Raw genomic sequence first — 114,639 nt, forward strand, 5'->3', positions numbered from 1 at the left:
TTGCGCTTGGACGGGCGGGGCCGGGGGTGACCACGCACTGGCGGTGGACCGTTTCTATGCCCGTGCGCGGTCACCCCCGGCCCCGCCCTTGCATGGGGGCATGTTGCGGCAGGCTTTTGGTTGCTCGCCGCTGGGTGCGTGGCCGCGCCGGGCGTTCACCTTGTGGTGGGTGGTCTGGCTTCCGCGTGGTGGGTGCGGCAGGGGATCCCGGTTGGGCAGGCCGGGGTGGGTGGTGGGTCAGGCGAACGAACCGCGCCGGTCGCGGTCGGCGATTGGTCGCGATGACCGCTGCCATCTCGCTCGGCATCCGGCCTGGCGTAACAGGATTCCAGGTCGCCCTCGATCACCGCGACGCCCCGGCGGCCCGCCGCGCTGCGCGGCGACGCCGTGCTGTCCGGGTCGGCCGCCAACCGCGATGCAGTGGACGGTCATGTGGCCGCCCAAGCTCGTGAACAAGCCCCTGCCTGGCCGCTACCGCACCGCCGTCGGCAGCAACGTCGCCCGCGGCTACTCGATCTCCTGTGCCGATGCGCCCACGCCATGCTCGACGCCGCTGGCAACCTCGCCACGATCCGCCAGCCAATCGACATCGCCTGCCGAGTTGATCGACGGACCTCTCAGCTGCCGAACAAGATGGCGCCAGTCATCGCGACCAGTCGCCGACCGCAACCGGCGCGGTTCGTTCGCCTGACCCACCACCCACACCGGCCTGCCCACCTGGGATCCCCTACCGCACCCACCACGCGGAAGCCAGACCACCCACCACAAGGGTGCACACCAAAGCCAAACCAGGCACCCAGCGCTGAGCAACCAAGACCTCAGCGCAACAGGCTCCCATGCAAGGGCGGGGCCGGGGGTGACCGCGCACGGGCATAGAAACGGTCCACCGCCAGTGCGTGGTCACCCCCGGCCCCGCCCGTCCAAGCGCGACCAAAAGAGGCCACCCACCAAGCCGGACCGTCATGCGGATCCGAAAGCTCCGCCGATCGCGGTGTCAGGCGCGCATGACGGTCGCGATCGGGATGCGCGCGGCGCGCAGGGCCGGCACGAAGCCGCCCAGGATGCCGGCGATGAGCCCGGCGATGATGCCGGCCACCCCGGCGTCCCAGGGGAACGCCAGGTCGCGCAGGAACGGCTCGGACTCGCCGACCACCGCCGAGATCGCCTTGAGCCCGACCACGCTGCACCCGATCGCCAGCGCCGCGGTGAGTAGGCCGGTTAGTAGGGTCTCGGCGAGTACGATGCCGGCCAGCAGCGAGCGGGAGGTGCCGACCGCCCGGCGTAGGGCGAACTCCTCGATTCGCTCGCCGACTGTGGCGAGGCCTACGTTGAGGATGCCGGCGACGCCGATCAGCAGCACCAGGCCGGCCATTGCGAGGAAGACCAGGCGCAGCAGGCGGATCTCGTTCTGGCCCTGTTCGCGGGAGTTGACGGTGTTGACGTAGACCTCGGCGCCGGCGCCGCGGAGTTTGGTGGTCAGTACCTGCTCGACCGGAGTTGAGCCGGCCAACAGCACCTGTATGCCGCTGCCGGTGTTCGGGTCGGCCAGGCCGGCCGGGGGCAGCCAGTTGGCGAGTTCGTCCAGGCGGACGTAGGCGCGGGGCTCGTACCCGCCGTCGTCGACCACGCCGACGATCTGCGGGGTGATGTTCGATGTGGCGCCGCCGACGCGCATTTCGGCGGGTACCTTGTAGCGCGCGAAGCCCTTTGCGGCCTCGAGGTTGATGACGATTCGCGGCGCCAGCGCGGGGACCGTCGAGAAGTCGAGCCAGTCGCCGGTCTTGGGCCGGAACGGGCGGAACGGGCGGATGTCGGCGGTCATGGCGGCGAGCTGCAACTGGATGGCCTGCCCGGGCGGCGCCGGGGCCGCGACGGGCTCGCAGGGCCCGTTTGAGTAGCAGACCTGGCCGCCGCCCCAGTCCTCGTCGAACGGCGAGCCGCCCTCGTTGACGGGGGTGACGCCGGGCTCGCCGATGATCGCGGAGACGCTGAGCATGGCCGTCGCGTCGGAGCGGCCCTTCACGGTGTCCAGGACGATGTCCACGGTCTGCCCCTGCGACGGTACGTCCATCACCTTGGTGCCGTCGATGCCGTTGCTGAGTTCGACGCCGGCGAAGAGGGCCCGTTCGGCGATGCTGGCGCCGGCCTGCACGACGACCACGGCCAGTACGCCGAGGAAGAGGCTCACCATGGATAGCAGGGTGCGCAGTTTGCGGGCGCGGATTCCCTGTACGCCGATGATCAGTGCGGACCTTCCGCGTCCGGACAGGCGCTTCATGCGAACACCCGGCCGCGTTGGGTGAGTTTGCCGTCGACCAGGTCGAGCGTGCGGCCCATCCGGGCTGCGTGGTCGCGGTCGTGGGTGACCAGGATGAGGCCGCAGCCGCGGGTGGTCGCCCCGAGCAGGGCGTCGATCACCAGGGCGCCGGTCTCGGTGTCGAGGGCGCCGGTCGGCTCGTCGGCGAGGAGCACCTGCGGGCGGCGTACCAGGGCGCGGGCGATGGCGACCCGCTGCTGCTCGCCGCCGGAGAGCCGGGGTGGCCGGTGTTTGGCCAGGTGTGCGACGCCGACCTGGTCGAGGGCTTCCATGACCTGGGCCTTGCGTTCGCGGCGTGGCAGCCAGCCCTGGCCGTTGACCAGGGCCATGGCCACGTTCTGGGCGGCGGTCAGGTGTTTGAGTAGGAAGAAGCGCTGGAACACGAAGCCGAAGTGGGAGCTGCGTAGTTTGGCGGCGCGGCGCTCCTTGAGGCGGCTGATCTCCTGGCCGGCGAGGAGGTAGCTGCCCTCGTCCGGGCGGTCGAAGAGGCCGACGACGCTCAGGAGGGTGCTCTTGCCCGAGCCGGAGCGGCCCACGATGGCGACGCTCTCGCCCTCGTGCACGCTCAGGTCGACCCCGTCCAGGATCGTGCGGGCCTGCTGCTGGCCCTTGAGCACCTTGGTGATGCCGGCGAGCTCGATCAGCGCGGTCATCCGTTGAACCCGGAAGGCTGGTCACCGGGCTCGGGGGCCGCGGTCGGCAGGTTCGGGCCCGGGATGGCGATCGTCTCGTCGCCCTTGAGGCCGGACTTGATCTGCACCATCTTGCCGTCGGTGAGGCCGAGGGTGACGTCGACGGTCTTGCGTACGCGGTCCTCGCCGACCACGTCGACCTTGCCTCGGCCTTGTGAGCCGGCGATCGCCTCGACCGGCAGCACCAGCGCGTTGTCGGCCTTGCCGGTGACCAGGTTCAGGGTGACCGCGGCGCCGTTGATCAGCTTGACGCCGGACGGCGCGGTGCAGACCAGCTGGAGCCCGGTCGGCTCCGAGCCCTCGGCGCCGCCCGGCGCCTCCGGCTCGGGCTGCGGCTCGGGTGCGCCGCTGGCGTTGGGTGCCGGCGAGGTCGGCGGCGGCTCCGGGATCGTGCCGGCCGGCAGGGCCGCGATCGTGCCGAGCGGCTTGCACTTGAACGGGCCGGGCCCGTTCTTGATCTGCCCCTCGACCGACTTCGCCGCGCCGGAGATCCGGTAGGCCATCGCGCTGTCGATGTCGGCGACGATGCCGTACCCGATGTGCCGGGCCGACACGACGGGCATGCCGGCGGTGACCTCGGCGCGGTCCTCCATCAGCCGGCCGGCCATGGTCGCGCCGGCGGGGATCTCGACGGAGTACGGCTTGCCCTTGCGCCAGACCGTCGCCACCCAGGTCTCCTGGTCGTACTGGGTCGGCGAGGGCGGGCGCTGCAGGTATCTCAGCTCGCCGCTCTTGGGCGCGACGATCCCGAAGACCGGGTTGATGGCCACCTTGCCGGCCAGGCTGATCGAGTTGGTGAGGTCCTGCCGGGTCGGCTTGACGGTGGTGAGCACCGTGCCGCGCGGCTCGAGGTCCGGCGTCTGCGCGTCCGGATCCGACGACGTGCAGCCCGCCAGCGCGATGACGGCTATCGACACGCACGTGCCGGTGAGCAGCCTGCGTACGTCCACCGGATCTCCCATCAGCCTGATCATCTTCGATGCCTCGGTCGGGTAGAGATGATCTCCGATCCGACCGGCTCGCAGACGGTACATGGCCGACGCAAACCTCTGACAGACGGATTACTGTCGGTAGGTCTCCAGGAAGCGGCGTAGGCGGTCGGTGGCGTCGTCGAGGACGTCGACCGGGGCCAGGAACACCATGCGCAGGTGGTCGGTGGTGGGCAGGTTGAAGCCCGATCCGTGGGATAGCAGCATCAGTTGCTGTTCCAGGAGGTCGATGATCATTCGCTGGTCGTCGTGGATCTTGTGGATGTCCGGGTCGAGGCGGGCGAAGAGGTAGAGCGCGCCCTGCGGCTTCACGCAGCTGACGCCCGGGATCTCGTTGAACTTGTCCCAGGCGTGGTTTCGCTGCTCGTACAGGCGGCCGCCCGGCCGGATCAGGTTGTTGATGCTCTGGTAGCCGCCCAGTGCGGTCTGCACGGCGTGCTGGGCCGGCACGTTCGGGCACAGGCGCATGTTGGCGAGCAGTTGCACGCCCTCGAGGTATTCGGTGGCGTGGGTGGTAGGTCCGCTGATCGCCATCCAGCCGGAGCGGAAGCCCGCCGCCCGGTAGGCCTTCGACAGGCCGCTCATGGTGAGCACCAGCAGGTCCGGGGCGAGCGCCGCCGCGCATTCGTGTTTCGCGTCGTCGTACAGGATCTTGTCGTAGATCTCGTCCGCGAGCACCAGCAGGTCGTTGCGGCGGGCGATCTCCAGCAGGCCGAGCAGGGTCTCGCGGGAGTAGACCGCGCCGGTCGGGTTGTTCGGATTGATGATCACGATGGCCCGGGTGTTCGGGGTGACCTGCGCGGCGACGTGCTCGAGGTCGGGCGCCCAGTCCTGCTCCTCGTCGCAGCGGTAGTGCACCGGCCGGCCGCCGCACAGCGTCACCGCGCCTGTCCACAGCGGATAGTCCGGGCTCGGCACCAGCACCTCGTCGCCGTTGTTGAGCAGCGCCTGCAGCGACATCACGATGAGCTCGGAGACGCCGTTGCCGAGGAAGACGTCGTCCGGCTGCACGTTCTCGACGCCGAGGGTCTGGTAGTACTGCGCGACGGCGACGCGGGCGGAGTAGATGCCCCGGGCGTCGCTGTAGCCCTCCGCGTCGCCGAGGTTGTGCACCATGTCGGTGACGATCGGCTCCGGGGTGCTCAGGCCCCACGGCGCCGGGTTGCCCAGGTTGAGCTTGAGGATGCGGTGACCCGCGGCCTCCAGCTCCTGTGCCCGGCGCAGCACCGGGCCGCGGATGTCGTAGCGGACATTCTTGAGCCTGCTCGCCTGCTCCACCATGCCCAGCAGCCTAAGGCGTCGTTCCGTGCGAACGATGCTCGCATAACGGATATATTCGACAGCGTGTGCAAGATCGTCGTGGTCGAGGGTCGCTGATGCTCGGGCTGTTCACCCTGGTCATCGGGGTACTCGCCGGCATCGTGGCCGTGATCGCGCTCGCCATCATCGTCGTCCGGGTGCTGCGCCGGATCCGCGACCGCAAGCGGGCCGAGCTCGCCGCCGGCCCGCGCCGGGCGCTGCTCGCCTTCGTCGCCGACAACGGCGAGGAAGGCAGCCACGACCTCGTCGCCATCCCCGACGACGCTTGGCGCGCCGTCGAGCCGACCGCGCTCGCCCTGCTCGGCAAGCTTCGCGGCGAGGCGCACCTCGGGCTCGTCTCCGTCTTCCTGCGCCGCGGCGCCGGCCGTGCGGCGCTGCGCGACCTGCGCTCGCGCAGCCGGGTCAAACGGGCGCACGCCGCCGAGGTGCTCGGCGACCTCGCGCTGCGCCAGGCCGTACCGGAGCTGGGCCGGCTGCTCGCCGACCGGCACCCGGAGGTGCGCGTGGTGACCGTCCGCGCGCTTGGCCGCATCGGCGACCCGGCCGCCGCCTGGGAGATCATCGCCGGCCTGGACCGCGCCGACCCGCTGCCGTCGCTGCTCGCCACGCAGGCCCTCGCGCAGCTCGGCCCGGAGGCCGAGGTGACCCTCTCGGCCGCGCTCGACCACCCTGCGGCCCGCGTCCGCGTGGTGTGCCTCGACGCGCTCGGCCTGCTCGGCGCCGCCGGCTCGGTGCACCGCGTGGCCCGGGTACTGCGCGACGACGCCGTACTCGACGTGCGGGTCGCCGCCGCCGCCACGCTCGGCCGGCTCGGCACCCGCACCGCGCTCGAGCCGCTGACGCTGGCGCTGCGCTCGTCGCGGCCGGCGCCGCTGCGCGCCGCCGCGGCCCGGGCGCTCGGCGCGCTGGGCGCGCCGGCCGCGGTGCCGACGCTGGCGGAGCTGCTCGACGACGACGAGTTCCAGGTGGCGCACGAGGCGGCGCACGCCATGCGCCGGCTCGGCGGGCCCGGCATCGAGGCCCTCGCCGCGGCGGTCGAGGCCGAGCGGGACGCGGGCGCCGGCGCGCATCGCCTGGCGTCGCCGTCGGGCGACACGTCGGTGAGCCACGCCCGGGAGGCGCTGGCGCTGTCCCGGATCGGCGCCGAGCGGGTAGGTGCGGCGGCGTGAGCGAGGTCCTGCGGTGGACCGACGTCGCGATCTTCGCGTACTTCGTCGGGCTCAACTCCAGCTATCTGGTGCTGATGGTGCTGGCCGGGCTCGAGTTCGCCAAGCACCTGCGGCGCGCGCCGTTCGCCGGCACCGACGACATGTTCCGCAGCCCGCTCACGCTGCCGGTCTCGGTGATCGTGCCCGCGCACAACGAGGGCGCCGGGATCGTCGCCTCGGTGACCGCGATGACCTCGCTGCGCTATCCGTGCTACGAGGTGGTGGTCGTCGACGACGGCTCGACCGACGACACCTTCGAGGTGTTGCGCGCGCACTTCGACCTGGTGGAGGTGCCGCGGGTGGTGCCGGGCGAGGTGCCGTACCAGTCCCGGGTGCTCTCCGTGCACGTCGCCCGCGCCAACCCGGAGACGCTGACCGTGGTCCGCAAGACCAACGGCGGCAAGGCCGACGCGCTCAACGTCGGCATCAACCTGACCCGGCACCCGCTGATCTGCATGGTCGACGCCGACTCGGTGCTGGACCCGGACGCGCTGCTGTCGGTGGCCAAGCCCTTCGCCGACGACCCGCTGCGGGTGGTGGCCTGCGGCGGCGTCGTGCGCATCGCCAACGGCTGCAAGGTGATCGGCGGCCGGGTCGTCGACGTGCGGATGCCGAGGCGGTGGCTGGGCCGCATCCAGGTGGTCGAGTACCTGCGCGCGTTCCTGCTGGGCCGCACCGGCTGGTCCCGCCTCGGCGGGCTGGTGGTCATCTCCGGCGCGTTCGGCCTCTTCCGCCGCGACCTGGTCGTGCGGATCGGCGGCATGGCGCACGACACCATCGGCGAGGACGCCGAGCTGGTCGTCCGGCTGCACCGCCACCTGCGGCAGCTCAAGGAGGACTACCGGGTGGTCTTCGTGGCCGAGCCGGTCAGCTGGAGCGAGGCGCCGTCGACCCTGCGGGTGCTGGGCCGGCAGCGGCGGCGCTGGCACCGCGGCATCGCGGAGATCCTGCGCAAGCACCGCGGCATGATCCTCAATCCCCGGTACGGCCGCATCGGCCTGGTCGCGCTGCCGTACTACGTGGTGTTCGAGCTGCTGGCACCGTTCGTCGAGCTGGCCGCCCTGGTGCTGCTGCCGCTCGGTCTGCTGGCCGACGCCATCGACGTCGCGTTCCTCTGGCGCTTCGTGCTGGTCGCCTACGGCTACGGCCTGCTGGTCAGCCTGGTCGCCCTGTTCATCGAGGAGGTCTCGTTCCACCGCTATCCGCGCTGGGGCGACCTGGCCCGCGGCGTGCTGGCCGCGATCCTGGAGAACTTCGGCTACCGGCAGGTCCTCGCGGTGTGGCAGGTCCGCGGCGTGCTCGGCGCGCTGCACGGGCGGCGGGCGGAGTGGGGCGCGATGCAGCGCGAGGGCTTCGACACCGCCGAGTCACGCGAGACGGTCGGCGTGGGCCTCGGTCGCTGACCGCGGGTGCCGCAGGCCAGGGTGCCCGGCGGGCAGGCTGCGGCGGATCACCCACCAGCTCAGCGCGAGGCAGCCGGCGACCAGCGGCCAGGTGAGCGCGCCGCGCGCGACGCCGAGCGCCACCACCGCGTGCGCCGCCCAGAGCGGGACGAACACGGCGAGGCGCACCAGGTACTGACCGACCCAGACCCAACTGCCCCGGCAGTACGCCCGCAGCAGCGCGGGATCGCGGCGCCACCGCGTCTTCTGGCCGAGCACGGCGCCGACGATGACGCCGAGCAGCGGCCAGCGGATCACGATGCTGACCGCCCAGGCCAGCGCGCTGGCGGCGTTGGTCACGATCTGCAGCAGGAAGAAGTCCTCGGCGCGCCCCGTACGCAGGGCGATCAGCGCGGCGACGCAGACGCCGAGCAGGCCGATCAGGACGGCGCGGGGCTTGCCGCCCTCGCGCAGCCGCCAGGCGGCGACCGCGAGGGCCGCGAGCACCGCGGCGCCGGCGCCGACCCAGATCGAGCGGTCGCCGGCGAACCAGGCCACGACGAAGATCACCGGGGGGACGGTCGCGTCCAGCGCGGCCCGCCGGCCGCCCAGCAGATCGGCCAGAGACTCCGGTTCGGCCACGCCCCACCCCGCTCTCAAGTTAGGAAAGCCTAACCGGCGCCGTTCCGGCGCGCACCGCCCGGCCCGCTGCCGCACCGAAGATCACACCCCGGACCATTCCGTGCCCGGCCGCGGCGCCCGCCCGCAGTCCCGGTCACCGCCCGCGGCGCCCGCCCGCCGTCTGGTCACCGCCCGCGGCGATGCCCGGCCGGGGTGCCCGCCGTCCCGGTCACCGCCCTGGGCGATGCCCGGCCGTGAGCTGCTTGCGGTGCCGGATCGCGTCGCGGTCGAGGATGGCCCGGGCCATGACCAGCACGCAGATGCCGCCGTTGAGGAACGACGCGAGCACGTCGGTGGGGTGGTGCATGCCGCGGTACATCCGGCCGAGCGCCACCCCGACCGGCACGAGCAGCAGCAGCCAGCACGCCGCCTTCAGGCCGGTGCGGTCGGTCAGCCGGACCAGGATCACGGCCAGCCCCAGGTAGAGGGCGACCGACGCCGAGGTGTGGCCGGACGGGAAGCTCGAGGTCGGCGGGGAGGTGTCCATGTGGTCGACCTCGGGGCGCGGGCGGTCGATCACCAGCGTGGTCAGGAAGAAGATCAGCGCCTGGGCGCAGACCGCCGCGCACAGGAAGATCGATTCCCGCCAGCGCCGCAGGGTCAGCCGCAGCACGAGCGCCGCGAGGATCGTCACGGCGATGATCGCCGGGGTGCTGGCCAGGGTGCTGAAGATCAGGGAGACCATGCTGATGTCGTGGGTGCGGTCGCGCTCGAGTTCGCGATTGACCGAGTCCTCCACGGTCAGCGGCCACGTGTGCGGGAAGACCCGGGTGATGAGCAGGCCCAGCGCGATCATGACGGCGAGCAGGGCCGCGATCGGCGTCACCACCCGCTTGAGGGCCTGTGCCGCGAAGTCAATCATCCGCCGGGGGTACCCGGGTCCGGGTGGCGGCCAAACCCGATCTTATCTATATCGGGTGAAAAGCTATTACTGTGGACAGTTGAATGAGATGAGTCTATTACGATCGGTTCACCGGCGATTCGGCGGGCACCGCACGAAGATCCGGCACTTCTGCCTCAGTCGATCGGTTAGGCCTGTGTTCGAAGCGTGTGGTTACCGGTACGTTGAGTAGGCAACGGCGCCTTAGCAATTGAATGGCACAAATGCGCTCTGAACTGGGAAAACATTACCTATAAAAGATCATCTGTACCGACTCTCTCGTGCATGTGGCCGATCCGTTGGGACTGGCATCTCCGAAGTAGACAGGTGGAGAAACAGGGATCCCGGCTGACAGACTAGGTGGTGTGATGATCCGGGTTGTGGTGGTGAGAGACGAGGGATACTTCGGCGTCCCGGTACGAACACTGCTAGAGGCCAAACCTGACATTCACTACGTCGGCACGTTGCCGCTGAGTGGTGATCTGCCGGCCCGGGCCGCGGAGTTGTGGCCGAATGTGATCGTGATCGACACCGAGTACATGGTCAGTCAGGTGCTACCGCTGGCCGAGGAGTTGCGCGCCACCATTCCCTCCTGTTCCATGCTGCTGCTGTGCGATCCGGCGAAACGCGGAATGCTGCCGCCGCGTCGCTGGGCCGGCGGGCTGAACTTCGTTCTCAAGGACGCCTCCGACGCGGTGCTGGCGGATTCCATCCGGCGGCTCGCGGCCGGTGAACGCGTCGTGTCCCCGATGCTCCAGGCCGCCTCGCTGAACACCGATCGCGGCCTGAGCACCCGGGAGCTCGAGGTGCTCGGCCTCGCGGCCGAGGGCGAGTCGGTGCGCGAGATCGCGGGCCGGCTCTACCTGTCCGGCGGGACCGTTCGCAACTATCTCTCGGCCGTCATCACGAAGACCGGCGCCCGCAACCGCCTCGACGCGATCCGCATCGCCCGTAAGGGCGGCTGGCTGCGATAGCCGCCAGGGCCCAGCGCCCGATCGGTACTCTTGGTCCGGATGTCACCCGATCAGCTCCACGTGCCGGCGCTGCCGATCCTGCTCCCGCTGGGCACCGTCCTCATGGCCGTGTCCTGGATGGTGCTGCGCGGCCGAGGGCTGCTGACGGCCGGCCGGTTCGTCGCGCTGTCGGCCGCCGGCTGGTACCTGGTCGCCGTGCTCGGTGCGACGATGCTGCCGCTCTGGTTGGCCTGGGGCGAGAACGCCGGCGAGCCCGAGCTCTACCGGATCATCCTGGTCCCGCTGACCACCGTCCGGGTGGACGACTTCCTGCTGAACATCGTCATGACCCTCCCGCTCGCGGCGGTGCTGCGCCTGGTGTTCGACGTGCGGGACAAGGGCCGGGTCGTGCTGGTCGGCTTCCTGCTCAGCGCGGGCATCGAGGTCGTACAGGCGATCCTCGTGCTCGGCCTGCACGGCAACCGGTGGGCGGACGTCAACGACCTGATGTCGAACACGCTGGGCGCGCTGCTCGGCTACATCGCCCTGCGCCGCCTCCTGCGCTTCGCGTCGTTCCGGCGAATGATCGAGGACTGTTCCCTGGTGCCCCGCCGCAGCGGGGAGCGGCCGCCGGCCATCCGCTCGTAGAGCCCGCCGACCGAGGCGGCCAGCGCGGTGGCGTCGTAGCGCTCGCCGGCCGTGCGGGCGGGCAGCCGGGCGCCGCCGCGCTCCTCGAGGCTGAGCAGCTCGGTGCGCAGCTTGCGCGGCAGCGACTCCCGGTCGTGCGGGGAGAGCCGCTCGGCGCCCTCGACGGCGGACCGGGCGGCGGCCAGCTCCTCCAGCGGCGGGCAGGTCGCGTACAGCGCGGGCAGGCCGCTGGCCAGCGCCTCGAGCACCACCAACCCGAACGTGTCCTGGTCCGACGGTGACGCGAGGACGTCCATGGCGCAGAGCATCTCCCGCGCGTGGCCGACCGCGCCGGCGAAGGTCACCCGGTCGGCGACGCCCTCGATGACGGCCAGCCGCTCCAGCGCGGGCCGGGCCGAGCCGTCGCCGACCAGCAGCAGGGCCGCGCCGGGCACCTCGCCGACGGCCCGGATCAGCCGGTCGAACCGCTTGCCCGGCTCCAGCCGGCCCAGGCCGCCGATCACCCGGGCGTCCGGCGCGATGCCCAGGCGCTCGCGGGCCGCGGCGCGCAGCGCCGGGTCGTAGCCGAACTCGGTCGCGTCGATCGCCTTGGGGATGACCGTGATCCGTACCTCCGGTACGCCGAGGGCGCGCAGCCGCTCCGCGATCGACTCGGACGCTGCGATCGTGAGCAGGCCGAGCCGATCGCCGATCAGGTACAGCGCCCGGGCGCCGCCGGCGCCGCCCAGGTGGTACTCGGTGGCGACCACGTGCCGCACCCCGGCCAGCCGGGCCGCGAGCAGGCCCTGCACGCAGGCCCGGTAGAGGTGGGTGTGCACCACGTCGAAGTGGCCGAGCCGGATCAGGCGGCTCAGCTTGATCACCGCGGACAGGTCGCGGTCGCGGGTGGTGATCACCTCGTGCACGGTGGTGCCGTCGGCGCGCATGGCGGCGGCGACGGCGCCCGGCCGGGACAGCGTGACGACCTCGCAGTCGTACGGCAGCCGGCGCACCAGCAGCCGGAGCTGCTGCTCGGCGCCGCCCTCGGCGAGCGTCGTGATGATGTGCAGAACCCTCATGGCCAGGTACCGGCCCGCGCGCGGAACTTTCTCATTTTGTCTCCTGTTTGACATCCGCGATAAAGACGCTGCCAGAGCACCGCCGCCCAATGACAGTTGCAAATGTCATGTTGAACATGAAGTCTTCTCACGGGCTGTCGGGTGCCCGATTATTGGCCGAACGGACGTCGTCCTTGGGTCGGAAAGTGCTTGCCGGGGAGGCGATCGAGCACGTGGGGCGGCCATAGGTACTGAACATGAATCGCTCTCATGTAGGGCATGACAATTACTACTGTGACCGATACCCCACGGCTGGCACGCTCTATTCGTAGGCGCTGATAGCGACGTTCTGCGAGCGGCCCGCAATGCATTTCTGGATCTCGATTATGCATTGCGCGACGCTCGATTTTCCTTGTCGACACCAACGTTCGAACGGGGAGGAATTCATGCGGGTACGGCGACCGACGCCGACCGACGTCACGGACGCCCCAGCCGGCTACCGGACATCGCCGTGGCTGCTCACGGCACTGCCCGTCCGGGCAGCCCGGGCCGCCGCCGACGCGATGGCGCTGGCCGTGGCGCTGCTGATCGCCACGCTGCTACGCCACGACGGCGACTTCGCCGCGGTCGACGCCACCGGGCTACTGATCCTGGCCTCGCTGGCCGCGGTCGTGCACAGCGCCGTCGGCCTGCAGTTCGGGCTCTACACCGGCCGCTGGTCGTACGGCTGCTTCGAGGAGATCGCCGCGCTGGCGAAGACCGCGGCGCTCACCACCCCGCTGGTGTTCATTCTGGACACCCTCGTCGGCCGGCTCGTGCCGCGCTCGGCCATCATCGCGGCGGGCCTGATCGCCCTGGTCCTGGCGGCCGGCGTGCGCTACGCCGCCCGGCTGCTGCAGAACCACCGCCTGCGGCCCTCGCCGGAGCACGGCACCCGGGTCGTGGTGATGGGCGCCGGGGAGGGCTCGGCCCAGGTCATCCGCGCCATGCTGCGCAGCCCGTTCAGCCCGTACATCCCGGTCGCGCTGCTCGACGACGATCCCGCCAAGCGCACCCTGCGGCTGATGGGCGTACCGGTGGCCGGCAACCGGCACGCCATGGCCGAGGTCGTCCGGCGGTTCCGCGCCGACGCGGTGCTCATCGCGATCCCCAGCGCGAGCGCCGAACTGATCCGGGAGCTGACCGAACTTGCCCAGCCGCTCAACGTCGACCTGAAGGTCGTGCCGCCCGTTGTCGAGCTGTTCGGCCGTACCGTCAGCGTGGAGGACATCCGTCCCGTCAGCCACGCCGACCTGCTCGGCCGGCGCGAGATCGGCATCGACCTGGCCGCGGTGGCCGGCTATCTCGAGGGGCGCCGGGTGCTCGTCACCGGCGCCGGCGGCTCGATCGGCTCCGAGCTGTGCCGCCAGGTCGCCCGCTTCAAGCCGGCCCGTCTGGTCATGCTGGACCGCGACGAGTCCGGGCTGCACGCCGTGCAGCTGTCGCTGGACGGCCGGGCGCTGCTCGACGACCGCAACCTGGTCGTCGCCGACATCCGCGACCAGCAGCGCCTGGACGAGGTGTTCGCCGAGCACCGGCCGCAGGTGGTGTTCCACGCGGCGGCCCTCAAGCACCTGCCGCTGCTGGAGATGCACCCGTCCGAGGCGCTCAAGACCAACATCATCGGCACGTACCAGATCCTGCAGACCGCGCTGCGGCACGGCGTCGACCGGCTGGTCAACATCTCGACCGACAAGGCCGCCGACCCGACCAGCGTGCTCGGCTACTCCAAGCGGATCACCGAGCGCCTCACCGCGGCCGCCGACGAGTCCGCGCCCGGCACCTACTGCAGCGTCCGGTTCGGCAACGTGCTCGGCAGCCGCGGCTCGGTGCTCACCGCGTTCACGGCGCAGGTCGAGTCGGGCGGGCCGATCACCGTCACCGACCCCGAGGTGTCCCGCTTCTTCATGACCGTGCAGGAGGCGGTGCGCCTGGTCATCCAGGCCGGCGCCCTCGACAGCAGCGGCGAGGTGCTGGTCTTGGACATGGGCGAGCCGGTGCGCATCGCCGACGTCGCCCGTCGGCTCGCCGACGCGGCCGACCGGCACATCCAGATCGTCTACACCGGACTGCGCCCGGGGGAGAAGCTCCAGGAGATCCTGCTCGGCCCGGACGAGCCCGACCACCGGCCGAACCACCCGCTGATCTCGCAGGCGCCGGTGCCGCCGCTGGACGGCGCCGTGCTGTCGCTGCTCGACCCGACGGTGCCGCGCACCGACCTCATCGCCGTGCTGCGCTGGCTCGCCGAGAGCCCGGCGCTGTCGGCGGCCCGCGAGGCGAACCCGCCGGCCGTGGTGTCGCGGCCCGGCCGCAACCGGAGCAACGGCCGCAACCGGACGACGCCGCCGCAGCGCCAGCCCGAATTCACCGTACGGCCGGGGCGGCAGCCGTGAGCGCCCGGGCACAGGAGGGGAGCAGGCCCATGCGGGTCGTCATCGCCGGTCAGGGATACGTGGGGCTGCCGCTCGCCGTCCGCGCCGCACAGGTCGGCCACACGGTCGTCGGCTTCGACGTCGACGACGAGCGGATCAAGCGGCTCGCCGCGGGGGAGTCCTACGTGGACGACGTGCCCTCGGTCGAGCTGCAGGAGATCCTCGACAGCGGCGCGTTCCAGCCGTCGTCGGATCCGCGCTCGCTGGCGGGCTTCGACGTCGCCGTCATCGCGGTGCCGACGCCGCTGCGCGAGGGCACGCCGGACCTCGCGTACATAGAGGACTCGGCCCGGACCGTCTCCCGCTATCTGCGGCCCGGCGCGACGGTCGCGCTCGAGTCGACCACCTACCCCGGCACCACCGCCGAGCTGGTCGCGCCGCTGCTGGAGGAGGGCTCCGGCCTGGTCGCCGGCACGGACTTCTTCCTCGGCTACAGCCCCGAGCGCATCGACCCCGGCAACCGGCAGTGGAACCTGGTCACCACCCCGAAGGTCGTCTCCGGCATCAACGAGGCGTCCCTGGCGAAGGTGCGGGAGTTCTACGGCTCGGTCGTCGAGCAGACCGTGCCGGTCTCCGACTGCAAGGTCGCGGAGCTGGCGAAGCTGCTCGAGAACACGTTCCGGCACGTCAACATCGCCCTGGTCAACGAGCTGGCGGTGTTCGCGAACGAGCTCGGCATCGACGTCTGGGAGGCGATCGAGGCGGCGTCCTCCAAGCCCTTCGGGTACATGCGCTTCGTGCCCGGCCCGGGAGTGGGCGGCCACTGCCTGCCGATCGACCCGTCGTACCTGTCCTGGCGGGTGCAGCGGACCCTCGGGCAGAGCTTCCGCTTCGTCGAGCTCGCCAACGACATCAACAACCACATGCCGGACTACGTCGTGCGGCGCCTGGTCGTTGCGCTCAACCGGCACCGCAAGGCGGTCAACGGCTCGACCGTGCTGCTGCTCGGGCTGGCTTACAAGAAGAACACCGGCGACGCCCGCGAATCGCCGGCCCGGCGGGTCGCCTCGCTGCTGCTGGACATGGGCGCCGAGGTCCGCGCCGCCGACCCGCACGTGGTCGAGGACGCGCACGTCGACCAGCGGGTGGTGCGGGTCGCGCTGACGCAGGAGCAGGTCGCCGCGGCCGACGCCGTGGTGCTGCTCGCCGACCACGACGCGTTCGACCTGGACCTGGTCGTGCGCCACGCCCGCTACGTGCTGGACACCCGCAACCGCCTGACCGGACCCACCGTCGAGACGCTCTAGCCGAAGGAGTCGCCGTGGAATTCGTACGCCTGCTCTGGGACGGCCTGAACCGCCTGGCCGCCGCCCTCGCCCTGGTGCTGTTGTCGCCGGTGATAATCGCGGTCGCGGCCTGGATCAGGATCGCGGACGGCAAGGGGGTCCTGTTCGTGCAGGACCGGGCCGGCCGCGACGGCGTGCCGTTCCGGATGCTGAAGTTCCGCTCGATGGTGCACGACTCCGTCGCGCTCAGCGCCAAGCTCGGCATCAGCGACCCGTTCGGCCTGGTGGAGAACGATCCGCGGATCACCCGCTGCGGCCGGTTCCTGCGCCGCACCAGCCTCGACGAGCTGCCCCAGCTGGTCAACGTGGTACGCGGGCAGATGGCGCTGGTCGGCCCGAGGCCGGACGTGCTGCCGCAGGCCGCCAACTACTCCGCCGAGGACCGGCGGCGCCTGGAGGTCAAGCCGGGCATCACCGGGTGGGCGCAGGTCAACGGCCGCGACGACATCGACTGGCCGCAGCGCTTCGCGCTGGACCGCTGGTACGTGGACCACTGGTCGCCGGCGCTGGACCTGCGGATCATCTGGCGCACGGTGGCCACCCTGCGGCGCGACGAGGCGCCCGTGCACGTCGACGAGCTGAACATCCGCCGGGCGCAGGAAGTGGAAGTGGACGTGCGCCGTGCCGCCTGACCCGCCCCGCGAGGTCGGCTCGGAATTCCACTGGGACCCGGCCGCCCTGCTCGGCGCCGACCGGGGCGGCGGTCTGCCGCGGTGGCTGCCGAAGCGGCACGCGCTGTTCGCCACCGGCTGCGGCGCGCTGATCGCCGCGCTGCACCAGCTGCCGCCCGGCGGCCGGCTGCACATGCCGTCCTACTTCTGCATGGGTGTCGCCGAGGCACTCTCGGCCGAGGCACCCATCGGCTGGTACCGCCACCTGCCGGACGAGCCGGGCCCCGCCTTCGAGACGCTGCTCGCCGAGCCCGGCGACGTGGTGCTCGCCCAGAACCTGTTCGGGCGCAACGTCCGCGAGCCGTGGGACGCGTGGCGGGAGAAGCACCCCGGCGTCGACGTCCTCGAGGACCACTCGCACGACCCCTTCAGCGCCTGGGCCCGCGAGAGCACCGCGGCGTACGCGGTCGCCTCGCTGCGCAAGACGCTGCCGCTGCCCGACGGCGGCCTGCTGTGGTCGCCCGCCGGCCTCGACCTGCCCCGGCCGCGCGGCGAGGAGAGCCCCGGCGCCCAGCTCAAGCTGGCCGCGATGCTGCTCAAGTCGGCCTGGCTCGACGGCCGGCCGATCGGCAAGGACGGCTTCCGCACGCTGCAACAACAGGGCGAGTACGCCCTGCTCGGCAGCGCCGGCCCGGCCAACGCCGTCACCGTCGCCACGCTGCCGCTGCTGGACGTGGCGGGCCTGCGCGCGGCGAGCACCGCCAACGTCCGCGAGCTGCTCGCGGCCCTGCCGGAGCGGAGCCCCACCTGGTCGGTCCTGACCGGCGGCCCGGAAGACGCGGCGCCCTTCCGGGTGCAGCTGCTGTGCCCGTCCGAGGAGATCCGCGACGCCCTGCGCGCGCATCTCGCCGGGCACGGCATCTTCGCGCCCATCCACTGGCACCAGGACCGCGCCGGACTCTGGAGCGGCGACGAGGAGGCGGCCGACCTGGCCGGGCGGATGCTGACCGTGCCGGTCGACCACCGTTGCGACCACGACGACATCCGCCGGACCGCGGACGTCCTGGCCGCCTTCGCCTCCGCGTCGGCGGTACCCGCCCGGGATCGAGGCTAAGCTCCATCGGTGCCTGTGTTCCTCGCCGTCGACCTGGGGGCCGAGAGCGGCAGGGTGGTGCGTGGCTCGCTACGCGACGGACGGCTCGCCGTCGACGAGGTGCACCGGTTCGCCAACCGCCCGGTCACCCTGCCCGACGGGCTGCACTGGGACGTACTGGCGCTGTTCGCGGAGCTCTCGGCGGGGATCGCCGCCGCGGCGACGGGCGCGCGGATCGACGGGGTCGGCATCGACACCTGGGGCAACGACTTCGCGCTGCTGGACCGCGGCCGTGCCCTGCTCGGCAACCCCTGGCACTACCGCGACCGGCGCACCCTGACCAGCCCGGAGCTGGTCGCGGCCAGGGTCGGCGCCAGGGAAATCTACCGGACCACCGGAACGCCGCCGTTGCCGATCAACACCGCAAGCCAGCTGGTCGCGATGGAGGGGTCCGCGCAACTCGAGGCCGCCGAGCGGCTGGTGCTGCTGCCCGACCTGTTCGGCTACTGGCTGACCGGCGAGCTGGCGACCGAACAGACGATCGCCAGCACCAGTCAGCTCATGGACGTGCGGACCCGTTGCTGGGCGACCGGAGTCATCGAGAAGCTGGGTATTCCGCTGCGGTTGTTCGACTTCGATGTCGTGCCGGCGGGCACCAGGGTGGGCAGCCTGCGCGAGCACCCCGGGATTCCGTTGTGGATGGTGGCCGGGCACGACACGGCGTCGGCAGTGGCGGCCGTACCCGCCGGCGGGGAGTCCTTCGGTTACCTCTCCTCGGGTACGTGGTCGCTGGTCGGCCTGGAGCTGGACGCGCCGATCCTGACCGACGAGGCCAGGCTGGCCGGCTTCTCCAACGAGGCCGGCATCGACGGCACGATCCGGTTCCTGCGTAACGGGACCGGGCTGTGGCTGCTGCAGCGGTGCCGGGCCGCGTGGCGCTCGCCGTCGTACGCCGAGCTCGTCGCCGCGGCGCGGGCGGCGCCCGGATTCCGCAGTCTCGTCGACCCGGACGATCCCGCGCTCGTCACGCCGCAGGACATGCCGGCGCAGCTCGCGGCGGCGTGCCGGGACAGCGGGCAGCCGATTCCGGCCGACCGGGCCGCCGTCGTGCGTTGTGTGCTGGACAGCCTGGCCTGCAAGCACCGGTGGAGCCTGGAACGCGCCGAGCGGCTCGCCGGCCGGCGCGTCGATGTCCTGCACATCGTCGGCGGCGGGGCGGCCAACACCCTGCTGTGTCAGCTCACCGCCGATCTGACCGGCCGGCCGGTGCTGGCCGGGCCGATCGAGGCGACCGCCGTCGGCAACCTGCTGGTCCAGGCGCGGGCGGCGGGGGAGTTGGGCTCCCTGGCGGAGATCCGCGACGTCGTGGCCCGGTCGCTTCCGCCACGCCGGTACGAGCCGCATGCCTCGGATCTGATCGAGGCCGCCTACGCTCGCTTCCTGACATTGCTCGACCGCCATGACAAGTTCTGACATATTCTGCAACGGTGGTCGTCAAGACCGGAGGTGTCGACCGTGCTGATCGCCGAGCGTCGCCGGCTCCTGCTGGCCCATGTGCACGACCACGGCTACGTCTCGTTCCGGGACCTCGCCGCGGCCCTGGGCATCTCCGAGTCGACCGTCCGCCGGGACCTGCGTTCGATGGTGTCCGAAGGGCTCCTCTCGCCGACCCGCGGCGGCGTGGGTCCCCGGCGTGAGCTGACGCCCACCCGGGCGGCACCGCGCGCGGCCGGTGTGAACAGCGCCGATCCGGTTTCCGCGCCCCGGGAGGCCATCGCCGCGCTGGCGGCGACGCTGGTCACGGAGGGCAGCGCGGTGCTGCTGGGTCCGGGCCGGACCACCACCGCGCTGGCCCGGCACCTCGCCGTGCTCGGCCACCTGACGGTGGTCACCAACTCGATCTCGGTGACCGGCGCGCTCATCGACGCGCCGCAGATCGACGTGGTGCTGATCGGCGGCGCGCTGCGCCGGTCGATCGGCGCGGCCGTCGGCCCGATCGCCGAGGCCGCGCTGACGGGGCTCCGCGGCGCCCAGGTCTTCCTCTCCGGCGAGGGCGTCACGGCGGAACGCGGCCTGACCACGCCGAATGTCTTCGCCGCGGCGACGGATCAGGCCCTGATGGCGGCCGGCCGGCAGGTGGTGGTGCTGGCCGACCACACCAAGCTCGGACACGACACGATGTGCCAGACGGTGCCGAGCGAGCGCATCGACGTGCTGGTCACCGACCGCGGCGCCGACGAAGCGGCGGTCGACCGGCTCCGGGCCGAGGGTATCGACGTCCACCTCGCGTAGCCCGCCTCTTGACAGAAGTTGGCAACAATCGACTACGATCTGGCCAAGTTCGTGTCAAAGGTTTTCACATCATGGCGCTCACTCTGATGAAGGAAGGCCCTAGATGCCTCCGTCCAGAAGATTCGTGCGTGGTGTCGCCGCCGGCACCGTCGTGGCCGCGCTCACCCTGACCGGAGCCTGCACCAAGAGTGCCGGCGAGGATGACACACCCACCGCGGGCAGCTCCGCGGCGCAACAGGTCCAGGCGACCTCCGGGGCCGGGGGATGCACGCCGGAGAAGTACAACGGCGGCGTGCCCCAGCTCGATCTCAAGACCGTCACCGTCGGCTTCGCCCAGTCGGAGAAGGAAGCCAACCCGTTCCGGATCACCGAGACCCAGTCCATCAAGGACGAGGCGGCGAAGCGGGGCATCAAACTCATCACCACCAACGCCCAGTCCGATCTCAACAAGGAGATCGCGGACATCCAGGGCATGATCGCGCAGGGCGCCAAGGCACTGATCATCTCGCCGCTGAACTCCGAGGGCCTCGACCCGGCGCTGAAGGCCGCGCAGGACGCCAAGGTGCCGGTCATGACCATCGACCGGCTGCTCACCACGAAGAAGCCGTGCGTGGACTACCTGGGCTGGATCGGGTCCGACTTCGTCGTACAGGGTCAGCGCGCGGCCGACGCCATGATCAAGGCGACCGGCGACCAGGGCAGCGTCGCGATCCTGCTCGGCGCCTCCGGCGTCAACGTCACCGTCGACCGCACCAAGGGCTTCAAGGATCAGCTCGTCGCCAAGAATTCCAAGCTGGCGGTCGTGGCCGAGCAGACCGGCGACTTCACCCGGGAGAAGGGCCAGAAGGTCACCGAGCAGCTCATCTCGGCCAACCCGGACATCACCGCGATCTACGCGGAGAACGACGAGATGGCGCTCGGCGCGGTGGCCGCCCTCAAGGCCGCCGGCAAGAAGGCCGGCGACGTCAAGATCATCACGATCGACGGGACCAAGGGTGCCGTGCAGGGCATCCTCGACGGCTGGATCGCCGGCGTCATCGAGTCGAACCCACGCTTCGGGCCGCTGGCCTTCCAGGCCCTCGAGGACTTCTACGGCGGCAAGGGCGTGGTCGAGAAGACCATCATCTCCGACAAGGAGTACACCGCGGAGAACGCCCAGTCCGAGCTCGCCAACGCGTACTAGGTCTCCGGTGAACGCGCCCGTCCTGGAGGTCCACTCGGTGCGCAAGCACTTCGCCGGCGTGCGTGCTCTCGACGGTGTCTCGCTCTCCCTGCACCCGGGCGAGGTACACGCGCTGGTCGGCGAGAACGGCGCCGGCAAATCCACCCTCATAAAGATCATCACCGGGGTGCACCGACCGGACGAGGGCGACGTTCGCTACCTGGACGAGACCGTCGCCTTCGCCCGGCCCCGCGACGCGCAGGCCGCCGGGATCAGCACCATCTACCAGGAGATCAACCTGGTGCCGCTGCGCAGCGTCGCCGCCAACCTGTTCCTGGGCCGGGAACCGGTCAACCGGATCGGCCTGATCGACCGTCGCCGCATGCACCGGGCGGCCCGGGAGACGCTGGCGCGGTACGGAATCACGGTGGACGTCCGGCAGCGCCTCGGCGAACTCGGCCTGGGCGTGCAGCAGATGATCGCCGTCGCCAGGGCGCTGTCCATGAACGCCCGGGTGGTCATCATGGACGAGCCGACGTCGTCTCTCGAGCCCCGAGAGGTCGACCTGCTCGTCGGGGTCGTCGACGTGCTGCGCGCGCAGCACGTCGCGGTCCTGTACGTCACGCACAAGCTCGATGAGGTGTTCCGGGTCTGTGACCGGGTCACCGTCCTGCGCGACGGCCGGGTCGCGCACAGCGGTGCGGTCGCCGAGACGACCCGGCTGCGGCTCGTGGCCACCATGCTCGGCCGGGACATCGACGAGGTACGCCGGCACGGCGCCACCACCTTCGGCGACGAGCAACGCGATGCCACCGGCGCCCCGCTCCTGCGCGCCGAAGGGCTCAGCCGCCGGCCGCTGCTCGACAACGTCAGTGTGGACGTACACGCCGGTGAGGTCGTCGGCCTGGCCGGGCTGCTCGGATCCGGGCGCACCGAGACGGCCAAGGCGGTCTTCGGCGCCGACCCGATCGAAGCCGGCGTGGTCACCATGGACGGCCGGCGCGCGCGGCGCTGGTCGCCGGCCGCGGCCATCCGGGCCGGGCTCGGCATGGTGCCCGAGGACCGCAAGGCCGAGGGTGTCATCGCCGACCTGTCGGTGCGGGACAACATCGTGCTCGCGGCGCTGCCGCGGCTCACCAAGGCCGGCTTCCTCTCGGAACGCCGGCAGGCCGCGCTCGTCGACACGTTCGTCGCGCGGCTGCGCATCAAGATCTCGCATCCCGGCCAGAAGGTCCGTGAGCTCTCCGGCGGCAACCAGCAGAAGGTGCTGTTGGCCCGGATGCTCTGCCTGCATCCGAAGGTGCTGATCCTGGACGAGCCGACCCGCGGCATCGACGTCGGCGCGAAGTTCGAGATTCAGTCGCTGATCGACGAGCTCGCCGAGCAGGGCCTGGGTGTCCTGCTCATCTCCTCGGAGTTGGAGGAGGTCGTGGAGGGCGCCGACCGGGTGCTGGTGCTGCGCGACGGCGCGGTCGTCGGCACGTTCCGCGGCGACGAGGTCAGCGAGGACCGCATCATGCGGACCATCGCCTTGGCGAGGGAGCACGATGCCTGACACCCGGACCGCGCCCCGGACGCGTACCGACGTGCTGGGCCTGCTCCAGGTCGGCGGGGTCTACCTGGCGATCGCCGTGATCCTGGTCTTCAATCTGGTGTTCACACCCCACTTCGCCACGATGACCAACCTTCGGCTGCAGCTGGTGCAGGTCGCGCCGGTCGCCATCGTGGCGATCGGCATGGCCCTGGTCATCGCCACCGAGGGCATCGACCTGTCGGTCGGCGCGACGATGGCCATCAGCGCCGCGCTGCTCCCGCTCTACCTCGGGTACGGCGTATGGCCGGCCATGGCGATCGCGCTCGCGGCCGGTGCGGTGGTCGGCGCCGTCAACGGGTCTCTGGTGGCGTTCGCCGGAATGCAGCCGATCATCGCGACGCTCGGCGTGCTCGTGGCCGGACGGGGCCTCGCCCTGGTGTTCGCCGACGGCCGGCTCACCGAGATGTTCGACCCGACCCTCGGCGCGCTCGGCAACGCCTCGGTGCTGGGCCTTCCGATCAGCGTCGTGCTGGTGCTGGTGATCACCGGCGCGGCCGGGCTGGCGGTACACCGGACCGGTTTCGGCCGGCGGGTCCTGGCGACGGGCGGCAACCGGGCCGCGGCGACCCTGGCCGGCCTGCCGGTCAAGGGAACCCTCGTCACCGTGTACGTGCTCAGCGGCCTGCTCGCCGCCGTCGCCGGCCTGCTGACCACCGCGCGTCAGGGCGCCAGCGATCCGTCGTTCGTCGGCCTGTTGATCGAGTTGAGCGCCATCACCGCGGTCGTCGTCGGCGGCACACCTCTGTCCGGCGGCCGGGTCCGCATTCTCGGCACGCTGATGGGAGCCCTCCTGATGCAGCTCATCACCGCGACCGTGATCCAGCAGAACCTGCCGGACTCCACCGCCCGCATGATCCAGGCGAGCATCATCGTCGCCGCGGTCTACGTCCAGCGCGGTCGGAGCGCGGCATGACGGCCGTGGACCATCCGGTGAGCGCACCGGGGCGGACCGGGCCGTCGGGTCGCCGCCTGCGGTGGCGCCCGGACCGCGCCGGCGCGCCGATCGTCCTGGCCCTGGTGCTGGTCGGCGGCACCGTGCTGTTCGGCGACAGCTTCGCCAGCGGGCAGAACCTCGGCAACATCGCGTTGGACAGCTCATACCTGCTGCTGATCGCGACCGGGATGACCTTCGTCATCCTCAGCGGCGGCATCGACCTGTCGGTCGGGTCGCTGTTGGCGCTGGCCGGGGTGCTCACCGCGTACGGCGCGCAGTGGGGCACCGCCGCCGCCATCGCCCTGCCGCTGCTCGTCTGCGCGATGTTCGGGCTGGTCAACGGGCTGCTGATCGGTCGTGCCCGGATAGCGCCGTTCATCGTGACGCTCGCCGCGCTGCTGTTCGCCCGGGGCCTGGCATTCGCCGTCGCGAGCGAGGGCAACAAGGTGTACATCATTCCGGCCGATCTCCTGCTGACCCGGCTCGGTCAGGCGCGCTGGCTCGGCGTGCACGCCCCGGTCTGGTTCGCGCTGGGCGCCTTCGCGCTGGGCGTGCTGCTACTCAACCGGACCCGGTTCGGCCAGGCGGTGTTCGCGATCGGCGACAGCCAGGAGGCGGCCGAGCTGATGGGGTTGCCGGTCGCTCGCGTCCGGGTCCTGGTCTACGTGCTCAGCGCCACCCTCGCCGGCGTGGCCGGCGTCCTGGTCGCCGCACAGACGTCTTCCGGCCTGCCGACGATCGGCGAGGGCCGGGAGCTGGAGGCGATCGCCGCGGTGGTCATCGGCGGCACGCTGCTGTCCGGCGGATCCGGCTCGTTGAGCGGGACGCTCGCCGGTGTGTTGCTGCTCAAGGTGATCCAGAACCTGATCAACCAGGTCGGCACGCTCACCGCGTACTACCAGCAGGTGGTCAGCGGAACCTTCCTGATCGTGGTGGTGCTCGTGCAGTCGCGCCTCGCCCGCCGGAGGCGGCGGTGAACCGGGCGGCGAGGTTCGCACCGGGCGTGGTCCGGCCGGCCGCACCGGCGGCCGGGGCACCCACCCGGGTGGCGGTGGTCGGCACCGGCGAGTGGTGGGGGCGCCAGCACGCCGAGCTGTTCGCCCGGCGCGGCGACACGTCGCTGGTGGCCGTCGTCGGGCGCGATCCGGGACGCACCGCGGCGCGCGCTGCGGAGGCCGGCACCCGCGGATACACCGACCTCGACGAGATGCTCGACCGGGAACGGCCGGACCTGGTGTCGGTGTGCCTGCCGAACGAGGGCCACTTCCCGCCGACCCTGCGGCTGATCCGCGCCGGGGTGCCGTTGCTGCTGGAGAAGCCGCTCGTCTTCGCCCTCGACGAGGCGGACGTCCTGGTCGCCGAGGCCGCCGCGCGCAAGGTCTTCATCGGCATCAACTTCAACCACCGGTACGCGCGGCCGGTCCGCCTGGCCGCCGCGGCGATCGCCCGCGGTGACCTCGGCCGGCTCGCGTTCGCGACCTGGCGCTTCGGCGGCGAGGCCGGCACCAGCCGGCACCCGCACGCCAATCTGATCGAGACCCAGTGCCACGGCCTGGACATGCTGGAACACCTGTGCGGCCCGATCACCTCGGTGATGGCGCAGGCCGCCGATCCGAGCGGAAACGGCTGGTCCAGCCTGGTGGTGGCGGTGCAGTTCGGCAACGGGGCGGTCGGCAGCCTGGTGGGCAGCTACGACTCGTCGTACGCCTACCCCGACACGCACAGGGTGGAGCTCAACGGCACCGCCGGCCGGGTTCTCATCAACGACACGGTGCGCCGGTTCAGCTTCCAGGCCGCCGGTGACGAGATGGCGCGGGTCTGGCAGGCCGGCTACTTCAACGACGTCGACCGCGACTTCCACGCGACCTTCGACTCCCACGTCGACGACCTGCTGTCGGCCCTGCGCGACGGACGGGAACCACCGATCCCGATCGCCGCCGGACGGCGTGCGCTGCTGATCGCCACCGCCGTCATCCGCTCGTTCGAGACGGGCCGGCGGGTGTCCACCGTGGAGTAGCCGTCGGCTAAGCGGTGAACCTGGCGCCCGCGAACCTCTGCAGCACGGCGACCACCTCGGCGGGCGATTCGCGAAGCTCGTCGAGCTGAATCACCGGGTAGCCGGCGCGGTCCTCGCCCTTGCGCCGGTAGTTGGGCTTGGTGCCGAGGTCGACACCGGGCGCGGGCCAGAGCACGAGATGCGGTGCCGCCGGCGGGTCGAGGTAGTGCAGCCTCTCGAGCGTGACCGCGGCCAGCGACTCCCAGGGGATGTCGGCCTTGAGAACGCTGCTGCGCACGATCAGCGTGCTGTCGCCGGCCACCAGCCGAAAGGGATGGCGAAGTGTCGAATAGATCTGACCCACGCCCACCAGCGCGAGGACCGCACCGATTCCATACGCCAGCCAGGGTCCCAGGACGAACTCGCGGCCGATGAGGTTCAGCAGCGCGGGCATCGCGAGCAGCAGGGCGCCGCCCGCGGTTATCAGGATGGCGATGCGGAGCACCTTGCCGGTGTCGCGGTGCAGTTCCATGGTTCCCCCGAGCCTGGTCGCGTGTGCTGGAAGCGCAGCGACGCTAGCAGGGGCAACGACGGGTGACAATGTCTCAGACGCGGCGCAGGACCGAGACGACCTTGCCGAGGATGACCGCGCGGTCGCCGTCGATGGGCTCGTAGGCCGGATTTCGGGGCTCGAGCAGGACGTGCCCGGCGCGGCGGCGGTAGACCTTGACCGTCGCCTCCTCGTCGATCATCGCGGCCACGATGTCGCCGTTGTACGCCTCGGGCTGCTGCCGGACCACGACGATGTCCCCGTCGCAGATCGCCGCGTCGATCATCGAGTCGCCCTGCACCCGGAGGCTGAACAGGTCGCCGCGGCCGACCAGCCCGCGCGGCAGCGTGAGGATCTCCTCGGGCGACTCCTCGGCCAGGATGGGGCTCCCGGCGGCGATGACGCCGACCAGCGGAACGCCGACCGTCGCCGACTCGCCCTCCTCGCGGGCGGCCCCCGGCAGGAACATGCGGATGTCGACCGGGCGGGTCGCGGTGCGGCCGCGGCGGAGAAAGCCGAGCTCCTCCAGGGCGCGCAGGTGCCGGCCGACCGACGAGCTCGACAGCCCGGCCGCGTCGCCGATCTCACGGGTGGACGGCGAGTGGCCGTGGTTGATCGCCCATTTCTGGATGACCGCCAGGATCTGCCGCTGCCGAGGCGCCAGCCTCGACGTGTCAAGGTCAAGATCCGGAAGCATCCCGAAATTCTCACCCATCGGTACGCCTCAGGCGTCGAGCCACGCCGTGGTGAACGGCTCCCGGCGGGCGCGGAGGTCCGCGTAGGCCGCCACGGTCAGCGGTATCAGCACGACGCCGCAGATCAGCGGACCCAGCTCGCCGAGGACCGTGCCCGTCACTGAGCCCAGGACGATGCTGCTGGTGTCTGTGAACGCCGTCACGCCCGTCAGGCTCAGCGCGGCGGTGCCGACGATGAGGGGCAGCGAGATGGCCAGGCCCAGGCCGGCGATTGTGGCGATCCGGGCGACGGCGGCGCCGAGGTCATTGTGGAAGAGGCTGAAGCAGCGGGTGACGGGGTTGCCCGGCTCGAACAGCACCACGACCGGCAGCACGACGAAGACCGCCGCGACGTAGAAGACCGGCAGAACGAAGGCGAGCAGCGCGGCGACCGTGATCAGGCTGGTCAGCAGCGACCAGCCGATCATCGCCGGTACCCGCGGCAGAACCGCCCGCACCGCCCGCCCGACGCCCGGGTCCGCGCCGGTCGCGATGCTGACCGTGACCCGCACCGTGACCAGCGTGCCGATCAGATAGATCAGCGGTTCGAGACAGTTGGCTACCACCATGAGGCCGTTGGCGGCGAGGAGCGGGCCGGACAGACCGTCCGGGTCCGAGAAGTCCCGGGAGCTCAGGTCGTCGAACAACTCGGCGGGGATCAGCACGACCAGGGTCGCCGCGGCGGTGAGCACCTGCACCAGGGCCAGCGCCCGCCACCCTCGCCGGATGACGGCGAAGCCGCGCCGCCACCAGCCCGCGAAGTCGGCGCTGACCAGCGGATCGGCCGGGTCGAACCGCGGGTCACTGTCGGGCACGCCCAGCATGGGGTAGCCGGGCAGGCCCGGCGGCGAATAGGCCTGCGGCTGGACGGGTTCGTGATCGGGTGACACGTCCGGCGGGCCGGGAAGCGGGGGGTTCGACATACCGGGCACTCCGAGCGGATCTTGGCGAGGGTCCGGAAATATAAGCACAGATCTGCAAGATTCGTCGCCCCGGGGCGTGGATGGCGCCGCCGGGACGGCGCCATCGGCTCGGTCAGTCACGCACGTAGTAGTGGCCGTTGGTGTCGTCGAACCTGCCGCCGGCGCGGCAACAACGGCTGAAACCGCCGCCCGGACCCGCAGGGGCACGGGTCCCTGCCGCCGAGCTTTTCGATCAGCTCGGTGTCGGCACCGACCGTCCGGTCGCCGCGCTTGACCTGGGTCTCGCTAGAGGGAACCCCCTGCGACGTTTGCTGGTCGGCTCAAAAGGACGCCTGGGCGTCGTATTCGCGGTACATGACGGCCTCCTCGAAGATGTTGACGGCCGGAAACGTACCGGTGCGCCGACCCGCGACGCGACCGGTTTTCGGCCGGCTGAGAGGCTGGGGGCACGATGACGGACAAGGTCGACTTCAAGAAGACGCTCGACGCCTACCGGGCGCGCCAGGGCCAGGTGCGGACGCTGACCGTGCCCGACCTGCGGTACCTCATGATCGACGGCCGCGGTGACCCCAACACCTCGCCGGCGTTCGCCGAGGCGGTGCGGGCGCTGTACCCGGTGGCGTACAAGCTGAAGTTCGCCAGCAAGCGGGAGCTCGGGCGCGACTACGTCGTGCCGCCGCTGGAGGGCCTGTGGTGGGCCGAGGACATGGACTCGTTCACCTCGGCGCGGGACAAGTCGCGCTGGGACTGGACGCTGATGCTCATGGTCCCGGACTGGACCGACCCGGCGGCCTTCGCCGCCGCCGTCGAGCAGGCCGGTGCGAAGGACCGGCCGCCGCGCCTCGACGACGTGCGCCTGGAGACCCTGTCCGAGGGGCTGTGCGTGCAGACCCTGCACGTCGGCTCGTTCGACGACGAGGCGGACGTGCTCGCGCGGCTGCATCACGAGGTCATCCCCGGCCAGGGGCTGCGCATGGCCGGCAAGCATCACGAGATCTATCTCAGCGACTTCCGCAAGGTCGCGCCCGAGCGGCAGCGCACCATCCTCCGCCAGCCGGTCGAGGCCGCCGACGTGGTGTGATGGCGTCGTGGGCAGCGCCGTAGAGGACACCAACCGCCGCATGCTGCGGGCCCGGGACGCGATGGACCGCGCGTACGCGCAGCCGCTGGACGTCGCGGCCCTGGCCCGGATCGCCCACGTCTCGCCGGCGCACTTCACCCGCACGTTCCGGGCCACCTTCGGCGAGACGCCGCACCGCTACCTGCAGCGCCGCCGGGTCGAGCGGGCCATGTTCATGCTGCGGGAGACCGAGACCAGCGTCACGGACGTCTGCTTCCAGGTCGGCTTCGGCAGCACCGGAACCTTCAGCCGCACGTTCCGCGAGATCGTCGGCCGGTCGCCGCGGGACTACCGCCGGCAGAAGGGGACCACGGGCCTGCCGACCTGCTACACCATGGCCTGGACCCGGCCGAACGACTGAGCAGTTTCGGATAAGTTTTCGCCCGGCGCGCTCAGTAGCGTGATGAGCATGTTCACCGCGATCACACACTCACAGATCTACGTTCTCGACCAGGACGAGGCCCTCGACTTCTACGTCGGCAAGCTCGGTTTCGAGGTCAACACCGACGCCGAGCTCGGCTTCATGCGCTGGCTGACCGTCAACGTGCCGGGCCGGCCGGACCGCCAGATCCTGCTGGCGAAGCCCGGCGGCCCGCAGATGTCCGAGGAGACCGCGCGGCAGGTCCGCGAGCTGCTGACCAAGGGCGCGGCGGGCGGCACGCTGATCCTCAGCACGGACGACTGCCGCAAGACCTACGAGACCCTGCTCGGCCGCGGCGTCGAGTTCACCGACGAACCCACCGAGCGCCCGTACGGCATCGACTGCGGCATGCGCGACCCGTTCGGCAACCACATCCGCTTCACCCAGCCCAAGGGCTAGCGGTACGGCGGGAAGCGGCCCGCCAGCGCCTCCGGTGTGGGCGGTCCGGCCAGCTTCTCGAAGGCGTCCGGATCGGTGACCACCCGCCAGGTGTGGAACGCGTGCCGGCCCGCGGCGAACCCCGCCTTGTAGGCGAACAGGGAGTCGGCCGCCCCGCCGAGACCGCCGCCCAGGTGGTAGATCGTGTTGCCCCGGTCCCGGCCCCAGCGGCGGACCTCGTCGTAGAGCAGCTTGTCCGCGTACCGGACGCCGCCGTCCCGGGTCGCCTGCAGGTGGGTGTGCATGATCCCGTCGTACTCGAAGAACAGGTTGCCGCCGAGCAGCTCGCCGTCGGCGGAGAGCGCCGCCGCCAGGTGTATCCGGTCGCCGAGGGCCGCGCGTAGCCGGTGGAAGTGGTCGGCGGTGAAGAAGTAGAAGTCCGTCGCGCCGACCCGGCGCATGGTGGCGTGGTAGGTGCCGATCCACTCGTCGTAGCGGTCCCAGTCGTCGAAGACGATCTCGACGCCGGCCCGGCGGGCCTTGTTGATCTGGTTGCGGTGCGTGCGGTGGGTCTCGTGCCACAGCTGCTCCGGTGACAGCGTGAGGTCGACGGAGACGGTCTCGCCGTGCTGGACGACCGTGCCGGCGGCCGCGAGGGCCGCGGCCGGGGCCGCCAGCAGCGGGTGCAGCCGGACGAAGGCGGTGATGACGCCGAGCGCGCCCAGCGACTCGGTCATCGCCGCCGCGGCCCGTGACCAGAACGCCGGGTCGTCGGTGTCGGCGACCGGGCCGGGGTAGCCGTAGGGCGAGATCGCGTCGCGCAGGTCGGTGTCCGGCACGGCGCGCAGGACCAGGGGCAGCAGCAGGACCTGGCCCGCCTCGTCGTATCGGTATGCGGCCGGAGCCCCTCCGGTGAGTCCGGCGTCGATGCGCACGTACTCCGGTAGGTGGTACACGTCGTGCCTGATCCGGCTCAGCGCGTCGGTCCACGCGGCATCGTCGGGCTCGAGCAGGGCGGCTCCGGCCATCCGTCACCCCTTTGCGGGTCTGGGTCTCACCCCGTACCGCTGCGGCGGGCGACCGGCCTGGGTGGTGCGCGAGGCGCCCGGCCTCCGTCGGGCTCGGCTCCACCGGCGTGCGCTGAGTGTCCAGCGCAACAGGGTGCGGGGGATCGCGTTCTGGGTCGCGATGTGCAGCAGGTATCTCCACATCGGATATTCGCCCCGCCGGTCGGACAGCGCATAGGAGAACTGCTTGGCCGGTAGGTCCACATAGTCTGTCACTCGTTCGAACCATTCACTACTGGCCTTTGCGGCACGTTGCAGCGGCGCGAGTGCCGCCTTGCGGCGATGTTCGTAGCGTTCCAGCGCGACGGCGAGCTCGTCCTCTGAGGACACCGCGTCGGCTAGTGCCATTGCGTCCTGAATGGCCAGTTTGGTACCCGAGCCGATGGCGAAGTGCGTGGTGTGCGCGGCGTCGCCCATCAACACGACGTTGCCGTGGTCCCAGCGCTGATTGGTGATCCGGCGGAAGTTCAGCCAGCCGGTGCCGCCGACCTCGGCGCGGTGGTCGATCAGCGGCTGCCCGCCGAGGTGCGCGGCGAAGATCTCCTGCAGCCGGGCGGCGCCCGCCCGGGCGTCGAGGCCGTCGAAGCCGAGCGCCGCCCAGGTCTCGGGGGCGCACTCGACGATGAAGGTGCTGGTCTCGGAGTTGAACGGGTACGCGTGGTACCAGATCCAGCCGGCCTCGGTGCGCTCGAAGCCGAACGTGAACGTCTTGAAGACGTGTGGCGTGCCGAGCCAGATGTACTTGTTGCGGCCGACCTCGATGTCGGTGCCGAAGTGCTCGGCGTACCGCTCGCGGATCCGGCTGCCGGCGCCGTCGCAGGCCACCACCAGGTCGGCGTCCGGCAGCCCGGACTCGTCGGTCAGCTCGTCCCGGTGCCGGACCTCGACGCCGAGCTCGGTAGCCCGCTGGGTGAGGATGTCGAGCAGGGTCTTGCGGCCGAGGCTGAAGCCGTAGCCGGCGAGGTGGGTCGCCGCCTTGCCGGTGGCGCGCACCCGGTACTCGTCCCACCGGCAGGCGGCGTCCCAGATCCGGCGCGCGCTGACCGGGTCGTACCGGAACAGGTCGTCGATCAGGTCGTCCCAGAAGACCACGCCCCAGCCCCACGTGACGCCGGCCGGGTTGCGTTCCAGCACGGTCACCTCGTGCGCGGGGTCGGCCAGCTTCGCCAGTACCGCGAAGTACAGGCCGGCGGGCCCGCCGCCGACGCAGTTGATCCGCATGCCGAACTCCTAACGGTAGGACGGGAAGGTGGCGGACAGGTCGGCCGGATCGGCCTGCGGCGCCCGCTGCCGGACGAGCTCGGAGTACGCGGCCTCGTCGGTCACCACGCGCCAGGTGTGGAACGCGTGCCGGCTCGGCGAGAAGCCCGCCTTGTACGAGAACAGCGAGTCGTTGCACCCGCCCTTGCCGCCGCCGAGGTGGAAGACGGTGTCGCCGCGGCTCTTGCACCAGCGCCGGACCTCGTCGTACAGCAACTCGTCGGCGTAGCGGCGGGGAGCGCGGCGGGTCGACGAGACGTAGCCGGTGGCGATGCCGTCGTGCTCGAAGAACGTGTTGCCGCCGACCACCTCGTCGCCCTCGAGGGCGACGGCGAGATGCATCCGGTCGCCGACCGCGTCGTGCATCGCCGTGAGGTGCTCGTGGGTGAAGAAGTAGTACGACGTCGCGCCGACCCGGCGCATGTTGTCGTGGTAGACCTCGACCCACTCGCCGAGGCGGTCCCAGTCGTCGAACACGATCCGGGTGCCGTCGCGGCGGGCCCGGTTGATGTGGTTGCGGTGGTCGCTGCGGGTCTGCTTCCACATCTCGTCGAGGCTGACCGTCAGGTCCATCGACACCGTCTCGCCGTGCCGGACCAGCGCGCCGAAGCGGCCGAGCGTCTCCAGCGGCGCCCGCAGCAGCGGGTGCATCCGGACGAAGGCCGACACGATCCCCTCGGCCCGCAGGGTCGCGATCATCGCGGCGCAGGCCCGCTCCCAGAACCCGGTGTCGGCGGGTGCGTCGCTGACCGGGCCCGGATATCCGTACGGCGAGAGCGCGTCGCGCAGCTCCGAGCCGGGTATGTCGCGCACGATCAGCGGCATCAGCAGCCGCCGGCCCTCCTCGGCGTACCAGAACGCGATCGGCCTGCCGCCGTACAGTCGCGCGTCGAGCACGACGTATTCGCTCTCGTGGTACATGTCGTGCGCGGTGTGTTGCAGGGCTTCCTTCCACTCCCGTGCGGCCGGTTCCAGCAGGGCGGCGCGCGGCGATGCGGTCATTCTGTTGCCTTTCCTCCAGCCCGGACTACGACCCCAGCAGCCGGGCGTTGAACGCCATGTTCGCGGCGAACTGATCGTTGACCACCCGGTGGTCCTCGAGCCGCCGCTGCACGGCCGGGTCGAAGCGACCCAGCTTCACGAATCCGTCGGAGAACCAGCCGTTGTCGGCGCCGGTACCGTCCACGAATTCGCGGTAGGTCGTCGCACCCGGCCAGATCACCTTGGTCAGCAGCGCCGAGAACGCCGCCATGTCGGCGGCGGTCCAGAATTGGCCGCGGGCGCGGGCCTCGACGACGTACGCCATGACGCCGTTGCCGTGGCTCACGTCCTGCCCGGGCCGCCGGGCCGATCCCCAGACGTCGCTCCAGAAGTACGCGGTGGCCTCCGCCGGGTTGCGCCGCAGCTGCGGCCGCAGGCCCGAGCGGGTGCCGGGCACATGCTGGTCGACGTTGGCGACGACCTGCTCGTACCGCGCGCGGCGGGCCGGGTCCGCGGTGATCTGCGCCAGGTTCAGCGCGATCAGCGCCCAGTGCGCGGCCATGTGGGTGCGCTCGCGGTAGATGTTCGCGGCGGCGCCGCGGGAGTGCCACTTCGCGAAGACGTGCTCCTCGGCGAAGCGCAGCAGCTTGTCGTGGCGGGCGAGGTACCCCGGATCGCCGTACACCTCCGGCACCTCGCGCATGGCGACCAGCAGCGTGGTCGCGTACCGCCAGAAGTAGCTCTCGTAGAGCGGGACCTCGTCGCCGCCCTGCCCGGAGGCCGACGACGCCCAGCCGAGGTATTCGTCCTTGAACTGGCTGCCGCGCAGCGAGGAGGAGGCCACGGCGGACGCGACGACGTTCTCGACGAACTCCAGGGCGCGGTCGAGGTAGCGGAGCTCGCCGGTGGCCCGGAACATCGCGACGCACGAGTCGAGCGAGTACGACAGGTCGTAGTGGTGCCAGCTGTCCGTCGACTTGCTCATCGGCAGGCTGGTCCGGTACTGGTAGTCCCAGCTCTGCTCGAACACCGAAGTCCAGTGCGCGACGCCGCGGAGCTTGATCGTGCCGGGCGCCGCGGTCGGCGCGGCCGGCAGCGGGTTCATGATCGGTGTCACCGAGTTGTCCCGCGGCGCGCTGGCCGCGGTCAGCGAGACGATGCCGAGCAGCAGCACGCTGCGGCGGCAGATCCGGTTGCGGTCGCAGGTCATGTCGTCACCGGCTCTCGTACGCGCGCGGGCAGGTCGGGCACGGCCGGCGCCGACGGGGTCACCGCCGCGCCGGCGGCCAGCGCGGCGAACATCCAGGCGAGCCGTGAGTCGTAGTAGTCGCCGGAGAACAGGCTGCTCAGGGCCACGAAGACCGCCGAGGCCGCGGCGAGGGTGGTCAGCTGCGGGTGCGCGCCGCCGCGGATCGTCCGCGCCCACAGCACGATGGCGGCGGTGAGCAGCACCATCCCGGCCAGCCCGCCCTCGGCGGCGACCGCGAGCACGTAGTTGTGCGGGTACTCCACGGCCTGGTTGACGCCGATGGTGCCGTAGAAGCCGTCCAGCCCGGTGCCGATCAGCGGATGCTCGACGGCCAGGCGCCACGCGGCCGCCCAGATGTCGGTGCGGTCTGACGTGTACTGCTCCTCGACCGTCTGCTCGACGAAGCGCTCCTGGAACAGGTCGGTGAACGCCGGCGGCGCGAACGCCCAGACCACGGCGATGGTCGCGACCGTGACGGCGCCCGCCGCGACTACGAAGCCGGTGTGCACGCGCCGCCGGATCCGCCACAGCCCGGCGGCGCCGACCGCGAGGCCGGCCAGCAGCCCGGCGCGGGAGCCGGACAGCACGGCCGCCAGCAGGAACAGCGGGATGGCCAGCAGCGGCAGGATGCGCCGGGTGAACAGGTACAGCGCGATCGCGCTGATCACGCCGAGGATCTCGATGCGCACGAAGACGTTCGGGCCGCCGCCGAAGGCCGAGTATCGGCCCTGCTCGCCGGGCCCGTTGATGAACAGCGCGGCGAGCGCGAAGACGACCGCGGCGACGAAGAACAGCAGGAACGTGGTGCGGGCGACCGCCACCGGGTCGCCGACGGTGTAGAAGTAGTAGGCCAGGGTCAGCACGGACATCAGGACCAGGTCGAGCGTCTGCGGGCCGACCCGGGACGCGTGCGGCGCCCACAGCCCGGAGGCGATCTGGAAGAGGAAGAAGAGCATGGTCGCCACCAGCCAGCCCTCGGGCCGGGGCGCGGTGAGCCCGTGCGGGCGCCGGGCCGCGTCGACCGCGAGCACCACCAGGGCGACGATCAGGCCGATCACCCGCAGGTCCACCCAGGCCAGGTCGACGAACCCGGCGCGGTCCAGGGTGAACCGGCCGCCGATCGCCACCAGGATCAGCACCAGACCGGGCGCCAGGAAGACCCGGGGGGTGCGCAGCCAGCCCAAGGTGTTCACGGCGCCACCGCCCGGTCCCGCACCACCCGGCTGGTGACCAGGGCGAACACCAGGCAGGCGCCGTAGCCGAGCAGCGAGCCGTACGCCGCTCCGACGATGCCGTGCCCCGGGATCAGCAGCAGGTAGGCCGCGAAGCTCACCGCGAAGCCGGCGACCTCCGCGGCGGAGACCAGCGCGCTGTGCCCCTTGGCGATGAGCAGGCCCAGGCAGATCCGCGACACCGCGTAGAGGCCGGCCGCGGCGACCAGGGGCAGCACGACGGCCTTGGCCGGGTCGTACTCGTGGCCGAACACCGGCACGATGAGCAGGTACAGGCCGGCGGCCACCAGCGGGGCCACGACCAGGGAGTAGACGGCGGCGGCGGCCAGGATGGGCCGGACGTTCAGCCCGCCGCCGCGGTGGGTCGCCCGCCATTTCCCGAGGCGGGCATCCGCGTACGCGCGCAGCGGCCAGGCCAGCAGCTCCGTCATCGTGGCGACGCTGGCGTACAGGCCGAGGGCGGAGGTGGAGGCGAGCGCCGGCAGCGCCAGCCGGTCCGCCCGCAGCATCGCCATGTTGGACAGCGCGGCGGGGAAGAGGGCGAGCCCCTCCTGGCGTACCGCGCGGTTGCGGCCGGGCGGAATCGGGGTCGCGGCGCCGACCGGCTGCCGCAGCCAGATGACCAGGAAGGCGACGGTGGGCACGGCGCCGGCGAACAGGTAGCCGAGGATCCAGTAGGTGGGGTGCGAGACGTGCGCGACGAAGAGCGTGACCAGCAGCGCGAGCAGCAGCAGCGACTCGAGGACGCGGGCGTAGAGGAACTCGGCCATCCGGCCCGCGGCGATGGCCACCGCGCGCGTCGCGAGGATCGCCGTCTCGACGAGGCCGTAGGTGACCAGCAGGGCGACGACGGCGGGCCCGGGGTTGAGCCGCTCCGGCGCCACCGAGGTGTACACGGCGGCCGCGCCGACGCCGACCACGCAGGGGACCAGCAGCAGCCGCGCGAACGCCCGGACGGCGACCGCGGGCGCGGCGTCGTGGTAGTTCGCGACGAAGCTGCGCTCGGTGCCGAGCAGCAGCAGCTGGGTGGTCAGGTAGACCACCTGCAGCATCAGGGCGACCTCGCCGCGGCCGGAGGTGCTCAGGGCGCGGACCATCAGGATGTTGGCGGCCAGGGCGACGGCACCGGTCAGCACCTGCGACGCGAGCAGCTGCAGGTACGGCTCGCGGAGCTGGGCGCGGGCCCAGCCGGCCGGATCGCGGCGGCCCTCGGCCGCCGCGGTGCGCTCGGCCGCCCGCAGCTCACTCACCGGGCTGCTGCTTGTCGTCGTCGGTGCCGCGCTGGGTGGGCAGCTTCGGCTGCTCGGCCCGGTCGCCGCCGGCCGGCGGGTCGTTGACGACGACCTTGGCCTGTCCCCGCGCCGCGCCGGCGGCACCGGCTTCCTCGGGTACGGGCTCAGGCTTGGCTTCGGGCGCGGGTGCGGGCTCCGCCGCCGGTATCGGCGCCGGCACCGAGGCCGAGGCCGAGGCCGAAACCGGCGCCGAGGCCGAGACCGGCGCTGGGGCCGGCGGCGGCGCGGGCTCGGCGGCCGGCTCCGGTGTCGGTTCGGGGACGGGCCTGATCTTTTTCGTCTCCTCGCCGGGCGTGCCCAAGGTGGCCTTGACCACCTGGGCGCGGCCGCGCACCGGGCCGCCGTACGCGGGGAAGATGACCGTCTCGTCGGTGGCGACGCCCTCGCCGGGCCCGCGGTCGTCGCCGCCGAGCAGGCTGGACAGCAGCTCCGGCTCGTGCTGCTGCGGCAGCGACTCCTCGCGGTGCCAGGTGCCGCCGGTCGGCAGCTTGCGCGGCAGCGCGTTGAGCACGGCGCCGGCGAGCCGGGCGCCGACCCGCTGCAGCAGGTCGGCCGAGCGCTCGACGTCGGCCGTACGGGTGCGGTTGGCCCGCACCACGAGCAGGGCGCTGTCGGTCACCTTGCCGAGCACGGCGGCGTCGGCGACGCCGTGCAGCGGCGGCGCGTCCACCAGCACGATGTCGAACCGCTCGGTGAGGGTGCGCAGGGTGGCGCCCAGCGTCGGCGAGGCCAGGATCTCGCCGGGATCCGGCGTCGGGTCGCCCGAGGGCAGCACGGTCAGCCGGCCGTCCAGCGAGTCCTGCAGCACGTCGGGCACCCGGGCCGCGCCGGTCAGCACGTCGGCCAGCCCGCGGCTGGTGTCCAGCGACAGGTACCGGCCGAGGCCGGGGTTGCGCAGGTTGGCGTCGACGAGCACCACCCGGGCGCCGGTCTCGGCCATGGCGATGGCCAGGCCGCAGGCGACGGCGGTGGTGCCCTCCTTCGGGTGCGGGCCGGTGAGCAGCAGGGACGTGCCCCGCGCGCCGGGGCGCTTGAAACCGGCGAAGTCCGGCAGCAGGCTGCGCAGCCGCCGGAACGCCTCGGCGAGCGCCTCGTCGGGCGAGCCGTCGCGGCGGGACCGGCCGCCGATCGAGATGACCCCGACCGTGCCGAGGCCGAGGCGGCGCAGGTCGTCCTCGTCGTTGACGGTCTTGCGGGTCGCCTCGCGCGCCGCGACCGCGGCGGCGCCGATCAGCAGCCCGAGCACCGCCGAGAAGCCGATGTTGCGGGTCAGGTTGCCGGGCTGGCGGACGGTGACCGGGTTCTGCGCGATCGAGACCGACGGCCGCGGCCCGTCGTCGGCGTCGCTCGGCGGATCCAGCTGCCGGGCCAGGCCGATCAGCACGGCGGTCGCGGTGGTGACGATCCGCTCGCTGCGCTCGGCCGACGAGTCGGTGGCGGAGACGACCAGCAGGTCGGTGCCCTCCTGCACCTGAGCGGAGAGGCTCTTCTGCACCTGGGTGGCGCTCAGCTCCGGTCCCAGGTCCTTGACGACGCTCTCGGCCACCCGGGGCCCGGTGAGCAGCGCGATGTAGGAGTTGAGCCGGCTCGCCTTCGCGTCGGGGTCGCCGGCGCCGGTGGTGACGAACAGGATCATGGAAGACCGGTACTCCGGCTTACCGGTGAGTGTCAGGCCGGCGGCGACGCCCGTGGCGAGCAGTACCGGCACGACGATCCACACCCACCGGCGCCGGCAGGCCCGTACGTACTCGCGCAGTTCCACGTCTGCCCTCTCCCGATCATCACGACTGCTCGGACAGGGCCGCGGTGGCCGCGGCCCGGCCCTTTCGCCCGGTGGCCGCCGCGCGGTTGAGCACGGCCTCGAAGCGTTCGAAGAGCAGGTCGCGGGAGAACTGCTCCACCGCGAGCCGGTGCGCGGCCTCGCGCGCACGCTTGAGCCACAGCTCGTCACGGAGATGCCCGGAGAGCAGGTCGGCCGCCGCGTCGGTGTCGTAAGGGTCGAGGACCAGGCCCGCGCCGGATTCGCGCAGCAGATCGCTCTGCCAGCCGCCGTAGTTGATGGCGATGGGCCGGGAGGCGGCGAGCGCGTCGAAGAACTTGTTCGCCGAGTTCTCCCAGAGCGCGCGGATCGGCCGCACGAAGCTGGTCGACATGGTGGCCGCGCCGAGGATCACCGGCAGGTCGGCCTTGGGCACCTTCTCCCACATTTGCACGGTGCTGTCGAGCAGGCCGTGCCCGGCGGCGAGCCGCCGGGTGTCGTCCCACTCCTTGCCGTGGCCCACGATCAGGACCTGGATGTCCGGGTCGAGGTCGCGCAGCCGCAGCGCGGCCCGGACCAGGTAGTCGACGCCGTTCACCGCGCCGAGGGCGCCGGTGTAGACGATCAGGGGCCGGTCGCCGAGCCAGCGGTGCTCGTCGCGGAAGCGCCGTACGGCCTCGGGCCGCACCTCGAACAGGTCCAGGTCGGCGGCGTTGGGGATCACGGTGGTGCGGGTGCCCGGGCGGCGGGCGGTGACGCCGGCGGCCATGCCGGGGGAGAGGGCGACGACCTCGGCGGCGCTGCGGTAGGCGAGGTTCGCCAGGGCGCCGGCGAGCCCGCGCATCACCGGGTTGCGCAGCGCGCCCATCTCGATGGGCACCTCGGGCCAGAGGTCGCGGACCTCGAAGACGAACGGCACCCGGCGCAGCTTCGCCGCGATGACGCCGGGCACGGCGACGGTGAGCGGGGTGCTGGTGGCGAAGACCAGGTCGGCCTTGAGCGAGGTGGCCTTCGCCGCCGCCAGGGCCATGAACTCGGCGAAGGCGCGCAGCCGCCGGGCGAAGGACATGTTGTTCGAGTACGGCACCGAGAACCAGTGCACCTGTACCCCGTCGTCGTCGGTGCGCCGCCAGCCCAGCGAGCGCTTGCCGGGCGTGATGTCGGTCGTGATGACGTGCACGGTGTGCCCGCGGGCGACGAGCCGGCGCGCCTGCTCGTAGGACCTGATGCCGCCGGTCATCCCCGGGTTGCAGTAGTACTGGTGTATGTAGACGATGTTCATCCCGCCGCCACCCTCCTGCTCGGCCGTCACCGGATCACCGCGCGGACGGCGTCGACGACGCGCTGCCGGTCGTCGTCGGTGAGTGCGGATCCGCTCGGCAGGCACAGGCCGCGGCGGAACAGGTCGGCGCTGACCTCGCCGCCGCGCATCACGCAGTCGCGGAACACCGGCTGCAGGTGCATCGGCTTCCAGGTGGGCCGCGCCTCGATGTTGAGCGTGGCGAGGTGCTCGAGGATGCGGTCGCGGTCGGCGCCGAACTCCTCGGCGTCGACCAGCAGGCAGGTGAGCCACCAGTTGGGCGTGCCGTACTCGGCGACCGGCATGAACGCCAGGCCGGGCAGGTCGCCGAGGGCGGCGCGGTAGTAGCGGGCCGTCTCGCCGCGGGCGGCGACCAGGTCGGGCAGCCGCCCCACCTGACCGCGGCCGACCGCGGCGAGCAGGTTGCTCAGCCGGTAGTTGTAGCCGACCGAGCGGTGCTCGTAGTGCGGCACCGGCTCGCGGGCCTGGGTGGCGAGGTGCCGGACCTGCGTAGCGACCCGGCCGTCGTCGGTGACCAGCATGCCTCCGCCGCCGGTGGTGACGATCTTGTTGCCGTTGAAGGAGAGCACCCCGGCGAGGCCGAACGATCCCGCGGCCCGGCCCCGGTACGACGCGCCGAGCGCCTCCGCCGCGTCCTCGATCAGCGCGACGCCGTAGCGGTCGCAGGCGTCCAGCAGGGGCTCGTAGTCGGCGCACTGGCCGTACATGTCGACGGTGACGACGGCCCGGGGCAGCCGGCCGAGCGCGGCCAGGTCGCGCAGCTCCTCGGCGACCAGGCCGGGGTCGACGTTCCAGCTCTGCGGCGTGCTGTCGAGGAAGATCGGCCGGGCGCCCAGGTACATCACCGCGTTGGCGGTCGCGGCGAAGGTGAACGAGGGCACGAGCACGGTGTCGCCGCGGCGCACGCCGGCGGCGACCAGCGCCAGGTGCAGCGCCGCGGTGCCGCTGCTGAGCGCCACCGCGTGCCGGACGCCGACCAGGTCGGCCACCTGCGCCTCGAACGCGTCGAGGTCCGGGCCGACCGGCGCGACCCAGTTCGAGTCGAACGCCTCGAGCAGCAGCTTGCGCTCGACGCCGCTGACGTCGGGCGGGGACAGGTAGATGCGGGCGTCAGTCATGGACACGCGTCCTGACGGCCCAGATCGGCCAGGCCGGGTGGAGACCCTGGCGCTGGATGAACATCGGGGAATCACCCGGGTGCATCGGGGCCCGCAGCGTGGTGGCGAAGCTTCGATAACCGGCCTCCTGTACGGCGCGCAGCTCGCGTTCGCCGAAGTCGACGTTGCTGCCGTACGGTGCGGCGAAGTCGAGCACGGGCACGCCGAGCTCGTCCTCGATGGCGTGCTTGGAGTCTCGGATCTCCCGCAGCGCGGCGGCGTCGTCCAGGTCGGCCAGGCGCTGGTGGGTGACGGTGTGCGAGCCGAACCGGTATCCCTGCGCCTGCAGGTCGCGGCAGTCCTGCCAGGTGAGGTTGCCGTCCCGGCCGACCAGCCCGGTGGTCAGGAAGAAGGTGGCCGGCACGCCGAGCTCGCCGAGGAGCGGCGCGGCGACGTCGCGCCAGGTGGCGTGGCAGTCGTCGAAGGAGAGGCAGAACATCGGCCCGGCCAGCTCGCGCCGGCCGGCCAGGACGTCCAGCGCCTCGTCCCAGGAGATCAGCGGCCCGCGCCCCTGGAACGTGCGCAGGTGCCGGCGCAGGTCGTCGGCGTAGTCCGGCGGCACGTCGTGGTAGAACGGGAAATAGAGGCCGGCGGTGCTCGGCAGGCGGCGGAACATGCCGGCCGGCGCCAGCACCCGGCCCTGCGCCCGTGGTCGCGCCCGGAGCCGGCTACGCAGCCCCAACTCGTTCAGGCGGCGCTTGATCCGGGTCTGCGACTCCACCCTCGCCCACCCCTCCCCGCTCGTCTGCTTTCCCTGTCGACTCACTCTTGCAAATGGATGGTGGGTGGCGTCAGTAGCAATTGTCATAGGGAACGTGAGGAAAACTCATATCAATTTGAGAAGGGCTGAACGGTCCTTGCGGAATGAACTTCCGGCGGGGCATCATCCGCCACAAGGGGAGGATTACATGCTTCGACTACAACGGGTCGAGCCGACGCCCGCGCTCTGGTCCGACCGCGCCGGCTACCCGGATCGCCTGATCTTCCACACCGAGCCGTGGCTGCGGTTCGTCGCCGAGTCGCAGCGTGCCGAGCCGGTGCTGGCCACGATCACCGACGGCACGGACACCGTCGGGCACTTCACCGGCCTGCTCACCAGGCGATACGGGCTGCGGATCCTGGGCAGCCCGATGGCCGGCTGGACCACGTCCTACGTGGGCTTCAACCTGGAATCCTCGATTCCGCGCCGCGCCGCGCTGGAGGCCCTGCTGCCGTTCGCGTTCGGCGATCTCGGCGCCGCGCACCTGGAGATCCGCGACCGCGGGCTGACCGAGGCGGACCTCGGCGGGCTGGGCCTGCGCTGGGCCGCCGCGCCGACCGCGGTGATCGACCTGAGCCCGGCCGAGGACGACCTCTTCGGCGCGATGGCCAGCGCCTGCCGCCGCAATATCCGCAAGGCCGGAAAGTCCGGAGTGGTCATCGAGGAGGCGTCCGGCGACGATCCCGCATTCGCCGATGAATTCTACGATCAATTGCGCGACGTATTCGCGAAACAGGGCCTCGTGCCGACCTATTCGATCGAGCGGGTCCGTTCGCTGATTAGCAATCTCGCGCCGGCGGGCAGCATTCTGCTGCTGCGCGCCCGCGACGCCGAGGGCCGGTGCATCGCCACCGCGGTCCTGCCCTGGTATCACCGCACGATGTATTTCTGGGGCGGCGCGAGTTACCGGCAGGACCAGCATCTGCGCCCCAATGAGGCGCTCATCTGGTACGCACTGCGCTGGGCCAAGGGCCGCGGCGTCACCGAGTTCGACTTCGTCGGCGGAAACTCCTACAAGGCCAAGTACGGCACCACGGAGGTGCCGGTGCCGTGGGCGCGCCGCTCGCGCTCGCCGTTGGTCGCACGCCTGCGCGACGTGGCGAAGGAGGGCTTCGCACTCAAGCAACGCGCCGCCGCCCGCCTGACCAGGGCGAGGTAGATATGACCCCAATGTAACTATTGGCGCGTCTTGTCAGTATCGATGGTTTTCTTTCCCGTGTTGCCCGAGAAGTATGGCGAGGGCAGGCAGCGTAGCGATTCCGTTACTTACCGTGCCCGTTCGCCCGTGGTGTTCTGAACCGCCGCCCGCGATCCGATCGCTCGCCTGCCCCGTCCGCAGAGACCATGCGGCCGAGAGGGGGTGACGCACCTGACCGAGTGACCCGGCCAAGTCGAGTTCGATCAGGAATGGAGCGCAACGAGATGCCAGGCAACAAAGCGGTTGTCTATCAGGGCCCGGGCGACGTGGAAGTCCGAGACAGCGATTATCCGACCTACGAAATGAAGGACGGCCCCGGCGTCAACAAGGCCAATGTCGGCCGCAGGACGCCGCACGGCGTGATTCTTAAGACCGTGGCCACCAATATCTGCGGCAGCGACCAGCACATGGTCCGCGGGCGTACGACGGCGCCGGAGGGGCTCGTGCTCGGGCACGAGATCACCGGTGAGGTCGTCGACGCCGGCCCGGACGTGGAGTTCCTCAGGGTGGGCGACATCTGCTCGGTGCCGTTCAACATCTCCTGCGGGCGGTGCCGCAACTGCAAGGAGGGCAGGACCGGCGTCTGCCTCAACGTGAACCCGGACCGGCCCGGCTCGGCGTACGGCTACGTCGACATGGGTGGCTGGGTCGGCGGCCAGTCGGAGTACGTCATGGTGCCGTACGCGGACTGGAACCTGCTGCGGTTCCCGGACCGTGACCAGGCGCTGGAGAAGATCCTCGACCTGGCCATGCTGGCGGACATCTTCCCCACCGGCTACCACGGATGCGTCAGCGCCGGCGTCACCACCGGATCCACCGTGTACATCGCCGGCGCGGGCCCGGTCGGGCTGGCCGCGGCCACCTCGGCCTTCCTGCTCGGCGCCGCCGTCGTCATCGTCGGCGACCTCAACGAGGAGCGGCTGGCGCAGGCGCGCAGCTTCGGCTGCGAGACCGTCAACGTGGCGCAGGGCGACCCGGCGGAGCAGGTGCAGCAGATCCTCGGCCGGTCGGCGCCGGCGATCGGCCAGCCCCTGGTCGACGCGGCCGTCGACGCGGTGGGATTCGAGGCGCGCGGGCACGGCAGGGACGCCGACACCGAGATGCCGGCGACCGTGCTGAACTCGTTGATGGACCTCACCCGGGCCGGCGGCGCGATCGGGATTCCCGGCCTGTACGTCACCGGCGATCCCGGCGGCGTCGATGAGGCCGCGCGGGTGGGCTCGCTCTCCATCCGGCTGGGGCTGGGCTGGGCCAAGTCGCACTCGTTCGTCACGGGTCAGTGCCCGGTGATGAAGTACAACCGGGCGCTCATGATGGCGATCCTGCACGACCGGGTCCAGATCGCGAAGAACGTCAACGCGACGGCGATCCCGCTCGACCAGGCGCCGCAGGGCTACCGCGACTTCGACCAGGGCGCGGCGCGCAAGTACGTCCTCGACCCGCACGGCATGATCGGCAAGCGCAACTGAACCCTAGGCCGCCGCGTCGGTGTCGCCGGCGCGGCGGCTCGCCGGGTGGGCGAGGCCCGGATCCAGGCCCTCCTCGACCACCGCGGCGGGCCCCAGCCGGGTGAAGGCCGCCGCGGTTGCCGCGACGAACGCGACGCCGAGCAGCCAGCCCGCCACCACGTCGCTGGTCCAGTGCACGCCGATCACGACGCGGGTGAGGCCGGTCAGCACGGCGACGGCGATCGCCGCGCACCAGAGCAGGCCGCGCCGGCGGCCCTGGACCACCGGCAGCAGTACCAGCACGAACACGCCCGCGGCCAGGGTCGCGTTCAGCGCGTGCCCGGACGGGAACGAGAGGCCGGGCGCGCTGGCCACCGGGTCGAGCAGGTCGGGCCGGAGCCGGCCGACCAGCAGCTTGAGCCCCGCGCCGAGCAGCCCGCCGACCGCCATGGTGACCGCCACCCAGAGCGCGAGACGGCGGGCGCGGCGCCTGATCAGCCAGATCGCCAGGAACAGCGCCGCCAGCCGCAGCGGGTTCGGCGAGAAGATCGTCGTCCACCACAGCGCCGCGCGGGTCCAGTGGGGGTGGCTCAGCGCCCAGTCGTGCAGGGTGCTCGTCACCGCGACGTCGAGCTCGTGCAGCGGCGTCCAGCCGCGGGCGACCAGCGCCGCGAGCAGCGCGAACGGCACCAGCGTCAGGACCGCGACGAGGACGGCCGTGGTGAGTCGTAAACCGATCTTCACCCGCCTGTCCCTACCCTAGAATTCGAGCCGCCAACCCCTGCCGTGTACCTGGAGGCCATCCGTGTTCGTCCTGGGAGACCTGGTGAGGCTGCGGGCCATGGAGCCGTCCGACGCCGAGGCGCTCTGGCGATGGAACCACGATCCCGAGGTCATGCGCTGGATGAACGACAACTACGCGCAGTCGCTGACCCGGGTGCGGACGTACCTGCAGGAGCGGCCGCGCAACGACTACGGCGACGTGCTCTTCGGCATCGAGGTGATCGGCGACGGCCGGCTCGTCGGCCTGATCCGGCTGCACGGCGCCGAGCCCGAGACCGGCAAGGCCGAGCTGGACATCTACCTCGGGGAGAAGGACGCCTGGGGCAAGGGGTACGCCACGGACGCGGTCCGGCGGGTCTGCCGCTACGGCTTCGACAAGATGCGGCTGCACAAGATCACCCTTACGGTCGTGACCGAGAACCACGCGGCCCGGCAGGTGTACGACAAGGTCGGCTTCGCCGAGGAGGGCCGGCTGCGCGAGGTCTTCCGCCGCGACGGCCGCTGGTACGACAAGTACACGATGGGCCTGCTCGAGCGCGAATTGGCCTGAGTTCAGCCGTCGGCGGCGGCGAGGGCGATGCGCTCGCCGGGGAAGACGGCGAGGTCGCGGCGGTCGGAGCGGAGCAGGTCGGCCCGGTGTTCCTCGGCGCCGATGTCCGTCAGCGGCGTCAGGCCGTGCGAGCGCAGGCGGGCGGCCATCTCGGCCGGATGGTAGGCGCTGCGCCAGCCCAGGCGGCGTGACCAGCGGCCGTTCTCGCTCCGGTCCGCCACGGCCCTCGGCATATACGTGATGATCACGCGGCTGCCCGGCGCGAGCCCGCCGGCGTAGGCGAGCACCCGGTCGACGGCCTCCCCGGCGACGTACATGGTCACGGCCTCGCAGAGCAGCAGGGTGCGATCGGTGCCCGCGCTCGCCAGGACATCCGCCGCGTCCGGACTCGTCAGGTCCAGCGGCAGGTAGCTGACGTGCGCCGGCAGCGCGCCCAGCGCCCGGCCGAGGGCCGCCTTCTTGATGGCCTGCGTCGACGGCAGGTCGAACTCCCAGACCCGGGCCGCGGCCATCTCCGGCATCCGGTACGGGCGGGTGTCCAGGCCTGCCCCGACGATCACCACCCGGTCGATCCCGGCGGCGAGGGCCGACCGGCAGGCGTCGTCGATGGCCCGTGTGCGGCAGATCACCGCGCCGTAGAAGCCCGGCCCGGCCCGCTCCAGCGCGCGCAGGAACAGCCACCGCAGCGGCCGGTGCGCGACCATCGTCGCCGGCCAGCCGGCGAGCATCCGGGCCGCGAGCGGGTCGTCGAACAGCGGCCGCGGCGCGTGCTGCTCCAGCGCCCGGATCACGGCGACGCCGTCGGCGGTCCTCTCGACGCGCATGCTCAGGCCGCCTGGCGCAAGGTATGCGCTCTGACCGTCTCATATGGACTCGCTGCCATGCCCGGCAACTTAGCGCCGCGAGACCAGCCAGTCAGCCCGGCGTCAGACAGTGCGAAATCCGGCCGAAGGCTCGATCTTGTGTCCGGTATCACCCATATGACGAGGTTTTCCGGCGCCGAAATCCTCAAGTCTCGCTATTCGGGTCGTTCGCAACCGGGCGGCACCGGTTCGGGACCGGGTCGCGCACCGCACGGACCGGATTGTTCTCCCCATGCCCGGCCGAACGTGAAGCCGGAACATGCGGGGGGAAACCGAAGATGCGTACCACGTTTGCGAAGTCGTTGACCGTTCTGACTGCGATGGCCCTGGGTGCGGGTACCGCGATGGCGGGTACCACCGCTGCCACGGCCGCCCCGGCTAAGCCGTGTGTGACCGACGCGAACCTGGTGCCGTCGTGTGGCGTGCTCTGGGGTGCCGCCGCGGGTGGTTTCACCACCGCCCCGCGGGATGCGGAGCTGAAGAAGTGGGAGAAGACCTCCGGCCGCACCGCGAGTATCTTCCACACCTATCACAAGGGTGACGAGGCGTTCCCGACCCAGGCCGAGATCGACATGACCTCGGACCCGGCGAACCCGCGGGTGCTGCTGACCAACTGGAAGATCGCCTACGGCTCGTCGTGGGCGAAGGTGGCCAAGGGGGAGCAGGACAAGCGCATCGACGCGTTCGCCGCCCGGGTGAAGAAGACCTACGGTGACAAGAAGTTCTTCCTCGTGCTCAACCACGAGCCGGAGAACGACGTCATCGCGAAGAAGGGTTCGGGCTGGGAGGCCAAGGACTTCGCCGCGATGTACCGCCACACCATCAAGCGCCTGGAGTCCAAGGGCGTCGACAATGCGATCAACGTGATGGCGTACATGGGTAACGAGAAGTGGATGGCCCAGTCCTGGTGGGCCGACCTGTACCCCGGCGACGACGTCGTCGACTGGATCGGCCTCGACTCCTACGTCAGCGCCGAGAAGGGCTACTACCACTACGGCATGTTCGCCGACCTGCTCGACCGTAAGGCGCCGAACGGTCCGACGTTCTACGACTGGGCCACCAAGAAGCACGCGTCCAAGCCGCTGATGATCGCCGAGTGGGGTGTCTACCACCGTATCGGTAAGCCGGTCGACAAGACCGCCGGCTACAACAGTGTGCTGCCGGAGCTGGCCAAGCGGCCCGGGATCAAGGCCATCGTCTACTTCGACACCAAGAACGACGACGAAGGCAACCGCGACATCAGCATCGACAGCACGAAGAACAACCTGGCCGCGTTCAAGAAGCTCGCCGCCAACCCGATCTTCAACGTCAAGATCGCCTGAACCACCCCGCACCACCCCGCACTTTCCCACGAGCCGCCCGGCACCCGCCGGGCGGCTCGACCGCTTTCCGGCCAGGGTCAGCGCAGCGGGCGCCGCCCGGCGAAGCCGAGATCGAGCCGGTGGTACCAGCTCAGCGCGTCCTCGCCCTCCAGCCAGCACAGCAGCACCGGCACGCCGTCGAGATCGGACGGAAAGTCGACGAGCAGCGGGGCCACGCCCTTGAGCTCGGCGCCCGTCCGCTGCACCTCGGTCATCAGCTCGTTGAGCCGGGCCTCCGCCGCCTTCAGCTCGGGCAGGCCACCGAGGTCGGTCGGTTCGCCGCCGGTGGTCAGTGCGGCGGCCAGCTCGACCACGTCGGCACGGACGACGACGAGCTCGTCCAGCAGCGGCCGCAGCGCGGCCAGCTCCATCCGTGCCTCCGCAAGCGTGAACAAACCCATGAGGGCAGTCTGACATCCGGCCGTCGCCGCCGTCGTATCACCCACGCGGGAGCCACGACCGCTGCGAGCCGTTACGGTTGAATAATGACGACCTACTCGGGTCCCGCAACACTGATCCTCGTCGACGGCGCGCGCGTGGACGGCATGGTCTCGCTCGGTACCAATCAACGCGGAGATCTCACCGGCTGGAGCGGCACCTTCCGTCCGGACAAGGTCAGCACGGAACTCCGCAACGCCAGTGACGGACTGCAACTGGAGTTGCCCTATGAGCAGATCGGCGCGGTCGCGGTCACCGGCATCCGACGCCTGCTCGCGACCCAGGTGCTGATGTCGCTGGTCGGTGAGGGACCCGCACCCTTCTGATCTGACACCGCACCCGCGGCGCATACCGGAGGTCCTGTCGTGACCGCTCTCGACAGGACCTCCAGCATGCGCCGGGGCTATTCGTCCCTGGCGACCCTGCGTGCCGCCGGACCTGCGCGCAGGGACGCCGTGCGCAGCGTGCCGGGCCGTGCGGCTCTGGTGGGGAGAAGGGCGGCGGGCTGCCGGGCTTGCGTGTGGGGCTCCTCGTGATCAGGGCGTTGGGGCTGTGCGGTCTTGGTGGGCAGGGCGCGCCGGATGTCAGGTCCGCCGGGAGGGTTCCCGCGCACAGGGTGGTGGGCTGTCGGGCTTGCGTGCGGGGCGGCTTCGGTGGGCAGGGCTCGCCGGATGCCAGGCTCGCCGGGAGAGTTCCCGCGCACAGGGTGTGGGCTGCCGGGCTTGCGTGCGGGGTCGTCGTGATCAGCGCGCCGGGCTGCGCGGTCTTGGTGGGCAGGGCGCGCCGGATGCCAGTCCGCCAGGAGGGTTCTCGCGCACAGGATGGTGGGCTGCCGGGCTTGCGTGCAGGTCCCGGTGCGTAGCGTGTCGGGGCTGTGCGGTCCTGGCGGGAAGAGGGCGGCGGGCCCCCGCCCGCGCGCAGCGCGTCGGGCTATGCGCGGCCGCGGCGGGTAGGTGCGCCGGGATGCCAGGCCCGCCAGCAGGGTTCCTCGCACACGGCGGTGGGCTGCCCCCGGGCTAGCGCGCAGGGTCGTCGCGCACTGCGTGTCGGGGCCGTGTGCTCTGGGGGAGCGGGCGGTGGGCTGCCGGGCCTGCGTGCGGGGTCGTCGTGTGCAGCGTGTCGGGGCTATGCGGCTTTGGCGGGGAGGGTGCGCCAGGCTGCCAGGCCCGCCAGGAGGGTGCCTGCGCACAGGGCGGCGGCGCTGAGCCCCAGCGACCAGTGGATGCCGACGACGCCGCCGAAGAGTCCGACCGTGATGCCGCTGCCGAAGCGCAGGCCGTTGGCGGACATGCCGAAGACGCCGATGACCCGGCCGCGGTCGGCCGGCGGGGCGAGGAGCTGGACGAGGGTCTGCCCGATGGACATCGACGCCAGGTTGGCGACGCCGCCGATCACGAGCAGCAGCACCGACAGCGGGTAGCTGCCGGAGGCGGCGAACAGCAGGGTGCTGAGCCCGTAGACGCCGGTGCTGACGACCGCGGCGGTCACCGTGGGGCGGATCCGGCCGGTCGCCTCGAGCAGGATTCCGCCGATCACCCCGCCCGCGCCGTTGGCGAACAGCAGGATTCCGTACGCCGTTCCGGCGCCGCCGGCGCCCAGGTCCTGCGCGAAGATCGGCATCGAGGACTGCATCGAGGCGCCGACGAAGAACGAGCCCAGCCCGCCCAGGATGATCATGCTGAGGAGCGTGTGGTTGGACCGGATGTCGCGCAGCACGCGTACCGAATCGATCAGGCCCATCCGGGGCCGGGAGATTCCGTTGTCGCGGGTGTGTCCGGTGAATTTGGTCCGGAATAGGAAGATTGTCAGCGGTAGGTAGAAGGCGACGTTGGCGAAGATGCCGGCGGTCGGGCCGAGGCCGAGCAGCAGCGCCGAGCCGACCACCGGGCCGAAGAGGACGCCGAGGCTGCGGAAGGTCGCGTTGAGACGCACGGCGCTGGGCAGGCCCTCGTGGCCGACGAAGTCGTGCAGCATCAGCTGCTCGGCCGGGCCCCAGAGGCAGCCGGCGATGCCGTGGATCACCAACAGCACGCACGCGGACCAGACCTGCAGGGAGTCGGTCAGCAGCAGCACGCCCCAGCCGACGGAGGCGAGCATGAACAGCGCCTGCCCGGCCTGGATGACCCGGCGGCAGTCGAAGCGGTCGGCCAGGGCGCCGGAATAGACCGAGAAGAGCAGGAACGGCACCCAGTGGCTGATCACCTGGAAGCCGGCCAGGGCGGGTGAATGGAACCTCTCCCAGAGCACCCAGTACGTGATGACGTGCTCGATGTTGTCGGCCATCATCGCCAGCGCCGCCCCGAACAGGTACGGCCGGCAGTCCCGGTTGCGCAGCGCGGCGAACCGGCGCGCCGCGGGGACGGCTACCTCGGGGGCGGTACTCATGTCAGGGCTGACCTCCCCGCAGAGCCTCGTCGATGCCGCCGCGGACCGCGAGCGGGGTGCGGTCGAAGGTGAGCTGGGCCACCGGCCCGACGTTATGGTCCGGCGTGCGGGGGTACTTGGCCGTACGGGACGAAAGGATATGAAGCCATGAATGTCGAGCCGGAGCGTCTGGACCAGAAGATCGCCGACCTGCAGACGCAGGTGCAGGACATGCGTCGCCGGATCGGCGATCGCGCGGACAGTCCGACCGACGCGGCGGAGGTGTCCTCGCTGCTCACCGAGGTCGAGGAGCAGGAGGCGATCCTCGCCGCGCTCACGGCCCGGCGCGATGAGATAAAGGAACGGCCGCTCCGCTGATCACCCGCCCCGGGCCGAGCCTGCTCCGGATGGAGATCACCAACGACGTCGACCCGCCAGCGGGCTGAATGCGACGCCGGTGCCAGCCCAACGGCCCCGGGTCAACGATTCGCGCGGTGCCAGCCCAACGGGCCCGGGTGCACGTTCCACCAGAGGCGCCGCCACCAGGAGCGCCTGGCCCGCAGCGCCTCGGCGTAGGCGACGGCCTGGCTGCCGGCCCGCTCGGCCTGCTGTTCGTCCGCCGCGTCCGGCGCGAACGCGGCCGTGTTCACCGCGGCGACCAACTCGTCCAACGGCGGCATCGGCCGACCCTCGGGTGGCGTGGCGGCCCGCACGGCCGGCCGGACCCGCCCGCCCGCGTCCCCAGCCACCGCCCCGCCGGACCAATCCGCCCCGCCGTCGCTGCCGCCCACAGCTCCGGCGCCGCCCGGCCCGGCGCCGACTACCGCAGGTCCGCTGCCGCCCGCTGGGTGTCCGGCAGCGCCCGCCCCGGGTCCGGCGCGGTCTGCTGCGGGGCGAGCGCCGCCCGGCCCGGAGCCGCCTGCCGCAGGTTCGGCAGCGTCCGCCGCAGGTCCGGCGCTGCTGGCCGCGGGCCTGGCGTCGTCTGCCGCCGCCCCGGCCGCGAAGGCGGCCACTTCCGTGGCCGCGAGGTGTGGCGGGGCCGGTCGGCCGGCGAGCCGCAGTGCGTCCGTGAACTCGAACCACGCCCCGGTGATCCGGTCGTGCGGCGCGCCCGTCCCGAGCCGTCGCCGACGCAGCCCTCGCCGCATCGCCACGATCGTTCCCGCCGCCGCGAGCAGCACCAGCAGCGCCGATCCGCCCGCGCCGGTCGCCACCAGCGCCGCGGGTGGCCCGGCGCCCGGCCGGATGCGGGCGTCGGCGAGCGCCGGGGGAGCGGACGCGCTGGGTGCCTCGCTGGCCGGTGGCGGCTCGGACGTCGGCGGCGGCGTCGTCGGCTTCGGTGTGAAGTCCTCCTCGACCGGCCGCGGCGGCTGGTCGCCCTGCGGCATCGGGTCGAACGCCACCCAGCCCAGGTCCTCGAAGAGCACCTCCGGCCAGGCGATCGCGTCGGCGCCGGTGACGGTGCCGCCGGCCCGCGGCGCGTCGAAGCCGACGACCACCCGGGTCGGCAGCCCGGTCAGCCGGCCCAGCAGGGCGAACGACGCCGCGAACTGCTCCGACGTGCCGCGCTGGCCGCCCTGGTCGCGGGGGCCGAGCAGGAAGAACTGCAGATTCGGGTACGCGTGCCCGCTCGGCGCGTCGGGCACCTTGCGGTAGTGCTCGGCCAGGAACTCCTCGATCGCCGCCGCCCGGTCGTACGCGCCCGCGTTGCCGTCCGCCAGCTGGTCGGCGAGGCGCTGGATCGAGTCCGGCACCCCGGTGCCGACCTTGAGGAAGCGTGCCACCGCGTCGCCGGTGGGCGAGTCCGCCGTGGGCAGCAGGTTGTAGTCGGGCTCCCGGGTCTCGGAGGTGACCGTGTAGCGCAGGCCCGGCTTGAGCACCTCGGGGCAGATCAGCGTGCCGGTACCCGGGTCGTAGGCGACCCGGGCGCCGTCGACGCCGGTCGGGGTCGGCACGACCGGGAGCAGCCGCCCGGTCAGCTCGTCCACGACGATGTCCTGCCTGACCCGCCGGGCCGGCACGTCCGGCGGCGCCGGCGGCGCGGGGAGCACGCGCCCGGCGTTGCGGTAGACCGCGCCGACCCGCCACGTCACGCCGTCGTAGTCCGGCAGCACCGCCAGCCGCAGCCGCAGCGAGCCCTTGCCCGGGTCGGCGGGGCCGACCTCGAGGAGCTTCTGTTCCGGCGCCAGCGCCCAGCCGGAGATCCGGTTCAGCGGGCTCTCGTCGAGGCTGTCGACCTGCGGCGGCTCCACGTACTTGCGGGGGTCGACCGGTGTCGCCGAGACCCGGGCGCCGACCAGCGGGCCGACCACGACGATCAGGCCGACGAGGACCGCCAGGGCGACGGCGGCGCCGGCCAGCGCCCGGCCGCGTACGGCCGCGCGGGCCTGCGCCGGCACCTCGTCGAGCGCCGCGGCCGCGGGGGGCCGGGTGGTGACCGCGAGCGCGAGCACGACCAGCGTCGCGAACAGGATCGTCGGCCAGCCGGCGCTGCCGGCGTTCGGGCCGACGACGTAGAGCGCGCCGCCGTAGAGCAGCGCGGCGGGCACGAGGCCGAGCAGCACCCGGCCGGAGCGCACCGCGACCTCCGCGCCGGAGAGGCCGGCCAGCCACGCCGCGACGACCGGCACGACGATGGTGTCGGGCGTCGACTCGACCGGGATCATGGCCGTGAGCAGGCGGGGGATGCCGTTGGCGAGGGCGTCGGGGACGATCGACGGCAGCGGATCGGTCAGCTCGGCCCGACCGGCGGCCAGCCGCAGCGTCACGAGCGTGTAGCCGGCCAGCAGCAGCACCGACAGCGGCGCGACCGTCCACGAGGGCAGCCGGCGGGCGGCGACACTGACGCCGACCGACCCGAGCGCGGCTCCGGCGACCGCCTGCATGAGCAGCGCGTCCGCGTAGATCCGGCCGAGGACCACACCGGAAAGGCCGATCAACACCACGAGCGCCACCGGTACGACCGCCGCGCGCAGCCACCTCACCATCCGCGCACCCCGTCCCAGGCGGCGGCGAACTGCGCGCCGTCCTCGGCCTCGATGACGATCAGGCCGCCGCCGGCCGTCACCGGCGCCGCGTCCGGGTCGCCGAACAGCCCGGCGATCACCACCGGGTACGGGCCGCGCAGCCCGGTCACCGCGCCGAGGTCCGCGCGGCCGCCGGGCCCGGTGAGGTAGACCAGGGTGTCGCCGAGCCGGTTCTGCCGCAGGCTGCGCAGGGTCTGTGTCAGGTCGCCGGGGCGCAGCCCGGCCTCGGTCAGCACGTCGAGGAAGGGGCCCGGCGCCGGGCCGGAGACCAGGTGCAGGGCGACCGGCAGGTCCTCGCGCACGGCGGCGGCGACGATCGACGCGGCCGCCTCGCACGCGGCCTCGAACGAGTCGGCCGTGCCGTCCTTGACGTGCGGGTGCGCCGCGGCGCGGTCGTCGAGCAGCACGATGATCGTCGGCTCGCTGGTGTCCAGCTGCTCGCGGACCATCAGCTCGCCGACCTTGGCCGAGCTGCGCCAGTGCACCCGGCGCAGCTCGTCGCCGTACACGTACTCGCGCAGCGAGTCGAAGGTGATCGTGCCCTGCGGCACCTTGTCGATGCGCCCGTCGAGGCTGCGGGCCATGCCGGCCGGAACCGCCCGCAGCAGGTGGATGCGCGGGTGCACCCAGACGGTGGTGGCGCCGCCGTAGGTGCGCGACAGCGTCATCAGGCCGAGCGGATCGCCGCGGGTTACCCGCAGCGGCCCGACCGGCACGACGCCGCGGCGCCGCGTCGGCACGGGGTAGACCACGGTGGTGTCCCGGCCCGGGCGCAGCCGCAGCAGCGGCACCGGCACGCTCGCGGCGCCGCACCGGTCGACCGCGACCAGGTTCGCGGCGCGCAGCCGGCTGGTGTTGCGCACGGTCAGCGTCATGTTCGCCGGCTCGCCGCGGGCGACCCGGTCGGGCTCGGCGACCCGCTCGACGCCGAGGCCCGGCCGCCACACCGCGAAGACGACCCCGGCCACGACGGCAACGCCCGCCGCGGTACCCAGCAGCGCCAGATCCGGATACCCGAACCGAAACCCGGTGAACAGCAACACGACGGCGGCACCGATCACCCCAGCACCACGGGCCGTGACGCCCCGCGCGGTGACCCTGCGCGCCGTGATCCGGCGTCCGGCGATCCCACCAAGGCGCCTCACGCCGGGGGTCAAGCCACGACGCTCTGGTTGTCGGGGAGGGGGACCGGTACCGAGCGGACCGCGTCGTCGAGGACCTCGGTGGCGGTGACGCCGCGGAGTTGGGCGTCGGGTGAGAGCAGCACGCGGTGCGCGAACACCGGCTCGACCAGCGTTTTCAGGTCCTCGGGCAGCACGTAGCCGCGGCCGTTGATGAGCGCGTAGGCGCAGGCGGCCCGGGTCAGGGCGATCACGCCGCGGGGGCTGACGCCGACGCGGACCTGCGGGTGGTCGCGGGTGGCGGCGGCGAGGCGCACCGAGTACGTGTAGAGCGGGTCGGCGATGTGCACCCGCTGCGCCATCCGCACCATCTCGCCGACGGTGGCGGTGTCGGTGACCGGTTCCAGGGCGTCGGGTGAGCGCAGCGCGGCGCCGCGCAGCACCTCGACCTCGACGTCCTCGGCGGGGTAGCCGACCGAGAGCTTGACCAGGAAGCGGTCGAGCTGCGCCTCCGGCAGCCGGTAGGTGCCGTCCATCTCGACCGGGTTCTGCGTCGCGACGACGAGGAACGGCTGCGGCACCGCGTGCGGCACGCCGTCGACGGTGACGCGGCGCTCCTCCATGACCTCCAGCAGCGCCGACTGCGTCTTCGGCGACGCGCGGTTGATCTCGTCGGCGATGACGATGTTGGCGAAGACCGGCCCGGGGTGGAACTCGAAGCCGCGGCTCGCCTGGTTGAAGATCGTCACGCCGGAGACGTCGGAGGGCAGCAGGTCGGGGGTGAACTGGATGCGCCGCCACTGGCCGCGTACCGCGGCCGCGATGGCCCGGGCCAGGGTGGTCTTGCCGACGCCGGGCACGTCCTCGAGCAGGACGTGGCCCTGCGCGAAGAAGGCGGTCAGCGCGAGCCGCACCACCTCGGGCTTGCCCAGCACGACGGCGCCGATCCGGTCGGCGAGCTGCGCGGCCAGGGCGGCGAAGCCCTGCACGTGCTGGGGCGGAAGGGGCTCGGTGCTCACGGGCGGATCCTCAACAGGTGGGCAGGTCGTTGACGTCGTCGCCGCCGTCGAGGTTGAGCCACGCGAACGGGATGTAGTTCTTGCCGGAGTAGTTCACCTGGATCCACCAGTCGGACTCCTTGTGGCTGTTGTAGATGTAGGAGTCGATGGACTCACCCTTCTTCTTGCAGTACGCCTGCAGCCGGGTGCCCGGCTCCGCCCAGCCCACCTGCCTGCCGTTGTCCTGCGAGGTGACGCTGAAGATCTCGTTGCCGTTGCGCCCGGGGCGGTCCTCGTCGCAGTAGGTGGCCGTGTCGCCGTTCTGGCCGTTGCGGCAGGTCGCGGTGCCGTAGAGCGCGCTGGTCTGCTGCGCCCGGGACTTCGGGTCGCTGGTGCCGGCCGCGGTCTTCGCGGTCACCGTCAGGGTGTAGTCCGTGCTCGGCTTCAGGCCGGTCACCTTGAGGCTGGAGCAGCTGCCGGTCGCGGAGCCGCCGCCCGAGGCCTCCACCGTGCAGGTCGGCGTCGCACCGCCGGCCTCGACGCTGAAGCTGACGGTCGCGGTGTTGAAGGTGGCCGAGGTGTCGGTGAGCGTCACGACCGGCTTCGGCAGCGTCTCGGCGGTCGCCGTCGCGGCCTCGCTGTCGCCGGCCTCGTTGACGGCCCGCACCTCGACGGAGATGCTCTTGCCGGTGCCGAGACCAGTGAGCGTCACCCCGGTGCCGTCGGTGACGTCGGTCGACCGGCCGCCCGCCGCCACCACGTACTTGGTGATGGGCCGGCCGTTCTCCGGCGGCGCGGCCCAGGTCACCTTGATCGCGCCGGCCTGGTCGCTGGCGGTCGCCGCGTCGAGGCCCTCGGGGCGGCCGGGCTTGGCGAACGGCACGACGCTGTTGCTGACCGGCGAGGCCTTCGACCCGGCGCCGCGTTCGTTGATCGCGACCACGGTGAAGGCGTACTGCTTGCCGTACTCGAGTTCGCCGTCCTTGATGGTCAGTGCGGTGTCGCCCTTGGCCTCGCCGATCGGGGCGGACGTGCCGTCGCTGACCGCGGTCACCGCGTAGCGGACGATGTCGAGGCCCTGGCCGTTCGCGGCCGGCCAGGTGACCCGGACGGTGCCGTCCGGCTTCGCCTCGGCGGCGGCGGAGGCCGGCGGGTCCGGCACCTCGGCGGTCGGCCGCACCGAGTTGCTGGTGCGGGCCGGGCCGTCGCCCTTCTTGTTGACGGCGTGCACGGCGAACCGGTAGGTCTCGCCGTTGGTCAGGCCGGTGACGTTGAGCGCGCGCTGGTTGGCGCCGACCTGGAACGTCTGTCCCGCGCCCTCGACCACGTACCGGGTGATCGCGGCGCCGTTGGCGGCGGCCGCCTGCCAGGTCACCCGGGCCTCGGCGTTGCCGGCGGCGGCGCGCACGCTGCGCGGCGCGCCCGGCTCGCTGACCGGCGGCTTCTTCGGCTTGGGCGGGGGCGGCGGGTCCGGCGGGGTGGGCGGCGGGTCTCCGCCGAGCACGTCGTCGGCGTACTTGTCGACGACCCGCACCCGGTGCGCGTTGTCGACGACGCGGGCGGTCGACGAGCCCGGCGCGTTGATGAACAGGTAGTTCTCCCGGACCTCGAGCTCGAGCGGGCCCGCGGTCTTGAAGCCGATGCCCTTCTGCTCGCGGCCGGCGTTGTCGAAGACGTGCACCGTGCCGGTGGACTCGTCGGCGACGTAGAAGTAGCCCTCCCAGGCGACGGCGGGCTGCAGCGCGGCGCCGTCGCCGGGCACCGCGAAGTCCGCGACCGGCGCGGCGTCGCGCACCGCGTAGACGTGGCGGGCGTCGGGGACGGTGACCGGCACGACCTCACCGTTGGTGTGCGTGGGCAGCGTGCCCGGGCCGGCGAGCGGCAGGGGAGTGACGGCCTTGCGGTCGTCGCGGATCGTGGTCAGCGCGTTGGTGGTGCGGTTGAGCACCGCGACGCCGTCGTCGAGAGTGGAGATGGCAAGGTCGTGGCTCGCCGGCGCGACCGGGTCGGTGCGCACCCGGGCCGGGCCGGCCGCGGTGCCGCCGCCGGCGCCCGCCGAGCCGTCCGGCAGGGGCGCGGCCGTGATCGCGGTGACCGTGCCCTCACTGGGCGCGGCGATCCACAGCCGGCCCTTGCCGTCGAAGACCCCGCCGGTGATGCCGGGCGGGAAGCGCAGGGACTGTCCGATCGGGGTCAGCTGGCGCGGGTCGAGCTGGCGTACCTCGCCCTGCACGGCGTCGATGACGAAGGCGGCGTCCTCGTGCAGCGCGACGCTGACGCCGATGCCGGCCGTCATCGTCTGCCGCACGAAGACCTGCAGGGTGGCGAGGTCCATCGAGCTGATCACGCCGGTCTGCTGGTCGCGCAGGATCACGAACCGGTCATTCTGCGTGACCTGCAGCTCGTGGCCGCGGGCCTTGGGCACGTCGACGCGGGTGTCGACGCGGGCGGTGACGCCGTTGATGCGGGCGACCTCGCCCTGGGTCTGGCTCCAGACCCAGGAGGCGGCATCGAAGCTCGCGACCGCCTGATCGGCGGCGCCGAGGCCGAGGACGGTGAGGCCGAGGCCGATGACGAGGCTCAGGACGGTGCCTATGGTGACGAGGCCGCCACGGCTGCGCCAACGGCGTCTGGGCTGCTGCACCTCGACATCTGCACTGGCCACGACCTGCTTACCTCCCCCGATTGCCCGTAGGACGCAGGCCATCATAGGGGGACGCGGGTTGTTGTGGACAGCCGCCAGTCACGTTTGTGGATTATGAAGATCGCCGAGAGTGATCATCGTGGGCCGGGCGGTGAGGCGTCGGGCTTCGTCGATCGGCTGGTGCAGGTCTGCGGCGAGGTGGAGAACTGCGTGGTGCTGTAGACGGCCACGATCGCGAAGCAATAGTCCAGGTCAGCGTTGAGCCCGTTGAGGTCGTACGAGGTCGTGTTCGGCCCGACGTTGCCCATCGGCCGGAGCTGTTCGCCGGTCTGGCTGCCGGTGATCACGAACGACGCGCGGCCGTTGGCCGGATCGCTCCAGAACAGCCGCACCGACGATCCGTAGTCGCGCATGCGCACATCGGTAGGGGCGGGCCCGCTGAGAGTTGGCACATCGGTGTCCGGATCGTCACCGCGATCGGCGAGGACGACCACCAGCGCGACCACGGCGATGATCACCCCGAGGACCGCGGCAATCGCCGCGAAAAGGGCCGGCGCCCTCCTCGTGTACGCCGATTCGTCCGCTTTCGCAGGTGCTCGATCGACGGGTCGCGCCGAGGCGTTTGGTCGCTCGAAGTGGACCTGCTCGTAGCCGCCCGGTGCGGGGGCGGGCAAGGCCTGCGGCGCGGGGGAGGGGAGATGCTGCGGCGCGGGCGCCGGGAAATGCTGCGGCGCGGGGGCCGGTGAGGGCTGCTCCGGCGGCGTGCGGGGCTGCGGCGGTACCTGGAACCGATGCAGCTCGGCGGCGGGCACCTCCAGCCGTACCGTAGGAGGGTCTTCCCCCAGGTAGGAGCGCGCGCGGAGCACGGCCCAGTGATCCGCGCCGAGCACGGCCGGGCCGTGCGCGGCCACCCGGCCGAAGGCCCGCCGGGCCTCGTGCCGGTTCTCCATCTCCTCGGCGACCATGCCCAGGTCGAACGAGATGCCCAGCATCAGCGGGTCGGTGTCGCCGAGGCGCCACTGCCCGGCGGCGTACGCCTCCTCCAGCACCCGCCGCGCGCCGGACGGGTCGTCGGCCCGCAGGTGCACCGCGGCGAGCTGCTGCGCGGTGGCGAGCACGTCGGGATCGTCCTCGCCCAGGTTGGCCCGGCCCAGGTCGACGGCGTGCTCGAGCGCGGCGCGGGCCTGGCCGAGGTCGCCGGAGTCGGCGAGGGCCTGCGCGTGCTGCCGGGCGGCGAGGAGCGGTGGCGGCTGGGACACGCACGCCATGCTGCCCGGAACGACGGCCGCACGCCAGTACGCGACGTTGCGTACCGGCGTGCGAGCGCCGTCAGTTCAGCTGGAAGCGGGAGACGATGGCCCGCAGTTCCCCGCCCATCCGGGCGAGGTTCGCGGCGGACTGCTGCGACTGGCCGACGCCCGCCGTGGTGACCTCCGCGGCCTGCGCGACGGCGGCGATCGTGGTCGCGATGTCCCGGCTGCTGTCGGCGGCCTCGGCGACGTTGCGGCCCATCTCGCCGGTGGTGGCGGTCTGCTCCTCGACCGAGGCGGCGATCAGGGTCTGGTACCCGCTGATCCGCTCGATGATCTCGGCGATCTGCGAGATGGCCTCCACCGCGCTCTGCGTGTCGGCCTGGATCGCGTCCACCCGCTGCGAGATGTCGCCGGTCGCCTTCGCGGTCTCCTGCGCGAGGTCCTTGACCTCGCTGGCGACGACGGCGAAGCCCTTGCCGGCCTCGCCGGCCCGGGCGGCCTCGATGGTGGCGTTGAGCGCGAGCAGGTTGGTCTGCTCCGCGATCGCGTTGATCAGCTTGACCACGTTGCCGACCTCGGCCGAGGAGGTGCCGAGCTTGCCGACCGTCTCGTTGGTCGCCTGTGCCACCCGGACCGCCTCGGCGGCGACGGCGGCGGCCTCGCCGGCGTTCTGCGCGATCTCCCGGATCGCGATGCCCATCTCGGAGCTTCCCGCGGCCACGGTGTTGACGTTCGCCGACACCTGGGTGGCGGCCCGGGTGACCTCCTGCGCCTGCGCGCTGGTCTCGTCGGCCGAGGTGGCGATCCGCTCGGAGACCCGGGACAGGTCGTCGGAGGCGCCGGCGAGGGAGTCGGCGTGCCCGGAGACGGCGCCGACCGTCTCGCGCAGCGAGTCGATGGTCTCGTTCAGCGCGTCGCCGAGCCGGCCGAGCTGGTCCTTGCTGCGGATGTCGACCTTCGCGGTGAGGTCGCCCTTGGCGAGCCGGCCGAGCGCGCTGACCACGACCGACAGCGGCTGGACGACGGACCGGGTGACCAGGATGCTCAGCGCGACGGCGAGGGCGAGCGCGACGAGCAGCGCGCCGCCGAGGGCGTACTGGCCCAGGCGCTGCGCGTCCTTGCTCTCCTTGCGGGCGGTCTCCATGCGCTTGTCGACGGACTTGCCGAGGGCGCTGGTCGTGTCCCAGATGGTGCCGAGCGACTCGGCCGCGGGGCCGTCGTTGATGGCGTCCATCGCCTTGACCCGGCCTTCCCGGCTGCCGTCGCCGATCCACGCCATGATCTTCTCGTCCCAGGCGAAGAAGTCGTCCCACGCGGGCTTGAGCTTGGCGTACAGCGCCTGCTCCGCGGGGGTCATGTGCGCGGTGTGCGCCTTCTTGAAGCTCTCGTACACCGCGTCCTTGGCGTGGAGTTCCTCGGTGCGGTTGAAGCTGTCCTTGCCGAGCCCCACGGCCGGCCCGTACGTGGCGACGTCGGCGACGACCAGCCCCTGCCAGCCGGAGATGTCCGCCATCTGGTACTCGGCGAGCGTCACGTCCTGCTGCACCGACTGCAGGTCGGTGAGGGTCTGCTGGGCCTGCTGCTGGCGCGCCATCGCCCACCAGCCCACGCCCGCGGCGACGATCATCAGTGCCATGAGCACCGAGAACGCGGCACCTAGCCGCCTGCCAACACCCGCTCGACCGAACTGCACGCCTGTTCCTTCCCGCAACCTGAAACCGTCGGACCCCTAATCGGCCGGGCGCACGCCGGGTACAGCACATGAGATGGCCGTCGCGATCGGATTCGGGCAAACCTCCGATAAAGTGATCAAATGCGACGAGTAGCGATATCGGTACTGACAGTCACCGTTCTGGCGGCAACCGCCTGCTGGATCGCCCCGGCGGGCGCCGGCGTACGGCCGGCCGGATGTGCGGCGACCGCGAGCCCGCGCGGCACCGCCGCGGAGATCGCGGAGATCGCCCGGTCGACCCGACGCGAACTCGGCCTCAGCGCGGCCCTGGTCCGGGTGACGGTCGGCGGGCGGGAGGTGGTGACCACCGCCGCCGGCGAGTCGATGGCCGGGGTGCCGGCGACCACGGACATGCGCTTCCGCATCGGTGCGGTCGCCATCGCGTACCTGAACGTCGTGCTGCTGCAACTGGTCGACGAGGGCACCGTGACGCTCGACGACCCGATCGCGCGCTGGCTGCCGTCGCTGCCCCGCGCCGACAAGGTCACCCTGCGGATGCTGGGCAGCAGCACGTCCGGATACCCCGACTACGAGAGCTACCCGCCGTTCGTCGCCCGGCTCTACGCCGACCCGTTCCGGCACTGGACCGAGCGGGAGCTGATCGGCCTCGCCCTGGCCCGCCCCGCCTGGTACGAGCCCGGCACCAACTGGAGCTACTCGCACGCCAACTTCGTCATCCTCGGCCAGGCCCTGGAACGCATCACGGGTACCGGTCTGGCGAGGCTGCTCCGCCAGCGGGTGCTCAACCCGCTCGGCCTCTCCGCGACCGTCTCCGCGAACACCGCGCTCATCCCGGGCCCGGTCCTGCACGGATACACCATCGAGCGCGGCCGGTTCGAGGACTCGACCTACTGGAACCCCTCCTGGACCACCGCCGCCGGCGCCGTCATGACCTCGAACATCTGCGACCTGGCCAGCTCCGCCCGGGCCGTCGGCGCGGGCCGCCTCATCTCCGCCCGCGCCCTGCGCACCCAGGTCGACCCGGGCACCGTCGGCCTCGGCGAACGCACCGCGACCTGCCCGGCGACGATCTGCGTGCACCAGAGCGAGGACCGCCACTTCGGGCTCGGCGTCGTCGTCGAGGACGGCTGGATCCAGCAGACACCGTCGTTCGCCGGCTACTCGGCCGTGCAGGCCTACCTGCCCGGCCGGGACATCGCCATCGCGGTCGCCACCACCCGGGGCCGCACCACCACCCAGGTGAACTCCGCCGAGACCGTGGCCGACCGGATCGCCGCCCTGCTCACGCGCGACCGATCCGCGACATAGAGCCCTTTTCCGTACGGGCACACCGAAGTTCCGTGGCGCCCGGCCCGGCCTCGCTGCAACGCGAGGCCGTGGCCGGGACCGCCGGGCTGAAGCGCGGCAAAAGCCGGTCTGCGGCTGTGCGCCAGCGTCCGGGCTTCCTCAGCGACCGGCCCGTCCTCGGCACCACGAGATCGTCGCTGGACTTCATGTCCGCGAGCTTCGACACCACGGTTCTGTGCGCTCCTGGGCGGCTCCTGTTGTTGCCGCGTGGCAGGCTGGCATGCCGTGATCGATGATTTCGCGAAGGACTACCTGCACGATCAGCTCAAGGTGACCCGTGCGGCCTTGGTCTGGAAGCTCGATGGTCTGTCCGAGTACGACATTCGGCGCCCCCTGACGGCGACTGGGACCAACCTTCTCGGCCTGGTCAAGCATCTCGCGACGTGGGAGGCCAGGTATCTTGGCGAGATCTTCGGCCGCCCGTTCCCGGAGCGGCTGCCCCTCTGGCAGGACGCGCCCCGACGTGAAGCTGTTCAACATGATGGTCCACGTTCTGCAGGACACCACGCGGCATGCCGGACACGCTGACATCCTGCGTGAGCAGCTCGACGGCCGGACTGGGGTGATGGCTGAATACGAAGAGCAGATCGACGCGGCAGCCCGCGCGACACACCGGGCGAAGATCGAGCGGGCCGCGCAGGCAGCGGCCGGCGGCGCGGGCCAGGCCGGTCTATCCGCCCCACCACCGGGCACCGTCGAGACCGCGCCCTGATCGGCCCGATCTCGCGGCTGCCGTGTTCAATCTCCAGCCCCGGCCCTGCCCGAGCAAGATCGCCCGGGCAGGGCCGGTCGGCTACTCGGCAGCCATGTAGTACTGCACGAGCGGAAGTCCGGTGAACCCGACCGCCTCATAGAGGGCGCGCGCGGGTGCGTGTCCGGGATCGCCGCCTGTTCCTACATTGATGAGTTTGAGCCCTTGGTCGCGGAGCCGCTGGATGGCGAACTCCATCAAGGCTCGGCCGTGACCACGACGCTGGTGCCCCGGGTGCACAGCGATCATCTCGATCATCCCCAGGGACTCGTCCCGGTCCTGTTGGAGAACGACGAAACCCACCGTGACGCTGTCGGCCGTGGCCAGAATGAACGACTCGGCGTCGTCCGCGAGACAGGTCCTTCGGACGCTGGCGGCTTGCGCCGCCCGCCATTCCGGCCGGTACAGGAGCTTGAATATCGGGGATCCGAGAATGTTCTCGAACGAGGCGAAGACTGGCTCCCAGGCTAGGAGAGACAGGTCGACGACGGCTTCCAGATCGGCGGGCGTCAGCGGCCGAATCTGGTGCGATGGCATGGTGGCGCGAGACTGCTCGGGCATGCGAGTGCTCCGTTCCAGGACGACGAAAGCCGATACGTGACACGTATGGCCAGAGACGTTGGAAGCGGCGGAGCAAGGTGTTGAAGGGTTGCTCGCCGCTCAGGAGCGGCGGGTTCGCCCAGCAGCGGCGCAGTAGCAGACGAAGGTCATGAGGCGCACATTAACGCAGGATCCGCGCCACTCGCGAACCGGTTTGCCTATCTCCGCACCGAGAGGGTGCCGACGCTTCAGCCCGGCGGTCCCGGCCACGCCCTCGAGTTGCAGTGAGGCCGGGCCGTGCGCCACAGCTTTCAGATCGGTTGGCGGGCAGGTGGATCCGGCTGCCGTGCCCGGCGGGCCGACCGTCGTGCAACCGCCCACCCCGGTGCCCTTTTTGTGGTCATATTGGCGGCATGTCAGCGGAACTGGCGAAGCGGGCTCCCTGGCGGCGTCGTGGCTGGTGGGCGGTGTTCGTGGTGGGCATGCTGGTCGCGGCCGGCTGGGTGGTCGTCGTGTGGGTGCGCCCGGCAGCCCGCGCGCCGCAGCCTGACGCGGGCACAGCCCGGATCGCCGGGCTGGCCGCGCTGCCGCCCCCGCCACCGGGCCCGTCCTGGGCGCCGCGGCCGGTACCCGTCAGCGGGTTGCGGACGGTGGCGACCGCCGACCGTGCGGGTTTCGCGTTGCACACCGCCAGCGGCGACAAGCGGTTCCTGCCCGGGGTGAATCTGGGCAGCACCACCCCGGGACACCAGCCCGGAGAGGTCGCGATCACCGCGGACGACGCCCGCGCCTGGTTCGCCGCGATGGACCGCCTCGGCGTCCGGGTGATCCGCATCTACACGATCCTTCCCCCCGCGGTCTACACCGAGCTGGCCGCGCACAACCGGGCACATCCCGACCGGCCGCTGTACCTGATGCACGGCGTCTACCTGCCGGATGAGTCGTACGTGACCAAGGGCAACCTGTACGACGCGAAGGTCACCACCTCGTTCACCGCCGAGCTGCGCGACGCCTCCGCCGCGGTGAGCGGGCAGCTGACCCGCCCGCCCATGCCGGGACGCGCCGGCGGCACCTGGAACGTCGACGTCAGCCCCTGGCTCATCGGCTGGATCATCGGGGTGGAGTGGGACCCCTACGCCACGAAAGCCACCGACAAGGCCAACGCCGCCGCGCCCCTGGTGTCCGGCCGCTACTTCCACAACACCGAGCAGGCGTCGCCGACGGAACGGTGGCTGGCCGCCCGCATGAACGAGCTGGCCACCGTCGAGGCCGCGGCCGGGCGCAGCGAGCCGGTGGCGTTCTCGAACTGGCCGACCGTCGACCCGATCTCCCACCCGTACGAACCGCTGGCCCAGGAGGACCTCGTCGGTGTGGACGCCAACCACGTCCGGCCCACCGCGGCGTGGCCGGGCGGCACATTCGCCTCCTACCACGCCTACCCCTACTACCCGGACTTCCAGCGTCACCAGCCCGAGCTGCAGACCTTCCAGTACGCCGGCCGCGCCGACCCCTACGCCGGCTACCTGAACCAGCTACGCGAACACCACCACGGCGTCATGCCGGTCATGATCACCGAGTTCGGGGTGCCGTCCAGCATCGGCAAGGCCCACCTGGGACCACTCGGCCGCGACCAGGGCGACCACGACGAGGCCGAGGCCATGCGAATCGACGCCGAACTGCTCCACATGATCAAAAATCTGGGGTTGTCCGGCGGCTTCATATTCGCCTGGATCGACGAATGGTTCAAGCTGACCTGGAACACCGTCACCCACCAGATCCCCGCCGACCGGCGTCAACTGTGGCACGACCCGCTCACCAACGAGCAGTACTTCGGGCTGATCGCCACCGACCCCACCGGAAGCCCCGACGCCGCACCACAGACGCTCGCCGAGGACCAGAAGGCGAAACCCGCCAGCCGGGTACGGGCCACGCTCGACGAGTCCTACCTGCACCTCTCCGTGACGCTGGCCCAGCCGCTCCCCGCCCGCCTCACCGTCGGGCTCGACGTCCTGCCCCGGCTGACCGGCGCACCTCCACCCGGTGGCACCGATGAGCGGCCCGACACCGCGTTCGCGCTCGACCTGGGCGCACACACCGGACAGTTGTGGATCCGCGTCCCACTCGACCCGATGCCGCTGGACTACCCCGTACCGGCATCCGCGCGCCCCGCCCCGGTCGACGGCTGGCAGCAGTTCCAGCAGATCGTCAACCGCGACCTGACCATCCCCGCGACCGGTAAGCGGCTACCCATCGAGCTGTTCGACGTCGGACGGCTGCGCCACGGCAGCTGGAACCCCGGCGACCCGCACGCCGACAGCCGCAACCTATGGCGCCTCGACCGCAGCGAGCTGACTCTGCGCATCCCCTGGGCCATGGCCGGCTTCGCCGACCCCTCCTCCCACCAGGTCCTCGTCCCCCACGGCAGCCAGGCCACCACCGAAACCAGCCCTGGCGCCGGCGTGCTGCTCAGTACCGGGACCGGCCCCGACCAGTTCGCCGGAACCGTCCGCTGGAACAACTGGCAGCGCGTCTACCACACCGAACGCCTCAAACCCGGGGCCGACGCCGTCCGCGACGCGCTGATCACCACCGCCGAAGCACCACCCTCCGCCCCGCCCGGCACCGCACCCGCACGGCCCACCGCGTCAGACTCAGGGCCCCGACCGCAGCCGTCGTGACCCACCAGCACTCCCGGCAAACCGCGGGAACCAGCAGCTTCAGCCCGGCGGTCCCGGCCACGGCCTCGAGTTGCAGTGAGGCCGGGCCGTGCGCCACAGAACTTCGGTGTGTCCGTACGGAATAGTGTTTCTACGTGTGATCGGGCGGCGGCAGGAAGTCCGGGCCGTATTGGTCGATGAGCGTTCGCAGCGCCTGCATCGTTGCCATGATCTCGTTGCGCCAGTCGCGGTCCGCGGCCGATTCCTGCTGGTCGGCCGAGCCGTCGAGCACGGTCCAGGCGTCGCGCAGCACCCGGTGTGCGTGCTCCTCCTCGGCCCGGCGGCGCAGCTGGTAGCGCCAGGTGTCGAGCACGTCGCCGGCCAGGGCGGTCATCTGCTTGAGGTCGCGGACCACCGGCTTCATCTCGTCCTCGACCAGCTTCATGCTCCGGGCCAGCGCGGCGTCGGCGTGGCCGAGCTTGGCGCGCAGGCCCGGGTCGATGGCCCGCAGGCGCTGCGCCGTGGCGCGGGTCTTGCGCCGCTCGGCGCCGATGGACTGGAGCATGCTCAGCTGCGCCGCCACCGTCAGCAGGGCGCGGGCGGCGGCCCGCTGCAGGTCGGCGAGGTCGACCATCGGCCGCTGGCCGCCGGCCTGAAAGCTGTGCAGGTCCACCAGGATGGTGTCCAGGGCCTCGACGGTCTGCAGGAGCTTGCGCAGCCGCTGCTGCTCGCCGGCGCCGGTGAGCCGGTACACGTCGCCGGTCTGCCGCCGCCGGGCGCGGGCCCGCCGGGCGGACCCGGTGGCCCGCAGGCGCAGGCAGACCAGGACCGCGAAGGTCAGCAGGACGGCGACGGCGCCGCCGACGAAGGCGCCCTGGTCCAGCCCGGGCACGAACGACCAGGCCACCACGAGGGACAGTCCGCAACAGAGCAGGGCGATCGCGACCGGGTCCAGCGGCGGCTGCGCGTCGGCCCGCCGGCCGGGTGTGTCCCGGTATGCCACCGGGCCGAGCCCTTCGGTGCCCGCGGCCCAGCCGTGCACGTGCAGCTCCGCGCCCTGCTGGACGATGCGGACCGAATCCAGTGTCGCGCGGGCCGCCATGGCGACCATTCTTCCAAGAAGCGGCCCGGATCTCGGTCACCCAAAAGGGGTCAGCGGAGCCGCACCTCCAACGTGTGCCGCCCGCCGGTGCCCGCGGCGAGCAGCACCTCGCTGCCGCGCGCGGTGCTCCGCTGCCGGTACGCCGCGGTCCGCCCGTCCAGGCGTACCCCCGCGACGGTCGCGCCGGCCGGCAGCACCGCGCCCAGGGTGAGCCCGGCCCGCACCGTCGAGCGCACCGAGACGGTGAGGGTGCCCGCGGTCCGGGTCGCCGTCACGTCGAGCGACCCGGCGCCGACCCGGATGTTCCGGCCGGCGATGCGCTCCTGGCCGGGCGGCAGGGCCGGTATCACCGACAGCCGGCCGCGGCCGACGTCCGGATCGACGCCCAGCTGCTGGTGCACCACCGGCCAGAGCACGCCGTACGCGCCCCAGGCCTGCAGCACGCTGGACCGGCCGAGGAAGTCCCGCTCGATGTTGGCGACGAAGTCCGGCGACGGCGCCACCTCCGGCATCGCGCCGGGCATCTCCCAGACGGCCGGGTCGAGCTGGATGCGGGCGTTGCCGGTGGTGTAGCGCCGCTGCGGACCGAGCCGGCCGTAGTTGCCCTCGGCGACGGCCATCACGGCGGTGTTGAGCGAGAACGTCGCCCGCTCGGCCGGCACGGTGGACACCACGCTGTCGCAGGACGGGCCGGTGTTGCCGGCCGGCGCGCTGGTCGGCCCGCTGCCGGTGTGGAAGAGGCCGAACTCGCCCGTGTAGCAGGCCCGTTCCCGCTGCGCCAGCGCGACGTGCGCGTGGCCGGGTGCGGCGAGCGGCCCGCCGGGCAGCTCGGCCTCCATCGGGGTGAGCCCGGTCCAGTGCCGCTGGAACACCGCGACGTTGCCGGGATCGCTCAGCGAATCGGCGTACGCGGCGGCGTCACCGCCGTACCACCAGGTCCGCTCGAAGGCCTGCTCGCGCCGCTCGGCCTGCGCGTTCGCCCAGCGGGCGACCGCGCGATCGCCGCGGGCCGCCGCCAGTTCGGCCAGGTCGCGCAGCCCGCGGACGGTGTAGACCGCGACGTCGAGCTTCTCCGCGCCCATGCCCGGCCGCTCCACGTTGCCGAGCCCCTCGGGCCAGCCGTCGGCGTCGGCGTCGAGCCCGGTCACGTACCGCATGGCGCGCACCGCGGCGTCGTACATCTCGTCCCGGAACGCGTCGTCGCCGGTCCACCGCCAGATCAGCGCCACCGTGCTGGGGAATTTGGCGCTCTCGTCGGTGTTGCCCGGGTCGTCGTTCGCGCCGAAGTAGACCTGCCCGTCCGGGGTGACCTCGTGCACCACCTTGCCGGACCCGCCGTTGACGATCTCGCTGATGTCACGCAGCGCCCGCAGGTGCGCCTTGATCGGTTCGAACTGCCCGGCCGCCACCGACGCGAACGCGGTGTACTCCGCGTCGGTCGCGAAGATCCACGGATAGTCGGGCCACCCGGCGCCGACCCACCGCGCCACGTCGACGGTGCCGGCCGGCGGCGGGAATTGCGTGCCCTCCCGGCTGGCGAACACGCCCAGGTCGCGCGCCTCCTGCACGGAATCGGCGAGGTTCTGCTTGGACCACTCCACGCTGCGCTGCAGCAGCCGGTCGCCGGGCAGGTCCACCCGGGTACGCGCGGCGACGTCCGCCCGGCCGGCCAGCTTGCGGGCCAGGCCCCGGCCCGGGTCGCGCAGCGCGGCCCGCGCCTGCGCGGTGGCCGCCGCGACGCCGTCGTCCGAGCCGGCCACCGCGAACCAGACCGTGCGCCCGCCGCGCGGCACGTCCACCGTGTAGGTGAGCCGCCCGCCGGTGCCGCGGCCGAACGGCCCGTCGTCGCAGCGCGGCGGCGCCGGGTCGGCCGGCGGGCACACCACGGCGGGCTCCTGCGGCCCGCGGTGGCCGGCGCCGAGCGCGTGTCCGTCCGGCGCCAGGTCGCTGCCGACCACCGCGGCGTACTCGTGCGGTCGCTCCCCGCCGGCCGTCTCCCGGAAGACCAGATTCCGCCCGTCGAACCCCCCGCTGTCGGGCAGATTGACGGTCTCCTGGCTGGGCGTCGTCCACCCCCAGGGGTACGCGGAGAGCAGCTCGGAGTGCGCGTCGACCGACAGCGCGACCCGCCGGGCCGGCCCGGCGAAGGCGAGCCCGACCAGCACCGCCCGGCCCCCGTCCGGCGCCACGTCGGTACGCCGGACCCGCAGCCCGCCGGGACCGGCCAGCTCCATCTCGACGAAGCCGTTGCCGCTGGTGAACCGCTCCGCGCTCAGCCACTGACCGTCGACGGCGAACCACAGGCCGTCGAGCAGCTTGATCGGCGGGCTCCAGAAGCCGCCCATCTCGCCGCGGATGTGCCAGCCCGTCGCCGGATAGCGGCCGTCCTCGGCGCCGACCTCGTAGGCGCGGTCACCGGTCGCCACGAACCGCCGGTCGGCCAGGCGCCGCTGCTCCGACAGCCCGCCGCGGCCGGCGTCCGCGGAGGCCGGCGGCGCGACGGCCCCGGCGGCCGCCACGACCGCGACCAGGCAGGCCAGGCTCGTCCCTCGGATCCGGCGCATGCGGGCCTCCCTGCTGATCGACGTCGATCGCTGGCCCTACCGTGTCCCCGGCCGCCCATGACCGCAACTTCAGGCCGGCACGCGCCTTCGCGCCGACCAGGTCGCGGCAACGGCGACGAGGCCGACGGCGCCCAGCGCCGCGCCCCGGGAGAACCCGACGAACAGCGAGTCGGTGAGCAGCCCGTACAGGAAGCCCGCGACCGCCGGGCCGAGGATCGCCGACCAGGCGAGCACACGGGTCCGGCGACTTTCGATTTGTTCGGGTGCGCTGCGCTGGGGCGCGCGGCGCCACCAGACGGCGAGCCACGCGACGATGATCACGGTCGCGGCGACGTCGCTGAAGTGCTGCATCCACTGCCATCCGAGCAGTGAGCCGTGCCGCGCCTCCAGCCAGGGGATGTGCTGGGTGCCCCACATCCAGTCGTGGGTGATGCTGTCCCAGGCGATGTGGGTCGCGGCGCCGAGCAGCACCGCGACGAGCACGCGCAGCACCCGCCCGCCGGACCCGAAGTGATACGCGAGCCCGCGGGGGACGTCGTCAGGGAGCCGGGCGGCCAGAGACCGGGGCGCGATGGCGACCACGGCCGGCCCGAACAGCGCCTGCCACAGCACGAAGGCGCCCGTGCCGAGCACCAGGTCGACGGTGATCAGCCCCAGCGACGTGTGCGCGAAATGGATCACCACCGCGACCGGCAGCAGCATCGTCAGGTCGGGTGTCATGGAGCCGATGACCAGCGCGGAGGCAGGCAGGCCGCGGCGCACGAACGGGAGCACGGCGGCCGGATGACCTGCGGTGAAGGGCACCAGCCATCCTACGTCGCGAGCACCCCCGCGCCGCTGCGCACCTCGAAGACCAGGTGCGTCTCGGTCTGGCGCACCACCCGGTGGCTGGTGACGTGCTGGAGCACGAAGTCGCGCAGCGCCTCGGCGTTCTCGACGGCGACGTGCAGGTAGAAGTCGTCGGCGCCCGCCACGTGGAAGGCCTGGATGACGCCCGGCGCGCTGACCAGTGCGTCGTACAGCTGGTTGACGTTGGTCATGGTGTGGCTGCCCAGCCGGACCATGATGATCGCCTGGAGCGGGTAGCCCAGCAGCGCCAGGTCCAGCTGGGCCCGGGTGCCGGTGATGATGCCGGCCTCGCGCAGCGCCCGGACCCGGTAGGCGCAGGTCGACTCGGCCAGCCCGAGCCGCCCGGCGAGCGTCTTGTTGCTCAGGTCGGCGTCGGTCGACAGCGTGCCGAGCAGCAGCCGGTCTATCTGATCGAGTTGCGGTTTCCCCAACGTGCTCGGCCCCCACACGCTCGCAGTTTCCTCAGAAACACAGGAACAGCCGCCAGGGCTGTGGAATTCACAATGAGTATTTGAAAAAGTTACGCCATCAGTAAGTCTGGCGCCATGCACAGCGACTCGATTGCCGTGCACGCCGGCCGTGAGGACCTCACCGCCCTCGGCGTACACGCCCTGCCCCTCGACCTGTCGTCGACGAACCCCCTGCCGGACATCCTCCGCGGCGGCGAGTCCTACGAGAGCATGGCCACCGGCGGCTACCCTCTGCCGGACGGCGGCGCCGTCTACGCCCGGCTCTGGAACCCGACCGTGGCCCGGTTCGAGTCGGCGCTGGCGCAACTGGAGCGGGCCGACACCGCTGTCGCGTTCGGCTCCGGAATGGCCGCCATGACGGCCGCGATCCTGGCACACACGACCATGATCGGCCGGCGCCACGTGGTGGCCGTCCGCCCGCTCTACGGCGGCACCGACCACCTGCTCGCCACCGGCCTGCTCGGCGCGGAGGTGACCTTCTGCGACGAGGCCGGCGTCGCCGACGCCATCCGGCCCGACACCGGCCTGGTCGTCCTGGAGACGCCCGCCAACCCGACGCTCGAGCTGGTCGACATCGCGGCCGTCGTCGCGCAGGCCGGCACCGTCCCGGTCCTGGTCGACAACACCTTCGCGACCCCGGTCCTGCAGAACCCGGTCACCCTCGGCGCCGCGATGGCCCTGCACAGCGCGACCAAGTACCTCGGCGGCCACGGCGACGTCGTCGCCGGCGTCATCGCCTGCGGGGAGGAGACCGCGTCCCGGCTGCGCCAGGTCCGCGCCGTCACCGGCGGCCTGCTCCACCCGCTGGGCGCCTACCTCCTGCACCGCGGCCTCACCACCCTGCCCATCCGGGTACGCACACAGCAGGCGAACGCGGCCCGGATCGCCGAGTGGCTGGCGGCGCACCCGGCCGTCGACCGCGTCTACTACCCGGGCCTCGACGGCGACCCGCGCGGCCTGCTGGACCGGCAGCTGCGGGGGACCGGCGCGATGATCTCGGTAGCGTTGCGCGGCGGTTTCCCGGCGGCCGGGCGCATCACCGGTCGTACCCGGCTGTTCACGCATGCCGTGTCGCTGGGCGGCGTAGACTCCTTGATCCAGCACCCGGCGGCATTGACACACCGCCCTGTCGCCCCGGAGGCCCGGCCCTCGGCCGGTCTGGTGCGGCTCTCGATCGGCCTGGAACACGTCGACGACCTCGTCGACGACCTCGACCAGGCACTCGCCGCCGCCGCCGTTCGCACCCCGGCCATGCCCGTCCTCTCGACCCGCTAGACCCCACCTCGGAGACATCGATGAACGAGAAGTCCGCCGACGCTCCCGGTGTCGAGGTGCTGCGGGTGATCGCCCGCCGCGTGCTGTGGCTGGCGGCGTCGATCGTGGACGCCGCCAACGCCGGGCGGCCCAACGACTCCGGGGTCAAGGTCGGCGGCCACCAGGCCTCCAGCGCCTCGATGGTCGACATCATGGTCGCCCTGTGGTTCGCCGAACTGACCAGCCGGGACCGGGTGTCGGTCAAACCGCACGCCTCGCCCGTGCTGCACGCCATCAACTACCTGCTGGGCGACCTCGACGAGTCCTACCTGCCGATGCTGCGCGCCAAGGGCGGCCTGCAGTCGTACCCGTCCCGCCTGAAGGACCCCGACACGGTCGACTTCTCCACGGGCTCGGTCGGCATCGGCGCGACCGCCGCGCTGTGGGCGGCGATGGCACACCGCTACGTCGCGGCCCGCTTCCCCGACGTGCCCCCCGGCGGCCGTTTCGTCAGCCTCCTCGGCGACGCCGAACTCGACGAGGGAGCGATCTGGGAAGCGGTCATGGACCCGGCCGTCGCCAAGATGGGCGAACTGCTCTGGGTCGTCGACCTCAACCGCCAGTCCCTGGACCGCGTCGTCCCCGACATCCAGATCGCCAAACTCCAGGGCATGTTCGCCGCCGCCGGCTGGCAGGTGGTCATCCTCAAATGGGGCCGCGTCATCACCCGCCTGTTCGAACGCCCCGGCGGCCAGGCACTGCGCGCCCGCCTCGAGGCGATGCCCAACGAGGAGTACCAGCGCATGCTGCGGGTCGACCCCGCACAGATCCCCGAACGCATCCTCGCCGGCGGCGAGGACACGGCAGACACGCCGGCCCTCAAGGCCCTCCTGGACGAGATCCCACCCGCGGAGCTGGCAGCCGCCGTCCGCGACCTCGGCGGCCACGACCTGGGCCTGCTCGTCGACACGTTCGGCAGCGTCGACCAGCACCGCCCGTCCGTGGTCTTCGCCTACACCGTCAAGGGCCGCGGCCTCCCGACGGAGGGCCACCCCAACAACCACTCGGCGCTGCTCTCCGCCGCCCAGATGGACGCCCTCGCCGCGACCTCCGGCATGGACCGCGAATCACCCTGGCACGGCTTCGAGCCACACACCGCCGCCGGCCAGCTCTGCCAGGAGCGCGGAGCCGCCCTGCACCGCGAGCCGACCGCCCCCACCGCGCCCATCCCGGTCCCGGCACAACTCGGCCACGGCTACCGCAAGCCCATCAGCACCCAGGCCGCCCTCGGCCGCCTCCTGGCCGACCTGCCCCGCGACGCCCCCTCGGCCGCTGCCCGGGTAGTCACGTGCTCCCCGGACGTCGCCTCGTCCACCAACCTGGGCGGCTGGATCAACAAGACCGGGGTGTGGTCCGTCGAGGAGCGCCACGACTGGTTCGAGGACGACGCCGAACGCGTACTGCGGTGGCGCGAGAGCGAGAAGGGCCAGCACATCGAGCTCGGCATCGCCGAGGTCAACCTCGTTTCCCTCCTCGGCGAACTCGGGGTGACCTGGTCACGCTGGGGCGAGCGCCTCATCCCCATCGCCACCATCTACGACCCCTTCGTCTCCCGAGCCCTGGAACCCTGGTCCTACGGCATATACGCCGGCGGCCAGTCGATCCTGGTCGGCACCCCGTCCGGGGTGACCCTGGCGCCGGAGGGCGGGGCACACCAGTCCATCACCACCCCGTCGATCGGCCTGGAACAGCCCGGCTGCGTGGCCTGGGAACCGGCGTTCGCCCAGGATCTCGAGTGGTGCTTCCTCCACGCGATGAGCCAGGTCGGCATCGAGGGCGGCACGTCCGCGTACTTCCGCCTCTCCACCCGCCCCCTCGACCCGGCCCTCGCCGAAGTACCGGAGGACCCGTCCCTGCGCGACCGCCGCCGCCGGCAGGCCGTCGCCGGGGGCTACCGGCTACCCGCCGCCCACCTCCCGCAGGACGAGGACGTCACCCTGGTCGGGGTCGGCGCGATCATGCCGGAGGTGATCGCGGCGGCGGACACCCTGGCCGCGGCGGGCGTCAGGGCCGGCGTCGTCTGTTTGACCAGCCCTGACCTGGTGTTCCGCTCGTTGCAGCAGCGGGACAGCCGGGAGGCCGGGCTGGGCGGGGGGATCCTGAGCGAGCTGTTCCCCACGGAGCACCCCGCACCACTGGTCACGGTCCTGGACGGGCACCCGCACACGCTGACGTTCCTGGCGGCGGCCCGCGGCGACCGGATCCGAAGCCTCGGCGTCACGACGTTCGGCCAGTCCTCAGGCCTCGCCGACGCGTACCACCTCCACGGCATCGACACCGACTCAATCGTCGACGCGGCCCTGACCATGACCGGCCGCTGACCACGTCCGCCCTTCCGGCATCGGGCACTGCAACCGTGTGGGTCCGCTGATTCGACCTGTCCCTGACCTGGCGGGCCGGCGTCCCCGTCGAGGCGGGTGGGCCGGGTTCGGGTTCGGCGGCGGGCCGTGTAGAGTTCTCTCCTGTGCGGCCCGCCGGGCAGCGGTTTGAGGGTGTGAAACCGCAGGTCGGCTCGGTTAGGCTGGACATAGCAGGTCCGGGTGGCGGAATGGCAGACGCGCTAGCTTGAGGTGCTAGTGCCCTTTATCGGGCGTGGGGGTTCAAGTCCCCCCTCGGACACCAATCAAAGACACGAGTGATCGCCGGGGTGACAACCTCGGCGATCACTGTTTTCCGGCCAGGCTGGTAGGTCAGCCGGAGGCCGAGCCGGCTGTACAGCTCCGCCCTGTCGCGCGGGTCGGCGCCACGGATCAGGCCGAGCAGGTCGTTGAACGCGTCCGCGATGGCGTCGAGCTGGTCGCCGGTCATCTGCTGCGGCGGTACCTCGGTGAGGCCGAGCCGGGCCTGCGCGGACTTCCTGATCGCGGTCGTCTCCGCGATCCAGCCGGCGATGAGCGTAGGGTCGCCGCCGGCGTCTAGGGCGGCCCGGTAGCGGTTGATCTTGTTGTCGGCGTCGGTGATGGTCTGGCGCAGCTTGTCGATCTCGCCGGTCTCGTCGTGGGCGGCTTGCGCGGCGCGGTACTGAGCGTCGGCGACGCGGCGGAGGTTGTCGGCCATGCCGGCGCCGGTCAGTTCGTCGCGGAGGAACCTGTCGATCGGGTGGGTGATGGTGTCCTCGCGGAGGTAGAGGGCTGGTGGGTGGCTGATCTGGTGCTGGCGGACAAAGTCGCGGCTGGCGGTGCATCGGTAGTAGAGGCGGCCGTGGTTGGGGTTGCCGACCATCTTTCGGTGGCACAGGCCGCAGGTGATGAGGCCGCGGAACAGGTATGGGCGGCTGGTGTGGCGGGGAGCCTTGCCGGCGTCGCTGTTGGTGCCGCGCTTCTTGATCGTCTGCTGGGCGCGTTCGTAGAGGTCGGTGCTGATCAGCGGCGTGTGTGACTCGGTGCGGGACCACACCCACTGGCTCGGGTCGTTCCAGCGGTGCCGGCTCTCGTGGCCGAGCGCGACGTCCTCGACGTCGATCAGAACTTCATCGGTGCGCGCCCGGTTCCAGACTTGACGGCCGGTATACCGAGGGTTCTGCAAGATCGCCTGGACTGCGGTGGTTTCCCACACCTGGGTGTGACGATGCGGGTTGCGTACCCGGTCGTAGGCGGACGGGCACGTGATGCCGTCCTGGGTCAGGCCCCGGGCGATCGAGGTCATGCCTCGTCCGGCGACGTACTCGGTGAAGATCCGCTCCACGATTGGGGCGGTGATCGGGTCGCGTTCGAGTTGATGGAGCCGCTTGCCCGCGGCTGCCTTGCCGGGGTTCGGGTGTGGGCCGGCGTCGCCGAGCCGGTAGCCGTAGGGCGGCCGTCCGCCGAGGTAACGGCCCTCCAGTTCGGTCTGCGCCCTCATCGCCGACCGAACGCGAATCTTGATGCGGTTGCGTTCGCCTTTGCTCATGCCGCCGTACAGCGCCATGACCAGATCGTGCGCATCGGAGCCCGGGTCGATCGCCCCGCCGACCTCGGGCACCCACAAGCCGACCCCGTAGTGCACGAAGACGGGGAAGGTCATGCCGAACTGGCTGCCGTAGAAGGCGCGCTGCGGCTCGCCGATGACGACAGCCTCGAAGTCCCGCGTAGGGCTCTTGATCGTGTCCAACAGGCGCAGCGCTTCGGGTCGCCGTTTCCACGGCAACGAGCGGGACAGCCCGATGTCGAAGAACTCCGCGACGACCTCCCCGCCGGCCGGTTCGATCAGGCTGCGGGCTCGCGAGAGCTGCCACGCCTTGGAGGCATGCGGGTCCTGCTGGTCCTCGGTCGATACGCGTCCGTAGAAGGCGAACCTCATGCCTGTCGAGTCTTCCGGGCGCGGTCGATGATGCGCCAGAGTGCGTCTGCGGCGGCGTCGGCCAGAGGGACGTCTAGGGACGCCTTGACCTGCCCATCCTCGATGACCAGCGTCTTTGTCGTTCGTATGCTGCGATTTCTCCTCTCCCCTTCAGGGTCGTTCGTGGTGATCGCGGGCCTCCTTTCTGATCGGTGGTGATGATGCGAAGCTCCAGCGGAGTTGAGACAGTCGTGCGGGAGCCGAGATATGGATCTTGAAGAGTTTGACGCGCTTGCCGAGGCGCTCCGGCAGAAGTCGGCTGCGTCTGTGGCCAAGTACGGCTTCGCCCTCATCGAAGGGCGCACTGCGACCGCGGACGAGATCACCGCCGTCGAGCTGCGGATGGGAGTGATCCTCCCGTCCAAGTACAAGGCATTCATGAGGAACTACGGCGGAGGCATGTTCGGGTTCGTTGATCTGCTGCCGGTCATCGCCGAGCCAGGGGACGACGACCTCTTGGCCGTGAACGATCGTGAGTTCTCCGATCGCGGCTTCGTCGCCGTCGCTCCGGTCGGCACCGGAGACTACTGGGGTTTCCCGGTAGCCGGCGGTCGCTGCCATGATGAGGTCTGGTTCCGCTTCCACGACGCCGGCGAGCCTGAGGTCGTCGCTGACGATTTCCTTGAGTTCGCCGCAATCCGCGGGCTTAGGTCCTGAGTGGAACAATGCCACCGAAAACCAGCGATTCTCAGCGCCCATGCTGTTCGCGTGGTCGTCCGTCCGTCGTCCGTCCGCGCGCTGAAATGCGCAGACGTGCGCGAGCGGATGGACGTCCGCGCGGACGATCGGGTCAGCCGCGCCAGCGCCCGCGGGTGACTTGCCGGGCGCGGCCGGCGGCGGCGAGTGCCTGGAGCCGGTCGTAAACCCAGGTACGGCCCATGCCGGTCAAGGCCATGAGTTCCGGAATGGTGAGGCCGTCGTTGGGCGCCTGGTCGAGTGCCATCTGAAGGGCATTTTCCGGATCGTTGGCGTCGGCCTTCGGTGGTTCGATGGCCTGCGGACTCTGCTCGAGCGCGGCGCGGGAGAGCGGGTCGAGGTCTGGGCGGTCGTTGGCGTAGCGGGCTGCGGTTTCCCGGACGTGGTCGTCGGTGACCAGGTAGGCGCGGGCGCGGCGGGGTTGGTTGTGCCCGTCAGCGAGGACGTAGAACTTGCCCGGTGCGTCGAGGGTGTGTGCGTGCCAGCCAGCGGCGAGCATGCCCTTATCGAGGATCAGGTCGACGTCGCGGCGTTCCCGGACGCGTAGGCAGACGCGAACACTCATCTGTGAGCGCAAGGCGCCGCCACCCATGGCTTTCTGGGTCGGGCGTTGCGTTGCGGCGAGCAAGTCGACGGCGAGCGCCCTGCCTCGTCGGGCGACCGATTCGGCATGCGCGACGGCGGCTGGCGCGGTGTCGGCGAGTTCGGCGTACTCGTCGATGACGATGACCAGTGCCGGCGTGTTCGGTGTGGGGTCCCAGACGCGGGTGTTGTCGCGGCCGGACGCGTGCGCTCGGGCGTCGAGGACCGCGACGGCGTCGGCGAGCAGCCGGGTCGCCTCTTCCGGGGTGGTTGCGAGCCGGGCGAGGCAGGATGCCCACGGCCGTAGTTCCATGCCGCCCTTGAGGTCGATGCCCCACAGGACAACGTCGGTGCAGGCGGCGAGGTTGCCGAGCACGACGTTGAGCACGCCGCTTTTGCCAGAATCCGTGGTGCCGCCAATCAGCGCGTGCCGACGCAGGAGCGGCACCCGAACGCGTGTCGCGTCCTCGAAGACACCGAGTTCGATCGGATCGGCGAGGGACCGTGCGGTCGGGCCGGGCCAGGGGATGGCGCCGGCGTGCGGGTCGACCGCGAGGACGCGCATCGTGCATCGGCCGGCGTGGGCCGGGTCCTGCTCGACGCGGACGGCGCCGGGTCGTGTTCCCAAGGCCGATTCGATGGACGGCACGCGGGCGACGACGTCGGCGACGCTCTGGCCGGGGCGCAGTTTCATCCTGGCGCGCCAGCCCCAGGTGTCGATGACGGCCGACATTACCCGCGATCCGTCGAGCCCGATCGCGGTCGCGAGGTCGGGCCAGGCTTGGATGACCCGATCCACCCGGACACGGGCGCGACGGCGCCGGTGCGCCCACCACGGAACGCCGAGCGCGATCACCGCCACGACGAGGATCGTAGACAGCGGAGGCCGGCCGGGGCCGAGCGCCGACGCCGCGGCGAGCCAGCCTCCGGCGGCAGCGGCTGCCGTCGCGGCGTAGGCGCGTTCAGCTGGGCGCGTGACGCCCCACGGCAATCCGCGCAGTCCGGCCGCCAACGCCGCCGCAGTAGCGAGGACCGCGACCACCGGCCACGCGTCCGGATGGGTGCGGTGCAACGCGAGTCCGGCGACGGCGAGGGTGAGCCCGGCTATGGCCGGTGCGAGTTCTGACCGGTACCGGAACAGGGCTCGTCCGAGCGCGGCCAGGCCGACGATGAGGAGCGGTTCATCGGGTACGAGCAGGAGTGGTTGCGGGTTGCGGCGGCCCCATCGGCGGTGCCGGCGTCCGTAGGCCCTCATTCGGCGAGTTCGCCGTCGTTGGGTGGCGTCCAGGCCCGGTGTTCGGCGACCGCGTCGCGGAGGTACATGAGGGGGTCAGGTTCGCCGTCGTGGTCGGCGGCGATGGTGGCGTGAGCGGCGGCGAGCAGGTCTGCGAAGTCCCACCGGGTGCGGCTCAGGAGCCGTGCCAGCCGGTCGACTTCGGTGAGCAGGACGCGGATGTCGGCGAGTGCGGTCCAGACGGCGACAGGCGTGCGCCGGATCTGGGCGGCGACTAGATGGGTGAGAATGGCCTCCTGGTCGATGGTCGGGCGCGGGATCTGCGGCGAGTTGGTCATGGGCGGGATGAAGCCTCCTTTCGGTCGGTGCTGTTGGTGTTCTCAGCGGCGAGAAGACGCCGTAACTCGGTTGCCTTCGGTCCGGCGATGCGCAGTGCGGAGCGCAGTCCGTCACGGGTGATCGGGCGTCCGTTGTGCGTGGCGCGGTACCGGGCGTCGGCCTCTCGTGCGTCCTTGAGTAGTGCCGCGTCGGTACGGTGCTTCGTACGTCGGGTCCGGACTTGAGGACGGACCGCGGGACGGACCGTTGCGGCTGGCGTTGGCGCGGGTTCCGTCGGCGCGATCGTCGTTAGCGCGTGTAGGTGTGCGGTCAGTCCGAGGACCGCGGCCGGTACGGCGCCCACCAGGACGACGATCGGCCATGAGATCGACATGATGCCGGTGGCGACCAGGTGGTAGCCGGCGTTGCCGACGATGCTCGTGGCGATGGCGCCGATCGCGTTGGCTCGGGCGAAGGCCCGCGTTCGGTTGCTGCCGAGCGTTCCGGCGAGCCAGACGCGGGCAGACGTCATCGCGTACGCGTCGATGGTGATGGGTAGCAGCCAGGCTAGCCGCGCGGGCCAGCCGGCGACCTCGGCCAGGCCGCGCAGTCCGGCGAAGCTCGCCACCGCGGCGGAGACCGCCGCGGTGGTCATGCCGGCCATGACCCACCAGTCGCGTCGCCCGGCGGTCAAAGGTCCAGCCCGGCGACGAATCGCGCGAGGGCGCTCAGCCCGTCACCGACCTCCGGGCCGATGGACGACGAGGCGAGAAAGTAGCCGAACGCCGCGCAGATGGCGGCCTGCCAGAGCGGCAACCGGGCGTACCGCCACAGGAGGCAGACGAAGACACCGAGCAGGATGACGGCGGAGACGGCGATCGTCACGCGTCACCGCCGTTGCGGTTGCGCCGGGCTCGGCGCGTACGAATGGACCGGTCGGCGCCGCCGTGAGTGCCGCGCGGCTGGTGCCGGCGGTTCCAGCGCAGCCGGTTGACGCACTTGCGGCACAGGACCGGGTGTCCCGCGCCGAGCTGGGCGCCGCACGGGCAGGTCGGGTCCTCGCTGGTGAAGAGTTGAGTGTTGATCGCTGATCTCCTCTCGATTGGTCGATGCGTGGTCCGCATCGACGTGCCACCGAGAGTGCGATCAGAGGACTGGACGTGATCAGGTCATAGCTGGACGTGTCCAAGATGTCTCGCCTATGTTGGGCAGGCTGCCGGACGTCCTGACGGGAAGACGATGCCGAACGAGCGACTACGCACCGCGATGCTGGAGCGAGGCATCACTCCGTCCGATCTGGCGGAGTCGCTGAGCGTGGACCCGAAGAGCGTGGAGCGGTGGATCAGCGGTCGCACGCCGTACCGGCGGCACCGCTACGCGGTCGCGGCGAAGCTCGGGGTTGACGAGGTCTACCTGTGGCCTGACGCGCTCAACGCCGACCAGGTGGCCAGCGCCAGCGAGAGCGAGATCATCAACATCTACCCGCACCGCTGGACGGTGCCGTCCGAACTGTGGCGCAACGTCTTCGACAACGCTGACGAGGAGATCGGCGTCCTGGTCTTCAGCGGGCTGTTCCTGTCGGAGGACGCCGGCATTCACCGGATCTTCCGGCAGAAGGCAGCTGCGGGGGTACGCATACGCATTCTGCTCGGCGACCCGGACAGCGAGGCCGTGGCCCAGAGGGGGACCGACGAAGGGCTGGACGACGTCCAGGCGGGAAAGATCAAGAATGCTCTCGTTCTGTACCGGCCGCTGCGCGAGATCGAAGGCATCGAATTTCGGCTACATCGCACCGTGCTCTACAACTCGATCTACCGCGCCGACGATCAAATCCTCGTCAACACCCACATCTACAGCTTCCCCGCAGCGCAAGCGCCGGTGCTTCACCTGCGCCGGGTGGCCGGCGGCGGCATGGTAACGACGTACCTGGACAGCTTCGAGCGCGTGTGGGACGAAGCGACCCCGTTGGAATGAGGCGGTATGGCACGGCGCATCGACTACTTCGATGATCCCGAGGCGCCGCGGGCGACGTCGCTCGTTCCCTCGGCGAACGCGGTGGTCACCAACGAGGACGGCGAGATCCTGCTGATCCGCCGATCGGACAACGGCAACTGGGCACTGCCCGGTGGTGCGATGGACCTCGGCGAGTCGCTGCCCGACACCGCTGTGCGCGAGACAGCCGAGGAGACGGGAATCGACGTCGAGATCACCGGATTGGTCGGCATCTTCTCTGATCCCCGTCACGTCATTCTCTACACGAGCGACGGGGAGGTTCGGCAGGAGTTCTCCGTCGTCTTCGCGGCGCGGCAGACAGGCGGATCTCCGACGACCAGCGTGGAAAGCACCGAGGTTAGGTGGGTCCCCGCAGCCGAGATCGCCGCCCTGCCGATCGACCGCTCGATGCGTATGCGGCTCGACCAGTTCCTGACCGCGCCGCACGACGTGCACCTTGGATAGCGACTGGCTCAGCGCCTTCGCCGACGTCTTCTCCGCCGTCGGCACCGTCGGCGCGTTCCTGGTCGGCTTCCTGCTGCTGCGGCGCGAGCACCACCGTGAGGCCGACCGCGCCGAGGACCACCGCCGAGCCCAAGCCGAGCGAATCAGCGCGTGGGTGGAAGTCATCCGGAAGCTCGACGGCAAGCGCGAGCTGGCGTTCCACATCCACAACGCGAGTGACATGCCGATTTACGAGGTCGAGCTGCCGATGCCGGCGCGCGCCGGCGACGAGCCCGGCACGGAGTTCGTCGGCCTGGTGCCACCAGACAGACCGTTCAACGAGCCGCGCCCGCGGACTGGCTACGGACGTACGTCGAGCCCGAGCCCGTCCAGATCGAGTTCCTGGACAGCGCCGGCCGCCGGTGGAGCCGCGACGAGCAAGGTGCGCTCTCCCGCACGAATTGATCCGTCAGCCGTCTTGGAGCGCCGCTGTGATCACCTGAACCGAGTTGATGATCATCGGACTCGCCTCCCGAATCGACTCGGCGACGAGGTCGCCGTGCCCGTACCGCGCAAGGATCTCGGCAAGGCGTTGCTCGACGTCGGTCGGCTCGCCGACCGGGCTCGTCGTCATGTCCGCGTACGTGATCGCGTCGAAAACCAGGCCTTCGACCGGGGGAAACTCGTTCGCGAGCTGATCAGACAGACCCCGGTTCCGGGCCTCAATGAACGCGCACGAGTGGTGGGCAACCAGACGGCAGACCAGATCGTCGGCATGGGCGACATCGCGCAGGTAGCGTGCACCGTCGAGCTGGTGCATGCCGGTGACTACGAGGTCAGGCGCATACCCGACGTCGTGGAGCCAGGCTGCCGATACCAGCGCCGGACCGTCCTCGCCGACCAGGTGCGCGACCGCCTCGGCCTTTCGGCCGACACCTTGACTGTGTGACCAGCGGCGCGGGATTGGGACGGCGAGCAACAGGCGCGCGAGGTCACGGGCACGTTCGACCTGATCCACATAGGCAGATTAAGCGAACGTCCCGCCGAGCACAGCCAAGGTCACCGCTTGTTGTTGTCCCCTTCCGCCTGATCCGTCTGTTGCGCAGCGCCACGTGTCAGCGCGGCGGCAAGCCTGTAGGCGACGGCTGGCTGGACGTCACCGATACGCACCACCGCGAAGCCCTGACGGCCGATCGCGTCGTGCAGCGCCGGGAACTCCTGGCCGACGTCGAATCCTGCGTCCTCCAGGGCGAGCGCGAGACGATCCGCGGATCTCTGCGCCTCGGTCTCCGCGCTCCGATCGTTGCTCGCCATATTCGCTCCTGTCGTGATCGTTCGGCTCAGAGTCTTCACGGCAGGTAACTGAGTGTGAACCGTGGCGTTAGGACGTCTTGGGACTTCTTGGTTAAGATGACGATCTCGCCAGCGATCGGAGTCGTTGCGTGAACCATCCACTTGCCCGCGCGCTACGAGGTGCCGGGGTCAATGCCGTCGATGTCGCCGCACGGTTGGGCGTCGACCCGAAGACGGTGCAGCGGTGGATGGCCGGCCGCGTGCCATACCCCCGGCACCGCGACGCCCTGGCCGACTTGACCGGTTGGGCACCCCATGACCTGTGGCCCGACCTGCCTCGGCGGATCGAGCCTGTGGCTCTAGCGGATGAGGTCCGGATGGTCTACCCCTATCGGTCGGCGATGCCACCCGACGCTTGGTCACGGCTGTTCGCCCAGGCCGAAAAGGAGATCGACATTCTCGCCTACAGCGCGCTCTTTCTCGCCGAGGACTTCGGGACGTCGGCCCTGCTCTGTGCGAAGGCAAGGGCTGATGTGCGCGTGCGGATCGCACTCGGCGATCCCAGCGGCGCCCATGTGGCCGATCGAGGAGTCGAGGAGCGGATCGGCGACGGCATGAGCGCCCGCATTCGCACCGCGCTGGTCGGCTTCCATCCCATCGTGGAGGCGGGTGCTCAGCTACGGCTCCACGACACGGTGCTCTACAACTCGATCTTTCGGGCGGATGACGAGTTGCTCGTCAACACGCACGTCTACGGCCGGCCGGGCGCGCACGCGCCAGTGCTGCACCTGAAGAGCACTCGGCCTGACGGCATGGTGGGGACCTACCTCGCGTCGTGCGAGCGAGTCTGGTCTACCGCGAAACCTGCCCACGGCTGCTGAGGTGTCCGTATCCCCGCCGCTCCCCGCCGTCGTTTGGGCAGGATTCCGTATCGCTGGAACACCTCCATTGCCGCGTACCGTGCCTGGCAGGGTTCCTGCTCGGCGCAGGTGATACACAGACCGCCAGGTGTCACCGAGAGGTGCTCGTACAGGTGCGCCTCGGCCGTAGCGAGCTGATCGCGGGCCGCGTGGCCGAGATACAGGCCGCCGCTCACGGTTTCGTCCCCGAACTGGCAGGGCGCGGTGGGCGGCGAATCCCGCCTACCCGGATGAGGGCGCATCGCTCCATACCCTCGTAGCCGTTCCGCCATATCGGGATGCCGTCGACTTCCACCCACAGCCCATCCTCGTGCTGCCGTAGGCGGTGTACGGCGGTGACGCGCAATGTCAGCGATCCGAGCCCGTAGCAATAGCTCTGTTCATCCACGTGGATTACGTCGCCGACCCGGACCGGTGCGGCCGGCGTCATGTCGGCCTGCCTTCAGTCACAGGCAGAGTGGCCGTCATGGTGACCGGAATCGCCGGCCGCTCACCGGCACAGGTGAGGCGCTCGACGGCAGACCGCCATTTCGCACACCTCGACACCCTGCAAAGCAGGCAGGCGCCGACGGCGGGATCGTCGGCGTGTGTCGCGGTGACGTGGCGGTAGTACGTCGTCAGTCGGGCGGAGAGCGGCGTCATCTCGTCCTTGTACGGCCCCAAGGTCATCGAGCGTCCCTTCACGTGGACTACGGCCGGGCCGCCTGGAGACTGCTGTCCCGGACGGCCGGGGCCTACCAACAGGGCGCACCCACCAAAGGCGTGAGGACCCATATGCAGAATTCGTCCTATGGCCAGCGAGCCGGGACCCGCTCGACATGGACGTCCTGTGCCGTCTTCTCGTCCCGTGATGTCTCAACGGGGGATGTCGATGATTACTATTTATGGCCATTCATGAGGGCTTGACGTGATGGGGGCAGGTCTACCGCGTCCGGATCCAGACCTCGATGTTCGCCGCAGGAACCCTGGCACCCGCTGGACCCCTGGTCATCGCCGATCAAGCGGTCCTGGCCGCCGCAAGCCATTGTCCGTCTCCTAGAGAAGAGGATCTTCGATAGCAGGCTTCGGGACACCGGGTCGGCACGTGGCGCAGCGCGACGAAATCATCCACAGTATCATTATAAAAGACATTCTGGCCTATATCGGGAGCCGCATGGGCGCCGAGACGAAGTTGGTCCAACACCTATTGGGGCGAGGTACTTGGTCTCTATGCGGCACCTTCCCCGGCTAGGCCGGAGTCTGCCTGTCTGGCGAGCAGGTCCATACGATCCGAGTTTGCGTAGTGAAGTGGCGCGAGTCGACTCGCTGGCTGCCTATCAAATTTGCGGGAGAACTTTGCACGTGCTAGAGATATACGGTGTCCTACAGCGGTGTGATTCGACGGCTCCTTATCTCATGTCCAGGTGACGTGAACGAAGAGGATCTTGCGACCGTCCGGCGCGCGATCAACCACTGGAATGGTGTATACGGCGTGCAGTTTGGAACGGCTATTGTTCCTATCTCCTGGAGCGAGCACGCAGCCGCCGAGTTCGGCCAAACCGCACAGGGCGCGATCAACCAGCAGATCGTAGACTCGTGTGATGGGTGTATCGCGATCTTCGCCAATCGGTTAGGCACCCCTACGGAATCAGCAGTTTCCGGAACCGCTGAGGAGATCCAACGTCTAGCGGATTCTGGAAAGTATGTCGCGATCTTGAGATGTACGCGGAGCGTGAATACCCGAAATCTTGATCTTTTGCAGCTGCAGGGTCTGAACCAGTACCTAGGCGATATATCGGCCAAGTCGTTGACGTTGTCGTATGACACCAACGAGCAACTCTCCCGGCACGTAGACAATATCCTTGCTCAAGCGGTTTCGCGAGATTCCGCCCGAGCGGAGCTTCAACTCGGGAATGGCAAAGCTGTCTCTGCCCGGACTGCCGAAGTCTGGCCTCGTCTTGATTCTTCCGAGCGAGTGCGGACTGACTCCCGTGGACGCGTAAGCACCTCAAGAGATTGGCGGATCGTTCTCCATAACACCGGCGAAGCGCCAGCCCGCAACGTCCGGTTTGACGTTGACACTGATTCTTGGCACGTAATTAGCAGCGCGGCGGATGCTGACGCGCCCGATGTAGAAATCTTGGCGCCAGGTGGTGAAGCCAAGTTCATCTTCGCGGCGAGTTTGGGGAGTGCGCCACAGGCTCTATGCACGGTCACCTGGGAAGATGATCGCGGACCACAGAAGAACTCGGCCACGCTGCGGCTGGCATGAGTGAAGATCGAAGAGCCCGAGCCCGAGCCCGAGCCCGAGCCTCGAGGTTCGGAGTTCTTCGTGTATTTCGGGCTCGTCGGTAGCCAGGCACCGTCTGGCACCGACTCGGCTTACCAGAAGGTACGAGCTGCCGCGAAGCGGCTGCTCTGAAGACAGGGATCTTCTCGTCATGAGCCTTCATGCGGGTCGACTGTTCAACGTGCTTGGACGTCCTTCCCTTTGGCTCGGGCACGAGCGTCCCGGCGACTGGGTAGAAATGAGAGCTAAGCCGGCTCCGCCAAGATCGATATTCAAGTATGTGTGTTTGAAGTTGCAGTCGAACGCATTTCGACGTTTCTAGTGGCAATGAAATGCTTGGTCACGGGGAAGGGCGAGAAACTAGATCCCGCAGCCTATCGGATACCTGCTTTTTGAGGTGTCCGAGACCTTCGTTGTTCGACAGATAACATATGGATCGAATCGATCGAAGGTCGAAGGGGACATCGTTGCTCGACTGGGCGATCTGAATGACGTCGCGGCCGATGCTATGTGCGATGCCAGTTTCGTAAAATACATTCGGGTTCTTGCCAGTGAGGTCTGAGATAACCACTCGAGATCGCCATATTAGACTGGTGACGTCATCCATAATGTGGTTATGCTCCCAGATATCGTCAGCGCGGTAGCATCTCAGGCCGACGTCTGTGGTTGCTTCACGGAGAACTTCATACACCGGACCGAACCTTGCGTCGAACGGCATCATGATCGCAACGAGGTCGGCCTCTTGTGGACGATTTACCGGAAAACGCAGGACTTCTGAAGCGGGTGGAGCACTGACATGCGCTTCGTGCAGAGTCCGATATAGGTCGACATCCTTGACCGCCCAATGGGTTCTGCGAAACTCCCAATCAGTGATGCCAAGTCGGTTCGACAATGTACTGATCTTCGTTAATGGAATCTCTGGGATGGCTGGATTTGACACGAAACGAAAGCGGTAAGTTCTACCTGAAAGAACGATGCTTTCGACGTGCCCAATTCGAGCGCCCTGTCCGTCAGCGTAGTCGATTTCAGGCATTACAAGAGTCGGAAGATTGACTAGACGCGAAGGGTCCAGGCGACCGCCTGGACTGATGTACTCGCGGATCACGTCGTCTGTGTACTCAACCACGCGTTCCTTCAAAGCCTCTCCATCAAGGAGGCCGACGAGCAAGTTATACATGCGCTCCCGTCCGGTTTTGCACTGCGATTCGTTTGCTCTACGGGCGATGCAATGCTGTCCACAAGGTGTGTTCTCTTGATATCGCTGCTTCCGCTTCAGCAACGAATGGCGGCCAGTCGGCTTCGGCGACCAGCCCAGTTTTTGTCTCTATGAGAGACAACTCGTTCGCTGCTAAGGCATAGGCTCTTGCTGTCGATCCATATTGTCGCGTCTGGGACCACGCTGCCAAGCCGGCGACGATAGCGGAAATGATACCTAGTAAATCGAATCTGATGACGGCAGCTACCCGAAGTGCAGCAGCGAGGACTCCAGCGAATTCGAGTGCGATCGCTCCGATGAGAAAGAGATTTCCGTTACGCTCCGCTGCGCGAGAGCGATGTTCATACCAATTTCGCTGATTCTGAATCCTGTTGACTAGATATGCCTCCTTCCGCTGCGCAAATGACTCCTTCCGCAACCCCTCCATCTGCGGAGTAATTTGAAGCTTACTGCCATCGATTGGAGTCGGGAATTCGCCCTGCAGTGTGCGCGCTATTGCCGCAATTTGCTCCAGGAAGGCGCTGTGCATTTCATTCGGTTTTCGATCGATTGGGAAAGGTGCACCGCCAACGCCGTACCTCCAAGATAGTGTTTTGGCGGACTCGGCCGCAGCCCTTCCCTCAAACCATTTACGTTCCGGATGAGTTGCCAGTAGAACGACTTCGGCTGCAAGCGCGACTAAAAAGCCGATGAAGGCAATCCAAGCCCAAACATCGCCCTCTCCAACTTGCCAGCTTAGAGCGCCGCCGGTGGCGGCGATGACCAATGCAATCAAACGGACCCGGACAGCACGCAGATAGCGGAACTGTCCTGCCCGCGCTGCCGCGCTGGCGGCTTGGCAGAGCGCTCCGTAGGCCAATGTGGATGGCAGGCGCATCTATGCATGGTAGACACCGCTTCGACGTGGTCCGCCCGGGGCCTCTGCCTGGTGCGTGCTATGTATCGCGAGGTACCCCGGCAACCTCCTCACCGCCCCGCGGCCCGAACCACGCTGATGGAGATCAGCGTCCATCGGTGGAGGCGGTTGCCTTGACCCGGCGTTCCCGTCTTGCGCACACTCTTTACGGCGCGGTTTGGAGGGCGGATGGTCGATCCCGGGGCACCGCAGGTGTTCGTCTCGTACGCTCGCAAAGACGGCGCCGCCACGAAGGAACTGCTGCGCCGCCGCCTGCCGGAGCTTCTGCCGGGCTGGCGCGTTTGGACCGACGATCTCATTGACCCTGGTGGGCCGCCGTTTACGCTGCAGATTCAGCGTGCCATCGATGCCTCGACCATCGCGCTGTTTGTTGTGACGGCGGCCAGCTCGGAAAGCGAGTGGTGCGAACGGGAGGTCGCCCGCGCTCGGTCACGCCACCTGCGGTGCGCCTTGATCCGGCCTAGGCCCGAGGTACCGCCACCGCTGTCGCTTGGTTTCCCGCCGACGTTAATCAACATGGTGGAAGGTGACGAGTCCGGCTGGCAGAAACTCGCGCGGTTCCTTAGTACCGCTGACACTCCCGCCGGGAGCCTAACGGTCATCGAGGAGGTTCGCCAGCGTGCCTCCGCAAGCGCAGTCGGTGTCACAGGAGCGGATCGCGAGCGCTTTGTGCTTCGCGACCGCGAGCTCGCCGCTTCGATCGCGAGCGAACGGGAGCGGATCGCCGACCCGGTCACCGCACAACAGCGCGACCGTGAGCGCATCGAGAGAGACCTCGCCGTGGACCGCGAACCGGCTCCGAACCCCAATGACAATCCGGTGGTCACCGCCGCTGGCGTGCGTATGATCAATGAGTTGCCCGGCATTCCTCCGGTGCGATTCTATGATCGCGATGAACATCTGCGCCGGCTCACCGAGGTACTCAAGGACCCCGCCGCCCGCCTAATCGCGCTCACCGGCCGAGACGGGATGGGCAAGACCGCCCTTCTCGACCGGCTGCGGCGGTCGCTCGGATATGGATCTTTGGCCAGTTATCGCGCCGTGATCCTGCTAAACGCGTGTGGCTATCGGCGGGTGAGTGTAGGAGCATTGCTGTTCGACTTGGCTCGAGCGCTAGAAGAACCGGATGCCACGGCCGTCCGAGGCCGTCTGGAACGGCCGATTCCCCCGGTGGATAGGCTTGCGATCGTGCTTGCCGCGTTGGGCGAACGTGGCGTTCTTGTCGTGGTGGATGGCGCCGAAGAGTTGCTAGACGACGCGCAGGAGCTGCGGGATCCGGACCTACGGGAGGTCTGTTTTGAGCTGGCCATGCGTGACGGCCATCGCGTGCGGATCTTATTCGTCACGCAGTATCTTCCCCGGGATCTGTTTCGCGAGGTGGGCCGGCCGAGGGCACTCGAGGTCGAGCTTCGCGAGGGGCTGCCGATGCCTGAAGCCGGCGATTTCTTGCGCACGTTGGACAGCAAGAACTTGCTCGGTCCAGCCTTGGCGGACGACACCTTCCTGAGCCGGTTGCGTGACATCACCGGAGGCCGACCGCGGTCGCTTGAGCTGTTTTACGGCATTCTGCTCGTCGAGTGGTTCACCACGCCGGACCAACTGCTCGACCGGCTTGAACGGGAGCCGGCGGGCATAGACGTCGCCTTTGTGCTCTTCGAACGGATGCTAGGCGACTTGTTCGACGTGGAGTTGCGCGTTGTGGAGGCGCTGGCCGTTTATGGCCGACCCGTCCTTGCCGGTGCCCTTGCGCACTTGCTGCCGGAGTCCGCTGGCGGCACTGCGATAGAGGAGCTGCTGAGCAATTTGGAGCGTCGGCAGCTGGCGCGTCGCGACGGTGAGCGCTACTACTTGCCGTCGCAGGATGGCGCGCACGTCGTCGCACGGTTACACAGGGATGCGCCAGAGATCCTGCGTGATCTGCGTCAGCGGGCCGCCGACTATCACCACGCGGCGTGGACGCCGGAACGGCTAGTCCGCCAGGTCGCCGACCTCGACGGACACCTGAACGAGATCGAGATGAGGGTCACGGCTGGAGAATACGATACGGCCACCCGGTTAATGAATCACCTCGACCAGCGATATCTACGGCGCTGGGGCCAGAGCGCACTGCTTCTGCCGTTGCGAGCCGACATCGCGGAACATCTGCCCAGTCGTCGCGCGCGCATTAGCAATCTGAGCATGAGCGCAGCCGCACGCTCCGAGCGCGAGCAGTATGCGGAGGCGATGGAGGACCTGCGAGACGCGCTGCGACTGGCCCGTTCGGAGCCCGACGCGAAGGTTTCGCTGTGGCGCCAGTTAGCCGCCGTGGAAGGGCGCTGCGGCCGACTGACACGAGCCAACCAATTATTCCGGATGGCCCTCGCCGGCGCTGTGGTCCTGAGAATGCACGAGGAGCAGGCTCGCGTGCACCTTAATCTTGGGCTCGGAATGGGACACGTCGGCCGTTTCCAGGCTGCCCTCCGCCATTTCCGGCGCGGACTTGCAATCGCCGAGCGGTACCCAGTTGCTGATGAAGTCATCATCCGGCTCCATCTGAATCTCGGTTGGGTGCACGGCCAAATGGGCCAGCTACAGGAGGCGTTGATGGTCAACGCTCGGGCAAGGCGGCTCGCGGTTGGCCGGGAGTTTCAGCTGCTTGCCGGGGTCTGCGCGTTGCGGCGCGCCGAACTGCTGGTGAATTCGGACCAGCCGCAGGCCGCGCTCGAACCGGCGGAACAGGCCCATTGGGCAGGTGTAGTTGCACGCAACGCTGCGCTACTTTGCGATGCCAGCCGGACCATCGCGTTGGTTCATCTCCGCGCCGGGCGAGTGGCCGAGGCCGCGGACGCGGCCCGCGCCGGGATGCTGCACCGTAGTAGCCAGAACGCGGCCCAGCTTTACCTCTTGCAGGGCATCGTGGCCTTCCGCCAGGGCGGCCGCCGCGACGCCGCTCGGTCCGCCTTTGCCGAGGCGTCCCAGCAGCAGAGCGGCACCGGCCCCGTGGCGCGGCGCAATTACGGTGAGCATAACGTTCGCGGACTTGTGCTCGCGGGCCTTGCCCTATGCGGTGACCGCGGCCAGCTAGAGCATGCGATCGCCGCGTTCGGACGGGCCCGAGTGGTCGCTGCGGCGCCCGGCGCGACGCGTCGCAATGAGATACTGCTCCGGCAGTTCGGAGAGTCGGCCGACCCCGAGATGGTAGATCGACTGCTCCGGGCAGTTCAGGGCTAACTGATAAGTCAAAGCGCTACCACCAACACGATGGTCAGGGCAACCACGACCATGCCTGCAAGCCACCAGATGGAGTTCGGTTTCCGCGGCGGTAGGTTCTTCCCGCTGTCGTCAAAGCCCCTCGACCGATCGATCATTGAATCGGTCCTCCGGTCTACTAGTCGGCATCGATTAGCCGGTTGTGCGGCATCCAGGTCCGGTCGTTGAACTCCCAGTCGACCAGCACTTGCCAGCCCCGCCCGGAGGCCCTGAGGTCGAGCACCTCGCCCTCCCACTCGAGGGCCGGATCGTCCTGGTCGTAATAGCGGGGATCCAGCGCGACGATGTCGCCAATGTCGAACGGCTCGTCGTCAGCCGCATGAGACAGGTCAATGGGGCCGTCGTCGTCATCGTCTGAATAGTCGACCATCACCACCTCCGAGGCCTGCCTACCTTGGACGCTAGGTAGAGGCCGAGCAGCGGGTCCATGACGCAATTGAAGATGGCGGACCGCCGACACTGGGCGACATGCTAGGTCAGGGTGAGGTGCCATATCGGGCGTCGTGAGACAGGATCGGCGTCATCAGCCGGCCAGAAGCGAAGGACCAACCAGCGATGTACACCAGGATCGCCGTCTTTGACCCGCTCCCGGTGTATCGCCAAGGCGTGGTGGCCATCCTGGGCGACGGCGGCTTCGAGGCGGACACTCCGGCGGACCTGCTTACCTGGCTGCGCGCCGAGGAACGTCGACTCGTGGTACTGGCGCTCGTTTCCCCCCAGGATTGGGATCTGCTCACCGAGATACGTCGGGCACGCCCGGCCTCCGACGTGCTGGCGTTGCTCGACGAGCCCAACGTCGATGGATACCTGCGCGCGCTGTCCGCCGGCGCGATCGGCGCGGTGCCGCGGAATGCGCCACTCAGGCTGGTGCGGAATGCCTTCGATGCGGCGGTGCACGGCCGTAGCGTGCTGCCGGTCGAGGTGGTGCGAGCGCTGTCCGCGGGCGCGGCCGCCACGGCGCCACCAGCTGGGCAGCCGTCGCCACGGGAGTTGGACTGGTTGCGCGAACTCGCCCAGGGCGTGACCATCGCCCGACTGGCCGAGCAGGTCGGCTACTCAGAGCGAATGATGTTCCGATTACTGCGTTCGACCTATGGCAAGCTGAACGCGGCGACCCGCACCGAGGCCCTCATGACGGCCCGCGCCCGAGGCCTTCTCTAGGCAACCGTTGGCCTGCCATCGGCCATCGTCGGGTCAGGGCATGCATGTCAGCTCCTTGGATGCGATCACCGTGTGCTTATCCCGAGTGTTGGGCTCGGACACGTTAACCCCCACTAGAGTCATCCCATCGAGGGACGGCTGTGGTGGGGTTACCTGTTTCTGCAGTTCGATCGGTTCCAGGCTGAGGCTGTCCAGGCCGCAGGCGATGATCATGCCCTGGGTTCGGAGATGGGCGAGTAGGTCGTCGGCGCCGGCCAGGATTGGCAGCTCGCCGGAGTAGCTCGTGCGGTAGAGCACGGTGTCGATGATCCGCCGTTCGGCCCAGTACACGTTCCGCACGGTGGTCGTGTGGGCGGGCGCTGGTGCGGCCGTGGCGGCAGCGGTAGCCGGCCCGGCCGTGGAGCCAGTGGGCTTCGAGACGTCGCCCGCAGACCGCGCAGATCACCAGCCCGGTCGGCAGGTAGGTGCGGACGACCTCACCGGTCGGGGCAGGGGTCGCGGCGATCCGCTGAGCGGCCAGGAAGTCGGCCTCGCTGACCAGTGCGGGGTGAGCGAACTGTTGGGAGATCACCCATTCAGCAGTCAGCGAGCAGCAGTGCGAGGCGCGCCCGCCGTCTGACCAGGGGTGCTGAGCCGTTGTTTCAGTACAGACCACCCCATTTCCTCCCCACGTGCCAGGCGGGCGATAGGGTTTGCCTGCATCGAAGGCGCTGGCGAAGGGATCTTGGATGTTCCTGCTTCGTGGATCGGTTGCGGACCTGACACATAAGGTCGCAGCGGGCGGTCTGGTTCCTCATCTGACGGAGCAGTTTCGATTCCAGTTCGGGTATAACCCCACGCCTTCGGAGGTTCGCAGCTGGGAGCGGAGCATCCCGCCACTGCTAGGTCAGCTGACCGACGCCGGCCTCGAGGCGGTGGAGGTACTGGTTGAGTACCGGCTGCCGCTGTCCTCAAAAAGAGCGGATGTAGTCCTGCTCGGCCAACACCCTCGTGGCGGACCATCATGTGTGGTGGTCGAAAACAAGCAGTGGAGTCGCCTGCAGCTGGTGGACATCGAGCATCGGCTGGTGGAGGTAAGCGGAGCGGGTGAGCAGGAGCGCCTTCACCCGCAAGAGCAGGTGCGCCGCTACGTTGAGTACCTGGCAGACTTTAACCGGTTCCTAGGCGGTCATCCCGGTTCACTTTCGGGCTGCGTGTACATGCACAACGCCACCTCAGGCAACATCGCCGGCCTGCGCCATCCGGACGTGGCTGACCTGAGCCTCTATCCGGCTTTCGCGGCAGACGAGGTCGCGACGATGCGGTCGTTCTTCGCACAACGCCTCACCTCGGCTCCCGGGGCCCAGGTCGCCGACGATTTCCTTACGTCCGTAATCGCCCCGTCGAAGCAGCTCTTGCCACTGGTGGCGCAGGAGATTACCGCCAGTTCCCAGTTCACGCTGCTCGATGAGCAGCAGGTCGCCTACGAAGTCGTACTCCGCGCGGTGGAGCACGCGAAGCGCTCCGACGCGAAGGAAGCCGTTGTCATTACCGGAGGACCAGGCACCGGCAAGAGCGTGATCGCCGTGGCGCTCCTAGGTGAACTCGCCAAACGTGGCCACACCGTCTGTCACGCCACCGGAAGCAGGTCGTTCACCACCACGTTGCAACGCGTGGTCGGGCGACGCGTCCGGCGAGTGAAGGATGTCTTCCGCTACTCCAACGTCTTCATGAATGCCGAGCGCAACGGCCTGGATGTACTCATCGTGGACGAAGCGCACCGGATCCGTGAGGTGTCCACCAATCGGTTCAACAAGGCCAAGAATCCGGACGGCACACCACAGGCAGACGAGTTGGTACGCGCCGCCAGGGTCCCGGTCTTCCTCATCGATGAGCACCAAGGCGTTCGGCCAAATGAGATCGGGACAGTGGCCAGGATCGAGGAGGCCTGTGCACGAAACGGCACCTCCGCGCGGCGGGTGAACTTGGACGCACAGTTCCGCTGCGGCGGATCGGAGGTCTACGTGCGCTGGGTTGAGGAATTACTCGGCCTGCGGCCCGGTGGCCCGAGGCCATGGCCCGGCGATGACACGTTCCAGCTGTCGCTCGCTGATTCACCAGCACTGATGGAGGAGGAACTCGGCAACAAGATCAAAGGCGGGTATGGAGCGCGGATCACAGCAGGGTTCTGCTGGCCGTGGAGCAACCCGCGCCCTGACGGCACGCTGGTGGAGGACGTCGTCGTCGGTTCTTGGACCCGTCCATGGAACTCACGGGCTGACAAAGAGTTGAACGGCATTCCCCCGTCCGCGCTGTGGGCGACGGAGAAGGCAGGGTTCGACCAGGTGGGCTGCATCTACACCGCACAAGGCTTCGAGTACGACTACGGCGGGGTCATCCTCGGCGGAGACCTGGTCTGGCGTACGGATCATTGGGAACCTCGGCCCGCCGCCAGTCGTGACCGCGACCTGCGTAACGCGAACAACTTCAATGACCTTGTCCGCAACACCTACAAGGTGCTGCTCACCCGGAGCCTGCTCGGTTGCATTCTGTACTCCGTTGACGAGGAGACCCGGCACATGCTCGCCGAGCTCGGTCTCCCGTCCCTGCAGGCAGCAACCCATGAGTAGCGGCCAGGAACGCTCGGGGGATAGCTTGCGCGACTTGGGCGATCTCTTACGTTCTTTTGCTCAAGCTCGGGACTGGGAGAAGTACCACACCCCGAAGAACCTGGCGATGGCGCTGGCTGGAGAGACAGGGGAACTAGTTGCCTGCTTCCAGTGGATGACAGCCACCGAATCGGTCCACGCTATGCAAGATCCCGTCAACGCCACCGACATCGAATCAGAAATGGCAGATGTGCTCCAATATCTGATCCGGCTAGCAGACGTCCTCAACATCGACCTAGCCGAAGCAGTCCGGAAGAAAGTGCAGCTGAACGAGAAGCGGTTTCCCCCTCCGCCTTCTTCCCGCCTTAGCCACTAGTCCGCGGGTCTCTGAGGTGCTGGCGCTATCTGCGTCCCAGTCGCGTCCTCAGCCGGTAGTCGGTGTCGGTGACATGCATGGGGCACCGATCTGGGTGACTAACTGAGTGACGACCAAGGCGTACAACCTCGGACAACCGTGGACTCCCGCGGACCGTTTGCGCTGGTCAGCTCAGGCCTCGACCCCGGGCCAGGGATTCAAGATCGTTCCTTGACACGGAAGGGGTCGCGATGCCCGGCCTCGTGCTGGATCCGTGTCAGATGGGTCGGCCATCGGCTTCTACCTCGGCCGCTCCGATTCGCTCCCGTCTCCTTTGGCAATCGGCGATACGTTCGAGGGCGCGACATCCTTGCGAAGCATGGTGATCAGGATCGAGATCCTGACCGCCACCGCTGGCGGCGACGCCATGTCGATCGAATGCGCGCCAGTTCGGCGCCGGGACGGTCAGGGCCTTGTGAACCATGGCGGCGCAGTCGTAGCAACCGGGCAGTGTCGAAGTCGGTGAATCTGCGCACGCGTACTCAGGTGTCCTCATCGCTTAGGTTGTAGGTTGCCAGCCTAGGAACGGGGGACGGTATGGAAACGCAGGTGGACCCGGCGATTTTGGACAACGCCGCGAGTCAGTGCGCCGGCCTGGCCAGGCGCCTGCATCAGGCAGTGGCGGAGGTCGAGCCGGAAAGCCGGACGGCGATCGGCGGTCTGCCCGGTGGTTTTCGGCTGCGGTCCGCGTTGGACAAGGTCCTCGCGTCCCGTCTCGACGAGTTCGGCAAGTTTGAGCGTTACCTCGACCAGGTCGGCGAGGCGCTGAGCGCTACCGCGAAGGACTACCGGCGCAGTGATGCCGTCAGCGCCGACCGGTTCGCGTTCCTTCGAGAGGGCTGACGTCTGTGGTTACTCTGCCGGAGCTGCGCGACGGCCGGTTCGACGCCCTGGACGCCGCCGCCGACGCCTGGATCGTCTTCGGTAGACAAGCGGAGGATCTCTCCGGCGATACCTCCGCCGATCTCATCGGGCCGCTGAGGGCGTCTCCGTGGGCTGGCCCGGCCGCCGACGCCGCCTACACGCTCCTCGACAAGATCGACGACGAGTTCGAGGTCGCGGCCATGCAGGTCCGCACCGTCGGGTCGCTGCTCGGCGGCGCCGCCGATGAACTACGCGGCCTGCAGCGCCAACTTCAGGCGCTGCTCAGCTCGGCCCGCGCCCAGGACTTCACCGTCGGCGACGACGGCAGCGTCACCCCGCCTCGACAGACGTACGCGGAGATCCACGACCCCGACTCCGCCCAGATCGTGCAGCAGCGGATGAGCGTGGCCCGCGACTATGCCCAGCAGGTCGGCGACATTCTCACCCGGGCGACCGAGGTCGACAGCCGCTGCGCACGAGCCCTCGGCGATTTGATCACCAACGTGTACGGCCAAGAGGCGTACGAGTATGGCGACGCAACCGATGACGCCCGAGCCGCCGCCGAAGCCCTCGGGCTGACCGAGGCATCGATCCCCGCGGCCGGTACCGACCCGAGGCAGGTCAACGCCTGGTGGAAGACCCTGACACCCGAGCAGCGGCAGCTCTACCTCACCGCGTACCCGGAAAGGTTCGGTGCTCTGGACGGCATGCCGTCCACCGACCGTGACTATGCCAACCAGCTCGCGCTGCGCGGCTACGTCGGCGACAACGTCAACAATCGCCTCGACCACGGCAACGCCCAGCACGACCGGGCGCTGAAGCTGCTCGACAAGCTGGAACGCTCCGAACAAGGCCCGGACGGCAAACGGCTCTACCTGCTCACCATCGACCCGGTCGGTGACGGCAAAGCCGCCGTCGCGGTCGGCAACCCGGACACCGCCGACTACTCGGCCGTGCTCGTACCCGGCGTCGGCACCGAGCTGGACGGCATCGGCGGCCTGATCGGCCGGGCCAGCGACATTCAGAGCAAGGCCGCGTCGATGGACCCCACCAGCCAGGTGTCGGTCATCGGCTGGCTCGGCTACGACACCCCGTCGCTCGATGAGGACATCGTCACCGCTACCGCCGGCGGCAAGTCCCGCGCCGGCGCGGTCGCGCTGGACGGGTTCGTCAACGGTCTGCACGCCAGCCACGACGGCCCGGCGCACATCACCGCGATCGGGCACAGCTACGGCAGCACCGTGCTCGGCGAAGCCGCCAGCCACGGCGACGGCCTGGCCGTCGCCGACATGGTCGCGTTGGGCAGCCCCGGCATGCGCGTCGACAACGCCGCACAGTTCACCCTGCCCACCGATCACGTCTGGGCCGGCGCCGCGGTCGACGACAACTTCGTCGCCCGCCCAGAGAACACAGCCAGCAAGATCCCGTTGATCGGTGACTGGATCGGCGAGAATGCGAACCAGAACATCCACGGCCCCGGCCCGCACTACCCCGGGTTCGGCGGCAATGTGCTGCACATCGACACCCGCGGCCACTCCGGATACTGGGACGCGAACTCGATCAGCTTGAAGAGCCAGGCCGCGATCGTGCTCGGAGATTACGAACTCGCACCACTGACGTCCGGGAAGGCACCCTCATGAGACGCCGCGCGGGGGTCGTCCTCGTCACCGCCCTGCTGCTGGCCGCGACCGCCTGCAGCTCCAACGACGACCAGCCCGGCGGCACGGAGGCACCGTTGCAGACCAAGAAGAAGGCCGACGTGGAGGCGCTCGCGCGCCAGCAGTTCGAGAGCGTCGCCCAGCTCGCCGGCGGTGAGCTGATCGGCTGGGAAGCGCGAACCGCCGCCTGCCAGGGAAAGAACGGCGAGTTGGCCGACGACGGCCGATGGAACCTGACCGCGTTCGCCACGGTGAAACTCCCGGCGGACAAGCATGTCGCTGCGCTGCGTGCCGTCCACGACACCTGGGTGGGGCAGAAGTGGGAGATCGTCGACTATCGCACCCTGTCCGACGGCGTGCGCGGCACCCTGTCCGGACGGGACCCGGCATCGGGTAACAGCATCTCCGTGGACAGCAGCAGGCCGCCCGTACAGCTCTCGCTCAACCTCGGCAGCGCCTGCTACCAGCCAGCGCCAGGTGAGGACCCAGCCAACAGCTGACGGATCACCGTGCGGGATGGACGCCGATCGCGTTGCGAGTCCCACCCGTACTCGCATCGGGAGCCGACCCGGTTCACGCGCCGAACCGCGCGAATAGGGTTCGGACACGTTAAACCCTACGCAGGTCATTCATGTTCTACGTGGTGCCTCGTGGGGTTCGTGCATTTCCTTTCGGAACACCCACATACCGTACGCCGACGGCCGACGGTGCGACTGCACCGGCCCTGCAACCGCCTCCATCGGTACAACAACGAACTCTTCTCGCTCTCCCGGCCCGCCGGTTCCTATACCTTGTACTTGCCAGCCGGTTCGCTTGCCTCCTCTGTCTCCGTTCCTTCGACGACCGTGGCCGAGGGTTCGGCGGTGTGTTCCTGCACCCAGCCGCGTCCAGGGAAGCGCTACGAAGTACGCGAGCCTCACTCAAGGCACGCCCGGCGGTGCCGACCAGCGTCCATACGTGTCCTCGTCCTCTCCGATTGCTGCCGTGCGGTCCTCTAGGCTGCGGTGTCATGGGCGCGAAGACGGCTTTATTGGCTTTCACGGATGGTGACCTCCGGCCGGCGTTACTCGGCGCGACCCGGTCCACACCGGCGGAGGCCGAGGCCTTGGTCCGCACTATCCACCCCGGGCACGAGGTGACACCGGCCGAGGATGGGTTCCTGGCCGAACTGTCCTACCCACCCGACAACCTCACGTATGCCACGGTGCTGGCCGGCGCCGAGATCCTGTCCGACAACCGGCTCGTCCTCGACCGGCCGTCGCAACTTCCGGAACACCTCGTAAAGCTCGGCACGGGCCGGCGCATCGTCATGCACGGCATGCACTCCACCGTCGATTGGCTCTGCTTCGCGATGTGGGAGAACGGGAACCTGATCCGCTCGCTGAGCCTCTCTCCCGACGGCGGCATCGCGGAGAACATCGGTGAGCCGTTCGCCTTCGAGCGCCCCTTCTGGGCCGGCGAACACTCGGTCGAACCGAACCCGGACTGGGAGGACGAGGAACCGTACCCACTGCCGTTCCACCCGCTGGAACTGGGCGAGGAGGCGCTGCGCGCGCTATTCGGCTTCGTCCTGGAGGACTACCCTCACCCTGACGACATCAACGCCGACGCCGTCCACCTGCACGGCTTCCTCGTCAGAGAGCAGTTCGGAAGAGACTGACAAAGCCTGCAAGCATCTCCTTGAGGAGACTCTCGGTCGCAGGTCGCACACCAGTCCCCCTGGCCGCGATCACCATTCGGGCGCGTTACCCCTGGCGAGTGCTCGGCAAACGAAAATCACGGTGCGCAAGCCAGTTCCCCGGTCGGACACGTTAAACCCCATACAGATCACTCACGTTTCTTGGGAGATCTGGTGGGGTTTTCTGCTGCGTGGCGCCGCTTGGCCATTCGGCTCCTGCGCGTCGCGGGGCGCCGGAGCGGCCGCCGCGCGACCGGTGTCGGGGTCTCGGCCTCGCTGATCGCCGGCTCCGCGGGCGCTGGCACAGCGGCTGCGGTCTGAGCGGCGCCGTGGTCGGCCGCGGCGACGGGTGCGTCCACCTGTATGCCGGCCGTGTCCTCGATCGTGAGAGTGCCGCGACCGCAGACGACCACCATGTCCCGCGTCGTCAGATACGCCGCCAAGTCGTCGGCGTCATCCAGCTCCGCGAGAGCTTCGTGGGTGGCGGTCAGGTCTTCCACGAGGCGTGCCTCGGCCCAGTACACCCAGCGCGGTGCGTCCTCGGATGCGGGGTGGGCGCTGGTGTGTCCGTGGCGGCAGCGGTAGCCGGGACGGCCGTTCACCCAGTGTCCGGCCAGCCGTCTGCCGCAGGTCCCGCAGACCAGCAGGCCGGTCAGCGCGTACCTGCGTGCCTGTCCGTCTTCGGGTGTCGCGCGGGCGGTGATCTCCTGCGCCGTGGTGAAGTCCTGGTCGCTGACCAGCGCGGGGTGGGTCTGGTCGGGGCAGATCACCCACTCGTCGCGGGGGTTCCAGATCCGTACCGGGCCGAGGCTGCTGCGTTTGTCTCCGGGTACCGCCTCGCGGTGGTCGGTGAACTGCCGGTTCCACACCTGCCTTCCGGTGTATCGGGGGTTCGCGAGGATCGCCGCGACCGTCCGTAGGGTCCACACGGCCCGCGGCCGGTGCGGGTTGCGGACCCGGTCGTAGACACCCGGCGACGGAACCCGCCGCTCATTGAGGCCGCGGGCGATCCCGGCCGCACTCATGCCGTCCAGGCGGCGGGCGAAGATCCACCGCACGTGTGGTGCGGTCACCGGATCCACCTCGAGGCGATGCCGGCGCCGGCCCCAGCTCGCGTGCATCTTGTTCAGGTGCGGGCCGGCGTCGACGAGTTGGTAGCCGTAGGGTGGGCGGCCGCCCTGATGGTGTCCCTGCTCGCGGACCTGGGCCGCCATCGCCGCCCGGACCCGGAACCGGGCCCGTAGTACCTCCCGCTGCGACTGGTGACCCAGCATCATCAACAGCGCCCGGTGATCCGGGTCGGTGAGATCGACCGGGCCGTCGGTCTCGGGGAGCCACACCTGCACGCCGTAGCCCTGCAACGTGTCGATGATCCGGCGGGCCTCACCACCGGCGAACGCCCGTTCGAACTCGCCCACCACCACCGCATCAAACCCGCGGTCCGGCTCCGCTGCCGCGGCGAGCAGGGCTGCCGCCTGCCGGCGTTTGCGCCACGGCATGCTTCGCGACGCGCCGGTGTCGAAGAACTCTGTCACGATCCGGCCCCGGCCCGCGGTCACCCGCTGCGCTGATTCGATCTGCCACGCCCGTGACGACACCGGATCCTGATACTCGCTGGTCGAGATCCGTCCGTAGAAGGCGAACCTGACACCGCCCGCACCTGGGCGTACTGACCGGCCTCGGGCCCGCGGCGCTGGGGACGCGGACAGCCAGGCGTCGAACGAATTCGGTGGGGGAGTGGATGGAGTGGAGGCGTGTGCAGGCATCGCCGATCACCTCACCGAAGAGGAAACGAGCCACTGCTATATCGATAGCAGGCCCGACCCGGGGCGGTCTGCAACGACCTCGGCGGCGTTCACCCCCACGACGCTCCCGGGATCCCAAGAACCACCCGGTAAGGCGAAGAGCCCGAACTGGAGAACCCACTCGTGCCTCCCCGGTTGGCGAGGCCGGCGACACTGACATCGAGGGTGTTCGCACCGTCAAACCGGCACTGTCCTGTTTGGCGCACTGTCCTGTTGGCACACCGTGCCGCCGGTCAGTCGAGCAACCAGTTGTGCAGCTGCCGGCCGTACGGGCTCAGGGTGACGGCCAGCAGCACGACCCAGGCCGCGATGGCGGCGAGGCTGCCGAGGAGCACCTTGCGGTCGCCGACGCGCTGGGCATGCGCTACGGCCGCCACCCCGGATATCAGCCCCACGAGCGCGACCGGGAAGACCAGCATGGCCACCAGCCGGCAGATGCCGAACACCCAGGACAGCGGGTTCCACACCGAGTCCGGGAGGGCGACCTTCGGGTCGTCGAGCCGTTCCAGCCTCGGATCCAGCAGGGCCCCGAGATCGCCGGCTTGCACCACGGCGGCGAGCAGGGTGCCGAAACTGCCGACCAGGTAGGCGGTCAGCAGCCCCCACTGCGCCCACAGCACCACCCGGCCGCCCGGTGTGTCCTGTTGCTCCGGCACCTGCGTCATGGCGGGAACCTATCTCAGGACGGCAACCACCACTGACAAGGGCATGGCCGATCCGCTGACAACGACGGGCTCTGGCTCGCTTTTGGTGGACTCATCACGCATGGTGACGAGCCGGACAGCAATCCCGATCGCCTACGAGAACACTCGAACCGCAGCGGCTACGCTGACCCCAGCCGCATAACCCCGTGTCCAAGATCCGGGGGCAAGCCCCCAGGGGGCAACGCCCATTGATGTGCCCAGGCAGACTGGCGTTATGGACCGGACTGAGCTGCGTGCCTTGATGGCCGACTTCACCCAGTGGAGCCGGCAGGCCGCGGCCGTTCAGCGCCGGCATGCCGTCGTGCGGGAGGCTGCGGAGGCTGCCGAACGCCTCCTGGAGTCACGCGCCGTCCTCGTTCAGCACGCACGACGCAACGCTTGGCGGGTGGTGCCGCTGGAGCGCAAGCACAGCTCCGTCGTGCGGCCCCTGCGCGAACGCGCCGTCCTGCCGACGCTCACCCGCGGCGATCAGGCTCTGATCCGGCTGCTGGCGGTCGAGGTGCCCCGTGCGCGGGCCGACGTGAACGCCGCCGTGGGCCTGCGGCGCTATCTCGCCGGGCCGGGGAGGCGCCGGCGGGCCGAGGCGTCGGCCGCGTTCCTGCGCCGTCAGCATGACGTGTTCGCGGAAACGGGTTGGCCGCAGCGGCTCAAGGAGCTGGGCGAGCACACCCTCGACGACGACATCGGCGTCGAGGCGCTGGTCGATCCCATGCTCGGTGTCGTTCCCGAGGATCCGGCCCACAGCCCCGAGGTGATTCAACGGTCTGCGCTCGATGGCCTGTCCAAGGCGCTGGCCGCCATCGACAGGATCGTGCAGGCCGAGGCGGAGTACCGCGCCGCGGCCAGGGACGCCGCGATCACCGTGCGGCGGGTCGACACGATGCGCGTGCTGCGGGAGATGTCGACCGATGCGCTGAAGACAGCGACCCGTGACCGGCTCCGGCTCGGCGGCCTCGCCTCGGCCGGCATCCACACCGTCCAGCAGGTCCTGGCCAACGCCGCCACGCTGTCGACGATGCCGGGCGTCGGCGAGGTGTCGGCGCGACACATTCTCGGCGCGGCGCAGACGTTGCGGCACACGACCTTCGAGGAGACGCCGGTCCGCATCGACGTCATCCGGCGCAGCGCCGAGGAGACCGAACTGCTGCGCTGCCTCGCCGAATGGGACGCTCGCCGCCGCACCAGGGGCGCCGCCGCCGACCTCGAACGCGCGGCCGAACTGGCGCCGATCGTGGCGGGGCTCACCTTCTCCACATCGCATCTGCTGGTGGTTCCGCTGCGGGAGCTGCCGGTGAGCGAGCTGTGGGAGAGCATCAACGTTGTGCGGCACCGGGCCGAACAGTTGCGTCGCACCAAGCCGTCGGGCCACCGGACCCGCGACCCGTGGGAAGACTTCCTGGCCCGGCCGGCCGACTACTTCGCGATGCTCTCCGAACTCGGCTTCCTCACCGGCGACGAGGAGGCCACGCACGGCAATCTTCCCGACGACATCGTCAAGGCGGTGCGCGACCAGCCGCTCAACGGCGAACATCTGAAGGCATCGCTGCGCGGCTATCAGAGCTTCGCGGTGCGTTTCGCCCTCGTGCAACGCAAAGTAATCATTGGTGACGAGATGGGCCTCGGCAAGACGTTCGAGGCGATCGCCGTGCTGGCACACCTGCGCAGCCGGGGCGAGAACCGCTTCGTCGTGGTGTGCCCCGCGGCCGTCGTGACGAACTGGGTGCGCGAGGTGACGAGCAAGTCGACCCTCAGCGCCCACCGGGTGTACGGTGCCGACCGGGACCACGCGGCCAGCGTCTGGGAACGCGACGGCGGTGTCGCGGTCACCACGTTCGAGACGCTGGCCGCGTGGCAGCCCGGTCCCAACCTCGCCTGTGTCGTCGTCGACGAGGCGCACTACATCAAGAACCCGAACGCACAGCGTTCCGTGCGCACCGCCGCCATCGTCGAGCGCGCCGCCCGCGCAGTGCTGCTCACCGGCACACCGCTGGAGAACAAGGTGTCGGAGTTCCGTAGCCTCGCCTCCTACGTGCGGCCCGACCTGACGGTCGACAGCGACGGCGACGCACTGTCGGCGAAGGCGTTCCGCCGCCAGATCGCACCGGCGTACCTGCGGCGCAACCAGGAGGACGTGCTGTCCGAGCTGCCGGGGCTGGTGGAGGTCGACGAGTGGCTGTCTCTGTCGAAAGAGGACGCTACGGTCTATCGGGCGGCGGTCGACAGCGGAAACTTCATGGAGATGCGTCAGGCGGCGATGCGCCAGGGCGCGAAATCCGAGAAGTTGCGGCGGCTTGTCGAGCTCGTCCGCGAGGCGGAGGAAAACGAGCGGAAGGTCATTGTCTTCTCCTACTTCCGAAGCATTCTCGATCTGGTGACGGCGGCCCTGCCGGGACCGGTCTTCGGGCCGCTCACCGGCTCGGTCAGCTCCGACGAGCGACAGCAAATGGTGGACCAGTTCTCAGCGGCACAGCACGGAGCCACTCTCGTAGCGCAGATCGTGGCCGGCGGTGTCGGGCTCAACGTCCAGGCCGCATCGGTGGTCATCTTCTGCGAGCCACAGCTCAAGCCGACCATCGAGGCGCAGGCAATCGCGCGAGCGCACCGGATGGGTCAGGTGCGTTCGGTGCAGGTGCACCGGCTGCTGTCCGAGGAGAGTGTCGACCAACGCATCGTCGAACTGCTGGAGGCGAAGCGAAAACTGTTCGAGGACTTCGCCCGAGGCAGCGACATCGCCGACGCGGCGCCGGATGCGGTCGACCTGTCCGAGGCGCAGCTGGCCCGTGAGGTCGTCGCATCGGAACGGAAGCGGCTCCTGAGCTCCTGAACCGACGACCCAGCAGCGCCGACCTGGGCACCATGGGCTACCTCAACGGCCGGGAGACCGCGGTGACCCGAGCCGCCCGGCGGCTGGGCGTCCCGGCTCTTCTCCCGGCACGCCGAAATCAACGGGCTGCGCCACATTCGCAAACAGGGCTACACCCAGTAAATGTGCGCTGCATATGATGGCCGGTTTCGACTAGGACCTCGGCGAAGATGACAACTACGATCGGGAGCTCGGCTTCGAGGAGGGGGTCCGGCGGGAGCTGCGTCGCTTTCCCGACCTCACTGCCAACAACGTGTCAGCGCTTCGACAACAGGCGCAACATGACGCTGAGGCGACCCGAGCCGCGGTGGCCCGGTTTCACTGAGTGTGACACCCGCGGCGGAATGAGGAGTTCATCCGCCCAAGCACCGTGACGGCGCGGCGCTCGATTGCCCCGGTTGGGCGTCAACCTGTCGCCCAACCGCGCCGTGACGGCGGTATCCGCGAGGGCCGGTTCGACTGCCCCCGTTTACCCCTCGATAACCCGTTCGAAGCGTTGACAACGGACGGCAAACGATGATCACGCTGTGACGGCGTTTGTGCAGGTCAACGCCAAACCGCGACGACCACTGGCAAGCCGTGTGCCGTCGCGGCCGGTAACAAGGGGTCGCAGGTTCAAATCCTGTCAGCCCGACCAATCTGACCAGGGGATATGCCGATGAAGGCATATCCCCCGCGATCGTTTCGGAGCCATGTTGTCGCGTGGCTGTCGCAGCCGTGCACGAATCTTGCAACGGCGGTCAGGCTGCCTGGGCGTCGGCGGCGTCAAAGGCCGCGCAGGTGGCTCACACCGTCGTCGGCGGCTTCGCGGGTGAGGTGGCCGTAGAGGTTGATCGTGGTGGTCACGTTCTTGTGCCGCATCGTCTTGGAGAGCACGGCCAGCGGCACGGCATGGGACAAAGCGACGTGCTCTCGTGTCGCTAACCGAACTCCTGCGGTGCCGGGCCGCCAACGGTGAACCAAGATCATCGGTGTTCCCGCCGGGAACACCACATGATTGCTGCGGCCACAGAGGACTACACAAAGCTCCACAGTTGACGGTCCCATACCCGGACAGATAGCGTTTTCCCAGGTTAGCGGCAGTATCATCGTGGGGGTTCAAGTCTCGAACACGTTAACCCCCACCAGAGTCATCCCATCGAGGGACGGCTGTGGTGGGGGTTACTGTTCTTTCCAGGTCGATCGGTTCGAGGCTGAGGGTGTCCAGGCCGCAGACGATGACCTGGCCCTGGGCCCGAAGATGGGCGAGTAGGTCGTCGGCGCCGGCCAGGACTGGCAGCTCGCCGGAGTAGCCCAGGCGGTAGAGCATGGCGTCGATGATCCGCCGTTCGGCCCAGTACACGTTCCGCACGCGATGGTCGCCGGGTCGGACGCTGGCGCGGCCGTGGCGGCAACGGTAACCGGCCCGGCCGTGGACCCAGTGGGCTTCCAGGCGCCGTCCGCAAACCGCGCAGACCAGTAACCCGGTCAGCAGATACCTGCGGACGGCCCGCTCCTTCGGGGCCGGGACTGCGGTGACCTGTTGAACCGCGAGGAAGTCGGCCTCGTCGACCAGGGCCGGCTGCGCCGGCTGCTGCGAGATCACCCATTCGCTGCGCGGGTTCCAGGCCCGAGTCGGGCCGAGACTGGTGCGCTTGTCACCAGCGACCGTCTCGTTGTGGTCGGTACGCTGCCGGTTCCACACCTGCCGGCCGGTGTAGCGCGGGTTGGCGAGGATCTCTGCCAGGGTCCGTAACGTCCACGCTGTGCCGATCCGGTGCCTGTTCCGTGCGGGATCATGAGCGGCCGGTGACGGCACGTTCCGCTCATTGAGTGCCCGAGCGATACCCGCGGCACTGTCGCCGGCCAGCCTGCGGGCGAAGATCCACCGCACGTGCGGGGCCGTTACTGGCCCATCTAATTCCGGCAGCCACACCGTGTGGATTCCTCGCTTTACTCTTGATCCCCGTCCCGTTGGGCGGGAATTCTTGCTTGTAGGGCCTTGGGTAGTGGTGCCGCGGTCAGGGTGATGGTGGTGCCGTTGGTTTCGACGGTCCAGTTCTCGTGGTCGCCGACCAGGATCATGCCGTGCTGGCGCAGCACCTCGGCGGCGGTCCTCGCGGTGGTGTTCCGCAGCCGCGGGTGAGCCTGCAGGAGCTTCGGGTTGCACTGGAGCAGTTCGACGAGATGATCCTCTCGGCAATAGAGGATGTGCTGCGGAGCAGCGTCGGCAGGTCGGGAACTGGTGCGGCCGTGCCGGCAGCGGTAGCCGGCGCGGCCGTGTGTCCAGTGGGCGTCCAGGGCGCGCTCGCAGATGCCGCAGTAGACCAATCTGGTCAACGCGTAGGTGCGGATTGTGCCGTCGGTGGGAACCGGGGCGGTGTGGATGTGCTGGACAGCGACGAAGTCGGCCTCGCTGACCAGGGCCGGGTGAGCCGGCTCCGCGGAGATAGCCCACTGCGTCGCGAGATTCTCGCTGTGTCGAGCAATCCCGTCGAGGGTTCGAGGTCGTCGCGGTCGGTGCGTTGCCGGTTCCAGACCTGTCGGCCGGTGTACCGCGGGTTGGCCAGGATTGCCGCGACGGTGGTGAGCATCCATCCCGTGCCGCTGCGGTGCGGATTCCGCCTTTGATCCGCACGTGACGGGCAGGGCATCTGGCGCTCGTTCAGCTCCCGGGTGATCTTTGCGATGCTGCGGCCGGCGAGTCGCGGCGCGAAGATCCACTGGAGGGTCGCGGCGGTGACCGGTTCCGGGTCGAGGCGGTGCAGACGCCGTCCCCAGGCGGCGTCGGCGCGGTTCGCGTGCGGGCCCGCATCGACCAGCCGGTAGCCGTAGGGTGGTCGCCCGCCGAGGTGCCGGCCCTGCAGCTTGGTCTGGGCACGCATCGCCGCGATGACCCGGTACCGGGCCGTGGCGACCTCGCGTTGGGAGCGAACCCCGAGCAGATCGAGCAGCGCGAGTTGTCGAGGATGGTCGAAGTCGACCGGTCCGTAGGTCTCCGGCAGCCATAACGCGATGCTGTGGCGCCGGAGGACCGGCGTGAGCTGGTCGAGTTGCTGACCTTGGAAGGCTCGTTCGTACTCGCCGACCACGACCGCGTCGAAGGTGCGGCTGGCGGCGGTCATGTTGGCCAGCAGGCGCGCCGCGTGAGGGCGATCAGGCCAGGCAGTCCGCCGGGAGACACCGGCGTCGAAGTACTCGCAGACGATACGGCCGTGCCCGGCGATCAGATCGGTAGCTGCCGTGAGTTGCCAGTGCCGTGATGAGCCGTGGTCCTGGTGATCGTTGGTGGAAATACGGCCGTAGAACGCCAACCGCAGACTTCCGACCTCCGGGCGGAGACGTCGCGGGCCTGTCTTGCGTTGGCTTGCGGCCCAGGCGGCGAGCGAGCTGCTGTCGGTGGCGGACGGTAGGTGAACGGTCATGATGACCCCGCATCGACGGATGCGATCCGCCTACGGTCGACGCTAAGCCCGTTCTTCTCGTGCGACCGTGCAAGTCACCCGACCGGGGTCCAACGTCGCGAGACGAGGAGCAAGGGTCCGTTGCGTTGCGGGACCGGCAGACGCGCTGAGCTCGCCGGACACGTTCGTCAGACCGCGTTGGCCAGCTCGGTGAACGCTGCGGCGACCCGGAGTGCGGGTCGGACATCGGCTCCCAGTTCGTAGTGGCCGCGGCGCAGGTTCTGGACGTGATCACAGTTGGCGTGCGTAGTGCCCGGGTGAAGCGACGACAACCCGGTGGAGAACATCTACTGGCCCACCGGTACGGCACCCAACGGTTCCTACCAGGTGCGGGTGAACGTCTGGAGCTCCTGCGATGCGCCGGTGGACTGGCACCTGACCGTCCGGCGAAATGGGACTGTGATCGTGGATCAGGCCGGGCTCCGGCAGCTCGACGGCATACGCTTTCTGCCTGGGGTCATAGAACCCGCCAGCCACAATAGGGCCCGGCACCACCGGGCTGCTGACGAGCGAGAAACAAGGAAGCCGTGAAGCTCGCGGAGTTTTTCAAGCGCTTCTTCGGGCAGATGGGCGCGGTGTCGGACCTGGCCAGGTCCGACACGGTGGTTTCCCTAGTGCCGGTCGACGCGCAGTTTGTCACCGTAGGGCCCATCGCCGTACTGCCCGACGTCCGATCCTTCAATCGAGGCGAGCCCGGTTCCGTGTACGGCGTCGACCTGGGCTACCTGCCGGCCAAATATCAGCAGGAAATCGCCCTGCTGGTGCGCACCCATGATCGGCTGGCGGTCATCGAACGATCCGGACCGCGCTGGTCCTGCCCCATCAATCACATCACCGACCTCGACGGGCACCGCCGCGGGGGCTTCCTCGTGTTCACGTCCCGCCCCGAAGGACTCGCCGTCGGATCGCAGACCCCGGTCCAGATCCCGCCGGGCGCCTCGTTCCGAACCGTGCACGGCGTGACAGACCTGTTCCGCGGCTGGGACCAGGAGCTGACCCCGTTCGGCATCCGACGGCATTTTTGAAACGCGCATCGAGGGAATCTCGGTGCCGAGTTCCTAGCGTTCAAAGCCGACCCGGATATAGCAAGGTCACGGGACCGCCGGCTCTCTAGCCACGATCACCGTGTGCTAGTTCCGCGCCTCTCCGCGTCGGCCCTGTCGCTCGGCTACCAGATGCCGGGAGGCGACTGAACCGGTTTGGCGGATCCGCGACTCGAGGCTGCGCGGCATAGAGGTCTGTCGCTACTTTCACCCCGGGTGAGTCCACTTCGGATTCACTGTCACACGGGGGAGAGAAATGAGAAGACCCAGAAGTCTGGTCGCCGCACTGGCGTGCGCCGTCATCGCCTCGGTCGGCCTCACGGGCACGCCCGGCGCCGCCCGCGCCGAGGAACCCGCACCGGCCGCGCGTGACTTCGGCGCCGTCAGCTACCTCGGCCGCCCAGCCGTCGACAAGGCGGGCAACGTCAGCGTCGCACAGCCCAAGGCCCGCAGCGCGACGGCCGCCGATGCCGACAAGATCGCCGTCGAGACGAGACAGAAGTCGTTCCTGGACCCGACCACGGTGGCGGCGGCGACCGCGCCGCGCACCCCGCCCTCGTTCCCAGGCTCCGACGCCGACGAGTGCCTGTCCTCGCCGGGCGCCAACACGGCGATGGGTCGGGTACACAACCGGTTCATCTGGTGCCAGCGTTGGACGCTCAACGCGGTCCGCGGCACGGCCGGTCCGGGCGTGCCGGGCGGGATCAAACTGTCCGAGATGAACATGAACTACGACGCCGTGGCATACGGCCGCGACGACGGCCGCCGTGGCATGACCATCTTCTTCAAGTCGACCGGGCTCACCGTCATCCCGCGCAAGGGCTACATCCGGGAGAGCTCGATCCTCTACCAGAAGATCGACTGCACCGGCGACGCCGCCGCCGAACGCCCGTCGAGCGGGGTGGGCTGCGACTCGTCCGGCTCGTACATCGGCAAGCGCCTCGACGACTGGGACGACGCCTGGACCAGCTGGACGGTCTCCTCGGACGCCTCGGTGAGCCAGGCCGCCGACAGCGTCCTGCTGCACCAATGGCAGTTCCACGGCTACGTCGTCGACAGCTTCGGATACCGGCTGGCCGACGCGCTGGCGGAGAAGCACACCATCCGCTGCGACTCGGCGGGCATCTTCGGCAAACGCCGTAGCGCCGCCTGCATCAACGACGACGTGATCCCACACCTGCAATACTCCGCGGCGCCCGGGTCGAGCGTCGCCGAGGTGGCCACGCACATCGCCTGCGCGCAGGACATGTACTGCCTCACCTATCCGATCAAGAACACCGCCAAGACCATCCCGGGTAAGTTCGTCGACGGGCAACGCCTCGACACCTGGGCCCTGCACCGGGTCCGGTCGGCGAAGACGAACAGCCCGATCGCCGACGCCAACCGGGCCGTTGTCCGCGCCGCGTGCGCGAAGCTGCCGACCAGCGTCTACGACACGTCCCTCGGCCAGGAGTGCGACGAATACCCGTTCGCCTCCACCATGGAGGGCGCGGCCTGCTGCGATCCGCCGGACTTCGACTGGGACTACTCCATCAAGGGCGTGCTGAAGGCGGACAACGGCTGCGCCGGCAACGCCCTGAAGAAGTACTACCGCGACGACCGCATCCTCTACAAGCAGGACGGCTTCTTCGTACGGATCACCGACACGCCGTCCAGCGGCCCCGAGTACTGCGAGGCGATCCCGGAGGACGAGGACGAGCCGGACGCCGGCGGCGGTGGCGGCGGCGAGCCGGTCGAGGACCTGCCGCCGACGGTCGGCGCCGGACCGGACGTCCACGGCGACGAGGGCGGCCCGGTGGCGCTGAACGGTTCGGCCAGTGACCCGGAGTCGGGCACGCCGGACGTGCGGTGGAGCTTCCGGCCGGTCAGCGGCGTCGACGCGGGGGCGAGCTGCTCCTTCTCGGCGACCGCCTCGGCCGACACCGCGGTCACCTGTACCGACGACGGCGTCTTCGAGGTCACCCTGACCGGGTGGGACGGCGTCAACCCGGGCGTCAGCGACAGCGCCCTCGTCACGCTCGGCAACGTCAGGCCCGGATTCGGGGTCGGCCCGTTGGTCGCCACCGCGTCGGCGACGGCGGCCGCGGCCGCCGACGACCCGCCGGAGAACCCCGGCGTCGTCACCCCGGCGCCGTGGCAGGTGTTCCGCAAGGGCGACGAGGTGAAACTCGCCGTCTCCTACACGGAACCGGCCGAGAACGACACCCACACCTGCGTCACCGCCTGGGACGACGGCACCACCAGCACGTACGCCGGAGCCGACCTGACCTGCCGGGCCGCGCACACGTTCGACAGGGCCGGCATGTTCACCATCCGCACCACGGTGACCGACGACGACGGCGGCGCCGGCAGCGCCGACGTGATGGTGATCGTCTACGACCCGTACGGCGGCTGGGCCAACGTCGACGGCTCCTACGACTCGCCGGCGGGCGCCCTGACCGGGTCGCCAACGGTCGCGGGGGAGGGCTGGGCGCACCTGGCCGGCCACTACTACCCGCAGAACAACCCGAGCGTCCCGCAGGGCGCCGCCCGCAACTGGCTGCCGGTCGACCCGTACCGTTTCGACATCACCGGCAGCACTCTCGAGTGGCTGGTGGTGACCCCCGACGGCAAGATCGCGGCGAAGACCACCGGCACCCTCGCGGGCCGGTCCGAGCGGTACGGGATCGTCTTCTACGCCTACGAGAGCTGCACCGGCGCCACCCGCGCGGGCGCCTGCCAGAACGGACCGGACAGGGTACGCACGGTGGTGTGGCCGCTGTCCAAGGGCGCCTATCCCACCGGTGACGTCCTCTACGACAGCCGCGCCTCGGCCGGCTACGACGTCGACGTGGCGGAACCGCTGCCGATGCGCTCCGGGATGACACTGATCCAGTGGCCGTGACCCGGGCCTGATCACCGCCCGGCGCCGCCCTCACCGGGCGGCGCCGGGCTCCGCACCCTTCAGGAGTACCGATGCCAGACCTGATCGAACGCGTGGAGACCGAGGTCCTCGTCGACCACGGAACCTTCGACCTCATCGACGACAGCGGCGACCAGCACGCCGACCCGGACCCCGCACCCACCGCATGGCTGTTCGCCGGCCGCAACATGATCACCGTGGTGAGCGCGTCCACCCGCCACCACGTCGCGGCCCTCACCGTGGAGGCCTGGAACGCCGAGCCACCACCGGCACCCGGCTGGGCCGACCCCCGCGAGACCCCGGTGCTCCTCGACAGCGGCTTCCTGGAGATCAACCCGCTGGTCGACGGGGAGGACGCCGACGACATCACGGTCGGCGACGCCGGCGCCTACCGGGTCCGCGCGTACGTCACCGGGCGCACGGAACTGCTGGCCGCCGCCCCGCCGCCGGACGTCGAACTGCGCGGCGTCGAACGCTACCTACTCCAGATCTGGCCCGAATGAAGTGACCGGTGGTAGACCGCCACCCGGCGACGCAGGTACGCCATCGGACTGCACCGGTGGGCCGATGCGCGGGCCGTGGGGCGGTCCGCCGCTGCGAAGCGAGGCCCTCGGCGGCGGCTGAGGCACCCGGCCGATGTTGGTGGGTCGGCGGGCAGGGAACAGCCTGAACCCACGACCAGGATCCCTATCCTTACGTCAGTGGGCACACAAGGTGATGCGGCAGAGGCAACCGACGAAGTCACGTAGGCACCCAGGCACACGGCCGCGACGAGCCCCACTACAACACGGCGGTTATGGATCGGAGCTGCGGTGCAGAGGTGCCGCGCGACGGTCCGTGAGCGTCGCTATGCGGAGTCCCTCAGGGGCTCGAGGGCGGCAAGGATGAGGTCGAGGCCGAAGATGAACTCCTCCGCCGGGTCGTAGCCGGCAGCGACGAGTGCCGCGGCGGACTCGTTGAGGTAGGGGAACTCGTCAGGAGGAAG

Annotated in this window: 100 protein-coding genes, 1 tRNA gene and 1 pseudogene (1 of these 102 running past the window's edge); 47 read left to right on the forward strand and 55 right to left on the reverse strand. The window is 70.1% G+C overall.

The window, feature by feature from the left end:
- Nucleotides 1-994: 994 nt before the first annotated feature.
- From ACIBSW_RS16360 to ACIBSW_RS16375, 4 genes are all read right to left on the reverse strand, one after another.
- A complete protein-coding gene (locus tag ACIBSW_RS16360; RefSeq protein ID WP_354728747.1) occupies nt 995-2,191 on the reverse strand; it encodes an ABC transporter permease in 1,197 nt (398 codons plus the stop codon).
- An 83-nt stretch (nt 2,192-2,274) separates the two neighbouring features.
- Nucleotides 2,275-2,970 (reverse strand): ABC transporter ATP-binding protein, encoded by a 696-nt coding sequence (locus tag ACIBSW_RS16365; protein ID WP_354728748.1) that lies wholly within the window; start codon nt 2,968-2,970, stop codon nt 2,275-2,277.
- Entirely contained in the window at nt 2,967-3,971 is a 1,005-nt protein-coding gene (locus ACIBSW_RS16370) for an efflux RND transporter periplasmic adaptor subunit (RefSeq protein ID WP_354728750.1), read from the reverse strand. Before ACIBSW_RS16370 ends, ACIBSW_RS16365 begins: the two co-directional genes overlap by 4 nt.
- Before the next feature lie 99 nt (nt 3,972-4,070).
- Entirely contained in the window at nt 4,071-5,279 is a 1,209-nt protein-coding gene (locus ACIBSW_RS16375; RefSeq protein WP_354728752.1) for a pyridoxal phosphate-dependent aminotransferase, read from the reverse strand.
- Between the two features lie 95 nt (nt 5,280-5,374).
- Between ACIBSW_RS16375 and ACIBSW_RS16380 the strand changes: the two genes are divergently transcribed.
- Both ACIBSW_RS16380 and ACIBSW_RS16385 read left to right on the forward strand, forming a co-directional pair.
- Complete coding sequence (locus ACIBSW_RS16380) at nt 5,375-6,487, forward strand: HEAT repeat domain-containing protein (protein ID WP_354728754.1); 1,113 nt, start codon at nt 5,375-5,377, stop codon at nt 6,485-6,487.
- Nucleotides 6,484-7,929 (forward strand): glycosyltransferase, encoded by a 1,446-nt coding sequence (locus ACIBSW_RS16385; protein WP_354728756.1) that lies wholly within the window; start codon nt 6,484-6,486, stop codon nt 7,927-7,929. The genes ACIBSW_RS16380 and ACIBSW_RS16385 overlap by 4 nt, the downstream gene beginning before the upstream one ends.
- On the opposite strand, the gene ACIBSW_RS16390 is transcribed toward ACIBSW_RS16385, so the two are convergent.
- Entirely contained in the window at nt 7,894-8,550 is a 657-nt protein-coding gene (locus tag ACIBSW_RS16390; protein ID WP_354728758.1) for a DUF3159 domain-containing protein, read from the reverse strand. The two genes, ACIBSW_RS16385 and ACIBSW_RS16390, sit on opposite strands and share 36 nt — an antisense overlap.
- 208 nt (nt 8,551-8,758) lie before the next feature.
- A complete protein-coding gene (locus tag ACIBSW_RS16395) occupies nt 8,759-9,451 on the reverse strand; it encodes a phosphatase PAP2 family protein (RefSeq protein WP_354728759.1) in 693 nt (230 codons plus the stop codon).
- Between the two features lie 539 nt (nt 9,452-9,990).
- Between ACIBSW_RS16395 and ACIBSW_RS16400 the strand changes: the two genes are divergently transcribed.
- Together ACIBSW_RS16400 and ACIBSW_RS16405 are read left to right on the forward strand one after the other, a co-directional pair.
- A complete protein-coding gene (locus tag ACIBSW_RS16400; RefSeq protein WP_404799348.1) occupies nt 9,991-10,443 on the forward strand; it encodes a DNA-binding response regulator in 453 nt (150 codons plus the stop codon).
- A 39-nt stretch (nt 10,444-10,482) separates the two neighbouring features.
- Nucleotides 10,483-11,070 carry a VanZ family protein gene (locus ACIBSW_RS16405; RefSeq protein ID WP_354728763.1) on the forward strand — a complete coding sequence of 196 codons (588 nt, stop codon included), beginning with the start codon at nt 10,483-10,485 and terminating at the stop codon, nt 11,068-11,070.
- On the opposite strand, the gene ACIBSW_RS16410 is transcribed toward ACIBSW_RS16405, so the two are convergent.
- Complete coding sequence (locus tag ACIBSW_RS16410; RefSeq protein WP_354728765.1) at nt 10,959-12,128, reverse strand: glycosyltransferase; 1,170 nt, start codon at nt 12,126-12,128, stop codon at nt 10,959-10,961. The two genes, ACIBSW_RS16405 and ACIBSW_RS16410, sit on opposite strands and share 112 nt — an antisense overlap.
- A 425-nt stretch (nt 12,129-12,553) precedes the next feature.
- Between ACIBSW_RS16410 and ACIBSW_RS16415 the strand changes: the two genes are divergently transcribed.
- The 11 genes from ACIBSW_RS16415 (at nt 12,554) to ACIBSW_RS16465 (ending at nt 25,567) form a co-directional block, all read left to right on the forward strand.
- On the forward strand, nt 12,554-14,539 hold the full coding sequence (locus ACIBSW_RS16415; RefSeq protein WP_354728767.1) for a nucleoside-diphosphate sugar epimerase/dehydratase: 1,986 nt from the start codon (nt 12,554-12,556) through the stop codon (nt 14,537-14,539).
- 29 nt (nt 14,540-14,568) lie between these two features.
- Nucleotides 14,569-15,825, forward strand: coding sequence for a nucleotide sugar dehydrogenase (locus tag ACIBSW_RS16420; protein ID WP_354728769.1), 1,257 nt, complete (start codon nt 14,569-14,571; stop codon nt 15,823-15,825).
- A gap of 14 nt (nt 15,826-15,839) precedes the next feature.
- Nucleotides 15,840-16,496, forward strand: coding sequence for a sugar transferase (locus tag ACIBSW_RS16425; protein WP_354728771.1), 657 nt, complete (start codon nt 15,840-15,842; stop codon nt 16,494-16,496).
- Nucleotides 16,486-17,589: a hypothetical protein gene (locus ACIBSW_RS16430; RefSeq protein WP_354728773.1), complete on the forward strand. Its 1,104-nt coding sequence runs from the start codon at nt 16,486-16,488 to the stop codon at nt 17,587-17,589. The genes ACIBSW_RS16425 and ACIBSW_RS16430 overlap by 11 nt, the downstream gene beginning before the upstream one ends.
- Before the next feature lie 9 nt (nt 17,590-17,598).
- Nucleotides 17,599-19,041: a rhamnulokinase family protein gene (locus tag ACIBSW_RS16435; protein WP_354728775.1), complete on the forward strand. Its 1,443-nt coding sequence runs from the start codon at nt 17,599-17,601 to the stop codon at nt 19,039-19,041.
- 42 nt (nt 19,042-19,083) lie between these two features.
- Nucleotides 19,084-19,860, forward strand: coding sequence for a DeoR/GlpR family DNA-binding transcription regulator (locus ACIBSW_RS16440; RefSeq protein WP_354728777.1), 777 nt, complete (start codon nt 19,084-19,086; stop codon nt 19,858-19,860).
- 103 nt (nt 19,861-19,963) lie between these two features.
- A complete protein-coding gene (locus ACIBSW_RS16445) occupies nt 19,964-21,043 on the forward strand; it encodes an ABC transporter substrate-binding protein (RefSeq protein ID WP_354728779.1) in 1,080 nt (359 codons plus the stop codon).
- A gap of 7 nt (nt 21,044-21,050) precedes the next feature.
- Entirely contained in the window at nt 21,051-22,577 is a 1,527-nt protein-coding gene (locus tag ACIBSW_RS16450; protein WP_404799349.1) for a sugar ABC transporter ATP-binding protein, read from the forward strand.
- A complete protein-coding gene (locus ACIBSW_RS16455) occupies nt 22,570-23,529 on the forward strand; it encodes an ABC transporter permease (protein ID WP_354728233.1) in 960 nt (319 codons plus the stop codon). Before ACIBSW_RS16450 ends, ACIBSW_RS16455 begins: the two co-directional genes overlap by 8 nt.
- Nucleotides 23,526-24,527 carry an ABC transporter permease gene (locus ACIBSW_RS16460; protein WP_354728235.1) on the forward strand — a complete coding sequence of 334 codons (1,002 nt, stop codon included), beginning with the start codon at nt 23,526-23,528 and terminating at the stop codon, nt 24,525-24,527. Before ACIBSW_RS16455 ends, ACIBSW_RS16460 begins: the two co-directional genes overlap by 4 nt.
- Entirely contained in the window at nt 24,524-25,567 is a 1,044-nt protein-coding gene (locus ACIBSW_RS16465; RefSeq protein ID WP_354728237.1) for a Gfo/Idh/MocA family oxidoreductase, read from the forward strand. The genes ACIBSW_RS16460 and ACIBSW_RS16465 overlap by 4 nt, the downstream gene beginning before the upstream one ends.
- Before the next feature lie 7 nt (nt 25,568-25,574).
- Here ACIBSW_RS16465 and ACIBSW_RS16470 read toward each other — a convergent pair whose 3' ends face one another.
- The 4 genes from ACIBSW_RS16470 to ACIBSW_RS16485 all read right to left on the reverse strand — a co-directional run bounded on the left by ACIBSW_RS16470 (nt 25,575) and on the right by ACIBSW_RS16485 (nt 27,989).
- Nucleotides 25,575-26,078 (reverse strand): hypothetical protein, encoded by a 504-nt coding sequence (locus ACIBSW_RS16470; protein ID WP_354728239.1) that lies wholly within the window; start codon nt 26,076-26,078, stop codon nt 25,575-25,577.
- A gap of 73 nt (nt 26,079-26,151) precedes the next feature.
- Complete coding sequence (lexA, locus tag ACIBSW_RS16475; protein WP_354728241.1) at nt 26,152-26,793, reverse strand: transcriptional repressor LexA; 642 nt, start codon at nt 26,791-26,793, stop codon at nt 26,152-26,154.
- Nucleotides 26,794-26,820: 27 nt separating this feature from the next.
- Nucleotides 26,821-27,753: a hypothetical protein gene (locus ACIBSW_RS16480; RefSeq protein WP_354728243.1), complete on the reverse strand. Its 933-nt coding sequence runs from the start codon at nt 27,751-27,753 to the stop codon at nt 26,821-26,823.
- Nucleotides 27,754-27,869: 116 nt separating this feature from the next.
- Nucleotides 27,870-27,989: an SEC-C metal-binding domain-containing protein gene (locus tag ACIBSW_RS16485; protein WP_354728281.1), complete on the reverse strand. Its 120-nt coding sequence runs from the start codon at nt 27,987-27,989 to the stop codon at nt 27,870-27,872.
- A 215-nt stretch (nt 27,990-28,204) separates the two neighbouring features.
- On the opposite strand from ACIBSW_RS16485, the gene ACIBSW_RS16490 reads away from it, so the two are divergent.
- Genes ACIBSW_RS16490 through ACIBSW_RS16500 form a run of 3 tightly spaced genes read left to right on the forward strand, consistent with a single transcriptional unit; the run spans nt 28,205 to nt 29,693 of the window.
- Nucleotides 28,205-28,834, forward strand: a complete 630-nt coding sequence (locus tag ACIBSW_RS16490; RefSeq protein WP_354728245.1) for a GyrI-like domain-containing protein — start codon at nt 28,205-28,207, stop codon at nt 28,832-28,834.
- A gap of 7 nt (nt 28,835-28,841) precedes the next feature.
- The gene (locus ACIBSW_RS16495) at nt 28,842-29,234 is read left to right on the forward strand and encodes an AraC family transcriptional regulator (protein ID WP_354728247.1); all 393 of its coding nucleotides are present in this window, start codon (nt 28,842-28,844) and stop codon (nt 29,232-29,234) included.
- 48 nt (nt 29,235-29,282) lie between these two features.
- Nucleotides 29,283-29,693, forward strand: a complete 411-nt coding sequence (locus tag ACIBSW_RS16500) for a VOC family protein (RefSeq protein WP_354728249.1) — start codon at nt 29,283-29,285, stop codon at nt 29,691-29,693.
- Here the strand turns inward: ACIBSW_RS16500 and ACIBSW_RS16505 are convergent.
- The 10 genes from ACIBSW_RS16505 to ACIBSW_RS16550 are packed head-to-tail and all read right to left on the reverse strand — an operon-like array spanning nt 29,690 to nt 41,711.
- Nucleotides 29,690-30,700 carry a GNAT family N-acetyltransferase gene (locus ACIBSW_RS16505; protein ID WP_354728251.1) on the reverse strand — a complete coding sequence of 337 codons (1,011 nt, stop codon included), beginning with the start codon at nt 30,698-30,700 and terminating at the stop codon, nt 29,690-29,692. The two genes, ACIBSW_RS16500 and ACIBSW_RS16505, sit on opposite strands and share 4 nt — an antisense overlap.
- A 3-nt stretch (nt 30,701-30,703) precedes the next feature.
- Entirely contained in the window at nt 30,704-31,960 is a 1,257-nt protein-coding gene (locus ACIBSW_RS16510; RefSeq protein WP_354728253.1) for an FAD-dependent monooxygenase, read from the reverse strand.
- 9 nt (nt 31,961-31,969) lie between these two features.
- A complete protein-coding gene (locus ACIBSW_RS16515) occupies nt 31,970-33,001 on the reverse strand; it encodes a GNAT family N-acetyltransferase (protein ID WP_354728255.1) in 1,032 nt (343 codons plus the stop codon).
- 25 nt (nt 33,002-33,026) lie between these two features.
- A complete protein-coding gene (locus ACIBSW_RS16520; protein WP_354728257.1) occupies nt 33,027-34,190 on the reverse strand; it encodes a hypothetical protein in 1,164 nt (387 codons plus the stop codon).
- Nucleotides 34,187-35,422 carry an O-antigen ligase family protein gene (locus tag ACIBSW_RS16525; RefSeq protein WP_354728259.1) on the reverse strand — a complete coding sequence of 412 codons (1,236 nt, stop codon included), beginning with the start codon at nt 35,420-35,422 and terminating at the stop codon, nt 34,187-34,189. The genes ACIBSW_RS16520 and ACIBSW_RS16525 overlap by 4 nt, the downstream gene beginning before the upstream one ends.
- Nucleotides 35,419-36,711, reverse strand: a complete 1,293-nt coding sequence (locus ACIBSW_RS16530) for an NAD(P)H-quinone oxidoreductase (RefSeq protein WP_354728261.1) — start codon at nt 36,709-36,711, stop codon at nt 35,419-35,421. The genes ACIBSW_RS16525 and ACIBSW_RS16530 overlap by 4 nt, the downstream gene beginning before the upstream one ends.
- On the reverse strand, nt 36,704-38,515 hold the full coding sequence (locus ACIBSW_RS16535) for a polysaccharide biosynthesis tyrosine autokinase (protein WP_354728263.1): 1,812 nt from the start codon (nt 38,513-38,515) through the stop codon (nt 36,704-36,706). The genes ACIBSW_RS16530 and ACIBSW_RS16535 overlap by 8 nt, the downstream gene beginning before the upstream one ends.
- Nucleotides 38,516-38,534: 19 nt before the next feature.
- A complete protein-coding gene (locus tag ACIBSW_RS16540) occupies nt 38,535-39,824 on the reverse strand; it encodes a glycosyltransferase family 4 protein (protein WP_354728265.1) in 1,290 nt (429 codons plus the stop codon).
- Entirely contained in the window at nt 39,821-40,951 is a 1,131-nt protein-coding gene (locus tag ACIBSW_RS16545; RefSeq protein WP_354728267.1) for an aminotransferase class I/II-fold pyridoxal phosphate-dependent enzyme, read from the reverse strand. The genes ACIBSW_RS16540 and ACIBSW_RS16545 overlap by 4 nt, the downstream gene beginning before the upstream one ends.
- Nucleotides 40,944-41,711: a polysaccharide deacetylase family protein gene (locus ACIBSW_RS16550; RefSeq protein WP_354728269.1), complete on the reverse strand. Its 768-nt coding sequence runs from the start codon at nt 41,709-41,711 to the stop codon at nt 40,944-40,946. The genes ACIBSW_RS16545 and ACIBSW_RS16550 overlap by 8 nt, the downstream gene beginning before the upstream one ends.
- 187 nt (nt 41,712-41,898) lie before the next feature.
- Between ACIBSW_RS16550 and ACIBSW_RS16555 the strand changes: the two genes are divergently transcribed.
- Both ACIBSW_RS16555 and fdhA read left to right on the forward strand, forming a co-directional pair.
- Entirely contained in the window at nt 41,899-42,909 is a 1,011-nt protein-coding gene (locus ACIBSW_RS16555; protein WP_354728271.1) for a GNAT family N-acetyltransferase, read from the forward strand.
- Between the two features lie 263 nt (nt 42,910-43,172).
- Nucleotides 43,173-44,417 carry a formaldehyde dehydrogenase, glutathione-independent gene (fdhA, locus tag ACIBSW_RS16560; protein WP_354728273.1) on the forward strand — a complete coding sequence of 415 codons (1,245 nt, stop codon included), beginning with the start codon at nt 43,173-43,175 and terminating at the stop codon, nt 44,415-44,417.
- A 3-nt stretch (nt 44,418-44,420) separates the two neighbouring features.
- Here the strand turns inward: fdhA and ACIBSW_RS16565 are convergent, their stop codons facing one another.
- On the reverse strand, nt 44,421-45,140 hold the full coding sequence (locus tag ACIBSW_RS16565; RefSeq protein WP_354728275.1) for a phosphatase PAP2 family protein: 720 nt from the start codon (nt 45,138-45,140) through the stop codon (nt 44,421-44,423).
- A 61-nt stretch (nt 45,141-45,201) separates the two neighbouring features.
- Between ACIBSW_RS16565 and ACIBSW_RS16570 the strand changes: the two genes are divergently transcribed.
- On the forward strand, nt 45,202-45,729 hold the full coding sequence (locus tag ACIBSW_RS16570; RefSeq protein WP_354728277.1) for a GNAT family protein: 528 nt from the start codon (nt 45,202-45,204) through the stop codon (nt 45,727-45,729).
- 2 nt (nt 45,730-45,731) lie between these two features.
- Here ACIBSW_RS16570 and ACIBSW_RS16575 read toward each other — a convergent pair whose 3' ends face one another.
- The gene (locus ACIBSW_RS16575) at nt 45,732-46,553 is read right to left on the reverse strand and encodes an SAM-dependent methyltransferase (RefSeq protein ID WP_354728279.1); all 822 of its coding nucleotides are present in this window, start codon (nt 46,551-46,553) and stop codon (nt 45,732-45,734) included.
- 317 nt (nt 46,554-46,870) lie between these two features.
- Between ACIBSW_RS16575 and ACIBSW_RS16580 the strand changes: the two genes are divergently transcribed.
- The gene (locus ACIBSW_RS16580) at nt 46,871-47,914 is read left to right on the forward strand and encodes a glycoside hydrolase family 26 protein (RefSeq protein ID WP_404799350.1); all 1,044 of its coding nucleotides are present in this window, start codon (nt 46,871-46,873) and stop codon (nt 47,912-47,914) included.
- 77 nt (nt 47,915-47,991) lie between these two features.
- Here the strand turns inward: ACIBSW_RS16580 and ACIBSW_RS16585 are convergent, their stop codons facing one another.
- On the reverse strand, nt 47,992-48,354 hold the full coding sequence (locus ACIBSW_RS16585; RefSeq protein ID WP_354729552.1) for a DUF2203 domain-containing protein: 363 nt from the start codon (nt 48,352-48,354) through the stop codon (nt 47,992-47,994).
- A gap of 84 nt (nt 48,355-48,438) precedes the next feature.
- Here ACIBSW_RS16585 and ACIBSW_RS16590 point away from each other — a divergent pair, with 84 nt between their 5' ends.
- Complete coding sequence (locus tag ACIBSW_RS16590) at nt 48,439-48,717, forward strand: hypothetical protein (RefSeq protein WP_354729554.1); 279 nt, start codon at nt 48,439-48,441, stop codon at nt 48,715-48,717.
- 799 nt (nt 48,718-49,516) lie between these two features.
- Here ACIBSW_RS16590 and ACIBSW_RS16595 read toward each other — a convergent pair.
- Nucleotides 49,517-50,776: an MFS transporter gene (locus ACIBSW_RS16595; protein ID WP_354729556.1), complete on the reverse strand. Its 1,260-nt coding sequence runs from the start codon at nt 50,774-50,776 to the stop codon at nt 49,517-49,519.
- A gap of 147 nt (nt 50,777-50,923) precedes the next feature.
- Between ACIBSW_RS16595 and ACIBSW_RS16600 the strand changes: the two genes are divergently transcribed.
- A complete protein-coding gene (locus ACIBSW_RS16600) occupies nt 50,924-51,133 on the forward strand; it encodes a hypothetical protein (protein WP_354729558.1) in 210 nt (69 codons plus the stop codon).
- A gap of 101 nt (nt 51,134-51,234) precedes the next feature.
- Here ACIBSW_RS16600 and ACIBSW_RS16605 read toward each other — a convergent pair whose 3' ends face one another.
- From ACIBSW_RS16605 to ACIBSW_RS16630, 6 genes are all read right to left on the reverse strand, one after another.
- Complete coding sequence (locus tag ACIBSW_RS16605) at nt 51,235-53,742, reverse strand: transglutaminaseTgpA domain-containing protein (RefSeq protein ID WP_354729560.1); 2,508 nt, start codon at nt 53,740-53,742, stop codon at nt 51,235-51,237.
- A complete protein-coding gene (locus ACIBSW_RS16610; RefSeq protein WP_354729562.1) occupies nt 53,736-54,842 on the reverse strand; it encodes a DUF58 domain-containing protein in 1,107 nt (368 codons plus the stop codon). Before ACIBSW_RS16610 ends, ACIBSW_RS16605 begins: the two co-directional genes overlap by 7 nt.
- Nucleotides 54,843-54,934: 92 nt before the next feature.
- On the reverse strand, nt 54,935-55,921 hold the full coding sequence (locus tag ACIBSW_RS16615; protein WP_354729564.1) for a MoxR family ATPase: 987 nt from the start codon (nt 55,919-55,921) through the stop codon (nt 54,935-54,937).
- Between the two features lie 10 nt (nt 55,922-55,931).
- A complete protein-coding gene (locus ACIBSW_RS16620; RefSeq protein ID WP_354729566.1) occupies nt 55,932-58,565 on the reverse strand; it encodes a fibronectin type III domain-containing protein in 2,634 nt (877 codons plus the stop codon).
- A 113-nt stretch (nt 58,566-58,678) separates the two neighbouring features.
- A complete protein-coding gene (locus ACIBSW_RS16625; RefSeq protein ID WP_354729568.1) occupies nt 58,679-59,803 on the reverse strand; it encodes a tetratricopeptide repeat protein in 1,125 nt (374 codons plus the stop codon).
- A 70-nt stretch (nt 59,804-59,873) separates the two neighbouring features.
- Nucleotides 59,874-61,433, reverse strand: a complete 1,560-nt coding sequence (locus ACIBSW_RS16630) for a methyl-accepting chemotaxis protein (RefSeq protein WP_404799362.1) — start codon at nt 61,431-61,433, stop codon at nt 59,874-59,876.
- Between the two features lie 177 nt (nt 61,434-61,610).
- Here ACIBSW_RS16630 and ACIBSW_RS16635 point away from each other — a divergent pair, with 177 nt between their 5' ends.
- Nucleotides 61,611-62,798 (forward strand): serine hydrolase domain-containing protein, encoded by a 1,188-nt coding sequence (locus ACIBSW_RS16635; protein WP_354729572.1) that lies wholly within the window; start codon nt 61,611-61,613, stop codon nt 62,796-62,798.
- Between the two features lie 309 nt (nt 62,799-63,107).
- Nucleotides 63,108-63,549 (forward strand): annotated as a pseudogene (locus ACIBSW_RS16640) (DUF664 domain-containing protein).
- Between the two features lie 81 nt (nt 63,550-63,630).
- On the opposite strand, the gene ACIBSW_RS16645 reads toward ACIBSW_RS16640, so the two are convergent.
- Nucleotides 63,631-64,149, reverse strand: a complete 519-nt coding sequence (locus tag ACIBSW_RS16645; protein ID WP_354725289.1) for a GNAT family N-acetyltransferase — start codon at nt 64,147-64,149, stop codon at nt 63,631-63,633.
- Nucleotides 64,150-64,541: 392 nt separating this feature from the next.
- Between ACIBSW_RS16645 and ACIBSW_RS16650 the strand changes: the two genes are divergently transcribed.
- Complete coding sequence (locus tag ACIBSW_RS16650; protein WP_354725291.1) at nt 64,542-66,806, forward strand: hypothetical protein; 2,265 nt, start codon at nt 64,542-64,544, stop codon at nt 66,804-66,806.
- Nucleotides 66,807-66,936: 130 nt separating this feature from the next.
- On the opposite strand, the gene ACIBSW_RS16655 is transcribed toward ACIBSW_RS16650, so the two are convergent.
- The 4 genes from ACIBSW_RS16655 to ACIBSW_RS16670 form a co-directional block, all read right to left on the reverse strand.
- Nucleotides 66,937-67,887, reverse strand: coding sequence for a hypothetical protein (locus ACIBSW_RS16655; RefSeq protein ID WP_354725293.1), 951 nt, complete (start codon nt 67,885-67,887; stop codon nt 66,937-66,939).
- A gap of 50 nt (nt 67,888-67,937) precedes the next feature.
- Nucleotides 67,938-70,451 carry a hypothetical protein gene (locus tag ACIBSW_RS16660; RefSeq protein WP_354725295.1) on the reverse strand — a complete coding sequence of 838 codons (2,514 nt, stop codon included), beginning with the start codon at nt 70,449-70,451 and terminating at the stop codon, nt 67,938-67,940.
- Between the two features lie 69 nt (nt 70,452-70,520).
- Entirely contained in the window at nt 70,521-71,255 is a 735-nt protein-coding gene (locus tag ACIBSW_RS16665) for a DUF4184 family protein (protein ID WP_354725297.1), read from the reverse strand.
- An 8-nt stretch (nt 71,256-71,263) separates the two neighbouring features.
- Nucleotides 71,264-71,749 carry an Lrp/AsnC family transcriptional regulator gene (locus tag ACIBSW_RS16670; protein ID WP_354725299.1) on the reverse strand — a complete coding sequence of 162 codons (486 nt, stop codon included), beginning with the start codon at nt 71,747-71,749 and terminating at the stop codon, nt 71,264-71,266.
- Between the two features lie 96 nt (nt 71,750-71,845).
- Here ACIBSW_RS16670 and ACIBSW_RS16675 point away from each other — a divergent pair, with 96 nt between their 5' ends.
- The 3 genes from ACIBSW_RS16675 to ACIBSW_RS16685 all read left to right on the forward strand — a co-directional run bounded on the left by ACIBSW_RS16675 (nt 71,846) and on the right by ACIBSW_RS16685 (nt 75,706).
- Nucleotides 71,846-73,045 (forward strand): PLP-dependent transferase, encoded by a 1,200-nt coding sequence (locus ACIBSW_RS16675; protein ID WP_354725301.1) that lies wholly within the window; start codon nt 71,846-71,848, stop codon nt 73,043-73,045.
- 20 nt (nt 73,046-73,065) lie between these two features.
- Entirely contained in the window at nt 73,066-75,405 is a 2,340-nt protein-coding gene (locus tag ACIBSW_RS16680) for a transketolase-like TK C-terminal-containing protein (protein WP_354725303.1), read from the forward strand.
- A 213-nt stretch (nt 75,406-75,618) separates the two neighbouring features.
- Nucleotides 75,619-75,706, forward strand: a tRNA-Leu gene (locus ACIBSW_RS16685).
- Here ACIBSW_RS16685 and ACIBSW_RS16690 read toward each other — a convergent pair.
- Entirely contained in the window at nt 75,668-77,362 is a 1,695-nt protein-coding gene (locus ACIBSW_RS16690; protein WP_354725305.1) for a recombinase family protein, read from the reverse strand. The two genes, ACIBSW_RS16685 and ACIBSW_RS16690, sit on opposite strands and share 39 nt — an antisense overlap.
- Before the next feature lie 246 nt (nt 77,363-77,608).
- Here ACIBSW_RS16690 and ACIBSW_RS16695 point away from each other — a divergent pair, with 246 nt between their 5' ends.
- Nucleotides 77,609-78,058 carry an SMI1/KNR4 family protein gene (locus tag ACIBSW_RS16695; protein ID WP_354725307.1) on the forward strand — a complete coding sequence of 150 codons (450 nt, stop codon included), beginning with the start codon at nt 77,609-77,611 and terminating at the stop codon, nt 78,056-78,058.
- 133 nt (nt 78,059-78,191) lie between these two features.
- Here the strand turns inward: ACIBSW_RS16695 and ACIBSW_RS16700 are convergent, their stop codons facing one another.
- From ACIBSW_RS16700 to ACIBSW_RS16715, 4 genes are read right to left on the reverse strand one after another with little or no spacing between them, the layout of a single operon-like run.
- Entirely contained in the window at nt 78,192-79,934 is a 1,743-nt protein-coding gene (locus ACIBSW_RS16700) for an FtsK/SpoIIIE domain-containing protein (protein ID WP_354725309.1), read from the reverse strand.
- The gene (locus ACIBSW_RS16705) at nt 79,931-80,251 is read right to left on the reverse strand and encodes a hypothetical protein (protein ID WP_354725311.1); all 321 of its coding nucleotides are present in this window, start codon (nt 80,249-80,251) and stop codon (nt 79,931-79,933) included. The genes ACIBSW_RS16700 and ACIBSW_RS16705 overlap by 4 nt, the downstream gene beginning before the upstream one ends.
- Nucleotides 80,248-80,886, reverse strand: coding sequence for a DUF2637 domain-containing protein (locus ACIBSW_RS16710; RefSeq protein WP_354725313.1), 639 nt, complete (start codon nt 80,884-80,886; stop codon nt 80,248-80,250). Before ACIBSW_RS16710 ends, ACIBSW_RS16705 begins: the two co-directional genes overlap by 4 nt.
- A gap of 35 nt (nt 80,887-80,921) precedes the next feature.
- A complete protein-coding gene (locus ACIBSW_RS16715) occupies nt 80,922-81,116 on the reverse strand; it encodes a hypothetical protein (protein ID WP_354725314.1) in 195 nt (64 codons plus the stop codon).
- A gap of 354 nt (nt 81,117-81,470) precedes the next feature.
- Here ACIBSW_RS16715 and ACIBSW_RS16720 point away from each other — a divergent pair, with 354 nt between their 5' ends.
- Together ACIBSW_RS16720 and ACIBSW_RS16725 are read left to right on the forward strand one after the other, a co-directional pair.
- The gene (locus ACIBSW_RS16720) at nt 81,471-82,205 is read left to right on the forward strand and encodes a helix-turn-helix transcriptional regulator (protein ID WP_354725316.1); all 735 of its coding nucleotides are present in this window, start codon (nt 81,471-81,473) and stop codon (nt 82,203-82,205) included.
- A 6-nt stretch (nt 82,206-82,211) separates the two neighbouring features.
- Nucleotides 82,212-82,688, forward strand: coding sequence for an NUDIX domain-containing protein (locus tag ACIBSW_RS16725; RefSeq protein WP_354725318.1), 477 nt, complete (start codon nt 82,212-82,214; stop codon nt 82,686-82,688).
- 448 nt (nt 82,689-83,136) lie between these two features.
- On the opposite strand, the gene ACIBSW_RS16730 is transcribed toward ACIBSW_RS16725, so the two are convergent.
- A complete protein-coding gene (locus tag ACIBSW_RS16730) occupies nt 83,137-83,685 on the reverse strand; it encodes an HD domain-containing protein (protein WP_354725320.1) in 549 nt (182 codons plus the stop codon).
- Between the two features lie 41 nt (nt 83,686-83,726).
- Nucleotides 83,727-83,981, reverse strand: a complete 255-nt coding sequence (locus tag ACIBSW_RS16735; RefSeq protein ID WP_354725322.1) for a hypothetical protein — start codon at nt 83,979-83,981, stop codon at nt 83,727-83,729.
- Nucleotides 83,982-84,109: 128 nt separating this feature from the next.
- Between ACIBSW_RS16735 and ACIBSW_RS16740 the strand changes: the two genes are divergently transcribed.
- Nucleotides 84,110-84,841 carry an XRE family transcriptional regulator gene (locus ACIBSW_RS16740; protein ID WP_354725324.1) on the forward strand — a complete coding sequence of 244 codons (732 nt, stop codon included), beginning with the start codon at nt 84,110-84,112 and terminating at the stop codon, nt 84,839-84,841.
- A 465-nt stretch (nt 84,842-85,306) separates the two neighbouring features.
- On the opposite strand, the gene ACIBSW_RS16745 is transcribed toward ACIBSW_RS16740, so the two are convergent.
- The gene (locus ACIBSW_RS16745) at nt 85,307-85,549 is read right to left on the reverse strand and encodes a hypothetical protein (protein WP_354725326.1); all 243 of its coding nucleotides are present in this window, start codon (nt 85,547-85,549) and stop codon (nt 85,307-85,309) included.
- 739 nt (nt 85,550-86,288) lie between these two features.
- On the opposite strand from ACIBSW_RS16745, the gene ACIBSW_RS16750 reads away from it, so the two are divergent.
- The gene (locus tag ACIBSW_RS16750; RefSeq protein WP_354725328.1) at nt 86,289-87,131 is read left to right on the forward strand and encodes a hypothetical protein; all 843 of its coding nucleotides are present in this window, start codon (nt 86,289-86,291) and stop codon (nt 87,129-87,131) included.
- Nucleotides 87,132-87,489: 358 nt separating this feature from the next.
- Here the strand turns inward: ACIBSW_RS16750 and ACIBSW_RS16755 are convergent, their stop codons facing one another.
- Both ACIBSW_RS16755 and ACIBSW_RS16760 read right to left on the reverse strand, forming a co-directional pair.
- On the reverse strand, nt 87,490-88,326 hold the full coding sequence (locus ACIBSW_RS16755; protein WP_354725329.1) for a hypothetical protein: 837 nt from the start codon (nt 88,324-88,326) through the stop codon (nt 87,490-87,492).
- 37 nt (nt 88,327-88,363) lie between these two features.
- A complete protein-coding gene (locus ACIBSW_RS16760; protein ID WP_354725331.1) occupies nt 88,364-89,242 on the reverse strand; it encodes a DUF4231 domain-containing protein in 879 nt (292 codons plus the stop codon).
- Between the two features lie 207 nt (nt 89,243-89,449).
- Here ACIBSW_RS16760 and ACIBSW_RS16765 point away from each other — a divergent pair, with 207 nt between their 5' ends.
- The gene (locus tag ACIBSW_RS16765; RefSeq protein WP_354725333.1) at nt 89,450-92,491 is read left to right on the forward strand and encodes a toll/interleukin-1 receptor domain-containing protein; all 3,042 of its coding nucleotides are present in this window, start codon (nt 89,450-89,452) and stop codon (nt 92,489-92,491) included.
- A 157-nt stretch (nt 92,492-92,648) separates the two neighbouring features.
- On the opposite strand, the gene ACIBSW_RS16770 is transcribed toward ACIBSW_RS16765, so the two are convergent.
- Complete coding sequence (locus tag ACIBSW_RS16770; RefSeq protein ID WP_354725335.1) at nt 92,649-92,906, reverse strand: hypothetical protein; 258 nt, start codon at nt 92,904-92,906, stop codon at nt 92,649-92,651.
- Between the two features lie 179 nt (nt 92,907-93,085).
- On the opposite strand from ACIBSW_RS16770, the gene ACIBSW_RS16775 reads away from it, so the two are divergent.
- The gene (locus tag ACIBSW_RS16775; protein ID WP_354725337.1) at nt 93,086-93,691 is read left to right on the forward strand and encodes a DNA-binding response regulator; all 606 of its coding nucleotides are present in this window, start codon (nt 93,086-93,088) and stop codon (nt 93,689-93,691) included.
- Between the two features lie 33 nt (nt 93,692-93,724).
- On the opposite strand, the gene ACIBSW_RS16780 is transcribed toward ACIBSW_RS16775, so the two are convergent.
- Entirely contained in the window at nt 93,725-94,021 is a 297-nt protein-coding gene (locus ACIBSW_RS16780) for a hypothetical protein (protein WP_354725339.1), read from the reverse strand.
- 398 nt (nt 94,022-94,419) lie between these two features.
- Between ACIBSW_RS16780 and ACIBSW_RS16785 the strand changes: the two genes are divergently transcribed.
- The 6 genes from ACIBSW_RS16785 (at nt 94,420) to ACIBSW_RS16810 (ending at nt 100,876) form a co-directional block, all read left to right on the forward strand.
- Nucleotides 94,420-96,300 (forward strand): DNA/RNA helicase domain-containing protein, encoded by a 1,881-nt coding sequence (locus tag ACIBSW_RS16785; protein ID WP_354725341.1) that lies wholly within the window; start codon nt 94,420-94,422, stop codon nt 96,298-96,300.
- A complete protein-coding gene (locus tag ACIBSW_RS16790) occupies nt 96,293-96,655 on the forward strand; it encodes a nucleotide pyrophosphohydrolase (RefSeq protein ID WP_354725343.1) in 363 nt (120 codons plus the stop codon). The genes ACIBSW_RS16785 and ACIBSW_RS16790 overlap by 8 nt, the downstream gene beginning before the upstream one ends.
- Nucleotides 96,656-97,231: 576 nt before the next feature.
- A complete protein-coding gene (locus tag ACIBSW_RS16795) occupies nt 97,232-97,537 on the forward strand; it encodes a hypothetical protein (protein WP_354725345.1) in 306 nt (101 codons plus the stop codon).
- Nucleotides 97,538-97,542: 5 nt separating this feature from the next.
- Nucleotides 97,543-99,198, forward strand: coding sequence for an alpha/beta hydrolase (locus ACIBSW_RS16800; protein ID WP_354725347.1), 1,656 nt, complete (start codon nt 97,543-97,545; stop codon nt 99,196-99,198).
- Nucleotides 99,195-99,716: a hypothetical protein gene (locus ACIBSW_RS16805; RefSeq protein ID WP_354725349.1), complete on the forward strand. Its 522-nt coding sequence runs from the start codon at nt 99,195-99,197 to the stop codon at nt 99,714-99,716. The genes ACIBSW_RS16800 and ACIBSW_RS16805 overlap by 4 nt, the downstream gene beginning before the upstream one ends.
- Nucleotides 99,717-100,225: 509 nt before the next feature.
- The gene (locus tag ACIBSW_RS16810; protein WP_354725351.1) at nt 100,226-100,876 is read left to right on the forward strand and encodes a DUF6928 family protein; all 651 of its coding nucleotides are present in this window, start codon (nt 100,226-100,228) and stop codon (nt 100,874-100,876) included.
- Nucleotides 100,877-101,043: 167 nt separating this feature from the next.
- On the opposite strand, the gene ACIBSW_RS16815 is transcribed toward ACIBSW_RS16810, so the two are convergent.
- Complete coding sequence (locus ACIBSW_RS16815) at nt 101,044-102,660, reverse strand: recombinase family protein (protein WP_354725353.1); 1,617 nt, start codon at nt 102,658-102,660, stop codon at nt 101,044-101,046.
- A 272-nt stretch (nt 102,661-102,932) separates the two neighbouring features.
- Nucleotides 102,933-103,364, reverse strand: coding sequence for a hypothetical protein (locus tag ACIBSW_RS16820; protein WP_354725355.1), 432 nt, complete (start codon nt 103,362-103,364; stop codon nt 102,933-102,935).
- 253 nt (nt 103,365-103,617) lie between these two features.
- Here ACIBSW_RS16820 and ACIBSW_RS16825 point away from each other — a divergent pair, with 253 nt between their 5' ends.
- On the forward strand, nt 103,618-106,227 hold the full coding sequence (locus ACIBSW_RS16825) for a DEAD/DEAH box helicase (RefSeq protein WP_354725357.1): 2,610 nt from the start codon (nt 103,618-103,620) through the stop codon (nt 106,225-106,227).
- 804 nt (nt 106,228-107,031) lie between these two features.
- On the opposite strand, the gene ACIBSW_RS16830 is transcribed toward ACIBSW_RS16825, so the two are convergent.
- The 4 genes from ACIBSW_RS16830 to ACIBSW_RS16845 all read right to left on the reverse strand — a co-directional run bounded on the left by ACIBSW_RS16830 (nt 107,032) and on the right by ACIBSW_RS16845 (nt 109,559).
- Nucleotides 107,032-107,166: a hypothetical protein gene (locus ACIBSW_RS16830; RefSeq protein ID WP_260415182.1), complete on the reverse strand. Its 135-nt coding sequence runs from the start codon at nt 107,164-107,166 to the stop codon at nt 107,032-107,034.
- A gap of 214 nt (nt 107,167-107,380) precedes the next feature.
- Nucleotides 107,381-108,181: a recombinase family protein gene (locus tag ACIBSW_RS16835; protein ID WP_354725359.1), complete on the reverse strand. Its 801-nt coding sequence runs from the start codon at nt 108,179-108,181 to the stop codon at nt 107,381-107,383.
- 17 nt (nt 108,182-108,198) lie between these two features.
- A complete protein-coding gene (locus ACIBSW_RS16840) occupies nt 108,199-108,585 on the reverse strand; it encodes a hypothetical protein (RefSeq protein ID WP_354725361.1) in 387 nt (128 codons plus the stop codon).
- On the reverse strand, nt 108,582-109,559 hold the full coding sequence (locus ACIBSW_RS16845) for a recombinase family protein (RefSeq protein WP_354725363.1): 978 nt from the start codon (nt 109,557-109,559) through the stop codon (nt 108,582-108,584). Before ACIBSW_RS16845 ends, ACIBSW_RS16840 begins: the two co-directional genes overlap by 4 nt.
- Nucleotides 109,560-110,236: 677 nt before the next feature.
- Between ACIBSW_RS16845 and ACIBSW_RS16850 the strand changes: the two genes are divergently transcribed.
- From ACIBSW_RS16850 to ACIBSW_RS16860, 3 genes are all read left to right on the forward strand, one after another.
- The gene (locus ACIBSW_RS16850) at nt 110,237-110,734 is read left to right on the forward strand and encodes a hypothetical protein (RefSeq protein ID WP_354725365.1); all 498 of its coding nucleotides are present in this window, start codon (nt 110,237-110,239) and stop codon (nt 110,732-110,734) included.
- Between the two features lie 274 nt (nt 110,735-111,008).
- Complete coding sequence (locus ACIBSW_RS16855; RefSeq protein WP_354725367.1) at nt 111,009-113,636, forward strand: PKD domain-containing protein; 2,628 nt, start codon at nt 111,009-111,011, stop codon at nt 113,634-113,636.
- A 71-nt stretch (nt 113,637-113,707) separates the two neighbouring features.
- Nucleotides 113,708-114,157: a hypothetical protein gene (locus tag ACIBSW_RS16860; protein WP_354730152.1), complete on the forward strand. Its 450-nt coding sequence runs from the start codon at nt 113,708-113,710 to the stop codon at nt 114,155-114,157.
- A gap of 344 nt (nt 114,158-114,501) precedes the next feature.
- Here the strand turns inward: ACIBSW_RS16860 and ACIBSW_RS16865 are convergent, their stop codons facing one another.
- Nucleotides 114,502-114,639, reverse strand: the 3' end of a protein-coding gene (locus ACIBSW_RS16865; protein WP_404799351.1) for a TetR/AcrR family transcriptional regulator. It continues 537 nt past the right edge of the window; 138 of the gene's 675 nt are visible here — the last part of the coding sequence; its start codon lies beyond the right edge, outside the window; the stop codon is at nt 114,502-114,504.

Source organism: Actinoplanes sp. NPDC049668 (assembly GCF_044465445.1).
In the GTDB taxonomy this organism is placed as follows: Bacteria; Actinomycetota; Actinomycetes; order Mycobacteriales; family Micromonosporaceae; genus Actinoplanes.

Bases quoted from the DNA above. Each gene is read 5' to 3' on its own strand.
- ACIBSW_RS16585 (WP_354729552.1), bottom strand. From the start codon at position 48,354: ATGGGTTTGTTCACGCTTGCGGAGGCACGGATGGAGCTGGCCGCGCTG.
- ACIBSW_RS16690 (WP_354725305.1), bottom strand. From the start codon at position 77,362: ATGAGGTTCGCCTTCTACGGACGCGTATCGACCGAGGACCAGCAGGAC.
- ACIBSW_RS16520 (WP_354728257.1), bottom strand. From the start codon at position 34,190: ATGACCTGCGACCGCAACCGGATCTGCCGCCGCAGCGTGCTGCTGCTC.
- ACIBSW_RS16365 (WP_354728748.1), bottom strand. From the start codon at position 2,970: ATGACCGCGCTGATCGAGCTCGCCGGCATCACCAAGGTGCTCAAGGGC.
- ACIBSW_RS16760 (WP_354725331.1), bottom strand. From the start codon at position 89,242: ATGCGCCTGCCATCCACATTGGCCTACGGAGCGCTCTGCCAAGCCGCC.
- ACIBSW_RS16490 (WP_354728245.1), top strand. From the start codon at position 28,205: ATGACGGACAAGGTCGACTTCAAGAAGACGCTCGACGCCTACCGGGCG.
- ACIBSW_RS16600 (WP_354729558.1), top strand. From the start codon at position 50,924: ATGAATGTCGAGCCGGAGCGTCTGGACCAGAAGATCGCCGACCTGCAG.
- ACIBSW_RS16360 (WP_354728747.1), bottom strand. From the start codon at position 2,191: ATGGTGAGCCTCTTCCTCGGCGTACTGGCCGTGGTCGTCGTGCAGGCC.
- ACIBSW_RS16710 (WP_354725313.1), bottom strand. From the start codon at position 80,886: ATGACCACCGCGGCGGTCTCCGCCGCGGTGGCGAGCTTCGCCGGACTG.
- ACIBSW_RS16380 (WP_354728754.1), top strand. From the start codon at position 5,375: ATGCTCGGGCTGTTCACCCTGGTCATCGGGGTACTCGCCGGCATCGTG.
- ACIBSW_RS16555 (WP_354728271.1), top strand. From the start codon at position 41,899: ATGCTTCGACTACAACGGGTCGAGCCGACGCCCGCGCTCTGGTCCGAC.
- ACIBSW_RS16765 (WP_354725333.1), top strand. From the start codon at position 89,450: ATGGTCGATCCCGGGGCACCGCAGGTGTTCGTCTCGTACGCTCGCAAA.
- ACIBSW_RS16405 (WP_354728763.1), top strand. From the start codon at position 10,483: ATGTCACCCGATCAGCTCCACGTGCCGGCGCTGCCGATCCTGCTCCCG.
- ACIBSW_RS16510 (WP_354728253.1), bottom strand. From the start codon at position 31,960: ATGCGGATCAACTGCGTCGGCGGCGGGCCCGCCGGCCTGTACTTCGCG.
- ACIBSW_RS16705 (WP_354725311.1), bottom strand. From the start codon at position 80,251: ATGACCAACTCGCCGCAGATCCCGCGCCCGACCATCGACCAGGAGGCC.
- ACIBSW_RS16410 (WP_354728765.1), bottom strand. From the start codon at position 12,128: ATGAGGGTTCTGCACATCATCACGACGCTCGCCGAGGGCGGCGCCGAG.
- ACIBSW_RS16575 (WP_354728279.1), bottom strand. From the start codon at position 46,553: ATGCGCGTCGAGAGGACCGCCGACGGCGTCGCCGTGATCCGGGCGCTG.
- ACIBSW_RS16795 (WP_354725345.1), top strand. From the start codon at position 97,232: ATGGAAACGCAGGTGGACCCGGCGATTTTGGACAACGCCGCGAGTCAG.
- ACIBSW_RS16445 (WP_354728779.1), top strand. From the start codon at position 19,964: ATGCCTCCGTCCAGAAGATTCGTGCGTGGTGTCGCCGCCGGCACCGTC.
- ACIBSW_RS16505 (WP_354728251.1), bottom strand. From the start codon at position 30,700: ATGGCCGGAGCCGCCCTGCTCGAGCCCGACGATGCCGCGTGGACCGAC.
- ACIBSW_RS16460 (WP_354728235.1), top strand. From the start codon at position 23,526: ATGACGGCCGTGGACCATCCGGTGAGCGCACCGGGGCGGACCGGGCCG.
- ACIBSW_RS16375 (WP_354728752.1), bottom strand. From the start codon at position 5,279: ATGGTGGAGCAGGCGAGCAGGCTCAAGAATGTCCGCTACGACATCCGC.
- ACIBSW_RS16805 (WP_354725349.1), top strand. From the start codon at position 99,195: ATGAGACGCCGCGCGGGGGTCGTCCTCGTCACCGCCCTGCTGCTGGCC.
- lexA (WP_354728241.1), bottom strand. From the start codon at position 26,793: ATGCTTCCGGATCTTGACCTTGACACGTCGAGGCTGGCGCCTCGGCAG.
- ACIBSW_RS16775 (WP_354725337.1), top strand. From the start codon at position 93,086: ATGTACACCAGGATCGCCGTCTTTGACCCGCTCCCGGTGTATCGCCAA.
- ACIBSW_RS16695 (WP_354725307.1), top strand. From the start codon at position 77,609: ATGGATCTTGAAGAGTTTGACGCGCTTGCCGAGGCGCTCCGGCAGAAG.
- ACIBSW_RS16515 (WP_354728255.1), bottom strand. From the start codon at position 33,001: ATGACCGCATCGCCGCGCGCCGCCCTGCTGGAACCGGCCGCACGGGAG.
- ACIBSW_RS16500 (WP_354728249.1), top strand. From the start codon at position 29,283: ATGTTCACCGCGATCACACACTCACAGATCTACGTTCTCGACCAGGAC.
- ACIBSW_RS16785 (WP_354725341.1), top strand. From the start codon at position 94,420: ATGTTCCTGCTTCGTGGATCGGTTGCGGACCTGACACATAAGGTCGCA.
- ACIBSW_RS16700 (WP_354725309.1), bottom strand. From the start codon at position 79,934: ATGAGGGCCTACGGACGCCGGCACCGCCGATGGGGCCGCCGCAACCCG.
- ACIBSW_RS16675 (WP_354725301.1), top strand. From the start codon at position 71,846: ATGCACAGCGACTCGATTGCCGTGCACGCCGGCCGTGAGGACCTCACC.
- ACIBSW_RS16790 (WP_354725343.1), top strand. From the start codon at position 96,293: ATGAGTAGCGGCCAGGAACGCTCGGGGGATAGCTTGCGCGACTTGGGC.
- ACIBSW_RS16660 (WP_354725295.1), bottom strand. From the start codon at position 70,451: ATGCGCCGGATCCGAGGGACGAGCCTGGCCTGCCTGGTCGCGGTCGTG.
- ACIBSW_RS16825 (WP_354725357.1), top strand. From the start codon at position 103,618: ATGGACCGGACTGAGCTGCGTGCCTTGATGGCCGACTTCACCCAGTGG.
- ACIBSW_RS16735 (WP_354725322.1), bottom strand. From the start codon at position 83,981: ATGGCGAGCAACGATCGGAGCGCGGAGACCGAGGCGCAGAGATCCGCG.
- ACIBSW_RS16635 (WP_354729572.1), top strand. From the start codon at position 61,611: ATGCGACGAGTAGCGATATCGGTACTGACAGTCACCGTTCTGGCGGCA.
- ACIBSW_RS16480 (WP_354728243.1), bottom strand. From the start codon at position 27,753: ATGTCGAACCCCCCGCTTCCCGGCCCGCCGGACGTGTCACCCGATCAC.
- ACIBSW_RS16595 (WP_354729556.1), bottom strand. From the start codon at position 50,776: ATGAGTACCGCCCCCGAGGTAGCCGTCCCCGCGGCGCGCCGGTTCGCC.
- ACIBSW_RS16455 (WP_354728233.1), top strand. From the start codon at position 22,570: ATGCCTGACACCCGGACCGCGCCCCGGACGCGTACCGACGTGCTGGGC.
- ACIBSW_RS16370 (WP_354728750.1), bottom strand. From the start codon at position 3,971: ATGGGAGATCCGGTGGACGTACGCAGGCTGCTCACCGGCACGTGCGTG.
- ACIBSW_RS16745 (WP_354725326.1), bottom strand. From the start codon at position 85,549: ATGACCTTGGGGCCGTACAAGGACGAGATGACGCCGCTCTCCGCCCGA.
- ACIBSW_RS16725 (WP_354725318.1), top strand. From the start codon at position 82,212: ATGGCACGGCGCATCGACTACTTCGATGATCCCGAGGCGCCGCGGGCG.
- ACIBSW_RS16415 (WP_354728767.1), top strand. From the start codon at position 12,554: ATGCGGGTACGGCGACCGACGCCGACCGACGTCACGGACGCCCCAGCC.
- ACIBSW_RS16630 (WP_404799362.1), bottom strand. From the start codon at position 61,433: ATGGCACTGATGATCGTCGCCGCGGGCGTGGGCTGGTGGGCGATGGCG.
- ACIBSW_RS16605 (WP_354729560.1), bottom strand. From the start codon at position 53,742: ATGGTGAGGTGGCTGCGCGCGGCGGTCGTACCGGTGGCGCTCGTGGTG.
- ACIBSW_RS16395 (WP_354728759.1), bottom strand. From the start codon at position 9,451: ATGATTGACTTCGCGGCACAGGCCCTCAAGCGGGTGGTGACGCCGATC.
- ACIBSW_RS16470 (WP_354728239.1), bottom strand. From the start codon at position 26,078: ATGGAACTGCACCGCGACACCGGCAAGGTGCTCCGCATCGCCATCCTG.
- ACIBSW_RS16645 (WP_354725289.1), bottom strand. From the start codon at position 64,149: ATGCCCGAGCAGTCTCGCGCCACCATGCCATCGCACCAGATTCGGCCG.
- ACIBSW_RS16590 (WP_354729554.1), top strand. From the start codon at position 48,439: ATGACGACCTACTCGGGTCCCGCAACACTGATCCTCGTCGACGGCGCG.
- ACIBSW_RS16580 (WP_404799350.1), top strand. From the start codon at position 46,871: ATGCGTACCACGTTTGCGAAGTCGTTGACCGTTCTGACTGCGATGGCC.
- ACIBSW_RS16650 (WP_354725291.1), top strand. From the start codon at position 64,542: ATGTCAGCGGAACTGGCGAAGCGGGCTCCCTGGCGGCGTCGTGGCTGG.
- ACIBSW_RS16860 (WP_354730152.1), top strand. From the start codon at position 113,708: ATGCCAGACCTGATCGAACGCGTGGAGACCGAGGTCCTCGTCGACCAC.
- ACIBSW_RS16655 (WP_354725293.1), bottom strand. From the start codon at position 67,887: ATGGCGGCCCGCGCGACACTGGATTCGGTCCGCATCGTCCAGCAGGGC.
- fdhA (WP_354728273.1), top strand. From the start codon at position 43,173: ATGCCAGGCAACAAAGCGGTTGTCTATCAGGGCCCGGGCGACGTGGAA.
- ACIBSW_RS16420 (WP_354728769.1), top strand. From the start codon at position 14,569: ATGCGGGTCGTCATCGCCGGTCAGGGATACGTGGGGCTGCCGCTCGCC.
- ACIBSW_RS16855 (WP_354725367.1), top strand. From the start codon at position 111,009: ATGAGAAGACCCAGAAGTCTGGTCGCCGCACTGGCGTGCGCCGTCATC.
- ACIBSW_RS16820 (WP_354725355.1), bottom strand. From the start codon at position 103,364: ATGACGCAGGTGCCGGAGCAACAGGACACACCGGGCGGCCGGGTGGTG.
- ACIBSW_RS16815 (WP_354725353.1), bottom strand. From the start codon at position 102,660: ATGCCTGCACACGCCTCCACTCCATCCACTCCCCCACCGAATTCGTTC.
- ACIBSW_RS16720 (WP_354725316.1), top strand. From the start codon at position 81,471: ATGCCGAACGAGCGACTACGCACCGCGATGCTGGAGCGAGGCATCACT.
- ACIBSW_RS16545 (WP_354728267.1), bottom strand. From the start codon at position 40,951: ATGACTGACGCCCGCATCTACCTGTCCCCGCCCGACGTCAGCGGCGTC.
- ACIBSW_RS16755 (WP_354725329.1), bottom strand. From the start codon at position 88,326: ATGTATAACTTGCTCGTCGGCCTCCTTGATGGAGAGGCTTTGAAGGAA.
- ACIBSW_RS16810 (WP_354725351.1), top strand. From the start codon at position 100,226: ATGGGCGCGAAGACGGCTTTATTGGCTTTCACGGATGGTGACCTCCGG.
- ACIBSW_RS16680 (WP_354725303.1), top strand. From the start codon at position 73,066: ATGAACGAGAAGTCCGCCGACGCTCCCGGTGTCGAGGTGCTGCGGGTG.